113 protein-coding genes and 3 pseudogenes (2 of these 116 cut by a window edge) are annotated in these 113,231 nt (G+C 58.1%); 79 read left to right on the forward strand and 37 right to left on the reverse strand.

The window, feature by feature from the left end; all coding sequences use genetic code 11:
* The 13 genes from ffh to ung form a co-directional block, all read left to right on the forward strand.
* Positions 1-376 carry the 3' end of a signal recognition particle protein gene (gene ffh / locus D0851_RS17550; RefSeq protein WP_117619783.1) on the forward strand. 1,013 nt of this gene lie to the left of the window's left edge, so the window shows 376 of its 1,389 coding nt (coding positions 1,014-1,389); its start codon lies off the left edge, out of view; the stop codon is at positions 374-376.
* Between the two features lie 163 nt (positions 377-539).
* Entirely contained in the window at positions 540-782 is a 243-nt protein-coding gene (gene rpsP, locus D0851_RS17555; RefSeq protein ID WP_117619784.1) for a 30S ribosomal protein S16, read from the forward strand.
* A gap of 27 nt (positions 783-809) precedes the next feature.
* Entirely contained in the window at positions 810-1,337 is a 528-nt protein-coding gene (gene rimM / locus D0851_RS17560) for a ribosome maturation factor RimM (RefSeq protein ID WP_117619785.1), read from the forward strand.
* Between the two features lie 3 nt (positions 1,338-1,340).
* Complete coding sequence (gene trmD, locus D0851_RS17565; protein WP_117619786.1) at positions 1,341-2,087, forward strand: tRNA (guanosine(37)-N1)-methyltransferase TrmD; 747 nt, start codon at positions 1,341-1,343, stop codon at positions 2,085-2,087.
* A gap of 37 nt (positions 2,088-2,124) precedes the next feature.
* On the forward strand, positions 2,125-2,481 hold the full coding sequence (gene rplS, locus D0851_RS17570; protein WP_099619311.1) for a 50S ribosomal protein L19: 357 nt from the start codon (positions 2,125-2,127) through the stop codon (positions 2,479-2,481).
* A 111-nt stretch (positions 2,482-2,592) separates the two neighbouring features.
* Positions 2,593-3,495: a site-specific tyrosine recombinase XerD gene (gene xerD / locus D0851_RS17575; protein WP_117620451.1), complete on the forward strand. Its 903-nt coding sequence runs from the start codon at positions 2,593-2,595 to the stop codon at positions 3,493-3,495.
* Positions 3,496-3,633: 138 nt separating this feature from the next.
* Positions 3,634-4,365, forward strand: coding sequence for a DsbC family protein (locus D0851_RS17580; RefSeq protein WP_117620452.1), 732 nt, complete (start codon positions 3,634-3,636; stop codon positions 4,363-4,365).
* Between the two features lie 145 nt (positions 4,366-4,510).
* Positions 4,511-5,812 carry a homoserine dehydrogenase gene (locus D0851_RS17585; RefSeq protein ID WP_117619787.1) on the forward strand — a complete coding sequence of 434 codons (1,302 nt, stop codon included), beginning with the start codon at positions 4,511-4,513 and terminating at the stop codon, positions 5,810-5,812.
* 11 nt (positions 5,813-5,823) lie between these two features.
* Entirely contained in the window at positions 5,824-7,224 is a 1,401-nt protein-coding gene (gene thrC, locus D0851_RS17590) for a threonine synthase (RefSeq protein WP_117619788.1), read from the forward strand.
* Between the two features lie 6 nt (positions 7,225-7,230).
* Positions 7,231-8,964, forward strand: a complete 1,734-nt coding sequence (gene recJ / locus D0851_RS17595; RefSeq protein WP_117619789.1) for a single-stranded-DNA-specific exonuclease RecJ — start codon at positions 7,231-7,233, stop codon at positions 8,962-8,964.
* A 243-nt stretch (positions 8,965-9,207) separates the two neighbouring features.
* A protein-coding gene (gene prfB / locus D0851_RS17600; protein ID WP_117619790.1) for a peptide chain release factor 2 occupies positions 9,208-10,303 on the forward strand; the annotation gives its coding sequence in 2 pieces (ribosomal slippage) (positions 9,208-9,279 and positions 9,281-10,303; 1,095 coding nt in all).
* Between the two features lie 52 nt (positions 10,304-10,355).
* Positions 10,356-11,891: a lysine--tRNA ligase gene (gene lysS / locus D0851_RS17605; protein WP_117619791.1), complete on the forward strand. Its 1,536-nt coding sequence runs from the start codon at positions 10,356-10,358 to the stop codon at positions 11,889-11,891.
* 3 nt (positions 11,892-11,894) lie between these two features.
* The gene (ung, locus tag D0851_RS17610; RefSeq protein ID WP_117619792.1) at positions 11,895-12,629 is read left to right on the forward strand and encodes a uracil-DNA glycosylase; all 735 of its coding nucleotides are present in this window, start codon (positions 11,895-11,897) and stop codon (positions 12,627-12,629) included.
* Positions 12,630-12,758: 129 nt separating this feature from the next.
* Here ung and D0851_RS17615 read toward each other — a convergent pair whose 3' ends face one another.
* From D0851_RS17615 to nadB, 5 genes are all read right to left on the reverse strand, one after another.
* Positions 12,759-13,592, reverse strand: a complete 834-nt coding sequence (locus tag D0851_RS17615; protein ID WP_117619793.1) for an HDOD domain-containing protein — start codon at positions 13,590-13,592, stop codon at positions 12,759-12,761.
* A gap of 126 nt (positions 13,593-13,718) precedes the next feature.
* Entirely contained in the window at positions 13,719-14,714 is a 996-nt protein-coding gene (locus D0851_RS17620; RefSeq protein ID WP_117619794.1) for a YgfZ/GcvT domain-containing protein, read from the reverse strand.
* Positions 14,715-14,735: 21 nt separating this feature from the next.
* Entirely contained in the window at positions 14,736-15,200 is a 465-nt protein-coding gene (locus D0851_RS17625) for a hypothetical protein (protein WP_117619795.1), read from the reverse strand.
* Positions 15,184-15,456: a succinate dehydrogenase assembly factor 2 gene (locus D0851_RS17630; protein ID WP_117619796.1), complete on the reverse strand. Its 273-nt coding sequence runs from the start codon at positions 15,454-15,456 to the stop codon at positions 15,184-15,186. The genes D0851_RS17625 and D0851_RS17630 overlap by 17 nt, the downstream gene beginning before the upstream one ends.
* A 40-nt stretch (positions 15,457-15,496) precedes the next feature.
* Positions 15,497-17,101, reverse strand: coding sequence for an L-aspartate oxidase (gene nadB / locus D0851_RS17635; RefSeq protein ID WP_205422233.1), 1,605 nt, complete (start codon positions 17,099-17,101; stop codon positions 15,497-15,499).
* A gap of 133 nt (positions 17,102-17,234) precedes the next feature.
* On the opposite strand from nadB, the gene rpoE reads away from it, so the two are divergent.
* From rpoE to pdxJ, 13 genes are all read left to right on the forward strand, one after another.
* Positions 17,235-17,921: an RNA polymerase sigma factor RpoE gene (gene rpoE, locus D0851_RS17640; protein ID WP_319922339.1), complete on the forward strand. Its 687-nt coding sequence runs from the start codon at positions 17,235-17,237 to the stop codon at positions 17,919-17,921.
* Positions 17,922-17,936: 15 nt separating this feature from the next.
* Positions 17,937-18,497, forward strand: coding sequence for a sigma-E factor negative regulatory protein (locus D0851_RS17645; RefSeq protein WP_117619798.1), 561 nt, complete (start codon positions 17,937-17,939; stop codon positions 18,495-18,497).
* A 71-nt stretch (positions 18,498-18,568) separates the two neighbouring features.
* Complete coding sequence (locus tag D0851_RS17650) at positions 18,569-19,540, forward strand: MucB/RseB C-terminal domain-containing protein (RefSeq protein WP_162893792.1); 972 nt, start codon at positions 18,569-18,571, stop codon at positions 19,538-19,540.
* Positions 19,537-19,986 (forward strand): SoxR reducing system RseC family protein, encoded by a 450-nt coding sequence (locus tag D0851_RS17655; protein ID WP_117619799.1) that lies wholly within the window; start codon positions 19,537-19,539, stop codon positions 19,984-19,986. The genes D0851_RS17650 and D0851_RS17655 overlap by 4 nt, the downstream gene beginning before the upstream one ends.
* A gap of 81 nt (positions 19,987-20,067) precedes the next feature.
* The gene (locus D0851_RS17660; RefSeq protein WP_117619800.1) at positions 20,068-21,540 is read left to right on the forward strand and encodes a DegQ family serine endoprotease; all 1,473 of its coding nucleotides are present in this window, start codon (positions 20,068-20,070) and stop codon (positions 21,538-21,540) included.
* Positions 21,541-21,668: 128 nt separating this feature from the next.
* A complete protein-coding gene (locus tag D0851_RS17665) occupies positions 21,669-24,395 on the forward strand; it encodes an EAL domain-containing protein (protein ID WP_117619801.1) in 2,727 nt (908 codons plus the stop codon).
* Between the two features lie 104 nt (positions 24,396-24,499).
* A complete protein-coding gene (gene lepA / locus D0851_RS17670) occupies positions 24,500-26,302 on the forward strand; it encodes a translation elongation factor 4 (protein WP_117620455.1) in 1,803 nt (600 codons plus the stop codon).
* An 11-nt stretch (positions 26,303-26,313) separates the two neighbouring features.
* Positions 26,314-27,111, forward strand: a complete 798-nt coding sequence (gene lepB, locus D0851_RS17675) for a signal peptidase I (protein WP_117619802.1) — start codon at positions 26,314-26,316, stop codon at positions 27,109-27,111.
* 26 nt (positions 27,112-27,137) lie between these two features.
* Positions 27,138-27,527, forward strand: coding sequence for a DUF4845 domain-containing protein (locus D0851_RS17680; protein WP_117619803.1), 390 nt, complete (start codon positions 27,138-27,140; stop codon positions 27,525-27,527).
* On the forward strand, positions 27,524-28,213 hold the full coding sequence (gene rnc, locus D0851_RS17685) for a ribonuclease III (RefSeq protein WP_117619804.1): 690 nt from the start codon (positions 27,524-27,526) through the stop codon (positions 28,211-28,213). Before D0851_RS17680 ends, rnc begins: the two co-directional genes overlap by 4 nt.
* A complete protein-coding gene (gene era / locus D0851_RS17690) occupies positions 28,213-29,130 on the forward strand; it encodes a GTPase Era (RefSeq protein WP_117619805.1) in 918 nt (305 codons plus the stop codon). Before rnc ends, era begins: the two co-directional genes overlap by 1 nt.
* 7 nt (positions 29,131-29,137) lie before the next feature.
* Positions 29,138-29,866: a DNA repair protein RecO gene (recO, locus tag D0851_RS17695; RefSeq protein ID WP_117619806.1), complete on the forward strand. Its 729-nt coding sequence runs from the start codon at positions 29,138-29,140 to the stop codon at positions 29,864-29,866.
* Positions 29,856-30,596, forward strand: a complete 741-nt coding sequence (pdxJ, locus tag D0851_RS17700) for a pyridoxine 5'-phosphate synthase (protein WP_117619807.1) — start codon at positions 29,856-29,858, stop codon at positions 30,594-30,596. Before recO ends, pdxJ begins: the two co-directional genes overlap by 11 nt.
* Here pdxJ and D0851_RS17705 read toward each other — a convergent pair whose 3' ends face one another.
* On the reverse strand, positions 30,597-33,473 hold the full coding sequence (locus tag D0851_RS17705) for an ATP-binding protein (protein WP_117619808.1): 2,877 nt from the start codon (positions 33,471-33,473) through the stop codon (positions 30,597-30,599).
* A gap of 226 nt (positions 33,474-33,699) precedes the next feature.
* On the opposite strand from D0851_RS17705, the gene cysM reads away from it, so the two are divergent.
* From cysM to D0851_RS17730, 5 genes are all read left to right on the forward strand, one after another.
* Entirely contained in the window at positions 33,700-34,593 is an 894-nt protein-coding gene (gene cysM / locus D0851_RS17710) for a cysteine synthase CysM (RefSeq protein WP_117619809.1), read from the forward strand.
* Positions 34,594-34,619: 26 nt separating this feature from the next.
* Positions 34,620-35,969 carry a 23S rRNA (uracil(1939)-C(5))-methyltransferase RlmD gene (rlmD, locus tag D0851_RS17715; RefSeq protein ID WP_117619810.1) on the forward strand — a complete coding sequence of 450 codons (1,350 nt, stop codon included), beginning with the start codon at positions 34,620-34,622 and terminating at the stop codon, positions 35,967-35,969.
* A gap of 57 nt (positions 35,970-36,026) precedes the next feature.
* Positions 36,027-38,264: a GTP diphosphokinase gene (gene relA / locus D0851_RS17720; protein ID WP_117619811.1), complete on the forward strand. Its 2,238-nt coding sequence runs from the start codon at positions 36,027-36,029 to the stop codon at positions 38,262-38,264.
* Complete coding sequence (mazG, locus tag D0851_RS17725) at positions 38,261-39,118, forward strand: nucleoside triphosphate pyrophosphohydrolase (RefSeq protein WP_117619812.1); 858 nt, start codon at positions 38,261-38,263, stop codon at positions 39,116-39,118. The genes relA and mazG overlap by 4 nt, the downstream gene beginning before the upstream one ends.
* Positions 39,119-39,254: 136 nt before the next feature.
* On the forward strand, positions 39,255-39,599 hold the full coding sequence (locus tag D0851_RS17730) for a pilin assembly protein (protein ID WP_117619813.1): 345 nt from the start codon (positions 39,255-39,257) through the stop codon (positions 39,597-39,599).
* 25 nt (positions 39,600-39,624) lie between these two features.
* Here the strand turns inward: D0851_RS17730 and D0851_RS17735 are convergent, their stop codons facing one another.
* Positions 39,625-39,864, reverse strand: coding sequence for a hypothetical protein (locus tag D0851_RS17735; RefSeq protein WP_117619814.1), 240 nt, complete (start codon positions 39,862-39,864; stop codon positions 39,625-39,627).
* 104 nt (positions 39,865-39,968) lie between these two features.
* Between D0851_RS17735 and ppc the strand changes: the two genes are divergently transcribed.
* The 6 genes from ppc to D0851_RS17765 all read left to right on the forward strand — a co-directional run bounded on the left by ppc (position 39,969) and on the right by D0851_RS17765 (position 46,971).
* The gene (gene ppc, locus D0851_RS17740; protein WP_117619815.1) at positions 39,969-42,614 is read left to right on the forward strand and encodes a phosphoenolpyruvate carboxylase; all 2,646 of its coding nucleotides are present in this window, start codon (positions 39,969-39,971) and stop codon (positions 42,612-42,614) included.
* Between the two features lie 59 nt (positions 42,615-42,673).
* Complete coding sequence (locus tag D0851_RS17745) at positions 42,674-44,044, forward strand: HDOD domain-containing protein (RefSeq protein WP_117619816.1); 1,371 nt, start codon at positions 42,674-42,676, stop codon at positions 44,042-44,044.
* 201 nt (positions 44,045-44,245) lie between these two features.
* On the forward strand, positions 44,246-44,899 hold the full coding sequence (gene adk, locus D0851_RS17750) for an adenylate kinase (protein WP_117619817.1): 654 nt from the start codon (positions 44,246-44,248) through the stop codon (positions 44,897-44,899).
* 34 nt (positions 44,900-44,933) lie between these two features.
* On the forward strand, positions 44,934-45,644 hold the full coding sequence (gene tsaB, locus D0851_RS17755) for a tRNA (adenosine(37)-N6)-threonylcarbamoyltransferase complex dimerization subunit type 1 TsaB (protein ID WP_117619818.1): 711 nt from the start codon (positions 44,934-44,936) through the stop codon (positions 45,642-45,644).
* Between the two features lie 131 nt (positions 45,645-45,775).
* Positions 45,776-46,138 (forward strand): UDP pyrophosphate phosphatase, encoded by a 363-nt coding sequence (locus tag D0851_RS17760; RefSeq protein WP_117619819.1) that lies wholly within the window; start codon positions 45,776-45,778, stop codon positions 46,136-46,138.
* Positions 46,138-46,971, forward strand: a complete 834-nt coding sequence (locus D0851_RS17765) for a class I SAM-dependent methyltransferase (RefSeq protein WP_117619820.1) — start codon at positions 46,138-46,140, stop codon at positions 46,969-46,971. The genes D0851_RS17760 and D0851_RS17765 overlap by 1 nt, the downstream gene beginning before the upstream one ends.
* Positions 46,972-47,016: 45 nt before the next feature.
* Here the strand turns inward: D0851_RS17765 and plsB are convergent, their stop codons facing one another.
* Positions 47,017-49,485: a glycerol-3-phosphate 1-O-acyltransferase PlsB gene (gene plsB, locus D0851_RS17770; RefSeq protein WP_117619821.1), complete on the reverse strand. Its 2,469-nt coding sequence runs from the start codon at positions 49,483-49,485 to the stop codon at positions 47,017-47,019.
* A gap of 152 nt (positions 49,486-49,637) precedes the next feature.
* On the opposite strand from plsB, the gene nudC reads away from it, so the two are divergent.
* Complete coding sequence (gene nudC, locus D0851_RS17775) at positions 49,638-50,453, forward strand: NAD(+) diphosphatase (RefSeq protein ID WP_117620456.1); 816 nt, start codon at positions 49,638-49,640, stop codon at positions 50,451-50,453.
* Positions 50,450-51,307: a glutamate racemase gene (murI, locus tag D0851_RS17780; RefSeq protein WP_117619822.1), complete on the forward strand. Its 858-nt coding sequence runs from the start codon at positions 50,450-50,452 to the stop codon at positions 51,305-51,307. Before nudC ends, murI begins: the two co-directional genes overlap by 4 nt.
* Here murI and D0851_RS17785 read toward each other — a convergent pair.
* The 4 genes from D0851_RS17785 to D0851_RS17800 form a co-directional block, all read right to left on the reverse strand.
* Entirely contained in the window at positions 51,291-52,298 is a 1,008-nt protein-coding gene (locus tag D0851_RS17785; RefSeq protein WP_117619823.1) for a DUF2156 domain-containing protein, read from the reverse strand. The two genes, murI and D0851_RS17785, sit on opposite strands and share 17 nt — an antisense overlap.
* 51 nt (positions 52,299-52,349) lie before the next feature.
* The gene (locus D0851_RS17790) at positions 52,350-53,003 is read right to left on the reverse strand and encodes a class I SAM-dependent methyltransferase (RefSeq protein WP_117619824.1); all 654 of its coding nucleotides are present in this window, start codon (positions 53,001-53,003) and stop codon (positions 52,350-52,352) included.
* Between the two features lie 233 nt (positions 53,004-53,236).
* Complete coding sequence (locus tag D0851_RS17795; protein WP_117619825.1) at positions 53,237-55,414, reverse strand: EAL domain-containing protein; 2,178 nt, start codon at positions 55,412-55,414, stop codon at positions 53,237-53,239.
* 24 nt (positions 55,415-55,438) lie between these two features.
* The gene (locus D0851_RS17800; protein ID WP_117619826.1) at positions 55,439-57,424 is read right to left on the reverse strand and encodes an HDOD domain-containing protein; all 1,986 of its coding nucleotides are present in this window, start codon (positions 57,422-57,424) and stop codon (positions 55,439-55,441) included.
* A gap of 202 nt (positions 57,425-57,626) precedes the next feature.
* Between D0851_RS17800 and D0851_RS17805 the strand changes: the two genes are divergently transcribed.
* The 4 genes from D0851_RS17805 (at position 57,627) to D0851_RS17820 (ending at position 63,702) form a co-directional block, all read left to right on the forward strand.
* Positions 57,627-58,955, forward strand: a complete 1,329-nt coding sequence (locus D0851_RS17805; RefSeq protein WP_117620457.1) for a MinD/ParA family protein — start codon at positions 57,627-57,629, stop codon at positions 58,953-58,955.
* A gap of 243 nt (positions 58,956-59,198) precedes the next feature.
* Positions 59,199-60,734, forward strand: coding sequence for a fatty acyl-CoA reductase (locus tag D0851_RS17810; protein ID WP_117619827.1), 1,536 nt, complete (start codon positions 59,199-59,201; stop codon positions 60,732-60,734).
* Between the two features lie 311 nt (positions 60,735-61,045).
* Positions 61,046-62,995: an acetate--CoA ligase gene (gene acs, locus D0851_RS17815; protein ID WP_117619828.1), complete on the forward strand. Its 1,950-nt coding sequence runs from the start codon at positions 61,046-61,048 to the stop codon at positions 62,993-62,995.
* Between the two features lie 41 nt (positions 62,996-63,036).
* A complete protein-coding gene (locus D0851_RS17820; RefSeq protein WP_117619829.1) occupies positions 63,037-63,702 on the forward strand; it encodes a response regulator transcription factor in 666 nt (221 codons plus the stop codon).
* Positions 63,703-63,761: 59 nt separating this feature from the next.
* Here the strand turns inward: D0851_RS17820 and D0851_RS17825 are convergent, their stop codons facing one another.
* Complete coding sequence (locus D0851_RS17825; RefSeq protein ID WP_117619830.1) at positions 63,762-64,745, reverse strand: D-2-hydroxyacid dehydrogenase; 984 nt, start codon at positions 64,743-64,745, stop codon at positions 63,762-63,764.
* A gap of 250 nt (positions 64,746-64,995) precedes the next feature.
* On the opposite strand from D0851_RS17825, the gene D0851_RS17830 reads away from it, so the two are divergent.
* The 3 genes from D0851_RS17830 to D0851_RS17840 all read left to right on the forward strand — a co-directional run bounded on the left by D0851_RS17830 (position 64,996) and on the right by D0851_RS17840 (position 67,093).
* Positions 64,996-66,222, forward strand: coding sequence for a pyridoxal phosphate-dependent aminotransferase (locus tag D0851_RS17830; protein WP_117619831.1), 1,227 nt, complete (start codon positions 64,996-64,998; stop codon positions 66,220-66,222).
* Between the two features lie 9 nt (positions 66,223-66,231).
* Entirely contained in the window at positions 66,232-66,423 is a 192-nt protein-coding gene (locus tag D0851_RS17835; protein WP_117619832.1) for a CPXCG motif-containing cysteine-rich protein, read from the forward strand.
* A 97-nt stretch (positions 66,424-66,520) separates the two neighbouring features.
* Positions 66,521-67,093: a DUF1439 domain-containing protein gene (locus D0851_RS17840; RefSeq protein WP_117619833.1), complete on the forward strand. Its 573-nt coding sequence runs from the start codon at positions 66,521-66,523 to the stop codon at positions 67,091-67,093.
* A gap of 62 nt (positions 67,094-67,155) precedes the next feature.
* Here the strand turns inward: D0851_RS17840 and D0851_RS17845 are convergent, their stop codons facing one another.
* A complete protein-coding gene (locus D0851_RS17845) occupies positions 67,156-68,310 on the reverse strand; it encodes an isocitrate/isopropylmalate dehydrogenase family protein (RefSeq protein ID WP_117619834.1) in 1,155 nt (384 codons plus the stop codon).
* Positions 68,311-68,503: 193 nt separating this feature from the next.
* Between D0851_RS17845 and D0851_RS17850 the strand changes: the two genes are divergently transcribed.
* Positions 68,504-69,274, forward strand: a complete 771-nt coding sequence (locus tag D0851_RS17850; protein WP_205422234.1) for an EAL domain-containing protein — start codon at positions 68,504-68,506, stop codon at positions 69,272-69,274.
* Positions 69,275-69,303: 29 nt separating this feature from the next.
* Entirely contained in the window at positions 69,304-69,660 is a 357-nt protein-coding gene (locus tag D0851_RS17855) for a hypothetical protein (RefSeq protein WP_227539344.1), read from the forward strand.
* Between the two features lie 3 nt (positions 69,661-69,663).
* Here the strand turns inward: D0851_RS17855 and D0851_RS17860 are convergent, their stop codons facing one another.
* On the reverse strand, positions 69,664-70,557 hold the full coding sequence (locus D0851_RS17860; protein ID WP_117619836.1) for a LysR family transcriptional regulator: 894 nt from the start codon (positions 70,555-70,557) through the stop codon (positions 69,664-69,666).
* A gap of 154 nt (positions 70,558-70,711) precedes the next feature.
* Here D0851_RS17860 and D0851_RS17865 point away from each other — a divergent pair, with 154 nt between their 5' ends.
* The 5 genes from D0851_RS17865 to D0851_RS17885 all read left to right on the forward strand — a co-directional run bounded on the left by D0851_RS17865 (position 70,712) and on the right by D0851_RS17885 (position 75,667).
* Positions 70,712-71,923 (forward strand): acyl-CoA dehydrogenase family protein, encoded by a 1,212-nt coding sequence (locus D0851_RS17865; protein ID WP_117619837.1) that lies wholly within the window; start codon positions 70,712-70,714, stop codon positions 71,921-71,923.
* Positions 71,924-72,272: 349 nt separating this feature from the next.
* Positions 72,273-73,094 (forward strand): SDR family oxidoreductase, encoded by an 822-nt coding sequence (locus D0851_RS17870; protein WP_117619838.1) that lies wholly within the window; start codon positions 72,273-72,275, stop codon positions 73,092-73,094.
* Between the two features lie 31 nt (positions 73,095-73,125).
* The gene (locus D0851_RS17875) at positions 73,126-74,190 is read left to right on the forward strand and encodes a phosphotransferase family protein (protein ID WP_117619839.1); all 1,065 of its coding nucleotides are present in this window, start codon (positions 73,126-73,128) and stop codon (positions 74,188-74,190) included.
* Complete coding sequence (locus D0851_RS17880; RefSeq protein WP_117619840.1) at positions 74,190-74,879, forward strand: histidine phosphatase family protein; 690 nt, start codon at positions 74,190-74,192, stop codon at positions 74,877-74,879. The genes D0851_RS17875 and D0851_RS17880 overlap by 1 nt, the downstream gene beginning before the upstream one ends.
* 17 nt (positions 74,880-74,896) lie before the next feature.
* The gene (locus D0851_RS17885; RefSeq protein WP_117619841.1) at positions 74,897-75,667 is read left to right on the forward strand and encodes an SDR family oxidoreductase; all 771 of its coding nucleotides are present in this window, start codon (positions 74,897-74,899) and stop codon (positions 75,665-75,667) included.
* An 84-nt stretch (positions 75,668-75,751) separates the two neighbouring features.
* Here the strand turns inward: D0851_RS17885 and dacB are convergent, their stop codons facing one another.
* Entirely contained in the window at positions 75,752-77,323 is a 1,572-nt protein-coding gene (gene dacB / locus D0851_RS17890; protein ID WP_413773541.1) for a D-alanyl-D-alanine carboxypeptidase/D-alanyl-D-alanine-endopeptidase, read from the reverse strand.
* Positions 77,324-77,584: 261 nt separating this feature from the next.
* Between dacB and D0851_RS17895 the strand changes: the two genes are divergently transcribed.
* The 3 genes from D0851_RS17895 (at position 77,585) to D0851_RS17905 (ending at position 80,159) form a co-directional block, all read left to right on the forward strand.
* Positions 77,585-78,355, forward strand: a complete 771-nt coding sequence (locus D0851_RS17895; protein ID WP_117619842.1) for a glutathione S-transferase N-terminal domain-containing protein — start codon at positions 77,585-77,587, stop codon at positions 78,353-78,355.
* A gap of 194 nt (positions 78,356-78,549) precedes the next feature.
* The gene (locus D0851_RS17900) at positions 78,550-79,485 is read left to right on the forward strand and encodes an aldo/keto reductase (RefSeq protein ID WP_117619843.1); all 936 of its coding nucleotides are present in this window, start codon (positions 78,550-78,552) and stop codon (positions 79,483-79,485) included.
* Complete coding sequence (locus tag D0851_RS17905) at positions 79,482-80,159, forward strand: DUF6064 family protein (RefSeq protein ID WP_162893771.1); 678 nt, start codon at positions 79,482-79,484, stop codon at positions 80,157-80,159. The genes D0851_RS17900 and D0851_RS17905 overlap by 4 nt, the downstream gene beginning before the upstream one ends.
* Here the strand turns inward: D0851_RS17905 and dkgB are convergent.
* Entirely contained in the window at positions 80,128-80,937 is an 810-nt protein-coding gene (gene dkgB / locus D0851_RS17910) for a 2,5-didehydrogluconate reductase DkgB (RefSeq protein WP_117619845.1), read from the reverse strand. The two genes, D0851_RS17905 and dkgB, sit on opposite strands and share 32 nt — an antisense overlap.
* Positions 80,938-81,058: 121 nt before the next feature.
* Here dkgB and D0851_RS17915 point away from each other — a divergent pair, with 121 nt between their 5' ends.
* Entirely contained in the window at positions 81,059-81,472 is a 414-nt protein-coding gene (locus D0851_RS17915) for a GFA family protein (RefSeq protein WP_117619846.1), read from the forward strand.
* Here the strand turns inward: D0851_RS17915 and D0851_RS20660 are convergent.
* Positions 81,417-81,602 (reverse strand): annotated as a pseudogene (locus D0851_RS20660) (PQQ-dependent sugar dehydrogenase); the annotation flags it as partial. The gene D0851_RS17915 and the pseudogene D0851_RS20660 overlap by 56 nt on opposite strands.
* 4 nt (positions 81,603-81,606) lie before the next feature.
* Complete coding sequence (locus D0851_RS20665; RefSeq protein ID WP_227539346.1) at positions 81,607-81,861, reverse strand: PQQ-dependent sugar dehydrogenase; 255 nt, start codon at positions 81,859-81,861, stop codon at positions 81,607-81,609.
* 105 nt (positions 81,862-81,966) lie between these two features.
* On the opposite strand from D0851_RS20665, the gene D0851_RS17925 reads away from it, so the two are divergent.
* Complete coding sequence (locus tag D0851_RS17925) at positions 81,967-82,212, forward strand: hypothetical protein (RefSeq protein ID WP_117619847.1); 246 nt, start codon at positions 81,967-81,969, stop codon at positions 82,210-82,212.
* Positions 82,213-82,458: 246 nt separating this feature from the next.
* Here the strand turns inward: D0851_RS17925 and D0851_RS17930 are convergent, their stop codons facing one another.
* Complete coding sequence (locus D0851_RS17930) at positions 82,459-82,911, reverse strand: YaiI/YqxD family protein (RefSeq protein WP_117619848.1); 453 nt, start codon at positions 82,909-82,911, stop codon at positions 82,459-82,461.
* A 256-nt stretch (positions 82,912-83,167) separates the two neighbouring features.
* On the opposite strand from D0851_RS17930, the gene D0851_RS17935 reads away from it, so the two are divergent.
* The 3 genes from D0851_RS17935 to D0851_RS17945 all read left to right on the forward strand — a co-directional run bounded on the left by D0851_RS17935 (position 83,168) and on the right by D0851_RS17945 (position 86,487).
* Positions 83,168-83,506, forward strand: coding sequence for a zinc ribbon domain-containing protein YjdM (locus D0851_RS17935; RefSeq protein WP_117619849.1), 339 nt, complete (start codon positions 83,168-83,170; stop codon positions 83,504-83,506).
* A gap of 137 nt (positions 83,507-83,643) precedes the next feature.
* Positions 83,644-85,920 (forward strand): EAL domain-containing protein, encoded by a 2,277-nt coding sequence (locus D0851_RS17940; protein WP_117619850.1) that lies wholly within the window; start codon positions 83,644-83,646, stop codon positions 85,918-85,920.
* Positions 85,921-86,016: 96 nt separating this feature from the next.
* Positions 86,017-86,487, forward strand: a complete 471-nt coding sequence (locus tag D0851_RS17945; protein ID WP_117619851.1) for a copper chaperone PCu(A)C — start codon at positions 86,017-86,019, stop codon at positions 86,485-86,487.
* On the opposite strand, the gene D0851_RS17950 is transcribed toward D0851_RS17945, so the two are convergent.
* Together D0851_RS17950 and D0851_RS17955 are read right to left on the reverse strand one after the other, a co-directional pair.
* Positions 86,451-88,475: an oleate hydratase gene (locus D0851_RS17950; protein ID WP_117619852.1), complete on the reverse strand. Its 2,025-nt coding sequence runs from the start codon at positions 88,473-88,475 to the stop codon at positions 86,451-86,453. The two genes, D0851_RS17945 and D0851_RS17950, sit on opposite strands and share 37 nt — an antisense overlap.
* A 126-nt stretch (positions 88,476-88,601) precedes the next feature.
* Positions 88,602-88,778, reverse strand: coding sequence for a DUF2897 family protein (locus D0851_RS17955; protein ID WP_117619853.1), 177 nt, complete (start codon positions 88,776-88,778; stop codon positions 88,602-88,604).
* Between the two features lie 85 nt (positions 88,779-88,863).
* Here D0851_RS17955 and D0851_RS17960 point away from each other — a divergent pair, with 85 nt between their 5' ends.
* Positions 88,864-89,532, forward strand: a complete 669-nt coding sequence (locus D0851_RS17960) for a DNA-3-methyladenine glycosylase I (RefSeq protein ID WP_117619854.1) — start codon at positions 88,864-88,866, stop codon at positions 89,530-89,532.
* 18 nt (positions 89,533-89,550) lie between these two features.
* Here D0851_RS17960 and D0851_RS17965 read toward each other — a convergent pair whose 3' ends face one another.
* Complete coding sequence (locus D0851_RS17965; protein ID WP_117619855.1) at positions 89,551-90,390, reverse strand: zinc-dependent peptidase; 840 nt, start codon at positions 90,388-90,390, stop codon at positions 89,551-89,553.
* A 200-nt stretch (positions 90,391-90,590) separates the two neighbouring features.
* On the opposite strand from D0851_RS17965, the gene D0851_RS17970 reads away from it, so the two are divergent.
* Together D0851_RS17970 and D0851_RS17975 are read left to right on the forward strand one after the other, a co-directional pair.
* A complete protein-coding gene (locus D0851_RS17970; RefSeq protein WP_117619856.1) occupies positions 90,591-91,652 on the forward strand; it encodes a GGDEF domain-containing protein in 1,062 nt (353 codons plus the stop codon).
* Between the two features lie 92 nt (positions 91,653-91,744).
* Complete coding sequence (locus D0851_RS17975) at positions 91,745-92,155, forward strand: MaoC family dehydratase (protein WP_319922340.1); 411 nt, start codon at positions 91,745-91,747, stop codon at positions 92,153-92,155.
* A 13-nt stretch (positions 92,156-92,168) separates the two neighbouring features.
* Here D0851_RS17975 and D0851_RS17980 read toward each other — a convergent pair whose 3' ends face one another.
* Positions 92,169-93,023 carry a PA4780 family RIO1-like protein kinase gene (locus tag D0851_RS17980; protein ID WP_117619858.1) on the reverse strand — a complete coding sequence of 285 codons (855 nt, stop codon included), beginning with the start codon at positions 93,021-93,023 and terminating at the stop codon, positions 92,169-92,171.
* 106 nt (positions 93,024-93,129) lie between these two features.
* On the opposite strand from D0851_RS17980, the gene D0851_RS17985 reads away from it, so the two are divergent.
* Positions 93,130-93,336 carry a hypothetical protein gene (locus D0851_RS17985; RefSeq protein WP_117619859.1) on the forward strand — a complete coding sequence of 69 codons (207 nt, stop codon included), beginning with the start codon at positions 93,130-93,132 and terminating at the stop codon, positions 93,334-93,336.
* Between the two features lie 110 nt (positions 93,337-93,446).
* On the opposite strand, the gene D0851_RS17995 is transcribed toward D0851_RS17985, so the two are convergent.
* From D0851_RS17995 to D0851_RS20255, 6 genes and pseudogenes are all read right to left on the reverse strand, one after another.
* Positions 93,447-93,866, reverse strand: coding sequence for a universal stress protein (locus D0851_RS17995; protein ID WP_117619860.1), 420 nt, complete (start codon positions 93,864-93,866; stop codon positions 93,447-93,449).
* A gap of 186 nt (positions 93,867-94,052) precedes the next feature.
* Positions 94,053-94,259: a cold-shock protein gene (locus D0851_RS18000; RefSeq protein WP_008176018.1), complete on the reverse strand. Its 207-nt coding sequence runs from the start codon at positions 94,257-94,259 to the stop codon at positions 94,053-94,055.
* A 205-nt stretch (positions 94,260-94,464) separates the two neighbouring features.
* Positions 94,465-95,760 (reverse strand): EAL domain-containing protein, encoded by a 1,296-nt coding sequence (locus D0851_RS20880; protein ID WP_264756491.1) that lies wholly within the window; start codon positions 95,758-95,760, stop codon positions 94,465-94,467.
* Positions 95,761-95,874: 114 nt separating this feature from the next.
* Positions 95,875-96,894 (reverse strand): annotated as a pseudogene (locus tag D0851_RS20885) (DUF1631 family protein); the annotation flags it as partial.
* A 328-nt stretch (positions 96,895-97,222) separates the two neighbouring features.
* Positions 97,223-97,462 (reverse strand): annotated as a pseudogene (locus D0851_RS20680) (DUF1631 family protein); the annotation flags it as partial.
* Between the two features lie 143 nt (positions 97,463-97,605).
* Entirely contained in the window at positions 97,606-97,758 is a 153-nt protein-coding gene (locus tag D0851_RS20255; protein ID WP_162893772.1) for a hypothetical protein, read from the reverse strand.
* 72 nt (positions 97,759-97,830) lie between these two features.
* On the opposite strand from D0851_RS20255, the gene D0851_RS18010 reads away from it, so the two are divergent.
* Entirely contained in the window at positions 97,831-98,685 is an 855-nt protein-coding gene (locus D0851_RS18010) for a crotonase/enoyl-CoA hydratase family protein (RefSeq protein WP_117619861.1), read from the forward strand.
* Complete coding sequence (locus tag D0851_RS18015) at positions 98,686-99,306, forward strand: CPBP family intramembrane glutamic endopeptidase (RefSeq protein ID WP_205422235.1); 621 nt, start codon at positions 98,686-98,688, stop codon at positions 99,304-99,306.
* Positions 99,307-99,442: 136 nt separating this feature from the next.
* On the opposite strand, the gene D0851_RS18020 is transcribed toward D0851_RS18015, so the two are convergent.
* Positions 99,443-100,321: a LysR family transcriptional regulator ArgP gene (locus D0851_RS18020; RefSeq protein ID WP_117619862.1), complete on the reverse strand. Its 879-nt coding sequence runs from the start codon at positions 100,319-100,321 to the stop codon at positions 99,443-99,445.
* Positions 100,322-100,409: 88 nt separating this feature from the next.
* Here D0851_RS18020 and D0851_RS18025 point away from each other — a divergent pair, with 88 nt between their 5' ends.
* Positions 100,410-101,018 carry a LysE/ArgO family amino acid transporter gene (locus D0851_RS18025; RefSeq protein WP_117619863.1) on the forward strand — a complete coding sequence of 203 codons (609 nt, stop codon included), beginning with the start codon at positions 100,410-100,412 and terminating at the stop codon, positions 101,016-101,018.
* Between the two features lie 43 nt (positions 101,019-101,061).
* On the opposite strand, the gene D0851_RS18030 is transcribed toward D0851_RS18025, so the two are convergent.
* Positions 101,062-101,382 carry a C40 family peptidase gene (locus tag D0851_RS18030; protein ID WP_227539347.1) on the reverse strand — a complete coding sequence of 107 codons (321 nt, stop codon included), beginning with the start codon at positions 101,380-101,382 and terminating at the stop codon, positions 101,062-101,064.
* Between the two features lie 153 nt (positions 101,383-101,535).
* Here D0851_RS18030 and D0851_RS18035 point away from each other — a divergent pair, with 153 nt between their 5' ends.
* Positions 101,536-102,564, forward strand: a complete 1,029-nt coding sequence (locus tag D0851_RS18035; RefSeq protein ID WP_117619864.1) for an Acg family FMN-binding oxidoreductase — start codon at positions 101,536-101,538, stop codon at positions 102,562-102,564.
* Between the two features lie 25 nt (positions 102,565-102,589).
* On the opposite strand, the gene D0851_RS18040 is transcribed toward D0851_RS18035, so the two are convergent.
* From D0851_RS18040 to D0851_RS18050, 3 genes are all read right to left on the reverse strand, one after another.
* Positions 102,590-102,970: a ribbon-helix-helix domain-containing protein gene (locus tag D0851_RS18040; protein WP_117619865.1), complete on the reverse strand. Its 381-nt coding sequence runs from the start codon at positions 102,968-102,970 to the stop codon at positions 102,590-102,592.
* A 50-nt stretch (positions 102,971-103,020) separates the two neighbouring features.
* On the reverse strand, positions 103,021-103,590 hold the full coding sequence (locus tag D0851_RS18045; RefSeq protein WP_117619866.1) for a DJ-1/PfpI family protein: 570 nt from the start codon (positions 103,588-103,590) through the stop codon (positions 103,021-103,023).
* 77 nt (positions 103,591-103,667) lie between these two features.
* Positions 103,668-104,345, reverse strand: coding sequence for an SOS response-associated peptidase (locus D0851_RS18050; protein WP_117619867.1), 678 nt, complete (start codon positions 104,343-104,345; stop codon positions 103,668-103,670).
* 58 nt (positions 104,346-104,403) lie between these two features.
* Here D0851_RS18050 and arfB point away from each other — a divergent pair, with 58 nt between their 5' ends.
* Complete coding sequence (arfB, locus tag D0851_RS18055) at positions 104,404-104,817, forward strand: alternative ribosome rescue aminoacyl-tRNA hydrolase ArfB (RefSeq protein ID WP_117619868.1); 414 nt, start codon at positions 104,404-104,406, stop codon at positions 104,815-104,817.
* Here arfB and D0851_RS18060 read toward each other — a convergent pair.
* Complete coding sequence (locus D0851_RS18060) at positions 104,808-105,884, reverse strand: alpha/beta hydrolase (RefSeq protein WP_117619869.1); 1,077 nt, start codon at positions 105,882-105,884, stop codon at positions 104,808-104,810. The genes arfB and D0851_RS18060 overlap by 10 nt on opposite strands.
* A 269-nt stretch (positions 105,885-106,153) precedes the next feature.
* Here D0851_RS18060 and D0851_RS18065 point away from each other — a divergent pair, with 269 nt between their 5' ends.
* The 7 genes from D0851_RS18065 to D0851_RS18095 all read left to right on the forward strand — a co-directional run bounded on the left by D0851_RS18065 (position 106,154) and on the right by D0851_RS18095 (position 111,674).
* Positions 106,154-106,480, forward strand: a complete 327-nt coding sequence (locus D0851_RS18065) for a DUF2007 domain-containing protein (RefSeq protein ID WP_264756453.1) — start codon at positions 106,154-106,156, stop codon at positions 106,478-106,480.
* 66 nt (positions 106,481-106,546) lie between these two features.
* On the forward strand, positions 106,547-107,239 hold the full coding sequence (locus tag D0851_RS18070; RefSeq protein WP_117619871.1) for an SDR family oxidoreductase: 693 nt from the start codon (positions 106,547-106,549) through the stop codon (positions 107,237-107,239).
* Positions 107,240-107,363: 124 nt separating this feature from the next.
* Positions 107,364-107,906: an RNA 2',3'-cyclic phosphodiesterase gene (gene thpR / locus D0851_RS18075; protein WP_117619872.1), complete on the forward strand. Its 543-nt coding sequence runs from the start codon at positions 107,364-107,366 to the stop codon at positions 107,904-107,906.
* Positions 107,907-107,978: 72 nt separating this feature from the next.
* Positions 107,979-109,547: a bifunctional GNAT family N-acetyltransferase/carbon-nitrogen hydrolase family protein gene (locus D0851_RS18080; RefSeq protein WP_117619873.1), complete on the forward strand. Its 1,569-nt coding sequence runs from the start codon at positions 107,979-107,981 to the stop codon at positions 109,545-109,547.
* 23 nt (positions 109,548-109,570) lie between these two features.
* Positions 109,571-111,088 (forward strand): YdbH domain-containing protein, encoded by a 1,518-nt coding sequence (locus tag D0851_RS18085; RefSeq protein WP_227539348.1) that lies wholly within the window; start codon positions 109,571-109,573, stop codon positions 111,086-111,088.
* On the forward strand, positions 111,085-111,300 hold the full coding sequence (locus D0851_RS18090; protein WP_264756454.1) for a YnbE family lipoprotein: 216 nt from the start codon (positions 111,085-111,087) through the stop codon (positions 111,298-111,300). The genes D0851_RS18085 and D0851_RS18090 overlap by 4 nt, the downstream gene beginning before the upstream one ends.
* Before the next feature lie 29 nt (positions 111,301-111,329).
* Entirely contained in the window at positions 111,330-111,674 is a 345-nt protein-coding gene (locus D0851_RS18095; RefSeq protein WP_117619874.1) for a YdbL family protein, read from the forward strand.
* A 27-nt stretch (positions 111,675-111,701) separates the two neighbouring features.
* On the opposite strand, the gene rluF is transcribed toward D0851_RS18095, so the two are convergent.
* Positions 111,702-112,604, reverse strand: coding sequence for a 23S rRNA pseudouridine(2604) synthase RluF (rluF, locus tag D0851_RS18100; protein WP_117619875.1), 903 nt, complete (start codon positions 112,602-112,604; stop codon positions 111,702-111,704).
* A gap of 137 nt (positions 112,605-112,741) precedes the next feature.
* Between rluF and D0851_RS18105 the strand changes: the two genes are divergently transcribed.
* Positions 112,742-113,137, forward strand: a complete 396-nt coding sequence (locus tag D0851_RS18105) for a hypothetical protein (protein ID WP_117620464.1) — start codon at positions 112,742-112,744, stop codon at positions 113,135-113,137.
* 66 nt (positions 113,138-113,203) lie between these two features.
* A protein-coding gene (locus D0851_RS18110) for a class I SAM-dependent methyltransferase (protein ID WP_117619876.1) crosses the window boundary here: on the forward strand, positions 113,204-113,231 show its start. 623 nt of this gene lie beyond the right edge of the window; the window shows 28 of its 651 coding nt (coding positions 1-28); it begins with the start codon at positions 113,204-113,206; the stop codon falls past the right edge of the window.

Here is a 113,231-nt window from a genome sequence, read left to right on the forward strand (position 1 = left end):
GCAGCAAATGAAGAATATGGGTGGCATTGGTGGTTTGCTCGACAAGCTTCCGGGTATGGGACAGATGGCCCAGATGGCCCAGCAGCAGGTAAACGACAAGTCCATGGGGCAGATGGAAGCGATTATTTGCTCGATGACTCCGAAGGAGCGCCGCTACCCGGATGTCATCAATAACTCCCGCAAGCGCCGGATTGCCACCGGGTCTGGTACACAGATCCAGGATGTGAATCGTCTGCTGAAGCAGCACAAGCAAATGCAGAAAATGATGAAAAAGTTTGGCAAAAAGGGTGGTATGGCGAATATGATGCGCGGCCTGGGTGGCATGATGCCGCCGGGCGGCGGAGGTGGTGGCGCGCCTCCATTTGGCCGTATGTAAAAAGCCTTACATGGAAAACCGGGAAACAACCGGTTTGCCTGTTTTCTTTGGCGTGTATTTAGCATAGAATAGCGCCCCTTTCGAGTATGGGTCTTCGCGCCAGCTGTTGTTCAGTCGGCGTGAATCGTACAAAGTTCGTACAACAGAACAGGATATTGGTTAAATGGTAACAATCCGTTTGGCTCGTGGCGGCTCCAAGAAGCGCCCGTTCTACCATCTGACAGTCACCGACAGCCGCAAATCACGCGACGGTCGTTTTATTGAACGTGTTGGCTTCTTCAACCCGGTTGCCCGTGGCCAGGAAGAGCGTCTGCGCGTAGATCGTGACCGTGTCAACTTCTGGCTTGGCCAGGGTGCGCAGGCCAGTGATCGCGTTGCCCAGCTGCTGAAGGCGGCCGCTGAGTAACCCAGTATTGACACCGGGGTTGGTGGCATGACACAGAATGTGCAGGAGACTGTGATCGGCCGGATTACGTCGGTGTTTGGGGTCAAGGGGTGGCTGAAAGTCTTCTCCTACACTGACCCCAAAGAAGGAATACTGAACTATCCGGACTGGACTCTGGATCTGGACGGTAAACGTATTCCGGCCAGGCTTGAAGAAGGTCGCCGCCAAGGGCAGGCCATTGTTGTCAGGCTGAAAGGAATTGATGATCGTGAGTTGGCGCGCACTTACTGTGGCGCTGAGGTCAGGGTTTCCAGGGCAGAGTTGCCGGAGCTCCCCGACGGGGAGTACTACTGGTTTCAGCTGGAAGGTCTTGAGGTCTTCACGGTTGAGGATGAGTGCCTTGGTAAAGTGCACCATCTGATAGAAACCGGGTCTAACGATGTTCTGGTGGTGCAGGCAACTGCGGGCTCCATCGATCAGCGTGAGCGCCTGATTCCTTACCTTCCGGACCAGGTGGTCCGGAAGGTTGATCTGGCTTCGCAGCGTATGGTTGTCGACTGGGACCCGGAGTTCTGACGGGTGTGGATTGGCGCAGTCAGTCTGTTCCCGGATATGTTCGGTGCGGTAACGGATTACGGGATCACGGGTAGGGCAGTCCGGGACGGTCTTCTGACTTTCCGGAGCTGGAATCCCCGTGACTATACCCATGACCGGCACCGCACAGTGGATGACCGGCCCTATGGTGGTGGTCCGGGTATGCTGATGAAAATTCAGCCCCTCAGGGATGCCATTCACGCGGCCCGGGAAGCGGCGCCTGGCAAGGCTTGCGTGGTTTATCTGTCGCCCCAGGGCGAGACGTTGAATCAGTCCGTTGTCGAGTCGCTTGCAGCAGAAAAGCCGCTGATTCTCGTGGCAGGCCGGTACGAGGGTGTTGATGAGCGCCTGATAGCGACGGAGGTCGATCGGGAAGTGTCACTGGGTGATTTTGTTCTTTCCGGTGGCGAGCTGGCAGCAATGGCTGTTATTGATGCGGTTACACGCCTCATCCCCGGAGCGCTGGGTCATGCGCAGTCGGCAGAGCAGGATTCTTTCGCCGACGGTTTGCTGGATTGTCCGCACTACACCCGGCCCGAGGTTTACGAAGGTCAGGCGGTGCCGGATGTTTTATTGGGCGGTCACCATGATCAGATCCGGCGTTGGCGACTCAAGCAGTCGCTGAGGCGAACCCGGCAGCGACGCCCCGACCTGCTTGAAAAGCGGGTGTTTACGGACGAAGAGCGTCAGTTGCTGGAAGAGATTTTGAACGAACCGGGTGCCTCTGAATGATCAGGGCATTAACAGATTGGGTATCAGGAGCATTACGATGAGCGGCAAGAACAACATCATCAGTCAACTTGAAGCAGAACAGATGACCAAGGAAATCCCCGCGTTTGCGCCGGGCGACACCGTGGTCGTTCAGGTTCGCGTAACCGAGGGTAACCGTGAGCGTCTGCAGGCGTTCGAGGGTGTTGTCATCGGTAAGCGTAACCGTGGCATGAACTCTTCGTTCACCGTGCGTAAGATTTCTTACGGCGTTGGTGTTGAGCGTACCTTCCAGACCTTCTCTAAGCTGATTGACAGCCTTAGCGTGAAGCGTCGCGGTGACGTACGCCAGGCCAAGCTTTATTACCTGCGGGACCTGTCTGGCAAGGCAGCTCGTATCAAGGAAAAGCTGGGCTGATCAGCGTATTGCTGAGCGCCAGACACAAAAAAGGCAGCCCATGGCTGCCTTTTTTGTGTCTGGTGGCCCGGTAGGCTTGCTGTGGGTTAGTCACAGTTTGAGGGCTTGGGCGTGAGATCAGAAGACGAATCAGTGATCGGTCGGTTTGTCGATGCGATCTGGCTTGAGGATGGGCTTGGTGAGAAGACAAGGCAGGCATACCGAAGTGACCTGTCACGGTTGTCCGAATGGCTGGAGCGCCGGCCGGGTCGTCCGATACTGACGGAGGTGCGCAGAGCCGACCTTCTGGCCTGGATGTCCCGTGGGCTTGCAGAAGGGATAAAGAGCTCCACGGCTGCAAGGCGCCTTTCGGGGCTCCGGCGGTTTTACCGGTTTTTGTTGCGGGAAAGTCTGATCGCCGAGGACCCGACCCTGCGTATAGACAGTCCGAGTCTGCCGCGACGCCTTCCGGATTCCCTGACAGAAGAGGAAGTGGATGCGCTGCTTTCAGAGCCGGACCCCGGTGTTGCCATCGAACTCCGGGACAAGGCCATGCTGGAGATCCTCTACGGGTGCGGTCTGCGGGTATCGGAGCTGACGGAGCTGAGGGTTGATCAGGTGAATCTGCGCCAGGGCGTGGTCCGGATTACCGGCAAGGGTGACAAGGAGCGCCTCGTCCCCCTGGGCGAAGAGGCAGTGGACTGGTTGCTCCGGTATATGAAACAAGCGCGTCCGGAGCTCTTGAGGGGACGGTCCTGTGATGCGCTATTCCCCGGTAACCGGGCAGCCGCCATGACGCGTCAGACTTTCTGGCACCGTATCAAGCACTACGCCGTGCGAGTGGGTATCCGGAAACACCTGTCCCCCCATACGCTCAGGCATGCGTTTGCCACGCATCTCCTCAATCATGGCGCGGACTTGCGTGTTGTCCAGATGCTTCTCGGTCACTCGGATCTGTCCACGACCCAGATCTACACCCATGTGGCCCGGCAGCGTCTTCATTCGCTGCACCAGGCCCATCACCCCCGTGGCTGAGTGGCTCGGTGGCCGGGGAGTGACAGGGCTCGAGGTGAACTTTCCCCGCACGGGGATGTCGCATTGAATTGATCCCCGGCCTGTGCCAATACTGCCCGGGTTGTTTAACCGATGACTGAAAAAGGGTTGTTTGCCAGAATGAATATTAAAAGTCTTATCGTGGTGCTCGGTGTCGTTGCCGGCTTGTCGGGAGTGGCCAGCGTCAGTGCCGGCGAAGTTGAGGACCGGATTGCCGGGCGCCTGACCAAGGCGGTGCCGGGGCTGAAGGTAATGTCGGTGCGAAAATCCGAGGCGGAAGGCCTCTATGAGGTTCAGAGCAACAACGGCGATACCATCTATACCACCGAAGATGGCCAGTACCTGATGACCGGTGACCTTCTTAAGATTACCGACCAGGGCATTGCAAATGTCACCGAAGTTGCCCGCGCCGAGGCCCGCAAGGCAGCGATGGCCGGGTTTGGCGATGATGGTGCAATCCGTTTTCCGGCAAAAAATGAAAAAGCCGTGGTGAGCGTCTTTACCGATATCGATTGCCCCTATTGCCGGAAGCTTCACGATGAGGTGCCACAGCTCAATGAGTATGGCATTACGGTGAATTACTACGCGTTTCCCCGCTCAGGCCCGAACACAGCTTCTTTCAGGAAATACGAGTCGGTCTGGTGTGCCGAGGATCAGCAGGCGGCTATGACATCAGCCAAGGCAGGCAAGCACATTGATGAGGCCAGCTGTGAAAACCCGGTTCAGGAGCAGTACCGGCTTGGTGGTCAGATTGGCGTAACCGGCACGCCCGCCATTGTCCTGGAAGACGGCAATATGGTCCGTGGTTATGTCCCGGCGAAGCGTCTGGCAGAGGGGCTTGGACTGCTCTGATTGCAGTTTCGGTCGTCAGGGCTTCCCGAAATTTTCAGTATTTGAGTTGGTTCCGGTTCAGGGCTTATTCAGTGAGGCCTGAATCGGTATACTATGCCTCCTTATTGCAATTCATCAGCACCCCTTCGGGATCAGAGGTGAGAGTTTGAAAGACGTCAGTGTCGGAATCTGCGGACTGGGAACCGTCGGCGGCGGTACCTTTAATGTCTTGACCCGGAATGCCAGGCTCATTGCCGGCCGGGCTGGCTGCAACATCCGGATTACCCGGATTGCCAGTCGCCGGGCTCGCGAGGACATGGACCTCGGAGACGTACCCTTCAGCACCGACATTTACGACGTGGTGAACGATCCAGGTGTGGATATCGTGGTGGAGCTCATCGGCGGTTACGACGCGGCCCGTGAACTCGTGCTGGCGGCTATCCGCAATGGCAAGCATGTTGTGACGGCCAACAAGGCCCTGATCGCCGTTCACGGCAACGAAATCTTCGAGGCCGCCGAGAAGGCCGGTGTTGTGGTTGCCTACGAGGCCGGTGTAGCCGGTGGTATTCCGGTGATCAAGGCGGTGCGTGAAGGCATGGCGGCAAACCGTATCGACTGGATTGCCGGCATTATCAATGGCACCGGCAATTACATCCTCACCGAAATGCGTGCAGGTCGCGAGTTTACAGAAGTGCTCAAGGAAGCCCAGGACCTGGGTTATGCAGAGGCAGATCCGACCTTTGACGTGGAAGGCATTGATGCAGCCCATAAGCTGACCATTCTCGCCTCGGCCGGCTTTGGTGTACCTCTGCAGTTTGAAAAAGGCTATACCGAAGGGATTTCGAAAATCACTCCGTACGATATTGCCCATGCCGAACTGCTGGGCTATCGCATCAAGCATCTGGGTATTGCCCGCCGCCGGGACAATGGCATTGAACTGCGGGTTCATCCCACTCTGGTTCCCCAGAGCCACCTGATTGCCCAGGTAGACGGCGTCCTGAACGCGGTGCTGGTGGATGGCGATGCCGTTGGCCAGACCATGTACTACGGCCCGGGAGCCGGGGATGAAGCAACAGCGTCCGCGGTTATTGCCGATATCGTGGATGTCGCACGTGCCGTGGCCACTGAAAGCAGCCAGCGTGTGCCTTACCTTGGTTTCTCACCGGACGCCATGGAGGACCTGGATGTCCTTTCCATGGAGGATATCCAGTCCGCCTATTACCTGCGCATTACCGCTCTGGACCGCCCGGGCGTGCTGGCGAAGATTGCCTCTATCCTAAGTGAGCACGGCATCAACATCGAATCGATCATGCAGAAGGAATCCGAGCTGAAAGACGGCCGTATTCCGGTGATTATCCTGACCCACACGGTTCAGGAACGGCAGATCAACCGTGCGATCGACGAGCTGGAAGCCCTGTCTGATACCGATGGTCAGGTTGTCCGGATCCGCGCTGAAAACTTTAACTGACAGGTACGCACGTGAGATACATCAGTACGCGGGGTGAAGCGCCCGCACTGGGCTTTGAGGACGTTTTGCTGACCGGGCTGGCCACCGACGGTGGCCTTTATGTTCCGGAATCGCTGCCGCATTTCAGCCTGGAGGAGATCCGGAGCTGGCGCGGGCTTTCCTACAGTGAACTCGCCTTCAATGTCATGCATCCGTTTGTGGACGACGCCGTTCCGGCGGACGATTTCCGCAAGATGTTGAATGAAACCTACGCCGTGTTCGCGCACCCGGCCGTTGCACCGCTGGTGCAGCTGGACACCAATGAGTGGGTGATGGAGCTGTTCCGTGGCCCGACTCTGGCGTTCAAGGATTTCGCCCTGCAGTTACTGGGTCGTTTGCTGGATTATGTCCTGGAGAAGCGCCAGCAGCACGTGGTCATCATGGGGGCTACCTCAGGTGATACCGGCTCGGCGGCCATCGAGGGCTGCCGTCGTTGTGAACACGTGGATATCTTCATCCTGCATCCTTACCAGCGGGTGTCGGAAGTGCAGCGCCGCCAGATGACCACGGTGCAGGGCGACAACATCCACAACATTGCGGTGCGCGGCAATTTCGATGACTGCCAGCGGATGGTGAAAGAGAGCTTTAGCAATCAGTCCTTCCTGGGCGGAAAGACCCAGCTTGCGGCGGTGAATTCCATAAACTGGGCACGAATCATGGCCCAGATCGTGTATTACTTTCATGCCTCGCTGGCACTGGGCGGTCCGGATCGCAGCATGGCCTTCTCGGTACCCACCGGCAATTTCGGTGATATCTTTGCCGGCTACCTGGCGAAGAAGATGGGACTGCCGATTTCCCAACTGGTCATTGCCACCAACCGGAACGATATCCTGCATCGCTTCATGAGTGGCAACAAATACGAGCAGCATCAGCTTGAGCACACCCTGTCTCCGAGTATGGATATCATGGTGTCCAGCAACTTCGAGCGCCTGCTGTTCGACCTCCATGGCCGGGATGGGCTGGCGGTGAAAACGCTGCTGGAAAATGCTGCGAAGGGGCCGGTCAGCATTGAGGATTACCGCTGGAAGCATGCCCGCAAGCTGTTTGACAGCGACGCGGTGGACGACAAGGCCACCTGCGATACCATCCGCGAGATCTACCAGCAGAACGAGTATCTGCTGGATCCTCACACCGCCATCGGCGTTCGCGCGGCCCGCAACTGCCGCCGGGACCCGGCAGTGCCGATGATTACCCTGGGAACCGCCCATCCGGCCAAGTTCCCGGATGCCGTTGCCGAGTCCGGCCTGAGTGTACAGCCGCCACTGCCGGCCCACATGGCGGACCTGTTCGAGCGGGAAGAACGTTACACGGTGCTGGATAACAACATCGCCGGCGTTCAGGAGTTCATTGCCAAGAACTGGAAGAATACCTGACCTGGTATGGCACCCAAAAAGATCCTGCGTCGCCCCCAGCCGGAATCGCTTACCGGCTGGGGGCAAAAACTGCCCCCCTTGCTTCGCCGTCTGTACGCGGCCCGCGGTGTCACCTCCGATGAGCAGCTGAGCTATACCCTGAAACACCTGGCCTCGCCCATGTCCCTTCGGGGCATAGACCGTGCCGTCGAGCTTCTTGCCGAGGCCATTGACCGGCAGCAGCACGTTCTGGTGCTCGGGGATTTCGACGCCGACGGCGCGACCAGTACCGCTGTGGCTATGCTCGGCCTTTCGATGCTCGGCTTACAGAGTATTGATTTTCGCGTTCCCAGCCGGTTTGCTGACGGTTACGGCCTGACCCCGGGCATCATCGAACGGTTGCGCGACGAAGGCGAGCTTCCGGACCTGATGGTCACCGTTGATAACGGGATATCCGCCGTTGAGGGCGTGAAAGCTGCCAGGGAGCTGGGTGTGAAGGTAGTGGTCACCGATCACCACCTGGCGGGCGAAGAACTTCCGGACGCCGATGCCATCGTCAATCCCAATCAGCCAGGCTGCCCCTTCCTGAGCAAGAACGCCGCCGGCGTTGGCGTGATGTTTTATGTACTTACGGCGTTGCGCAAACACCTCCGGGAAACCAATCGTCTGCCCAACCCGGAGCCGAACCTCGGAAGCCTGCTCGATCTGGTGGCCCTGGGGACGGTTGCGGATGTGGTACCCCTGGATCACAACAACCGCATTTTCGTAGAGCAGGGCCTGCGCCGGATACGTCAGGGCGAGGCCCGCCCTGGCATTCTGGCCTTGCTGGAAATCGCGGGCCGGGACCATACTGCCATCAGCTCAACCGATCTCGGGTTTGTCGTTGGCCCCCGCCTGAACGCGGCTGGTCGTCTGGATGACATGAGCATCGGCATCGCCTGCCTGCTGGCGGACAGCCCGGACGAGGCCCGCCGTCTGGCCCGGGAGCTGGATACCTTCAACCGGGAACGCCGGACCATCGAAAAAGAGATGAAAGCCCAGGCCCAGGATCTTCTCGCCTCCATGTCACTGGACCTTGAAGGTTTGCCCTGGGGGCTGGCCCTGTTTGATCCCGACTGGCATCAGGGTGTCATCGGCATTCTCGCTGCCCGCATTCGAGAGCAGACCCACCGACCCACCATCGCCTTTGCCCCGGACGACAACGGCGAAGACATCAAAGGCTCTGCCCGCTCCATCCCCGGGCTGCACATCCGCGATGTACTGGCGGTGGTCGATTGCCGCCACCCTGGGATCATGAAAAAGTTCGGTGGCCACGCCATGGCTGCGGGCATGACCCTCGCCAAAGCAGACCTGGACGCTTTCTCCGAAGCCTTCGACCGCGCCGTTCGCGACACCCTTTCGGCCGAGGATCTGGAAGCCGCGATCACCACTGACGGGCCTCTGGGCCCGGGCGAACTTTCTCTCGATACCGCCGCGCTACTCAAGCGCGCCGGCCCCTGGGGTCAGCATTTCCCTGAGCCGCTGTTCGACGGCGAATTCCGGGTGGTGAGCCAGCGAATCGTCGGGGAAAGCCATCTGAAACTGGTGTTGCAGCCGGTCGATGGTGGCGGCATTATCGATGGCATTGCCTTCAACACCGGTCCGGAAGTGCCTGACTATACCCGCACCGGGGCCCGGGTGGTTTACAAACCGGATGCCAATACCTTTCGGGGCCGCACCAATCTGCAGCTCCTGGTGGACTATCTCGAGCCGCTCTCCTGATTCCCGGAAAGCGATACCACTGACCAAGCTTGGGCAGGAGGCGGGGGAGTTGCTCCGGGAGTGTCGAAAACAGGGATGTTTTCGTCAAGCGTACAGGGACGTATTCACAGCGTCTCCCGGAGCAACTTCCCCGCCTCCTGCTTACTACCAGGTCGAGGATAACCACGGCTGATTTACAAACCGATTTCCGGTAGAATTCCGCCTCTGTTTTACTCTCCATTTTCAAGAGCGAGTAAGGGTTTCATGGAAATTAATCCGATTGTTACGAAGATTAAAGAGCTTCGTGAGCGCACTGAAGCGCTCAGGGGGTATCTTTGACTACGATCAGCGCAGTGAACGACTGATCGAAGTTGAGCGTGAGCTGGAGCAGCCCAGTGTCTGGGATGACCCGGACCGGGCTCAGGCTCTGGGAAAAGAGCGTGCGGATCTTGAATTGATCGTAAAGACCATCGATAACCTCACCTCCGGCCTGGAAGACGCGAAAGGTCTGCTGGATATTGCTGCAGAAGAAGAGGACGAAGCTACGGTCGCCGAGATCGAGTCTGACCTCGACGGTCTTGATAAGGAGCTCGAGAAGCTCGAATTTCGCCGCATGTTCTCCGGCGAGATGGACGCCAACAACGCCTACCTGGACATCCAGGCCGGCTCTGGCGGCACCGAAGCCCAGGACTGGGCCAACATGCTCCTGCGTATGTACCTGCGCTGGGCGGAGCGTCGGGGCTTCAAGGCGGAGATCGTCGAACTGATGGAAGGCGATGTGGCAGGCATCAAGAGTGCCACGATCCACGTTCAGGGTGACTACGCGTTCGGCTGGTTGCGCACGGAAACCGGCGTTCACCGGCTGGTTCGTAAATCGCCTTTTGATTCCGGCAACCGCCGCCACACCTCCTTCTCATCGGTGTTTGTGTCGCCGGAAGTGGACGACAGCTTCGAAATTGAAATCAACCCGGCGGATCTCCGGGTGGATGTCTACCGTGCCTCGGGCGCCGGTGGTCAGCACGTTAACCGGACCGAGTCAGCGGTACGTCTGACCCATAACCCCACCGGCATTGTTGTGGCCTGTCAGGCTGGCCGAAGCCAGCACCAGAACAAGGATCAGGCCATGAAGCAGCTGAAGGCGAAGCTGTTTGAGCGCGAGATGCAGGAGCGTAACGCCGAGAAACAGAAGGCCGAGGACGCCAAGGCCGATATTGGTTGGGGCAGCCAGATCCGTTCCTACGTTCTGGATGACAGCCGCATCAAGGACCTGCGCACCAAGGTCGAAACCAGTAATACCCAGTCGGTGCTGGACGGTGACATTGACAAGTTCATCGAAGCCAGCCTGAAGATGGCGCTGTAACCAGTGCCTTTGCCACGCTAACCCGGACAACCCCGATTCCTAGTGAGCCAAAATGACTGATCAAACTCAGAATGCCGCACAGCATGAGGACAACAAGCTGATTGCCGAGCGTCGCGCCAAACTGTCAGAGATGCGCGATCAGGGCAGTGCCTTCCCCAACGACTTCCGTCGTGACGCCACCGCCGCCGGGCTTCAGGCGAAATACGGTGACAAAACCAAGGAAGAGCTGGAGTCCCTGGGCATCAAAGTGGCCATTGCCGGCCGCATGATGCTCGACCGCAAGGCATTCAAGGTGGTTCAGGACATGACCGGCCGCATCCAGATCTATGCCTCCAAGGATGTCCAGAAAGACACCAAACACTGGGATCTCGGGGATATCGTGGGCGTGCGAGGAACCCTGTCCAAATCCGGCAAGGGCGACCTGTATGTCACCATGGACGAGTACATGATGCTCACCAAGTCCCTGCGGCCGCTGCCAGAGAAGCACAAGGGACTGACCGACACCGAAGCCCGTTACCGTCACCGCTACGTGGACCTGATGGTCAACGAGGACAGCCGCCGGGTGTTCTACGCACGCTCCAGGATCATCAGTGCCATGCGCCAGTACTTCACCGACCGGGACTTCATGGAAGTGGAAACCCCGATGCTTCAGGTGATTCCCGGTGGTGCCACCGCGCGCCCATTCGTGACCCACCATAACGCCCTGGGTATCGACATGTACCTGCGTATCGCGCCAGAGCTGTTCCTGAAGCGCCTGGTGGTGGGTGGCTTTGAGCGGGTGTTTGAGATCAACCGCAATTTCCGTAATGAGGGGCTCTCCACCCGCCATAATCCGGAGTTCACCATGGTGGAGTTCTACCAGGCCTACGCGGATTACAATGATCTGATGGACCTCACCGAGGACATGCTCCGCACCATCACCCAGAAGGTGCTGGGCACAACTACGGTTGTGAACTCCCGTACCCTGGCTGATGGCAGCGAGGAAACCGTCGAGTACGATTTTGGCAAAACCTTCGAACGCCTGACCGTGGTCGACGCCATCCTGCGTCATAACCCGGACATCAAGCCCGAGCAGCTGGCGGATAATGCCAGTGCCCGCCAGGTTGCCAAGGATCTGGGCATTCACCTCAAGGACGGCTGGGGCCTGGGTAAGGTTCAGATCGAGATTTTCGAGGCGACCGCCGAGCATCGCCTGATCCAGCCTACGTTCATCACTGAGTATCCGAAAGAAGTGTCGCCCCTGGCCCGCTGCAAGGACAGCAACCCGTTCGTCACCGAACGCTTCGAATTCTTCGTGGGTGGGCGCGAGATTGCCAACGGCTTCTCGGAGCTGAACGATGCGGAAGACCAGGCCGAACGCTTCCAGGACCAGGTGGCCGAAAAGGACGCCGGCGACGACGAGGCCATGTTCTACGACGAAGATTACATCATGGCGCTGGAATACGGCCTGCCGCCCACCGCCGGCGAAGGCATTGGCATCGACCGGCTGGCCATGCTGCTGACCAACTCGCCCTCGATCCGTGACGTCATCCTGTTCCCGGCCATGCGCCCCGAGCACAAGGCCGACAGCCGGAAAGACGAGGGCTGATCCATGAGCCCGGTTGAGGTACTGGCCAGCCAGCTCAGGCCCGACCGTGGCTGGAAAGAGCATCTCTCGGAAGAATTCCGCCAGCCCTACATGCAGAGCCTGGCGGAATTCCTGGCCGCTGAGGAGCAGGCCGGCAAAGTCCTGTTCCCCGCCAGCCATCACTGCTTTAACGCCCTTAACAGCACGCCCCTGGATAACGTAAGGGTGGTCATTCTCGGGCAAGACCCCTACCACGGCCCCGGCCAGGCCCATGGCCTGTGTTTCTCCGTGCGCCCGAACGTGGCAACCCCACCCTCGCTGGTCAACATCTTCAAGGAAATCCAGGGCGACCTGGGCGTCACCCCGCCGGACCACGGCTGCCTGCAACCCTGGGCAGAGCAGGGCGTATTACTGCTCAACAGCGTCCTCACCGTCGTCCAGGGCCAGGCCGGCGCCCACCAGGGCAAAGGCTGGGAAACCTTCACCGATAAGGTCATCGAAACGATCAATCGCGAACGGGAAGGCGTGGTGTTCCTGCTCTGGGGGAGCTACGCCAAAAAGAAAGGCCGGCACATCGACCGCAGCAAGCACCTGGTGCTGGACGGTCCGCATCCGTCACCACTGAGCGCCTACCGAGGCTTCTTCGGTTGCAAGCACTTCTCGAAAGCAAATGAGTGGTTGGAGCAGCAGGGCAAACCCACGGTTAAGTGGGAGCTGCCTTCAAAGGAAGTTTTGCTCGACCGGTACCGGAAAGCCTGAGCTCCAGCGGGTGGGGCAGTCTCCCAAAACCGTGCGGAGCCATGGATGGCGGAGCCGAGCGTACAGGGATGTATTTACAGCGTGTTTTGGGAGACTGCCCCACCCGCTGGAGCCGCCCCCAAGGTTGATTTACTGCAGAAGAGCCATGGCGGCTTCCATCTGGGCGTTCAGATCCTCTTCCTCGCTCATGTCGATATTCGGATCCAACCCAAGACGATCAAAAGCAGAAACCTTCGTCCAGTCCATCTCCGTCCAGGGGTGCTCGGAGCCCGCAACCAGCTGGAGATTGGCAACCATCACCAGGTCGGCATAGTCTGCCGCCGGAACCTCACGATTGAAGCGGGCGTATTCCAGCGGAACATTCTGAAGATCTATCGGGAAGTCCCACTTCTTGAGAATCGTCGCCCCGATTTTCGGGTGCAGCTCTTCAATCACGTTGTCCAGCATGATGCTGCTGATCTGAATATCCTGATCTTCCACGTATCGCAGGATCGGCAGAACCCCGATCAGATGAACCAGGCCCGCGAGAGTTGCCTGGTCCGGTTTGAGCCTGGTGTAGTGCTGGGCCAGTACGTGGCAGACACCGGCAACTTCGGTGCTGGTCTGCCAGGTGGCGCGCATCCGCTTGTCGATCATGTCAGAGGTGGCCTGGAACATCTGCTCCATGGCCAGGCCCATCGCCAGATTGCTGGTGTAGGCCATGCCGAGGCGGCTCACCGCCATGTTCAGGTTTTCAATAGCCCGGCTGCCACGGAACAACGGGCTGTTGCACACCCGGATAATGCGTGCGGAAAGGGCGGTGTCATTGCTGATCACCTTCACCAGGTCGGCGATGGCCGAATCCTCGGATTGCGCAATGTCCCGTACCTGCAGGGCCACTTCCGGAAGGGTAGGCAGCACAAGCTTGTCATTTTCGATGGCGGCATTAAGGTCGGCTTTAATGGTTTCGACAATATTCGACATGGTCAGTTACGGTCCGCATGTTGGTTCCGGATACCGACCACGGGTGTTGGTCGTTACCCTAAAAAAATCAGATATGTGAGCTACTGCATAGCAAAATAGCAAATTCCGAGGGGTTTGCCTGTCAACTTATGTATCTGATTGTGGGCTTTTTTCCCTCTCGGGTACAACGTAGGGCAAAGGCATCGGAATAAGGACAGCGTCGGGCTGCCCTTCCGGATGAAGGTTTTTTTCACACGCATCATGGCGTACAACGGCCAGCAACTCACAACTGCCGTTACGGTATTTCACTGAGTTGACCACCTCGCCCACCGAACGCTCGCCAGCAACCAATGCACTGCCAGGAACCGGGAGTTCACCGGCCTGTTCAATCCGGAAACGAAACAGGCTCTTCTTCAGTTGGCCGAGGAAGTGCATCCGGGCAATAACCTCCTGACCGGTGTAGCAGCCCTTCTTGAAGTGGATACCGCCCACGTGTTGCCAGTTCAGCATCTGGGGAACGAAGGACTCCTGGGTGGCGGTAGTGAGGGATGCGACGCCGGCAGCGATCTCCGAGGCGTACCAGTCTGCCCGGGGCCGCTGGTCAGAGGTGTCGAGGCTGTTCTCATCCCCCGTGGTTTGCCAGAACTCAAAACGGGGTGTGCCCTCGGCGGTCGGCTCTGTTCTCACCAGGAACCCGGTATCCAGCTCGACAGAGTCCCCGGGGTCCTTCAGATTGTTTATGGCATTTCCCGCCAGGGTCTCGGCCACCCGGTTACCGAGAATACCGACAAGGCTGGCTGCCGGAATCACGTCCATGGAAGTGCCCCGGAACAGCATCAAGTACTTGCGCAGGTGGCTGATGGTGTCGTCAGCGAGATCGGTGGAAAAGTCCATCAGGATATCCTCTCCGGCCCTGACCATGCGGGTCAGGCAGTAGGCGCGGCCTTTGGGTGTTGAGGCCGCCGCCCGGGGAGAGCGCCCGGCGGTTACTTCATTGAGGTTCTGGCTGAACTGGCCCTGGAGAAACTTGTCTGTCCCCGGGCCGCTGATCCGCACGACAATCCGGTTATTCAGGACCGTCCAGCCATCACCGGGCAAAGGAAAGTCTGCAACCGCTGGTACAGGTGTGTCTGGGTCAGTCATGGAGTGCTCCAGATCAATGCATCATGTGGATGGTGGCCTGGACCGGCCCAGTCTGAGCCACATTCTCAGGCGACGGAATGCCTCTTCAGCAACGTTGCCGGGCCGGCCGGATGACGATGTCAGAAGGATAATCGTGTATGGCCGGTATCTGGTGTCTGCAGGGCGAAGTTTCAAGAGCGCCAGCCCGGACCAGACCCGGCTGGCCGCCGATGCAACTACCGGGATCTTCCGATGGTCTGCGGTTCTCGCATACAGCTGGTCCTGCTCTACAAGCAATTCTTTGACGGAGCGACGGCCTTTGAGCAGGCCGTTGCATTGAAATTGCACCAGCGCGCCCGCCAAAACGACCGGAATGGCGGCCAGCAGCCAGGCTTTGCCAGCCAGGGCCGCCACAATCAGAAATGCCAGCAGCGCCAGCCAGGGCACAGTTGCCATGACCCCGACCAGCCAGGACGGTGAGAGCGTCAGCTCAATCCGGCTGGACACGATTGAGGATTATGTCGACCATCCGTTGCAGGTCCGGATCTTCCGGGCGGCTGCGCTGCATGAACCATTCGAACATGTCGTTATCCTCGCAGCTGAGCAGTTTTTTATAGCGGGCCTGGTCGTCGGCGTTGAGCTCCCGGTAGGCCTCCTCTACAAAGGGGATCAGGAGGTTGTCCAGTTCAAGCATGCCGCGACGGCTGTGCCACCACAGGCGGTTAAATTCTGCTTTTTCGGACGATGCAGGTGTCTCTGACATAGTTTTTACCATCGAATCGTTTGTAAAAGTCGGTGTTGATTCAGGGCGCAAGCGTGCGATAAGTCGTTGGTACCAGCACGGTATCACGGACCTCATGGAGCAGTCCCGGGTAATCCAGTGTGTAGTGCAGCCCACGGCTTTCCTTGCGCTGCAGTGCAGAACAGATTATCAGGTCTGATACGGTGACCAGGTTTCGCAGCTCTAGCAGGTCGTTGGTGACCCGGTAATTGCTGTAGAACTCGCCGATTTCCGCGGACAACAGGTCGGCCCGGTGCTTGGCCCGCTGCAGTCGTTTGGTGGTCCGCACAATTCCTACGTAGTCCCACATGAAGTGGCGCAGTTCGTCCCAGTTGTGGGAAATAACAACGTCTTCATCGGAATCGCGCACCTGGCTTTCATCCCAGTCCGGGGCTTCCGGGGGCGGCGGAATATCTGCCTCACGCCGGGTAATATCTGCCGCCGCCGCCCGCCCATAGACCAGACATTCCAGCAGGGAGTTGCTGGCCATACGGTTGGCACCGTGGAGCCCGGTGAACGCCGCTTCGCCCACCACATAAAGCTGGTTGATGTCGGTTCTGGCGCGTTCGTCGCTGACAATGCCGCCGCAGGTGTAGTGGGCGGCCGGGACCACGGGAATGGGTTCTCTGGTGATATCAATGCCAAAGCCCAGGCACTTCTCGTAAATGGTCGGGAAGTGGTGCTTTATAAAGTCTTCGGGTTTGTGGCTGATATCCAGGTACAGGTGATCGGCACCCAGGCGTTTCATCTCATGGTCAATGGCCCGGGCAACGATGTCCCGGGGTGCCAGTTCTCCGCGCGCATCGAAGCGGTCCATGAATCGAGTGCCATCGGGCAGTTTCAGCAAGCCGCCTTCACCGCGCACTGCTTCGGTGATCAGGAAGGACTTTGCATGGGGGTGATACAGGCAGGTCGGGTGGAACTGATTAAACTCCATGTTCGCCACCCGGCAGCCGGCCCGCCATGCCATGGCGATACCATCGCCGGATGCCCCGTCCGGATTGGTGGTGTAGCGGTAGGCCTTGGAGGCGCCCCCGGTGGCAATGACGGTAAACCGGGCCCGGAACAACTCCACATGGTTGTCCTCAAGGTTCAGGATGTAGGCGCCGATACAGCGGTTACCCGGCAGCGACAGTTTCCGGTTGGTGATCAGGTCTACCGCGACCCGGCCAGACATAAGCTCGATGTTGGGCCTGGCCTGGGCCTGGGATGTGAGGGTGGTTGAGACGGCATGACCGGTGGCATCGGCAGCGTGAATGATGCGCCGGTGGCTGTGACCGCCTTCCCGGGTCAGGTGATAGTGGGCATCCTGGTCCCGGCTGAAGTCGACTCCAGAATCAATCAGCCAGTCGATGCTTTCCTTGCCGTGCTCCACGGTGAAACGGACAGCATCCTCATGGCACAGGCCGGCCCCGGCATTCAGGGTGTCGGTGATGTGGTGTTCTGTGGAATCCTGATCATCCAGTACCGCCGCAATACCTCCCTGGGCCCAGAGGGTGGCGCCGCTGCTGATCTCGGCCTTGCTCACCACGCATACTTTCAGGTGCTCTGGCAGATTGAGAGCAACGGTCAGGCCGGCAGCACCACTGCCGATAATAAGAACATCGTATTCGCAGGACTGTGGCATCGGGTCGTTATCGCAGGCCATAATGTGGACGTGTATTGAACTAAACTTTACGCTTGCTGTCTATTTGGCCTGACAGGGTGAGCCGCCCGGCAGGTGGCGCACCCGTTTCATGAACGGACGCCGGATAGCATCAATGACGCAACGATACTTGGTACAGGCCGGACAGCTGGCCGTCAAATCAGGGAACCCCGGCAAACAGTCCATGACTCCTGATACAGACAAGCAACAGGGTGAGCACCCCGACAGCCAGACAGACCTGCAGTTGGTGCGCAAGGTCAAGAGCGGTGACCGTGCCGCGTTCGACCTGCTGGTAGTCAAGTATCAGTCCAGGGTTGCGTCTATCATCAGCCGTTACGTTTACGATAGCCAGGAAGTCATGGATCTGACCCAGGAAACCTTCGTTAAGGTATTCCGGGCGATCGAACGCTTCCGTGGTGACAGCGCCTTCTATACCTGGCTTTACCGGATTGCCGTGAATACTGCCAAGAACTATCTGGAATCCCGGGGGCGGCGTCCCCAGGGCAGTGCCGATTCGGCTGAAGCGGAGAATTTTGATGAAGGCTCGAGGCTTCGGGATACCGCTTCACCGGAACGGCTGCTGCAGAGGGAACAGCTCCAGAAGGAGTTGACCAAGGCCATTGCCCAGTTGCCGGAAGAACTGCGTTCGGCGTTTTTGCTACGGGAATATGACGGCCTCAGTTATGAAGATATTGCCGGGATACTGGAGTGCCCCATCGGTACCGTGCGTTCACGAATTTTCAGGGCCCGGGATGCGGTTGATCGTCATCTCGGACCTTTGCTCAACCACTCGGTCACGTAATTGAGGTTGCATCCCATGGATGATCGTCTCAGAGAAACACTGTCCGCCATGATGGACGACGAAGCTGACGAACTGTCGGTACGTCGCCTGTTGTCACACGGTAGCCAGGATGAGGTCCGGGCCCAGTGGCAGCGATGGCAGGACGTTCGGGATCTTCTGCATGACGGCCACTCACCGGCCCATGGAGTGGATGTGAGTGTTGCTGTGCGTGAATTGCTCGATGGCCGAACGTCCGCTTCGGCGCGGTCCCAGGTCCTGCGGCCGAACACGAATGTTCGCCGCTGGCACTGGCCTGCCGTGGCCATGGTTGCCACGGCGCTGCTCGTTGGTTTTGGCGCTGGCGCAGGTTGGGATTCTTCTGATGTCGGGCCTGCCCAGCCAGCGACTTCTGCTGCGCCAGAGGTGCCGGCACCGGACCAGCCGGTCAGGGAGATTGCACTGCAGGGTCTGGATGATGAGCAGTGGGAGTACATGAGTCGTTATTTGCTGGAACACGCGCAGCACAACAGTGTCGGCGCCGGTCAGGGAGCCGTCGGCTATGCCCGCCTGGTCAGCGCCAATGGCAACGGTTACTGATCCCTGGAGTGAGTGTGATCATACGCAAAGCCCTGAGTGCTGTTTCCCGGAATCGGTCACTGTCATTGCTGATGGCCCTGGTGGTCTTGCTTACCGGCCCAGTGCCGGCGGCGGCTGCCGATGAAGAGGAAGCAGCGGCCTGGCTCGAACGCCTCGGTCCGGCTCTGAACATGACCTCCTATCGCGGCGTTTTCGTGTACGCCCGGGGTGACCGCGTGCATTCAATGCAGATTGCGCACCGTTACAATGACGGTGTTGTCGAGGAGCGGTTGGTTCTGCAGGACGGCGGCAGCGGCGAAATCGTCCGCAAGGGAATGAACGTGGTCTGCGTGCTTCCCGAAAGGGGCCGCATCAAACTTGATCAGGTTATCCCATCCGGTCCTTTCGCCGAGGCGTTTACCAGCCAGCTGGTGCCAGTGAGCCGCTGGTATCGTGCTGAAATGAAGGGTGAGGATCGGGTCGCGGGTTACGATGTGGTGACGGTGGCCCTTCGTGCGAAAGATCCCTACCGCTACAGTCACCGGTTGTGGCTGGAGAAGTCCACGGGGCTTCTGTTAAAGAGTCATGTGCGCAATGCCGAGGGCGAGGTTCTGGAGCATTTCCAGTTCACCAGTTTGCAGATCGGCGAAAACATCCCCGACAGTGAGTTTGAAATTCGCACCCGTGGCCGTGAAATTTCGAGGACGCTCGAGGGCTCGGCGCCTCAGGCATCGACTGTTCAGCGCATGGATGGCTGGCAGCTTGGCTGGCGACCGGACGGTTTCGTGCCGGCCGCGGCTCCGCGTTCTGGCAAGGGGAAGGCGGTTGCTTTCTCTGACGGCCTGGCGGCGTTTTCGGTCTTTGTTGAGCCCGCTGGCGCGGTAAACATGCCCACCGGCGCCTCCCGGATCGGTGCCACGACAGTCTATATGCGCAAGGTCTGGGATGAGGGCAGAGCATTTCTGGTCACTGTTGTCGGTGAATTGCCGCCACAAACCGCTCGCCAGGTTGCTGAATCCGTCCGGATCGAGAACGCATTGGCACTTGGTGCAGGTGGGTCATGATTACGGAAACGGGGAAAGTTGTTGCGCTCAAGGGCGACCGTGTCTGGGTTCGGACCATCCGCGCCAGTGCGTGTCAGAGCTGTGCTGCCCGTAATGGTTGCGGGCAGAAAGTGCTGGCAGCCGCAACCGGGGGGCGGGCGAATCAGATTCTGGTGACGAACACAATTAACGCCCGGGTCGGGGATGAGGTCACCATCGGAATTGATGAGCGGGCGCTGCTTGGTGCCTCGCTGGTAGTCTATGGGATCCCGCTGATTCTGATGGTGGTGGCGAGTGTTCTTGGCCACCATTTGTCTGGTGGGCAGGACAGTGCCGCCATGCTGGCCGCCGCAGGTGGCCTGGCCCTGGGTTTTGTGGTTGTACGCAAACTGCAGCGTCCCGGCACAACGGACTACGAGCCCCGGTTGGTTCGGGTTAACCGGATTTTCTCCCAAAACTGTCTATAAATCCTACCGTTTTTTAAGTTGAAATTCGGTGTCTTGACCCGAAAACTACTGCAAGGTCTTTGCTACACCAGGGAGTACAACATGTCGAGAACAACAGAAGTTGCCCCGCAGTCCCGGAATTTTCAGTCCGGTGGCGCACTGGCCATTCTGCTATTGGTGCTGTCCGTCATTGTGCTGACGGGTTGGAGTCAGGCAGGGTTGGCTCAGGGTTTGCCCGATTTTACCGAGCTTGTTGAAGATAACGCGGGCGCTGTGGTCAATATAAGCACGACCAGTGCGCCCAAGGCGGGGAACGCGCGGGGTATGCCGTTTGACGAGCGCCAGCTCGAACAGATGCCTGAATTTTTCCAGGACTTTTTCCGCGGCCCCCAGTCTCCCTTTGGTGGTGCTCCGGGGAACTCCCAGCCTCGCCGGTCCATGGGCTCCGGTTTTATTGTGTCTGAGGATGGCTACGTACTCACCAACAACCATGTGGTTGAAGGTGCCGATGAAATCATTGTTCGCCTGAATGACCGGAGGGAGCTGCCGGCAACACTGGTGGGGACAGATCCACGTTCCGACATGGCGGTTCTGAAAATCGAGAATGGTGAAGATTTGCCCGTGGTGAAAATAGGCCGCTCGAGCGAGTTGAAAGTCGGTGAATGGGTGTTTGCAATCGGGTCTCCGTTCGGTTTCGATTATACGGTGACCGCTGGAATCGTCAGCGCCCTGGGTCGTTCACTGCCGTCTGAGAATTATGTTCCCTTCATCCAGACCGACGTTGCCATTAATCCGGGCAATTCCGGTGGCCCCCTGTTCAATCTGGACGGTGAAGTGGTCGGCATCAATTCCCAGATCTACACCCGCTCCGGTGGTTTTATGGGCGTCTCTTTTGCCATCCCCATTGACGATGCCATGAACGTTTTCCGCCAGTTGCGCGACAAGGGCGTCGTTTCCCGCGGCTGGCTGGGTGTATTGATTCAGGAAGTGAATCGTGATCTGGCGGAGTCCTTCGGCCTTGAACGGCCAAGAGGCGCACTGATTGCCGAAGTCATGGCAGACTCTCCGGCGCAACAGGCGGGCCTGCAGGCGGGCGATATCGTGCTTAATTACGACGGTGAACCCGTTGAGCTTTCCTCGGACTTGCCGCCAATGGTGGGTCGCACTCCGGTCGGTGAAACGGCCAATCTCAGGGTGCTCCGTGGTGGCGAAGTCATTGAACTGGGTGTCGAAATCGGCCGGCTGCCCGAGGAAGGAAGCGAGCAGGCGGTAGTTCCTTCGGGTGGCAGTGGCGGCCCATCCTCTGCACCTCTGGGTATGAGGGTGGAGCCTCTGCCGGCGGATCTTGCCGATTCCCTCGGTGTTGATGGTGGGGTGATTGTTGCCGATGTCGCCCGTGGCGCCGCTTATGAAGCCGGCATCCGACCGAGAGACGTAATCACTGAAATCAACCGCAAGAAGGTTGCCTCCGTTGCAGATTTTCGTGAGGTGGTCCGGGCGCTGCCAGACGACAAGGCGGTCTCGGTGAGAGTGGTGCGGCAGGGTCGCGCGCTGTACCTGGTGATGAAGCCCTGACCCTGAGTCACTGAGCACCAGGCAGTCTCTGAAAGCCCCCGGATGTGTTGAAAACGACACACCCGGGGGCTTTTGTTATACTCGCTGTCATAAATATAAATGAGTGGCCACGGAACGGACCAGAACCCATGATAAACAGACAGGAACTCTCCCTCCGCAAGCTGCTGGAATTTCGTAATGCCTGGGTCGCGTGGCTGATTTTTGCAGTGGCGGTAGCCGTCACTATCCTGCTTTGGCAGGTCTCAATCAGGCTTGTTGAAGACCGCACCGAAGCCAGATTCCGCACCCAGTCACTGCAGTTGAAATCGGCCATCGAAGAGCGCCTCCTGAACTATGAGCAGGTACTGGCCGGAAGCGCCGGGCTTTTCGCCGTGGCCGGCGATGTGTCCCGGGACCAGTGGCGGGAATACGTCGACAAGGTTGATATCAACCGTTATTACCCCGGTATTCAGGGTATTGGCTATGTCCGTCGTATTGGCGTGCGGCAGATGGCCGATCATATTTCATCCGTTCGGGCTGAGGGTGTTCACAACTACCTGGTGAAGCCGCTTGGAAGCGGTCCCTATTACTACCCCATGGTCTATCTGGAACCGGGAACCGAACGGAATCGCCGCGCCCTGGGCTACGATGCCTTCAGTGATCCGATCCATCGCCGGGCCATGGAACGGGCCCGTGATGACGCCGTCCCCACCATAACCGAGAAAGTCGTACTGGTTCAGGAGGAGCTCGGGAAGGACCAGGCAAGCTTTCTGATGTATTACCCCGTTTTTCAGGGCGGCGAAGTTCCCGGGATCCGAGCCGAGCGCCGCATGATGCTGGCGGGTTATGTGTTCAGTGCGTTTCGCATGAACAACCTGATTGACGGGATTGTTGGTCTGATATCGCCGTTTCTTGATGTCCGGATCTATGACGCGGGGGTCGCGGAGCGGCAGAATCTGATGTACGGCTCCAACCTGGGTTCGCTTGATAACGAATTCAGTTTCGAGATGAGCCAGACGATCAGCCAAGGGGGGCGTGACTGGTTACTGCAGACCCGGTCCACCCCGGCGTTCGATTTTCTGGCATCGGATCCGCGGCCGCCCATTGTGCTTGGAGCAGGCCTGGTTATCAGCGGACTGTTGTTCCTGTTCGTACTGGCTCTCATCCGCTCACGGCTGATGGCCCAGATCAGTGCCGGACGCTACCGGGCCATTACCGAAGGGGCTGCCAACGTCACGCTGGTAATGGACCGCACTGGGCAGGCTCTTTATGCCAGTCCGTCGAGCCTGGACATTCTTGGTTTTGAACCGGACCAGGTGCAGGCCCTGAATTTTGAAGAGCTGGTTCATGGGGATGACTGGCCCCAGTTGCAAAAGGGCTTTGACGATTCCGTGAGCGCACCGGGCAAGCAGATGCCGGTTATCCGTATCCGGATTCGCGATGCCGAGGGCCGGTGGCGGGATATGGAAGGCACGTTCACAGCCATGCTGTCTGTGCCCGGTGTTAACGGCGTTGTCCTGAGCCTCCGTGATCTGACGCAGCTGAAGGCTGCCCGGTCCGAGCTGCACCGCCTGGCGTTCTACGACCCGCTGACAGGGCTGGCAAACCGGCAGCTTTTTCGGGATCGTCTCAACCATGTGGTGAGCCGCAGTCGCCGGAGCGGGGAGCCGGCCGCCCTGATGTTCCTGGATCTGGACGGATTCAAACGCATCAACGATACCCTCGGGCATGATTCGGGTGACGAGCTGCTGTGCCAGGTGGCCCAATGGCTGGTGGGTTGCGTTCGCGAAGAGGATTCGGTCGCCCGGCTGGGGGGCGACGAATTTGTTGTCCTGCTGTCCCGGATCAGCGGTCCGGACGCCGCAGGCAAGGTGGCAGAGACCATTTTGCGCAGCCTGTGCCAGCGCATCCGTCTTAACGATCATGAGGTCGGAATCACCGTCAGTATCGGCATTACCATGGTTCCCCACGACAGTGAGGATGCCGGAACCCTGATGAAGTATGCCGACCTGGCCATGTACCGGGCCAAGGAACTGAGTCGGAATACCTTCCAGTTCTTCACGCCCGCGATGAATATCAAGGCTGCCCGGAGGCTGCTCCAGCAGGAGGAGCTGGCAACGGCTCTGGATGGCGAACGCTTCGTGCTGCACTACCAGCCCAAGATTGATCTGGCCAGCGAACGGGTGATCGGGGTGGAGGCATTCCTGCGCTGGCACCATCCGGATAAAGGGCTGGTATCGGCCCAGCAGTTCATCGCGCTGGCGGAGGAAACGGGGCTGATTGTGCGCCTCGGCGAGATGGCACTTCGCCAGGCCTGTATCCAGGTTCAGGCTCTCGAACGGGCCGGATTTGAGTCCCTGAAGATGGCGGTGAATCTGTCGGTGCGCCAGCTGACTGACTCCGGCTTTCTGGATATGATCCGGCAGGTCATTACCGAGACAGGCGTGTCGCCCGAGCGACTGGAGCTGGAAATGCCGGCCGGGCTTCTCAATGAAGACCCGAGAATGCTGCGCGAGCTGCTGGTTTCGCTCCACGATCTGGGCGTGTGCCTGATTCTCGACGATTTCGGCACCGGCTCCTGTTCGCTGGTTGCGTTGCAACAGCTGCCGCTGGATGTGATCAAGATAGACCACCGGTTTATTCGCGATATCCCCTACAACGTAAGCGCCACCGATGTTGCCTCCGCGGTTATTGCCCTGGCCCGCAAACTCCACCTCACGGTGGTGGCCGAAGGAGTGGAAACCCCGCAGCAGCTGAGTTTCCTGAAATCCCACGGCTGCGCCCAGTGTCAGGGTAACCTGTTCAGCTACCCTCTGGACGAGGATGCCCTGATCGGCTTCCTGGTCCGGCAGTATGAAAGGCCGCTGATTTCCTGATCATGGCAATGGCGGCCGGTAACCGGTAAAATCACGCCGTTCCCGGAACCGGGTAGCGGCCTCTCCGGGCTCAATCCTTCGTCTTAACTGAGTATTCATTGTCTGTGACTGAACTGAGCCGAATCCGTAACTTTTCCATTATCGCCCACATCGACCACGGTAAATCCACGCTTGCAGACCGTTTCATCCAGATCTGTGGTGGCCTGACCGACCGTGAAATGGCCGAACAGGTCCTGGACTCCATGGATCTTGAGCGTGAGCGAGGGATTACCATCAAGGCCCAGAGTGTCACGCTCAATTACACAGCCCGGGATGGTCAGGAATACAAGCTGAATTTTATCGACACCCCGGGGCATGTGGATTTCTCCTACGAAGTGTCACGCTCGCTTTACGCCTGCGAAGGGGCGTTGCTGGTGGTGGACGCCGGGCAGGGTGTGGAAGCCCAGTCGGTGGCCAACTGCTATACCGCCATTGAACAGGGACTGGAAGTGGTGCCGGTCCTGAACAAAATGGATCTGCCCCAGGCCGAGCCGGAGCGGGTGGCTGCGGAAATTGAAGACATCATTGGTATCGAGGCGTCTGAGGCAGTGCGTTGCAGCGCCAAAAGCGGCATGGGCGTTGACGATGTGCTGGAAGACCTGATCAAAAAGATTCCGCCCCCCAAAGGCGATCGCAGCGCGCCTCTGCAAGCGCTGATCATTGATTCGTGGTTCGATAATTACCTGGGTGTTGTATCCCTGGTCAGGGTGACTGAAGGAACCCTGAAAAAGGGCGACAGGATCGTCATCAAATCCACCGGCAAAGCCTGGAACGCGGACAAGGTCGGGATATTCAATCCCAAGCCAACCGATACCGACGTGCTGGAAGCCGGCGACGTCGGCTTTGTCGTTGCCGGTATCAAGGATATTCATGGTGCGCCGGTCGGCGATACCATCGTGCACCAGAAGTTCGCTGCTGAAACACCCATGCTGCCCGGTTTCAAGAAGGTCAAGCCGCAGGTATACGCCGGTCTGTTCCCGGTGAGCGCGGACGACTACAACGATTTCCGGGATGCGCTGGAGAAACTGACCCTGAATGACGCCTCCCTGTTCTTCGAGCCAGAGAGCTCAGACGCCCTTGGTTTTGGTTTCCGGTGCGGTTTTCTCGGTATGTTGCACATGGAAATCATCCAGGAGCGGCTGGAACGGGAATACGATATCGACCTGATTACCACCGCCCCCACGGTGATCTATGAGGTGGTTACCAAACAGGGTGAGATCTTGTCGGTGGACAACCCCTCAAGCCTTCCGGATATTGGTTCTATTGAAGAAATGCGAGAGCCGATGGTGGAAGCGAACATTCTGGTGCCCCAGGAGCACCTCGGTAACGTGATTGCCCTGTGTGAGGAGAAGCGGGGCGTTCAGAAGAACATGCACTTCATGTCAACCCAGGTTCAGCTGACCTATGAGCTGCCCATGGCGGAAGTGGTGATGGATTTTTTCGACCGGATCAAGTCTGCCAGCCGTGGTTTTGCGTCACTGGATTACCATTTCACCCGTTTCCAGCAAGCCAGTCTGGTGCGGCTGGATGTGCTGATCAACGGTGAGCGCGTGGATGCGCTGGCACTGATTGTTCATAAGGAGCAGGCGCATCGCAAGGGGCGTCAGCTGATCGAGAAAATGAAGGAACTGATTCCTCGGCAGATGTTTGATATTGCCATTCAGGCCGCCATCGGAAACCAGGTAGTATCGCGGGTTACGGTGAAGGCGCTGCGCAAGAATGTAACCGCCAAGTGTTATGGTGGCGACGTCAGCCGGAAGAAGAAACTGCTGCAGAAGCAGAAAGAAGGTAAAAAGCGTATGAAGCAGCTGGGCAATGTCGAGGTGCCTCAGGAAGCGTTTCTTGCCGTACTGAAAGTGGATAACTAAAAGGCCCCTGGATGGATATCGATTTTCCCCTGGTTCTGGTAGTACTGACCTTCGCAACGGGTTTGATCTGGCTGGCGGACAAGCTGTTTCTTCGAGAGCGTCGCCTCGCTGGTTCCCGTGCCAGTGGCAATGCCGCAGGCGGCTCAGCCGTCGAGGAAGAAGAGCCCAAAGAGCCCTACCTGGTTGATCTCAGCCGCTCCTTTTTCCCGGTGCTGGCGATTGTACTGGTCCTTCGGTCCTTTCTGGTGGAACCATTCCAGATTCCGTCCGGCTCCATGCTGCCAACGCTTGAGGTCGGGGATTTTATTCTGGTGAACAAATACGCTTACGGGCTTCGGTTGCCCGTCGCGGGCACCAAAGTCCTTACCGTTGACGATCCTCGGCGGGGCGATGTAATGGTGTTCAAGTACCCGAAAGATGGTGAGACCAACTACATTAAACGGGTCATTGGCGAGCCAGGTGACCGCATTCGTTACAAAGACAAACAGCTATTTATCAATGGCGAGCCTGTGGAGAGCCGATTTGTCGCAAGACTGCCCCCCGTGGAGTTGCGCCGGGAAGATCTGGGCGAGGTTGAACACGACATCTACCTGACCCTGGGCCGCCCCGGTGGAAGTGGTGAAGGGGAATGGCAGGTGCCCGAGGGCCACTACTTTGTCATGGGCGATAATCGTGACAACAGCAACGACAGCCGCTACTGGGGCATGGTCCCTGATGAGCTGGTAGTCGGCAAGGCCTTTGCAATCTGGATGCACTGGAAATCCCTTACCAGTCTGCCATCCTTTGATCGTGTGGGCGGAATCGAGTAACTCGGACTATCTGGAGTGCAGGCATAATGAAGAAAAACAATCTTTCCGGCATGGGCCGTCAAAGGGGTGCCTCGGCATTGACGATGATGGTCATGGTGCTGTTTTTTGGTGGTTTGCTGACTCTGGTGATCAAGCTCGGTCCCATTTACCTGGACGACATTACCATCCAGGAAGCGCTGGAAAGCCTTGATGGTACCGAGGGCCTGTCGGAGATGGGGGCTGCTCAGGTTCGCACGCTGATTAACAAGCGCCTAAGTGTGAACAATGTCCGGGGCTTTGATGCCAAGAATATCACCGTCGAGAAAAACGGCGAGTTCGTTGTGATCAATGTTGATTACGAAGTGCGCAATAACCTGTTCAGTAACGTGGATACCGTCGTCCACTTCAAGCATGAATATGAGATGAAGGGCAAGTGAGTTCACAACCGGATCTGGATCAGTTGCAGCGCCGCATCGGCTATCAGTTCCAATCGCCTGAGCGGCTTTTGCTGGCGCTTACCCACCGGAGTTACGGGAACCAGAATAACGAGCGCCTTGAGTTCCTCGGTGATTCCATTGTGAACATGGTCATTGCCGAATACCTGTTCCGTCATTTTGAAAAAGCCCGGGAAGGGCAGCTGAGCCGGCTTCGTGCCCGCATGGTCAAAGGCGTCACACTGGCGGAAATCGGCCGGGAGTTCCAGCTCGGTAATTACCTGCGTCTGGGGTCCGGGGAACTGAAAAGCGGGGGGTTCCGGCGGGAATCGATTTTGGCCGATGCGGTGGAGTCCATCATTGGTGCCATCTATCTGGACAGCGATTTCCACACCTGCCGTGAGCAGGTGCTGCGCTGGTTCGAACACCGCCTGGAAAAACTGGATCTTCAGGACACCCAGAAAGACCCGAAAACCCGTCTGCAGGAGTACCTTCAGTCCCGGCAGTTTCCGCTGCCGCTGTATGATGTGATTTCCGTGGACGGCGAAGCCCACAACCAAACCTTTCACGTATCCTGTGCGTTGCCTTCGCTGGACCGAAAAACCACCGGGACCGGCAGCAGCCGCCGCGTGGCGGAGCAGCAGGCGGCCCGTAACGCCCTGAAAGAACTGGGCGTGGAGAACCAGTAATGAACGATATCACCCGTCCTGAGAACCCGGACAGTCGCTGCGGTTTTGTGGCCATCGTCGGTCGTCCGAACGTGGGTAAATCCACGTTGCTGAATCACATTCTCGGGCAGAAACTGAGCATTACCTCCCGCAAGCCCCAGACCACGCGGCATCAGGTGCTTGGCATCAAGACCGTCGGGCCGGTCCAGGCGATTTATGTGGATACGCCGGGCATGCATGAAGATGAGCCCCGGGCCCTGAACCGCTATATGAACAAGGCGGCCACGTCGGCATTGATTGACGTGGATGTTGTGGTGTTCGTGGTGGATCAGCTGGCCTGGACCACCGCCGATGAGCTGGTGCTGGAGAAACTCAGCACGCTGAAATGCCCGGTTATCCTGGCGGTCAACAAGGTCGACAAGATCGGAAAGCGGGAAAGCCTGCTGCCTCACCTGGACATGCTCTCAAAAAAGCGCGAGTTTGCCGAGATCATTCCGCTTTCCGCCCTGAAGGAGACCAATCTGCAGCCTCTGGAAGAGGCCGTCGGGCGTTACCTGCCGGAGAGCATCCATTTCTATCCCGATGACCAGATCACCGATCGCAGCGAGCGCTTTCTTGCTTCGGAAATTGTCCGGGAAAAGATCACCCGCCAACTGGGTGCGGAGCTGCCGTACTCGGTGGCGGTAGAGATTGAGGAGTTCAGGCGCGAGGGCAGGACCCTTCACATCTCTGCGCTCATTCTGGTAGAACGTGAAGGGCAGAAAAAGATCATGATCGGCGACAGGGGCGAGCGGATGCGCCGTATCGGCCAGGAGGCGCGTGCCGATATGGAGCGTATGTTTGACAGCAAAATCATGCTGCGGCTCTGGGTGAAGGTAAAGCGTGGCTGGGCAGACAGCGACCGGGCCCTCAAGAGCCTGGGCATGAACGACCTCTGAGGCGGGTATGACAGGGCCTGAGTTGCAGGAGCCCGCCTATGTCCTTCACCGCCGCCCATGGCGGGAAACCAGCCTTATGGTTGATGTGTTCACCCTGAATCACGGCCGTATGACCGTGATCGCCAGGGGCGCCAACAGCACCAAAAGTCCCCTGAAAGCCCAGCTCCAGCCGTTCCAGCCGTTGGTTATGAACTGGGTCGGTCGGGGCGACCTGAAAACGCTTACCGAGGTTGATGTGCGCAGTGGCCCGGCGTTGAGGCGGACTATTTCCCTGTACAGCGGACTTTACCTGAATGAGCTGCTGCAGCGGGTTCTTCCGGCTGCTGATCCACACCCGACCCTGTTTGCGGCCTATATCGATGCCATCGACCAGCTCTCCGGCACAACCGACGTCGAGCCGGTGCTCCGTCGGTTCGAACTGGCGTTTGCTTCGGCCCTGGGCTACGACTTTGCCTGGGATGTCGCCACTGACACGGGGCAATCCATCGAGGCCGGCCAGCAGTATTGTTATGATCCGGAACAGGGCATTGTGTCCGGGGGCTCGCCCGGAGTACGCCTGCAAAATCTGCCGGGGGACGTGTTATTGGCCCTGGCCCGGGAGGATTTCGAATCCGGCGCCTGCCGCCGGGTGTCCAAGCGGGTTATGCGCGTGCTCACCGACTACCTTCTGCAGGGGCGGCCCCTGAACAGTCGCAGCCTTTTCACTCACCTTCGGGGAGAATCACATGAATCCTAGAGTTTTGCTTGGCGTCAATATTGATCACGTTGCCACCCTCCGGCAGGCGAGGGGGACCCGGTATCCGGACCCGGTACAGGCGGCGCTGATGGCCGAGGAGGCGGGTGCTGATGGCATCACCATCCATCCGAGGGAAGACCGGCGCCATATCCAGGACCGGGACGTGCTGCTCCTGAAAGAAGTACTGCAGACCAGGATGAACCTTGAAATGGCCGTTACCGATGCCATGCTGGCGTTTGCCGAGCAGGTGCGGCCGGAGTGTGTTTGTCTGGTGCCTGAAAAGCGGGAAGAGCTGACCACCGAGGGCGGCCTCGATGTCGATGGCCAGGAAACCAGGGTGGCGAAGGCCTGTGAGCGCCTCGCCCGGATCGGCGCCGAGGTGTCACTTTTTATTGCTCCAGATCCGGTGCAAATTGATGCTGCGGTTCGCTGTGGCGCCCCGGTGGTGGAGCTGCATACGGGCGAATATGCGGAAGCCGGCACTGCCGAGGCCGAGGATGCCACCTTCAGGACTATCGCCGAGGCCGCCGCCTACGCGCGCAAGAAGGGGCTGATTGTGAATGCGGGCCATGGCCTGCACTATCACAACACCGAGCGGGTGGCGGCTATTCAGGGCATCAACGAGCTGAATATTGGCCATGCCATTATCGCCCGGGCCGTCTTTACCGGCCTGAAAGAGGCTGTCCGCGACATGAAAGCCATTCTTGATCAGGCCCGGAGCCGGGCCTGATCAAGAGGTTTCAGCCGCCTGGTGCCGTTCGCGAAACAGCTGCTGCCAGTCGGTCTGTTCGCTCCAGATCTGCAGGCGCTCCATGGCGGAAAGCAGCTGGTCTTTCCGGTGTTCCAGATCGGGTGCGGAGCACTTGATGGCTGTTTCCAGCCGATTGGCCGCGGCCCGGAGTTCCGGAACACCGCAGTAGCGGGTAGCGCCATGGAGCTTGTGAACACACTCCAGCAGCTCATCCATGCTCTGATTTACCCAGAGTTCTGATACCCGCTCCAGATCTACGTGGACCTGCTCCAGCAGCATACTGAACAGTTCCTCGGCCAGGTCAGCTTTGCCAGCCGCCAACTGAATGCTCTCATCAACACTCACGCAGTCCTGTTGCATCTGGCGCGTTGACGGACGCAGGGCGCGGCGGGTGTCCCGGACTTCCGGTATCCGGGTGCGCCCCGGGCCGGCCATGCCCGGGCAGACATAGCCGGTGTACTCGTGAATAATTTCGGTGAGCTGGCTGCTGCTGATGGGTTTCGGCATATAGCCGTCGAATCCCTGCCTGGTCAGCCTTTGCTGTTCGTCGGCAAGAGCATGCGCTGTGAGCGCAATGATCGGCGTGCGGGGACTCCCGGTATCCATCTCCCGTAATCTGGCTGTCGTCTCCACGCCATCCATTCCAGGCATCTGAAGGTCCATGAATACCAGGTCGAAGGGTTTTTGTCTGGCCTTGCTGAGGGCTTCAAATCCGCTGGAGGCGCCTTCGGCTTCGAGCTGGCAGTCTTCGAGCAGGGTAAGGACCAGTTTCAGGTTGGCGTCGTTGTCATCCACGGCGAGTACCCTGGGTACGTTGCCAGTGGACAGCCGATGGCCGCCAGTTTCATATTCCACAGTGGTGCGTCCCGCCGAGTTGATGCCATGCACCAGAAGCAATAGCTCGTCGTACAGGGCGTCCCGGCACACCGGTTTGGTCAGGTGGCCACTGGCCAGCCCGGAGAGCGGGGTGTCATGGGTTTCGAGCGTTGGTGTCAGCAGCAGGGTCCGGCAATCCCGTTCGATTTCCAGGGTGCGTACAAGCCCGCAGTACTGGCTGGAATTGAGCAGATGGCGGGTAATACCAACGATGGCCGCGGCATAACCGGTCTGGCTTTTCTGGGCTTCCTCAATCTGCTCCTGCAGGGCACCCGGGGATTCCACCCGGTCAACCACCATGCCCCAGTCCCGTAACAGGTGTTCTACCGCCAGGCCCGTGGTCTTCTGTTGTTCAAGGTAGATAACCCGCTCACCTTGCAGCGCATCCCTCGGCGCGATGGCTTCACCACTGGTTGCCAGCTCCGATGTCAGGGTAAACCAGAAGGTTGAGCCCTTGCCCAGTTCGCTCTCAAGGCCGATCCTGCCGCCCATCTCCTCCACCAGCCGTTTGGAGATGGCCAGGCCGAGACCGGTACCGCCATACTGGCGGGCAGTGGACGCGTCTGCCTGGCTGAAGGCATTGAACAGGGACTGCTGCTGGGCCCGGGAAAGGCCCACGCCGGAATCGGAAATGCTCAGGCGGAGGGTGACCCGATTGGTGTCTTTCTCTTCTTCTTCCAGGCTTGCGCGGAGCACCACTTCACCCGTCTGGGTAAACTTGATGGCGTTATTCACCAGGTTGGTGATGACCTGTTTGACTCGCAACGGGTCGCCCATGATGTTGTCCGGCACATCGTTATAGACCAGAGGCACCAGGTCCAGGTTTTTGGCGTGGGCCGCGGGCGCGAGCATGACCATGACCTCTTCGACAATGTCCCTTAACTGGAAGGGTACACGGTCGAGTATCAGTTTGCCGGCCTCGATCTTGGAGAAGTCCAGAATGTCGTTGATGATGGTGAGCAGTATTTCAGAAGACTTGCGGATGGTGCTCAGATGGTCCCTCTGCTGCCTTGGCAGCGGGCTTTTCAGCAACAGTTCGGTGAAGCCGATAATGCCATTGAGGGGGGTGCGGATTTCGTGGGACATATTGGCCAGAAATTCCGACTTGATCCGGCTGGCTTCCAGGGCCTCCTTCCGTGCGAAGTCCAGTTCAATATTCTGGATCTCGATGGTTTCCAGGGTCTCACGCAGGTCCCCGGTAGCCTGGTCGACATTCTGCTGCATCTCGGCCTGGGCTTTGCTCAGCTCTTCAGCCATGGCATTGAGCCCGGATTCGAGCTGCTCGAATTCAGGGCCGGCTCCGGTATGGATACGGGTGTCCAGCCTTCCTTCCTTGAGTTTGGCAACGGCTGCATTCAGTTCAAACACCGGATTGGTGAAGGCCCGGCTGAGCCTCAGGGCAATCGCCATACTGAGGATGACGCCGCCCAGAACCAGCAGCAGGGAGATCAGCAGAGCCTTGTAGGTCTCCTTCTCGGTACGGATGTGGGACATCTCCACGACGACCCAGCCCAGGGGCTCCCGCAGGCCGGACATGGACTGGCGGGCATCCGGGTCCATCATGCTCTCGATCATCAGATCCTGAAGGAAGACGGGGGTAATAAAGCGGGTGCTGTTCTCCCGGGAAATTCGTGTGGCACGTTCGGCGGTCAGCTCTTCGCTGTTCACGGTCTCGGAACTGCCAGGCCCGGTATGCAGCAGTCGTGAGCCGTCACTGCCAAAGAAGGTGATTGAGCGGACATCCTGTTCTTCGAGAAGGGCATTGGAGAGATTGCTGAGCAGGCTCCGGTTAGCGGTGAACAAACCGTACTCCGACCCTGCCGCCAACTGGCGTGACAGAGATTCACCCCGGTCCCTGAGCAGACTCTCAATATCGGTGACCCAGCTGTAGGTGAAAAACAGCCCCAGCATCAAGGTGGTCAGAAGGGTGGGAACCAGGGTTACCACCAAAACTTTCTTGCGAATGCCCCAACGTCGCATACTGTGTTCCTGAATTATTGCTTTGTCCGCACGCAGGTGCGGAAAACTTCCCTGTTAAGAATAGATGATCCGGACGCGGATAACTGTGTTAATTCAGTCCCGGCAGCCCCGGAAAATCTCGTGGCGGATATAGCCACCGGTCATGGATATAGCAAGAAGCTGTATTGGGAGACCGGGGCGATAACGCGTATCATGCGAAGCCAAAAGTGTACCACAGGGTTATCATATGCATTTTCCCACCATTGAAGATTATGTCGGGCACACCCCTCTGGTTCGCCTGCAACGTCTCCCCGGTGAGACCAGCAACATCATTCTGGCCAAGCTGGAGGGTAACAACCCCGCCGGCTCGGTAAAGGATCGCCCGGCCATCAGCATGATCCAGGAGGCGGAGCGCCGCGGTGAAATCAAGCCGGGCGATACTCTGATTGAGGCGACCAGTGGCAATACCGGCATAGCCCTTGCGATGGCGGCAGCGATCAAGGGCTACCGTATGGTGCTGATTATGCCCGCCAACATGAGTGAGGAGCGCCGGGCCTCCATGCGGGCCTATGGCGCAGAGATTGTCACGGTTACCAAAGAAGAGGGCATGGAAGCCGCCCGGGACCTGGCCCTCAGGATGGAAGCCGAGGGCAAGGGTAAGGTGCTGGACCAGTTCAGTAACCAGGATAATCCACTGGCGCATTACCGCACGACCGGACCCGAAATCTGGGAGCAGACCGAAGGGCGTGTCACGCACTTTGTCAGCTCGATGGGCACCACTGGCACCATCATGGGCGTTTCCCGGTATCTCAAGGAGCGCAACCCTGATATCCGCATTATCGGTCTGCAGCCGAAAGAGGGCGCCTCGATCCCCGGAATCCGGCGCTGGCCCGAGGCCTACCTGCCGAAAATCTACGATGCCACTCGGGTGGACCAGGTGCTGGACATCGGGCAGGAAGAAGCCGAGACCACCATGCGGGCCCTGGCCTCCGAAGAGGGTATCTTTTGCGGGGTATCCTCGGGCGGGTCCATTGCCGCCGCCCTGAAACTGTCACAACAGGTTGAAAATGCCATCATCGTAGCCATTATCTGTGATCGCGGTGATCGCTACCTGTCGACTGGCGTGTTTCCCGGCGCCTGAATCCGTTTTTACCAAGAGACCCGAATATGAGCAGACGACGCAGGAAGGCTCTTCCCAAAGAGCCTGTGCGCTGTGACATTGAATCCCTGAGCCACGACGGCCGGGGGATCGCCCGTCAGGACGGCAAAATCCAGTTTGTGGATGGCGCCCTGCCCGGGGAGACGGTGATCGCCAAAGTGGTGTCCAGCCGCAGCAAATTTGATGAACTGCGCGCCGAACAGGTGTTGGAAGCCGCGCCGGAGCGCCAGGCACCGCCCTGCGAGTTCGCCGACCTGTGCGGGGGCTGCAGCCTTCAGCACATGAGTGGCGATGCCCAGATCCGGTTCAAGGAAACTACCCTGCGTGAACATTTTGCCCACTTCGGGGGCATTGAACCCGAAGAGTGGATCGAACCCCTGCGCTCGGAAAGCAGCCTGGGTTATCGCCGTAAGGCGCGCCTGGGGGTCCGTTACGTGAAGGCCCGGGAATCCGTTCTGGTGGGTTTCCGGGAGAAGCGCAACAGCTTCCTGACCGACATTGATCGCTGCGCAGTGCTGGATCCGCGCATTGGAGAGCGGGTGCTGCCACTGCGCGACATGCTCCACGACCTGGACGCCTACAACCGGATTGCCCAGGTGGAAGTGGCCTGTGGTGATGATGTGGCTGTGATGGTTTTCCGAAACATGGATGAGCTCTCGGCGGGTGACCGGGAAAAACTCATTGCCTTTGGTCAGGCCCACGATTTGCATATTTACCTGCAACCCAAGGGGCCGGATACCGTGCACCGGATCTGGCCTGAATCTGCTGGCCGGGATGACGAACGTCTGAGCTACCGGCTGGAAGAATTCAAACTGACCATGAAATTTCATCCCATGGACTTTACCCAGGTCAATGCAGGCATCAACCGGGCGATGGTACACAGGGCTGTCGAGTGGCTGGATGTGCAGCCAGAGGAGCGGGTGCTGGATCTGTTTTGCGGCCTTGGCAACTTCACCCTGCCGCTGGCCAGGAAGGGTGGCCAGGTTGTTGGCGTGGAAGGCGATGAGACCATGGTCGTCCGTGGTCGGGAAAACGCGGAACTAAACGGTCTGGATAATGTCGCTTTTCACGGCGCCGATCTGCATGGGGATTTCACGGGACAAAGTTGGGCAAAGGAAGGGTTCGACAAGATCCTGATTGATCCGCCCCGTTCCGGTGCCGAAGAAATCTGCACGTACCTGACGGCATTCGGGGCCCGGAGGATTGTCTATGTGTCCTGCAATCCGGCCACCCTGGCGCGGGATGCGGGGGTGATGGTGCGCAACGGCTATCGTCTGGTGCGCGCGGGTGTGATGGACATGTTTCCCCACACCACCCATGTGGAATCCATCGCGCTGTTCGAGCGGGATTCCGGCTGAAGATGTCGTGGGCCGTCAGGGATGGCTGCGGGAACCATCAGGAACAACAAGACTGATATGGTAAAAGTTCGCGAAGACTACGCAATGACCGGCGACGGCCAGGTGGATATTGAGGGCTGGGTACACCAGATTGCCTCGCAAACACATCTGGACGACGTTAACCAGTTCCGGCGAGCCTGCGAAAAGGCGGCTGAGATTGATCTGCAGGCGTTCCGGGAAGATCGCCTGTGGGCGCCCGGTTCCAGCAGTTTCCGTATCGGTATTGAAATGGCCCAGGTGCTGGCGGAACTGCATCTGGACCAGGCCAGTCTGGTGGCCGCGATTCTGTATCGGTCCGTTCGTGAGGAACGGGTTCCGCTTGAAGACATCCGCAAGGAATTTGGCGATGAGGTCGCAGGCCTGATCAATGGCGTTCAGCAAATGGCGGCGATTTCCTCCATTCATCACCCGCTCAAGGGCAATGTGCTGGGGCAGAGTGAAGGCCAGCTGGACAACGTTCGCAAGATGCTCGTTACCATGATCGATGACGTGCGCGTTGCCCTGATCAAGCTCGCGGAGCGGACCTGCGCCATCCGGGCCGTCAAGAATGGCACCGAAGAGAAGCGCATGCGCGTTGCCCGGGAAGTGTTCGACATCTATTCGCCGCTTGCCCATCGTCTTGGCATAGGCCACATCAAATGGGAGCTGGAGGACCTGTCCTTCCGCTACCTGCACGGGTCCGCCTACAAAAAGATTGCCAGGCTGCTTGATGAAAAGCGCCTTGACCGGGACGGCTACATAAGGCAGGTAATTAAGACCCTCCAGACGGAACTGAAAGCCTTCGGAATTGAGGGCGAACTTTCGGGCCGGGCCAAGCACATCTACAGCATCTGGCGGAAAATGCGGCGCAAGGGTATCGACTTTTCCCAGGTGTACGATGTCCGTGCTGTGCGAATCCTGGTGCCGGAAGTACGGGACTGCTATGCCGCGCTCGGGATCGTTCATACCCTGTGGCGCCATATCCCCAACGAGTTCGATGACTATATTGCCAATCCCAAGGAAAACGGTTACCAGTCGCTGCACACGGCGGTGATCGGGCCGGAAGGCAAGGTCATGGAGGTCCAGATCCGTACCCACAAGATGCACGAGGAAGCGGAGCTGGGTGTGTGCGCCCATTGGTTGTACAAGGGCACGGACAAAAGCAACAAGTCCACCGGTTACGATGCCAAGATCAACTGGCTGCGCCAGGTTCTTGAATGGCAGGAAGAGCTTGGCGACCTGTCCGGGCTGGCGGACCATCTGAAGTCCGATGTGACATCGGACCGGGTGTATGTATTCACCCCCGAGGGCCATGTGGTGGATCTGCCCCAGGGTGCGACCCCGGTGGATTTCGCCTATCGGGTCCATACTGAAATCGGCCACGCCTGTCGGGGAGCGCGGGTGAACAGTCGTATCGTGCCGCTGACCTATCCGCTGAAAACCGGGGATCAGGTGTTTGTCCTGACCTCCAATAACCCGGCCCCCAGTCGTGACTGGCTGAACCCGAGCCTCGGCTATATCCAGACGTCCCGGGCCCGGGCCAAGGTAACGCACTGGTTCAAGCAACAGGATCGCGGCCGCAATATCATTGATGGCCGGGCCATCCTTGAGGACGAATTCGGGCGCCTGTCGCTTTACGATGTGGATCTCGGCGAGCTGGCAGAGAAAGTGAACTACCACAGCGCCGAGGACATGTTTGCCGCGGTTGGTGCCGGCGACCTGCGCCCGACTCATGTGGCCAACGTGGCCCAGCAGATGCTGGAGCCGAAATCCGGGCAACTGGACCTCAAGCTCAGCACCCAGCGGCGCAGGCCTTACGACACTGAATCCGATATCCAGATTGTCGGCGTAGGCAAGCTGAAGACCCAGGTGGCAAAATGCTGCAAACCCTTGCCCGGGGATGCCATTGGCGGCTACATCACCGTGGGTCGGGGGGTAACCGTGCACCGTCAGGATTGCCTGACATTCCTGAATCTGCAGGAGTTTGAACCGAACCGGATAATCGAGGTGAGCTGGGGCGGCCGACCGGCGGCTGTCTATCCGGTGGACATTGAGATTGAAGCCTACGACCGGTCCGGATTGCTGCGGGACATCACCCAGGTGCTGTCCTCGTCCAGGAGTGATGTGCTGGCGCTGAATACCCTGAGTAACAAGGATGAAAATACGGCCACCATGTTGTTGACGGTAGAGATTTCCAGTCTGGAGCAGTTGGCTCGACTGCTGGCGAAGATCCGTAACCTGCCCAATGTCATTGATGTAAGGCGTAAGCGCGGATGAGCTACACTATTGATGACCTGAAAACCCTCATGGCCCGGCTCCGGGACCCGGAGACCGGCTGCCCATGGGACACCTGGCAAACCTACAAGACCATTGTGCCTCATACCCTTGAGGAGGCCTACGAAGTCGCCGATGCCATTGAGCGCGAGAATTACCCGCATCTGAAGGATGAATTGGGTGACCTGCTGTTCCAGGTGATCTTCTACGCCCAGATTGGTCGGGAAGACGGGCATTTCGACTTTGATGGTGTGGTTGATCACCTGGTTCGGAAACTGGTGCGTCGGCACCCCCACGTCTTTCCCGAGGGCACCCTGGAAAGCCGTATCGACCCGGATCACCGGCCGGATGAAGCCTGGATCAGGGAAAGCTGGGAGCGCATCAAGGCGGAAGAGCGGGCACTGGCCTCCACCCCGGAGACTAACGAGCCATCCAGCCGGCTTGACGGCATTGCCCGAACCCTGCCGGCCATGGCCCGGGCTGAAAAGCTCCAGAAGCGGGCGGCCCGGCACGGTTTTGACTGGCCGGACATCGGCCCCGTGTTCGATAAACTCCATGAGGAAATCGACGAACTCAAGGAAGCATGGGAGGCGGCGCAAACTGGCGCTGGCGATCCAGACGCCGTTGAAGATGAACTGGGTGATCTTCTTTTCGTCTGCGTGAACCTGGCACGGTTCATGAAAGTCAATCCTGAGCAGGCCCTCAATCGAACCAACCACAAGTTCGATGCCCGCTTCCGGGCGATTGAACGTGTGCTTGAACGAGAGGGCCGCGACATGGACGAAGAATCACTGGAGGCGCTGGATGCCGTCTGGCAGGCGGTTAAAGGCGTGGAGCGGGGAGGGAACGGATGCTGAATCCGGCCGATCGGTAAGTACAATCCGTTACCAATTTTCCCGCCCCCGGACCGACGGCTTCGTCTACACTTCCGGAAACGGATGCACGGTTTTCGTGCGCCGTGCGCCATCAATAAGATGCAGGAGTGAAGGCACCATGAAAATCAAAGATCTGGTCAATTACTGGGACAAGCATGCTCGTGGTCGGCTTACCCGGGACGCCTATTTCATGGCGTTATCTGACCAGCATCACAAGCGCCTCGAAAAGCTCGCAGCGCTTTATCCAATGAAGTCGCCCCAGGACCTGATGCGGGACCTGATTTCCGCAGCACTGGACGAGATGGAAACCAGTTTTCCCTATGTTCAGGGAACCCGGGTGGTGGCTTATGACGAGGACGGTTTTGAGATCTACGAAGATCAGGGCCTGACTCCGAAGTTTGTCAGCCTGAGCCAGAAGCACATTCAGCGCCTCAAGGCCCGTCAGCTGGAATCAGTAGCCTGACGGGCAGCCCGCTGCCCGTCGATACTTACTTTTCCTTTTCCTTTCCCTCCAGCCTGTCCTTCAGCGGGCTCTGGCGAACCAGATCGTCCAGGGCCGCACCAATCATATCGTTCAGGATATCGCTCTCACTGCGGTCCGGGTATAGCTCGGCCAGTGTAGCCACCCGTGCCGCATCCTCCAGTGGAAGGCGCAAATTGTAATCGTGAGTGCGCTCCACGGGCTCTTTTTGCTTTTCCCAGTGTTTGGGCAGATCAGTAACCTTCATGATGACTCCTTGCAGCTACAGGCTTGAATCGCCAATAGACTTTCTCGACTGTTCCTTAGTATCGTAAGTTTACTTTGCCTCCGTCAATTCAAAAGGACGCCAATGTGACTGAGCTACATCCGGATCTCAGAGAAAACGTGCGAATGTTGGGCGAGCTGCTGGGCCAGAGCATACGACGACACCCCGGGCAGGATTGTTATGAGCTGATCGAGGAAATCCGGGCCGCTGCCAAAGCGGACCGCCTGCACGAAAGCGGCTCTGGCCAGCGGCTGGTGAGCTTGCTGGGTAAGCTGCGCGATGACGAACTCCTGCCGGTTACCCGGGCCTTCAACCAGTTTCTCAACCTCGCCAACCTGGCCGAGCAGTACCATGGTATAAGACGCAAACGGGGGCATCAGTCTGATCTGATGGTTGAATCCCTGGGTGAGGTCTTCGATCGGCTGAAAACCGGAGGTGTCAGCCCGGAGGAACTCCACCAGCGAGTTGCCGATCTGCGGATCGAGTTTGTGCTGACCGCTCACCCCACCGAAGTGGCCCGCCGCACACTGATCATGAAATACGACGAAATGTCGGATTGCCTGGCGAGGCTGGATCACGAGGACCTGATGCCCGCGGAGAGCGAGGAAATTGCCAACCGCCTGTCCCAGCTGGTTACGGAAGCCTGGCATACCGACGAGATTCGCCATGAGCGGCCAACGGCCGTGGATGAAGCCAAATGGGGTTTTGCGGTGATCGAGAACAGCCTCTGGCAGGCGTTACCACAGTTTCTGAGAAGCCTCGACACTTCTTTGCAGGAGGCTACGGGTAGAGGGCTGCCCTTGCAGGCGTCTCCTATCCGGATTGCGTCCTGGATGGGGGGAGACCGCGATGGCAATCCCAACGTGACCCATAAAGTGACCCGCAAGGTTTTCCTGCTGGGCCGCTGGATGGCAGCGGATCTCTATCTTCGGGATATTCAGGCGCTGCGGGCCGAACTGTCCATGTGGCAGGCGAGCGATGAGCTCAAGGCAGTTGCCGGTGATTCCCGGGAACCCTATCGCCATGTCCTCGCCGAACTCCGTGACTGGCTGATTAAAACCCGTGACTGGGCCGAGGCGAGCGTTAACGGCGAACCGGCAGATGCCACCGGTATTCTGTTCGAGAACGAGGACTTTACCGGGCCCCTGGAGCTTTGTTACCGGTCTCTGGTCGATTGCGGCCTGGAGGCGATTGCCAACGGCCCGCTGCTGGACACCATTCGCCGGGCACACACCTTCGGCCTGCCACTGATTCGGCTGGATATTCGCCAGGAAGCGGCCCGTCACGCCGAAGCCGTTGCAGAAATGGTGGATTATGTCGGTCTGGGGGATTACCTGTCCTGGTCTGAACAGGAGCGTCAGTCGTTTCTGGTGCAGGAGCTCCAGGGTCGGCGGCCACTGGTACCCCGCAACTGGGAACCCTCGGAGTCGGTTGGGGAGGTACTTGCCACCTGCGAAGTCGTAGCCCAGCAAACGCCCCAGGCTCTGGGCTCCTATGTGATTTCCATGGCCAGCAAGCCTTCTGATGTGCTCAGCGTCATTCTGCTGCTGCGGGAATCGGGAATGAAGTACCCGATGCGTGTGGTGCCCCTGTTTGAAACCCTGGACGACCTGCGTGGTGCCCCTGAGAGCATGGCTGCGCTGTATGAGGTGGAGTGGTATCGGGAGTATTGCCAGGGCCGCCAGGAAGTCATGATTGGTTACTCCGATTCCTCCAAGGATGCCGGTCAGCTCATGGCCGCCTGGGCGCAGTATCAGGCCCAGGAAAAGCTCACCCACGTTGCAAGCCAGTATGGTGTGCATCTCACTCTGTTCCACGGCCGCGGTGGCACCGTGGGCCGTGGTGGTGGCCCGGCCAACCGGGCCATCCTGTCCCAGCCGCCGGGTTCGGTAAACGGCAGTTTCCGGATTACCGAGCAGGGTGAAATGATCCGTTTCAAGTTCGGTTTGCCCAGGCTGGCGGTGCAGAGCCTGACGCTCTACACCACGGCGGTTATTGAAGCGACCCTGGCGCCGCCGCCGAAGCCGGAGGACAGCTGGCGGGAAACCATGGACTGGCTCACGGAGCGCTCCCTGAAGGCCTATCGGGATGTGGTCCGTGAGAATCCGGACTTTGTACCTTATTTTCGCCAGGTAACGCCGGAGCAGGCGTTGGGAAAACTGGCACTTGGAAGCCGGCCGGCGCGAAGAAAGGCGACCGGCGGCGTGGAAAGCCTGCGGGCCATTCCCTGGATTTTCGCCTGGACCCAGATGCGGCTGATGCTGCCCAGCTGGCTGGGCAGTGATGTGGCGCTGGAAGAGGCGGCACGGGATAACCGGCTCCCGGTCCTCAGGGATATGATGCATGGCTGGCCTTTCTTCCGCACCTATGTGGATATGCTGGAGATGGTGCTGGCCAAGGCAGATTTGCGCATCGCCAGCTATTATGAGCAGACGTTGCTGGACGATGACAAACTCAAGGCCCTCGGGAAAAGCCTGAGAATACGGCTTCAGGGCTGCATTCAGCGGCTTCTGGAGCTCAAGGAACAGAACGACTTGCTGGAAGGTGAGCCGGTGTTCGCGCATTCCATGCGGGTGCGTAATCCCTACACGGATCCTTTGCATTATCTGCAGGCCGAGTTGCTCCGACGTGACCGGGAAAGTGAAGGCAAGGGCGAAGTGCCGGAGTTGGTGGAGCGTGCCCTGAAAGTCACGATGGCTGGCATCTCGGCCGGCATGCGCAACACCGGCTAAAAAGTGCTGGAAAGAGGCCGGGTAGCTCGGCCACTGACGCTGGATAACAGGAGTAAGCTGTGGCACTGGCTGCACGATTGGAGCGTTTTCTTGCCCGCAAGGGTATTGGTTTTCAGGAGTTGCCGATTGACCCGGTAACCAGCCTGGATTCAGCGGTTATTGCCTCGGGGCTCCCCCAGGCCGATTTTATCCAGGCCACACTGCTGATTGATATCAGCGGTGTGGTGATGGCCGTTCACAAATTTGACAGCTCCCTTGACCCGGATGCGGTCTACCAGTTGACCGGTCGCCGATTGCAGCCCCTGACCGCCCGCCAGACCATGCGCCTGTTCGGGGACTGCGACCCGGGGTTCACACCGCCCATTGGCCAGGCTTATGAGCTTCCGGTGGTGGTGGATGAAGATGTCGCCAAGGCCGAGCGGGTGCTTTTCTCCAGCGGTACCGATCACTCGCTGATGGAGATGGATGGCCGGTCCCTCAGGTTGGCGCTTGCGGGTGCCAGAGAAGGGCATCTGGTAATCCGCGGGCCGGGCAACGGCAACCGTGAGGCGCTGACCCTGGAGGAAGTGGCCGACAAACTCCAGAAACTCTACCGCCTGCCACCGATGCCGGCCCTTGCGCTGCGCATTCTCCGGCTGACCGCAAATACCGAAGCCACCGCTCGCGAGCTGGCCGAGCTCATCGAGTTTGACCCGAGTCTGACGGCCCAGGTTATGCGCTATGCCCGATCGGCCCTGTTCAACTACCCGGGCCAGATCAATTCCGTACAGGAGGCCGTTACCCGGGTACTCGGTTTCGACCGCGTGGCCCATATCGCCTTGGGCATCGCGTCGGTCCGGGCGTTCGACGTGCCTCGTCAGGGTCTGCTGGGTATGGACAATTTCTGGCGCCACTCACTGTATTGCGCGTTCCTGTGCCAGAGTATTGCACCCAGGTGCGGTGCTGAAAAAGGCCTTGGCTATCTCTGCGGGTTGCTCCACAACTTCGGCCTGTTGCTGGTGGGGCACCTGTTTCCCGCTGAATTTGATGAGCTTAATCAGCTCCGTGAAGCCAACCCTGAAGCCAGTATGCATTCCATTGAGCAGCAGGTATTCGGCCAGGGGGACGGACAGGAAATTCTTGCTGTGGGCCATGGTGCCATTGGCGGGATTCTCCATCGTTTGTGGCAACTGCCGGACCCCGTGATCAAGGCAGCTGGTATCCATCAGCAGCCCGGCTATCACGGAGAGCATGAAAATTACGTGTTGATGGTGCAGCTGTCGAATGCCTTGCTCAAGGAGCGTGGGATTGGTGATGAATTCAATCCCGACGATGTGCCAGCGCTGGTAGAGGGGCTGGGGCTGCAGCCAAATGTACTGGATGAACTCACGGCAGAAATGGATCGGGTAGCTCCGGATCTGGACGCCCTGGCCAGCTCCCTGTCATCCTGACACCCTGGCGTTGTTTGCGGGGAAATGCGCACTTCCGGTGCATGATACGGAGGTCGACTTTCTCTGACGTGGCTGACTTCGTATAATGCGCCCTCGCCGATTCCGGCTGACACCTGTTCCGGATGAGAGAGGCTGTCGCAAAGGCAGGGGTTTTTGCCACAGCTTTTCAAACGATAATGACTAAAACGGGAGCACAGCGTTATGCGAATCATCATGTTAGGCGCGCCGGGCGCAGGTAAGGGAACTCAGGCCCAGTTCATAACCGAGCGGTTCGATATTCCCCAGATCTCCACCGGTGACATGCTTCGGGCGGCGGTTAAGGCCGAGTCCGGGCTGGGTAAGCAGGTGAAGGAAGTCATGGCGACCGGCGGCCTGGTGTCTGACGACATCATCATCGCGCTGATTGAAGAGCGCATCCAGCAGCCGGATTGCAGGAACGGCTTCCTGCTGGACGGTTTCCCCCGCACCATTCCACAGGCAGAGGCCCTGAAAGATCAGGGGATTGCCATTGATTATGTTGTCGAGATTGCTGTCGACGACGACGAAATCGTCAGCCGTCTGTCCGGCCGCCGGGTTCACGAAGGTAGTGGCCGGATTTACCACGTAAAATATGATCCACCCAAGGTGGAAGGCAAGGACAATGAAACCGGTGAGCCACTGGTTCAGCGTGAAGATGACAAGGAAGAAACGGTTCGCAAGCGTCTGAAAATCTACCACGACCAGACTGCACCGCTGATCGGTTACTACCAGGACTGGGCATCAAAAGAGCCGGCCGCGGCACCCAGATACGTGCGGGTAGAAGGTGTTGGCAGCCTGGACAGCATTCGCGACCAGATCCTGTCTGAACTCACGTAAATCCACGGCATCCTGACCTGAGGTTTTCACACACGTGAAACTGCTGGCACTGGATACGTCATCAGAGGGCTGCTCCGCAGCCCTTCTTGTTGATGGCGAGATCTCTGAACGTTTTGAACTTGCCCCGCGCGGTCATACCCGGCTGCTGATGCCGATGGTGCGGGAGCTGCTCCTGGCGCAGGGCCTGGTGCCCGCGGATCTGGATGTCCTGGCGTTTGCCTGTGGCCCCGGTTCCTTTACCGGCCTGCGAATCGCAACCGGGGTGGTACAGGGGCTGGCATGGGGTCTGGATATTCCGGTGGTACCGGTTTCTTCTCTTGAAGCCGTTGCCCTTGGCGCGATCGAAACCCTCGATATTCCCGGGCACAGTATTCCCGGGCACAGTGGTATCGCAGTGGCCTTTGATGCCCGCATGGGGGAGGTCTACTGGGGCTGTTTCGAGTGCCGGGCTGGCATTCCGGTTTTACTGGGAGAGGAGCAGGTTTGTCTTCCCTCAGACGTTGCTCTCCCGTCGGGGCCCGATCACTGGTATGGCGTTGGCCAGGGCTGGCAGTATCGCTCCGGGATGCCCTCCGCAATAACCGGACAGGTAGAAACGATCGATGAAGCACTGGTGCTTCGTGCCTCCTGGGTTGCACGGTTGGCCGCTATCGGATACCGGCAGGGTAAGGCGGTTCCGGCGGAACAGGCCCAACCGGTGTATATCCGGGACGAAGTGGCCTGGAAGAAGCTTCCCGGTCGGTAGTCAGTCCGATCACTCAGGCCTGAGTAAATACTGAACAGCTGCCTTTTCTTCCGGGCGACAATCTTCCATACTTCCAGCTCAGGTTTTCCTGTCATCGGGCCAGCGGTATCTGAACATGGCGGTATCTGAACATGATTGGTGGCATTAATCCGGGCAACAATGTCGTTTCGCAGACGGGCAACAACAGCCAGGTCCGCGAGCGCAGTGATGTCGCACGCGCTCCCGCTTCGGCACCAGAGAAAACGGGCGATTCCGCTCGCCGTGATCTTGCCGATGGCCGCCAGGGTGTGGTCAGTGAGCGAACCCCCACCGAAAGTCTCGAGCGCCGGGTCGAGGCCAGGCGTGCCTCCGAAGACATCCGCCTTGAACGTTTCCGGGCTGGTGAAATCTCCTTGCCCGCCGCCCGAGCCCTGTCCACGTTTGCTTCCGTTGCGGCCGCCGGTCAGGACGCCGGCACCGGCGGCAGCCTGGCCGGAATCGATATTCTGGTCTGATGTCTGATCCCTCTGCTTCTTCTGTAATGCCCGCCGACTGGCAACAAACCATTGCCATTGCCCGAAGTCCCCTGGGGGACAGGTTTCAGGCTGAGTCTCTGGCCGAGTCTCTGTTACTGGAGAATTTAGGGGTGGTGCTGCCCAGGGACGTTCGCGATGTCCCGGTTCTGTTGTTCCTTGATGAGCAGGGCCTGGGCCTGCAAGTTACCGGCAAGGGAGCGCCCGGGCCGGTGCGCGCGGAATTCGTTACCGGCAAGATGGGCTACCGGCGTGAACACGGCGGCGGGGCCGGTCAGCTGGTCGCCAGGGCTGTCGGCCTGCAGAAAACCCGCGCCAATCTGCATATTGTTGATGCCACGGCAGGGCTTGGCCAGGATGCGTTTATCCTCGCCAGCCTTGGGTGCCGGGTAACGTTGTTTGAGCGCAATCCGGTTATCCATGCGCTCCTGGCGGATGGCCTGGCCCGTGCCGCTCTGAACGTGGATTGTGCGATGATCGTTGAACGCATGCAGTTGATGGAAGGCAGCAGTATCGACTGGCTTGAACGGGCTGGCGGTGAGGCTGCCGATGTAATCTATCTGGACCCGATGTTTCCGCACCGGGATAAATCGGCCCTGGTTAAAAAGGAAATGCAGGTATTCCGGACAGTTGTCGGCGACGATGACGATTCCGGACGCCTGCTCGCGGGTGCCCTGGAGTGCGCCCGTTACCGGGTGGTGGTCAAGCGGCCGCGGAAGGCGCCGGCGATTGCCGGGCCGGACCCAACCACACGGATAGAGGGCAAAAGCAGCCGCTACGATGTCTATGCCATCAAGGCCCTGCCTGCCCAGTGAGCCCTTAGCCTGTAAAAAGCCCTTGGTTACCCTGTGAAGCGCCCCTCAGGCTCCCATCATCGTGACCTGCTGAATCGCCTGTCGCTTCTCGACGCCCAGCACCAGCCGTGCGTCCTCTGCCACCTCATCCAGCCCCTCGCCATAACACAGCAAGCCGTTATCATCGGTGGTGATCACGCCGTTCTTCTGCATGTTGGCTATGAAGTTCTGGAACAGGCTCTTGTCGAAGAACTCCGGTGCATTCAGGCCAAACAGGATCGACATGCGTTCGGCCAGCAGTGCGCTCTGCTCTTCCAGTTCTGCCGCACTGATCTTGCCCGAGCCGTATTTCCGGAGGATGCCGAGCGCGATATGGTAGCGCTCTACCGTCTGGATGATAAAACGTGACAGCACACGCAACCTCAGCATGGCCTCGGTGCCTTCGTCTGGCCGGCCAATCCGGTCGTCGTCCAGAGGCTTGAGCAAACCCTGGGCTATCAGAACATCGATCCATTGATTGATGACGGTTTCGGTTTCATCCGAGTGGTACTTCAGGAACAGCTCGGATTGCAGGTAGGGGTAGGCCACGCTGGCCAGGAACACGATCTTCTCTCGCCTCAGGGAATCCTTGTTCTCAAAGAGGCTGGCAATCAGTGAAGGCAGCGCGAACAGGTGCTGGATATTGTTGCGGTAGTAGGTCATCAGAATGGCATTGCTGCCTTCCAGGGCGATGATATCGCCCAGCTTCTGGGGCTGGCGGTTAATCAGCCCCATGCCCTCACAGTAGGCCACCCAGTCTTTACCGCTGCCTTCGGGCAGGGTGACCGTCGCGGCATAGGGAAAGGCTTTCAGCAGGGCGGCGTACTGATCCATCAGCCGGATCAACTGGCCTTCGTCCATCGCCAGACGCTCGGTCCCGAGCAGAACCGTTGCGGCCATGCCAATCGGATTAACCGCGACAGAGGCATTGATGCTGGAGGCTACCCGGAATGCGAGTTCGGATACGGCAGTGTTGAGCCAGGCCGGGCGGTGCCCGGCGTCGTAGGCTTCCTCGCGCCAGCTGTCATGGACATCATCCAGAACGTCGGAAAGGTGAATGGCCTCACCGAAGTTGACCGCCACGCGACCGAAGGAATTGCTGAGTTTACGCGCCGTTTTGGCCAACCCGAAGACACTCTCTTTTTCTTTTTTCTTGCCGCGAAGTTCACCCAGATACGAGCGGCCCTCCATAACCTTTTCGTAGCCAATGTAAACGGGGACGAACACGATGGGCTTGCGGTGATCCCGAAGGAAACTGCGTACTGTCATTGCCAGCATCCCGGGCCGGGGTTGCAGCATCCGGCCTGTGCGGCTTCGGCCACCCTCGACAAAATACTCCACCGAGTAACCCCGGGAAAACATTACATGCATGTATTCGTTGAACACGGTGGCGTACAGCGGGTTGTCCTTGAAGCTGCGGCGCATGAAAAAGGCGCCGCCCCGACGCAGAATGGGGCCCACGACGGGCATATTGAGGTTGACCCCTGCAGCAATGTGCGGCGGCATCAGGCCGTTTTTGTAGAGCACGTAGGACAACAGCAGGTAGTCGATGTGGGAACGATGGCAGGGTACGTAAACGACAGCATTGTCCTGGGCGACGTCTTTCACCACCCGGATGTTGTTGATGGCGATGCCTTTGTAGATCCGGTTCCACAGCCGCGACAACACCACCTCAAGAACGCGAATGGTGACGACGGACATGTTGGCGGCAATTTCGTCGGCATACTTGTAGGCTTTGGCGCGAACCTTTTCCGGCGGGATATCATCTTTGGCGGCCGTTTCCCGGATCGCTTCCTTTACTGACTGGGTCCGCACCAGGCCTGCGACAAGGGTGCGGCGGTGTGACAGGTCTGGTCCCAGTACAGCCTGGCGTACCCGGCGGAAGTGGGTTCTGAGTATCCGGGCCAGTTTCCGGTTGGCGCGCTCTTCGTTATGCCGGTATTCATCAATAACCTGCTTGAGCGAGAGGGGCTGATTGAACTGAACGTAGGTGTTGCGGCCGTGGACCATAATGATCAGAAGTTTCTGCAGCCTGCCGGCAATGGACCAGGTGTCAGACAGCAACAGTTTTACCAGGGATTTCTCCTTGTCCGGGGAGCGGCCCCAGAACAGGGAAACCGGAACGATCTGGACATCCTGATCCGGGTGTTCGAGGCCGTAGTGAACCAGAGCCTGGAACTCGCTGGTAGGCGCCGGTGCCTGGCGCCCCCGGAAAAAACCGCCAATCCGGCGGTACAGAAAGAAGAAAGAATGCGACGGTCCGTTTTTAACCGGCAGGGCTTCTGCCGCTCCGGGTAATCCGGCCCGGATCACTTCCTGCTCCAGAACCAGCCGGCCGGATAGGGAGCTGTACTGAAGCACGTAACATACCGGCGTGTCCGGATCCAGGGCGAGGGCGTCAACGCTGTTGCCGCTGACATCTGTCCGGACCCAGATAAACAGTATCTTGCGAAAAAGGGTCAGGATCAGGCTGCGAATGCCCTGGTAAAGACGCATAAAGTGCAACTCCGTTGAAAAGACAGGTGCCAAGTTTACTTGGTTGAGTACAGAGCGGAAAGCCGAGGTTGCATTCTTGGCCAGCAAGGCAATGTGGTACATTTCAGTTTGGTCTTATAATCACTCAGGCAGCACATCAGATGGTGGTCTCGATGACTCAGTGGAAACCCGGCTGGACAAACAGACCGCCGGAGCAGAACGACCTGATTCTGGCGCTTGCGGGATCGGGCGTGGTGAAGCCCGGTAACGGTTGGCTGCATCCCCGGGACAGCGCGCTGTTCGGGGATGTCCTGTCCGATGCCGTCTCTGTGGGAACCTTCGGCGGTCGCGATGTATTCGTGACCGAGTTGCCGGAAAGCTCGGTTGAACAACAGGAGATCATTCCCCTGAGGGAGGCCCTGCTGATGATGAACGATGCCCCCGCGGATATGCTGAGTACCGGTTTCCAGGTCTGGCAGTGGTGGCGTGACCACCAGTATTGTGGGCGCTGCGGTGAGAAAACCGGTTTTCATGCCCGGGAGCGTGCCAGATGGTGTGAAGCCTGCGGGATTCCCTGGTACCCGAGGCTCGCCCCCTGCGTTATTGTTGTTATCCGTCGGGATGACCGCCTGTTGCTGGCCAGGTCGTCACGGGTCAAACGCCACTTCTACAGCCTGATCGCCGGATTTGTTGAGCCGGGGGAGAGCCTGGAAGGGGCTGTTTGCCGGGAGGTGAAAGAGGAGACCGGCCTGGATGTGACCAATATCCGGTACCACGCGTCGCAGCCCTGGCCCTTCCCGCACCAGTTGATGGTTGGATTCTTCGCTGATTACGCCGGAGGGAACCTGGTGTTGCAGGAAGACGAGCTCGCCGATGCCGACTGGTTTTTACCGGGTGACACACCGCCGGTGCCGCCGGAAACCACGATTTCAGGCCGTCTGATCCGGGCTATGGAGAAGGAAATTTCCCGGGGAGGCATTCCGGTTTGAACGATCAGGCGCCGCCCAGGGTTCTGGTGTTCGATTCCGGTGTCGGCGGTCTGAGTGTTGCTGCCTGCATTCACCGGTACCTGCCGGGCGCGGACCTGACCTACCTGGCGGACAACGCTGGATTTCCTTACGGCGACAAGTCGGAACCGGTAGTGATTGAACGCTGCTGCACCCTGATTGCCCGTGCCCTTGAGCAATACCCCGCCGATGTCATCGTGGTCGCCTGTAACACGGCCAGTACCGTGGTATTGCCCCATCTGCGTGGGAGAACATCGGTGCCGGTTGTGGGGGTGGTGCCAGCGATCAAGCCCGCGGCGGCGAAAACCCGGAACCGGCGTATCGGGCTCCTTGCAACGCCGGCCACAGTCCGCAGACCCTATCTGGACAGACTGATCGAGGAATTTGCCGGTGATTGCCGGGTGGAGCGTATCGGGCATCCCGGCCTGGTGCGCTGGGCGGAAGAGCTGGTTGCCGGCGGTGTGGTGCCGGCCCGCGAACTGGCAGATGCCATGGAGGCATTTCGTGACGCAGAGGTGGATACGGTAGTGCTGGGCTGTACCCACTATCCCCTGTTACTGGAAAGCCTGAAGCGGAGCCTGCCGGCGGTTCGGTTCTGGGTGGATTCGGGAGAGGCGATCGCTCGGCGGGTAGCCTGGCTGCTGGAACAGACAGACCAGCTTGCCGTCGCCGAGAGATCCATTGCGGAGCCGGCACACTTGCCGGTCACTGCTGCCCTGTTTTCCGGCCCGTCCCCGGAAGGAATCGCCGGCTTCATGTCCGGGCTGGGCCTGTCTCCCCGGCGGGTGTGCGGAGACTGGCCCGACCAGCGCCCGGTGGCTATAGAAGCCGGGTGAGCTTGAACATGGCGAGAAATTCCAGCGCCGGAATCGACCGTTTGTGGCAGCAATAGGTCTTGAAGCTGTCGCCCCGAAAGCGTGACTTGGTGAACTCCAGCCCTTTGAAGTTGTAAAGGAAGTTGCCTTTCTCATAGAGCCCGTGCAGCAGGCGTTTGAGCAGGCGGCTCTCTTGATGTTCGGTCGCCGGATCAAGCGACAGGGGAATCAGTCCCAGATCCAGATAGGGCACGCCCTCGGTCTTGAAAACGCCTATGGCATGGGCCATCAGGGTGTAGAAAATGCCCTGGCGAAAGTCGGCATTGGCCCGGGAAATATTGGGCACATAGCTGATGATCTCGTTGTTGCGGTAAATCGGATCAAAGTAGATAAAGCCGACTGCCTTGCCATCCTGATAGGCATAGAAATGCCGTTCATTTTCCCGGTATTCCATTTCCATGGGCCGGATCAGGAAGCGGATCTCATTGCTTTTACACTTGCGGGTGCGTATCCAGGCCTCGGAGATCTCCCGGGTGTGATCGTCGCTGAAACGTTCCATGACGGTGATGCCATTTTTTTCCGCCTGGTTCAGCGCGGTTCTGAGCACCTGTTTCTTTTTCCCGCTGAGGGACCACCGGGCAAGATCGATTCGGGATTCGCTGCCGAACTGGGTGCCATAGAGACCAAAGCGCAGATGCAGAAAATCCACCACCGGCTTTGATACCTGAATGTAACTGGCGTTCGGGAAGCGCCGATGAAAGCTCTCCAGCAGCCGACCGAAATCGCCCGGCGCACAAACCGGGTCCGAGAGGACAAATGTCCCGCCCCATTTCCGCATGTAGGCGATATAGCCAATGCCCGGCACATCAAAATACTGCATGCCCGGCTGCAGCGTCGAGAAGGACTGGGAGTGGGTTCCGAACTTCTTCAGATAACCAACCCGTTCGCTGAAGGTGAACGAACCGCTATCCAGTGTGCTGATTCTGTCCAGTGCGAGTATCTGATCCGACATGCTACTGCTCCCCGATTATTTTTTTGTTGGGCGATCCTTGAGCGACGCTACTCAGGCCTGCTTGCGTCCGAGAATGGACCAGTAACAGTTCATATTCAGAAGCTTGAAATGCTTCTTCTCGGTGACCTGGAGACCCAGGCGCTGCATGTGCTCGGGGTAGTTGTAGATCTTGTGGAATGCGTTATTGGCAAACAGCCAGAAGATGAATACGGCCATGTACCAGTAAAGCTTCTTGAACATCCGGGAGAGGATGTTGCCGGTGGGGTAGCAAAAGTCGCCGACAACCACTCTGGCGTCTGGCTTGCCAAGACGAATGAGGTGCTCCAGGACCCGGACCATCATGTCTTCATCAAAGACGTTGAGGAAGAAGTTGGCCACCACCATGTCGTACTGCTCGAACTCGTCCACCTTCATGATGTCGCAGTGGATACGGCGGATAGTCAGGTGAGGGGCCTCCTTCTGCTGGGCTTCGCCAAACTTGCGCAACATGGTTTCTGACAGGTCTACCACGGTAACGTCCGCACCCAGTTCAGCTGCACGAATGGCGTCCCGGCCATGGCCAACACCGGCAAACAGAATCCTGTCTCCGGGTTTGACGGTTTCAACGTCCAGCATGGCAGTTTTGCAGTGGTGTATGTTCTTGCCGCTGTAGAGGTTGCTCAGAAAATCGTAGACGGGGCCAATGTACTTGTACTTGTCGCGCATGATGACTGCTGCCTGTTCTTGTTCCCTGGATGCCGCCACCGTTGTTGTCGTTTTTGACCCGACAGACTGTCGGACATTTCGGTGGTCAACGCCTGATGGATTTGAGCTTAGAGAACAGGGTGGGAGAAATATGTGCAGTAATGCGCATTTCCGGATACACAAAGTAACGTACTGCAATACTTTGCAAACCAGATCGCGGTTTTATATCTGAGTGTCCGACAATAAATAATCGCCTATCCGAACGAGGCTTCGCGGGCCTTGGTGATTCCGAGGATTTTTGAAATCTCGGCCGCGGGCCGTGCCGGCCCGTAGAAGAAGCCCTGGACCTGATGACAGCCAAGACTTCTGAGGTACTCAAGTTGTTCGTCGGTTTCCACGCCTTCCGCAATAATCTCGAGCTTGAGACCGTGGGCCATGGCGACTATGGCATTCACGATGCAGGCGCCGTCGTCGCCGCTGCGAATGGCCTTTATGAAGGACTGGTCCACCTTCAGGGTATGGATGGGCAGGCGATGCAGGTAGTTCAGGGAGGAATAGCCAGTGCCGAAGTCATCAATCGCAATCCGCACGCCGAAAGAGGCCAGTTCCCGGAGTTTCTGACTGATCTGCTCCAGATCATTCATGATCACGTTTTCGGTGATTTCAATCTCCAGGTTGCCGGCAGGGAAGTTGTGAGTCTCGACCTGCTGCATCAGGGTCTCCACAAACCGGGAGTGCTCCACCTGGATGGGAGACAGGTTGACTGCCAGGCGGAGATCTGGGCGCCCTGAGCGAATCCAGTGCCCGACGTCCTGGCAGGCCTGGTCGAGAACACGCTCACTGAGCTGGCCAATGAGCTTGGTTTCCTCTGCCAGCGGCAGGAAATCCCGGGGGTAGAGCAGTCCCCGTTCAGGGTGCTGCCAACGCACCAGTGCCTCAAGCCCAACGACCCGGTTGCTGGTCGAGCACATCTGGGGCTGGTAGAAAACCCGCAATTCGTCACGCTCCAGCGCCTGGCGCAGATCCCTCTCCAGGTTCAGACGGTTGGCGGTGTCGATGCTCATGCTTTCGGAATAGAAGCGATAGCTGTCCTTGCCCTTGGCCTTCACGTGGTACATGGCAATATCGGCGTTCTGGATCAGGTGATCCATGGTTTCGCCGGCGTCCGGGAAGATGGAAATACCAATGCTTACGCCGACAAACACCTCATGATCGCCCAGCTGGAAAGGCGCGCGCAGTGCATCAATCAGTTTTTTTGCAATTTGCCTCGCATCCTCATGGTTGTGGATGGATGGCAGCAACAGAGTGAATTCATCACCACCGAACCGGGACAGGGTGTCACCCTTGCGCAGGCATTTTTCCAGCCTGTGGGTCACTGCCTGCAGCAAACGGTCCCCCATGGCGTGCCCCAGGGTATCGTTGATTACCTTGAAACGATCCAGGTCAAGGAACATCACCGCCAGTTTCTGGCCGTCGCGTTTGGCATGGGTGATCGCCAGTTCAAGGCGGTCCTTGAACAGGGCCCGGTTTGGCAGGCGGGTTAGCAGGTCGTGGTATGCCTGGAAGTTGATAAACGCCTCAGCTTCTTTCCGTTCGGTCACATCCCGGGCGGTACCGTAATATTGAGCACCGTTGCCATTGCCACCGCCCTGGGTCGTCCCGGAATGGGGCCAGGTCTGCGGGTCAATGGGGAAGGCAGTGATCTCGAAGTGGCGGGTTGCCCGGCGGCTGCCACGGGTTTTCAGCCGGACTTCCAGGGTTCTCGGGGTGTCTGCGGTGATATTGGGGCCCTTCAGGGCCATGGTTCCCCGGGTAACATCCCGGTCGTCGAGGATATGCCGGAAATGCTGCCCACAGAGTTCCGATGGCTGATATCCCAGCAAACTCTCCACCTTGCTGTTTACAAAACAGAAATGACCTTTTTGGTCGAGCATGAAGACGATATCCGGGGAGCTGTTGACGATGTACCGGTGCAGGGCTTCGGATTTTTCCAGTCGGAGCTGGATGTGTTCGTGGGCTTTGAGGAGGGACTTTTTGCCGATGACGTTTTCGACAGTCGCCAGCAATTCCTCCGGGTCAAAGGGCTTGCGGATATAGTCCAGGGCGCCCCGCCGGAGCGCCCGGCTGACTGAGCGGAAGGAACTTTCGCCGCTGACAACGATCACGCCGCATTCCGGTTGTCCGTTGGCAAGGTGGGCCATGACATCAAACCCGTTCACCTCCGGCATCCGCAGATCCAGTAGCGCCAGGTCGAACCCCTGCCGGTCGATCAATTCGCAGGCTTTCCTGCCACCGTGGGCTTCCGATACCTCGTAACCACGACTGCGCAGCAGCGAAGCCAGGGTGTCCAGCAGGCGGGGTTCGTCATCTGCCACCAGTATCCGTGCCGTTAACCCGTCACGGAAAGGCTGATCAGTGAGTTCAGGTGCCATCGGTCTGTGTCCGTTGTTTCTGCGTCAGTCGGTCTCATTTTTTTTATGGCTGGCCGCGGGAAACAGAATCCTGAAGGTGGTGCCTTCCTGTCCCGTGCGACAAGCAATGATGCCCTCCATGTCATCAACAAGCTGTTTCACAATGCTCAGGCCCAAACCGCTGTGACCCTCTCCTTTTGTGGTCCTTGCCGGTGAAAACAGGGTGTCCCTGATTTCACCGGGTATTCCGGTGCCCGTGTCCGTGATCTCCATTTCCACCCAGGTGCGCTGATTCTGCCACACCGGGCAAGACGTGCGGACCTCTACCATACCACCTTCATCCGGAAGACTCTCGGCTGCATTGCGGATCAGATTGATCACAACCTGGCGAATCCGGGTGGTGCCGGCGGCAACCAGCGTTGGCTGGTTGCAAAGTTTCAGCGTCAGTTGACGGCTTTCGGAGCTGAACAGACTGTCTTCCAGAATCCGGGCGAGGCTTTCCAGCTCCGCATTCAGTTCAACGACGTCGGCATCGTGATCCGTAGTGTCCGTGTGACTCATCTGCAGCAAAAGATTTCCGGCCCGGTCCAGCTCATCCCGGATCACGTCCAGTTCCTGCTGAACGTCGGTATCCTCCAGCCGGCCTCTGAGCTGATAAATGTACTGCCGGATGATGGTCAGGGGATTGCTGACCTCATGGACCTGTCTGAGTAGCCGGTCACGGGCTATTTCCTGGTCCAGCCGTTTACCGTCAGTCCCGGCCTCTTTGTCCGGGAGTGGCCGGTTTGCGAGTACAGAAGACAGCTGGCGGGTGAAAATGTCTGCCAGTTCCAGCGTGGTCGGCAATTGATCGTTGTCGGTGCCCAGGGCAAAGACTCCCGGACAGTCGTCGCCACTGACGACCGGGACAGCCAAAAGCGACGGGGTGTGTAACAAGGATAGCAGCTGCCTGTCGAGCACCGTCGGTGAACGCTCACCGAGGCTGACGGGCACTCCCGAAACAAAGGCCTCGGTCAGTACGCTGCCGCCCGGTTTGGCGGTCACGGCCAGATCCGGGATATCGCCAATTGTTCCGGACAGAAGCACCAGGTTGTCCCCGGTATGGCCAAAGCACAGGGCGGGCAGGCCGGTAATCAGGGTCAGGCTGTTGACCGTTTCGGCAAGGATGTCCTCGGTTTCACCGGTTACATCGGCAAGATTGATTGCCTGGCTGGCCATGGCCTGGCGCAGAATGGTCTGCTTCAGTTGCCTGGACGCGCTTTCGCCGTTGTATTCCTCATCAAGGGGAATGCCAAGAGATGCTGCCATTCCGGACACTTCATGTCCGATCCGGCGATTGATCTCGCGGGTGAGCTCCTCATTCAGCCCGAATACCGTACCTGCCGCCGCAATGCCGGCGGCATCGGAAAGCGCCAGCCGGTTAGCCAGGCTGATCAGCTTCACCAGGTGGCCGGCATCCCGCAGCTCCGAAGGGAGGGCCTGCTGGTATCGCATGGCATCGGCGGCCATCGGCCCCAGCCCCCAGGAAGAGACAAGCTCGGCGGCAATATCGGATTGATGATCAAGATAGTGTTGCTTCGTTTCGGTTGCTGGCGTTTTAATAGCGATCAGTTCACCGATGTTGTGAAGCATGCCCAGCATGAACGCTTCGTCCGGCTCCGGGTAACGGGTGAGGGTGGCAAGCGCCTGTGCGGTCAGCGCAGTGGTCAGTGAGTGCCGCCAGAAATCCCTGAGTTGCTGCCACTCGTCACCCCCGAGTTCGAACAGCAGCTGGCGCAGGGCAGCGGTAAGTACGAGCGTATGGAATCGCCGGGTACCCAGCCTCAGCAACGCCTGATCCACCGACCGGATTGGTGTGGAAGGGCCGTAAAGCGCGGAATTGGCTAGCGCGAGTATGCGGGCGACCAGAGCGGTGTCGGCGGAGACAATCTCGCTGATGGTCCGGTAGCTTTCGTCCCGATGACAAGCATCCAGCGCCCGCAAGGTTACTTCCGGAAGGCTCGGTAACTGTAAATCAGGCGCAATCTGCATAGGCCTATCTGCCGTGCGACGTAACAAATCGGTATTTGACGAATCGTTCACTCTTGTACCGGAAAGAGCTTAGACAATAAACCGTCGTTATTAAATACTTGTTGCTGTTTTTTTAAGCAATATATTATCTGATTCGTGATATGTGTAGAATTTTGACAGGTTAAATAGCCTGCAACCGTAAAATCAGGGACCTAGATTGCCGGTGACGACTGCCAGAGAACCTGTAAAACACAATCCGAACCAACCCCGGACCATCGCCATTGCCGGTGGGAAGGGTGGGGTGGGCAAAACCTCCGTCGCCCTGAATCTGGCTCTCACCCTCGCGAGGCAGGATAAGCGGGTTTTGCTTCTGGACGGTGACACGGATCTGGCCAATGTCAGCATCATGGTGGGTCTGTATCCCCGGAAAACCCTTGCCAGCGTCATGGCCGGGGAATGCCGGCTGGAGGACATCATTCTCGAGACCGACTACGGTCTCCACATTGTTCCCGGGGCCTCCGGGGTTCAGGAATGTATGGACATGGGGCCGGCTGAGAGCCTGCGCGTTCTCCGGGCTCTGTACAACCTCGAAAATCGGTACGACTATGTTATTACCGATACGGCGGCGGGTCTTCAGGCGGCGGGGCTTCATATGATCGCGGCCACGGAGCTGGCCTGCATGGTGGTAACCCCGGATCCGGCTTCCCTGACAGACGCCTTCTCCCTGATCAAGGTTCTTCGGCGCAGGGGCTACAACCGGATCCCGAGTATTCTCGTCAACATGGCCCAGGGGGCCAGTCAGGCCCGCTCCGTGTTTCAGCGCCTTGATGCAGCCGCACAACGCCATCTGGGGATTTCCCTGCATTATATGGGCGGAATATGGCGGGACGAAACTCTCCGTCAGTCGGTTCTGAACCAGAAGCCCGTTGCACTGCTGCCGGTGTCAGACCCATCCTGCCGTCAATTTCATACCCTCGCGGATATGCTGAATGTGCGACTGTCTCAGCTTCCCAGGCGAAAGGCCGGTATCGCGGCATACTGGCACAAGGTGTCTCGCAGGGAGGCGGACGTTACACCTGCCCCGGTTGCCGCGCCCGGAAAAACGGCGGAAGAGGAAATTCCAGATGCTAAAACGCAGTGCCTGAGTGCGGTGAGCCAACTGGAGTCGGTGTTCGCCCAGGCGCCCGTCGACCCGATGCTGCGTTATGAAGCATTTACCCGGCTTTTTGCACTCCTGGGGAGCGCATTGGACAGCGATGCGATTGAAATCGTCCAGACTGGACTGGGGTCTTTTCCGTGGGAAAACCTCGATCCGGAGCGTAAGAACCACCTGGCCACACACCTGCGGGAGCTTGCTGACCAGATTTCGCCCCCGCCACGAGAAGCAAGGAAACCGGAACCTGCTTCTTCGGTTCTGCGCGAGCCCTTTTATGACCGTATCAGCTTTGGAGAGCAGGATCGTTTGGTGCGCGTGTTGAAGGAGCAGCCCGCGGATATTTCCCTGGATCGGCTTCTGCGGTCACTCTCGGGCAATGATCAGGGCCGCTCCTGATACGCAGAAAAACCTACCTCCTTTTCCGTCATTTTATTAGCGCTTTTTGTAGCGTAACTTTGCTGTGTGTCACCACTCTGTCACCGAAGTTGTGCAAGTATTGAGCATAAATCTGAATCTATTGAGCATAAACCTGAATCGTGGCCCGCAATATGCAATGGCTCTGTTGTACCTGATTCGCAAACTTTCCCCTGCCGGCAGGTATGCGCCGGCGATGAATTTGAATAGAGAAGGAGTTCTCCCATGGCAACACAGCAGCTGAATCCCGGGGCATCATCGAAAGCACTCGAACAGCTCCGCGGAAAGCACGTACTGATTACCGGTACCACCGGATTTCTTGGCAAGGTGGTACTGGAAAAGCTGATTCGCGCCGTTCCCGATATCGGCGGCATTCACCTGCTGATCCGTGGTAACAAGCGCCACCGGGATGCCCGGGGGCGTTTTCTCGATGAGATTGCTACATCGTCGGTATTTGACCGTCTTCGCCAGGAGGATCAGGAGGCTTTTGAATCCTTCATTGAGGATCGGGTGTATTGCGTTACCGGTGAAGTCACCGAACCATTATTCGGTCTGTCGGGCGATCGCTTCCGCAAGCTGGCCGGCGATATTGATGCCGTGATCAACTCGGCCGCCAGCGTCAACTTCCGTGAAGAGCTGGACAAGGCCCTGGCGGTCAACACTCTGTGCCTGGAAAACGTTGCCGAGCTGGCGCGGCAGAACAAGTCCTTGGCGGTGCTTCAGGTGTCCACCTGCTACGTGAACGGAATGAACGCCGGCCAGATTACCGAATCGGTCATCAAGCCCGCGGGCGAATCCATTCCTCGCAGCACGGAAGGCTACTACGAGATTGAAGAGCTGGTCCGGTTGCTGGAAGACAAGATTGCCGATGTCCGGTCACGGTATTCCGGAAAGACGCTGGAAAAGAAACTGGTGGACCTGGGTATTCGTGAAGCCAATCACTACGGCTGGAGCGACACCTACACCTTTACCAAGTGGCTGGGTGAGCAGCTTTTGCTGAAAGCCCTTTCGGGAAGGGCGTTGACCATTGTGCGCCCGTCGATTATTGAGAGTGCTCTTGAGGAGCCCGCGCCTGGCTGGATTGAAGGTGTAAAGGTGGCAGACGCCATTATCCTTGCCTATGCCCGAGAGAAGGTCACCCTGTTTCCCGGCAAGCGTTCCGGGGTCATTGATGTCATTCCCGTTGACCTGGTGGCCAACGCCATCATCCTGGCTGCCGCCGAGGCGATGGGTGAGTCCCCGCGTCACCGGGTTTACCAGTGCTGCAGTGGCAGCTGCAACCCGGTTTCCCTGGGCGAATTCATTGATCACCTGATGGCGGAAGCCAGGGCAAATTACGCGGAATATGACCAGCTGTTCTATCGGCAGCCGACCAGGCCGTTCATTGCCGTGAATCGCAGGCTTTTTGATGCGGTAGTGGGCGGAGTGCGCATTCCCCTTGGCATTGCCGGGAAGGTGTTGAAATTATTGGGCCAGAACCGGGAATTGAAAGTGCTTCGGAACCTTGATACCACCCGTTCCCTGGCAACTATTTTCGGTTTCTACACGGCACCGGATTACATCTTCCGCAATGATGACTTGCTGGCCCTGGCTTCGCGCATGGGTGAGCTGGACAAAGTGCTGTTCCCGGTGGATGCCCGCCAGATTGACTGGGCAGTTTACCTGCGCAAGATCCACCTTGCCGGGCTCAACCGGTATGCCCTGAAGGAGCGTAAGGTCTATAGTCTTCGTTCGGCCAAGGCCCGAAAGAAAGCGGCGTAGAAAACCTGGGCCCGGTCGCCAGGGCCGGGCCGTTGTCTGACCTTGCCTGTTTTCCTCGCAAGTTTGCGATTGGTCCCGATAGAACTATCCTTTAAGAAGCTTCTTGTTCGGTACAAATAACCCTTGTTTTCATGTGGTTTACCGGTCGGTTTTGGCCAAAAGTTCAGGCGCATTAGGACGTTAGTCTAATTCATTGTGTAGTGGCACACATGTTGAACTACGGCTATCCGTCTATAGAGGGCCGGAAAGGTCCCAGCGCTCAGAATTCCAAAACCGACAATGACAACAGACTCTGACAAAGGGGGAGCACAATGACTGATAAACAGGTATATCCGGTTAGCCCGGAGGTGGCCAAGCGGGCCCTTCTGAACCGGGAACAGTATGAAGAAATGTATCGTCAGTCAGTTGAAGACCCGGATACCTTCTGGGGTGAGCACGGCAAACGCCTTGAGTGGATCAAGCCTTACACCAAGGTGAAAAACACGACCTACGATTACAACAATCTGTCCATCAAGTGGTTTGAAGATGGCCAGCTGAACGCATCCGCCAACTGTCTGGACCGTCATCTGGACAAGCGTGGCGACCAGACAGCCATCATCTTTGAAGGTGATGATCCTGCCGACTCCCGCAATGTCACCTACCGCGAACTGCATGAAGAAACGAGCAGGTTTGCCAACGTCCTGAAAGGTCTGGGCGTGAAGAAGGGCGACGTTGTGACCATTTATATGCCAATGATTGTGGAAACGGCTGTCGCCATGCTGGCCTGCGCCCGCATCGGGGCGATCCACTCGGTGGTATTCGGCGGTTTCTCTCCGGAAGCGCTGGGCGCCCGGATTGTTAACGGCAAATCCCGCTTCGTGATCACGTCCGATGAGGGTGTTCGCGGCGGCCGCAAGATTCCGCTGAAGAAGAACGTGGATGCGGCCCTGAAGAACGAAGACGCTGCCAGTGTTGAGAAGGTGGTGGTGGTTACCCGCACCGGTAACTCCGAAGTGCCCTGGAACGAGGGGCGCGACGAACGTTATGAAGACCTGATGAAGTCTGCTTCTGCCGACTGCCCGCCGGAGCCCATGAACGCCGAGGATCCGCTGTTCATGCTGTATACCTCCGGCTCCACCGGCGCGCCGAAGGGCGTTCTGCATACCACTGGCGGTTACATGGTCTACACGTCCATGACCCATGAGTACGTGTTCGATTACCACGAGGGCGACGTTTACTGGTGTACCGCTGACTTTGGCTGGGTTACCGGTCACAGTTACATCCTTTACGGCCCGCTGGCCAATGGTGCCGTTACCGTTCTGTTTGAGGGTGTGCCCAACTACCCGGACAGTTCCCGCATGGGCCAGGTCGTCGACAAGCATAAGGTGAACATTCTATATACCGCCCCGACCGCGATCCGTGCCCTGATGGCGGAAGGTGAGTCCTGCATGAGCGGCACCAAACGCGATAGCCTGAAACTGCTGGGTTCCGTGGGCGAGCCGATCAACCCGGAAGCCTGGGAGTGGTACCACCGCGTGATTGGTAACAGCAAGTGCCCGATCGTGGATACCTGGTGGCAGACCGAGACCGGCGGCATTCTGATTTCGCCGCTGCCTGGCGCCACTGACCTCAAACCGGGCTCCGCCACCGTTCCGTTCTTTGGTGTTCAGCCGGCCCTGGTGGATAACGATGGCAATATCCTGGAAGGCAAGACCGAGGGTAACCTGGTGATCCTGGACAGCTGGCCGGGCCAGATGCGCACCATCTACGGTGATCATGAGCGCTTCGTCCAGACCTACTTCAGCACCTACAAGGGCATGTACTTCACCGGTGACGGCGCCCGTCGCGATGAAGACGGCTACTACTGGATCACCGGGCGTGTCGACGATGTTCTGAACGTTTCCGGCCACCGTCTGGGTACTGCGGAAGTCGAGAGCGCACTGGTTTCCCACGACAAGGTTGCTGAAGCGGCTGTTGTTGGTTACCCGCACGAGATCAAGGGGCAGGGCATTTATGTCTATGTCACCCTGGTGCAGGGTGAAGAGCCTTCTGACGAACTGAAGAAAGAGCTGGTACAGTGGGTGCGCAAGGAAATCGGTCCGATTGCGTCTCCGGATGTGATTCAGTGGGCACCCGGGCTGCCAAAAACCCGTTCAGGCAAGATTATGCGCCGGATTTTGCGTAAGATTGCTGCGAACGAGCACGATCAGCTGGGTGACACATCCACTCTGGCAGACCCGGGTGTGGTGGACGAGCTCATTAGCAGTCGTGAATTCAAATAAAGGTCTGGTTCAAGGCCATAAATCTGTGAGGAATCTGCTGAATGGCACAAACAATTATCGTCGCTGATGATCACCCACTGTTTCGCGCAGCATTGAAGCAGGCGGTCAGTCAGGCGGTACCGGATGCGGAGACGGTTGAAGTCGACAGCATCAAGGCGCTGCAGGCGGCGGTAGACTCGCACCCGGACGCAGATCTGGTTTTGCTTGATCTCAATATGCCGGGTGCCCACGGCTTCTCGGGGCTCGTGTTCATGCGCGGGCAATACCCGGGGCTGCCGGTAGTGGTAGTGTCAGGTTCCGAGGAATTGCAGGTGATGCGCCGGTCGATTGACTACGGTGCCTCCGGCTTCATTCCGAAGTCGGCGCCGTTGCCCACCATCACTGAGGCCATCCAGGCCGTCCTGGAAGGGGATGTCTGGTTGCCGGCAGGTGTGGCGGACAAGATCGAGCGAATGCATTCCGATGCCACAGACTTTTCGGAAAAACTGGCATCGCTGACGCCTCAGCAGTTCCGGGTGCTGGGTATGCTGGCCGAGGGGCTTCTGAACAAACAGATTGCCTACGATCTGGATGTTTCCGAGGCGACCATCAAGGCGCACATCACGGCGGTATTCCGGAAGCTTGGGGTCCGCAACCGGACCCAGGCGGTGATTGCGATTCAGCAGATGGAGATTGATCCGTCGGATCAGTCGTTGTCTGGTAGCTGAGGCGCGACAGGCCAGACCAAATGTGGGGTCAGAACCGAAGTTCTGACCCCTTTGTCATTCTACTTGCTCCCGGCGTACCCCAATTCCTTGTCGACCAGGTTGAACAGCTCCTCGCCCTTGTGCCAGCGGTCGAAGTTCTCCAGGAACTGATCGGTCAGCGCCCGCTTCCAGCCGATGAAGTCGCCGGCCATATGGGCTGTCATGGTGACGTTTTCCATGTCCCAGAGGGGATGATCTTCCGCCAGTGGCTCCTCCTCGAACACATCCAGCCCCGCTCCGGCGATGTCGCCATTCCTCAGTGCGGCGACCAGATCGTCAGTTTTAACGATCGGACCACGGCCGATGTTGATCAGGCGGGCTGATTTTTTCATCGCCTTGAAGGCTTTTTCGTCGAACAGGCCTTCGGTCTGAGGTGTCAGCGGGGCGGCAATCACCACAAAGTCGGCGTGGCCGAGCTGTTCGAAAAGATCATCGTTGCCGTGCACAGCAACAAAATCCGGGTCGTCATGCCGTGGTTTGCGGGCAATACCGTGGGCCTTCAAACCGGCGGCGCCCACCAGCCGGCCGATCTGGCGGCCGATGGAGCCGGCGCCCACCACCAGAACCTGCCTGCCTTCAGCCCGCTCCGTATCCCGGTGCTGCCATTGGTGTTTCATCTGAAGCCGGATGGAATTCGGAAAATCCTTGGCGAACATCAGGATGGTACAGAGCACGTATTCGGCGATGGTGCGGTCGAAGATGCCGCGGGCATTGGTAACCGTTACCTTCCCCTTGATCAGCTCCGGGAACATCAGGGCATCAACGCCGGCACTGGTGGCATGGATCCATTTCAGCTTGTCGGCTGTGTGCCAGGCGGCGGCCAGGGCTTCGGTCCGGAAGTCCGTCACCATCATGATTTCGGTGCCGGGCAGGGTATCCCGGAGGGTTGGTTCGTCACAGGCAAAACGCACATCCGCGCGGGCCCTGAGTGCCTCCATTCCCGGCGGTTCCTGTTCTCCCGGCGCGGTGAGAACGGTTACAACGGGTTTGCTTTGCTGAGTCATTGAGCCTCCGCCTTTTGTGATGAATGACGATGTCTGACCGGTGATGCCCCAGGGGTTACCTACAGGTTACCTACAGTCTGGTCGGCGGCTTCTGTCGGGTCAACTTGCTGGCCATGTGATTTGGCTGCAATCGCTATGGTGGCCGTACTTTCACGTACCTCATCTTTATGACGTTTTGTCTTGTAGAGCCCCGCCATACTGATTAACCTGCAGGAGTGGATTCCATTTGCCCCGCTTGCAGGAGGTGTGTATGGCAGAAGCCGCCAACCAAGAAACCGGCCAGACCAAACCGCGCAGAGTGAAGTACCGGAAGACCAAGGCCAGTTGGAACCCTGCCATGCAGGCGGTTCCGGTACCGGGCATCCGGCGCATGGTGAACATGGCGGCCACCATGAAAGATGTGATTCATCTTTCCATCGGTCAGCCGGATCTGCCGACACCCAAGCATATTATTGATGCCTACATTGATGCCCTGAACGCAGGTCAGACCGGCTATACCATGGATGCCGGACTACCGGAGTTGCTGGTGGCGCTGCGTGACTACTACGGCAAGCGGTACAACCGGAAGCTGACCCGGGACAATATCCTGATCACCAGTGGCGCCACGGAGGCCATGTACCTGGCCATTTCCGCGACCTCCGCGCCGGGCCGGCAGTTTATCGTAACGGACCCGTCGTTCCTGCTGTACGCTCCTCTGATCCGGATGAACGGCGGCGAGGTGAAGTTTGTGCCAACCCGGGCGGAGAACAATCATCAGTTGGATCCGGACGAAGTCATCCGTGCCATGGGCTCGCGCACTTTCGCTCTCATTCTGAACAACCCCAACAACCCGACCGGGGCCGTTTACCCGCGCAGCACGGTGGAAACCATTCTTGAAGAATGCGCCTATCGGGGCATTCAGGTCTATGCGGATGAGGTCTACGATCATCTCATCTTTGACGACGACGACTTTGCCAGCGTACTCAACTGCTCGATGGACCTGGACAACATCATGTGCATCAGCAGCTTCTCGAAAACCTACAGCATGGCGGGTTTGCGGATCGGCTGGGTGATTTCGAGCCAGGCAGCGATCAAGTCATTGCGGCGGTATCATATGTTCACCACGTCGGTAGCCAATACGCCGTCCCAGTTCGCGGGTGTGGCCGCGCTGACCGGTGACCAGCAGTGTGTGCGGGATATGGTGAATATCTACCGCGAGCGCCGCGACAAGGTGGTTGAGCTGATTGACCAGACTCCCTACATGACCGGGTACAAGCCAGGCGGCGCCTTCTTTGCGTTCCCCGAGCTGCCACCCCATGTGGACGGTTCGGATCTGGCCCTCCGTATGCTCAAGGAAACCGGCGTCTGTCTGGTGCCGGGCGATGCCTTCGGGGAAGGATGTACTAACGCCGTGCGGATCAGTTTCTCCACCACCTGCGAGAAACTCGAGCAGGCGTTTGATCGAATCATTCCCTGGATGGCAAAACAACAGTTCTGAGGTAATGCCATGTCAGCCCTCGACTCAGTGCTCATTCAGTGCCCCTACTGCTGGGAGACGCTGGATATCAGCGTCGACCCGTCGGTGCCTGAACAGGAGTATGTCGAGGACTGCCAGGTCTGCTGCCGGCCGATTCTGTTGCATGTCGCCTTCGATGAAGACCTGACTCCTCACCTAGATGCGCGGGCCGAGAACGAATAACCGGCCCGGGCTGTTTCTGACCAATTATTAACCCGCCGGCCTTGCCCAGGTTCCTCCTGTGCCGCAGGATACAGTCAGATTCCCTGGAGAAACCCTGATGAAGATAACACCCCTGAAAGGTCTTTGGGCCCTTCTGATTCTGGCGCTGGCACTGACAAGCGGCTGCGCCAGCATGTCACCCTACTCCATTTCCGAAGGCGAGCTGGAGAGGCACCTTCAGGACGTGGTGAGTGAGTTTGACCGCCAGCAATTGAGCAGCGGTTCGCCACTGAGCCTGAGCCTGGACGACGCCGACATTACCCTGGGGCCGGATGGCCGGGATGTGGCGGTGATTGACCTGCGGGGCCAGGTGGCCCTGAATGCGCTGATGGCAAAGTTGCCGGTGGATATTGCCCTGAAGGTGGAAGGTGCTCCGGTTTACGACAGTACGGAAAAAGCGATCTTCATCAGGCGGCTGCAGTTGCTGGAAAGCAGCATTGATTCGCCATTTTTCAAAGGTGACCTGAAGCCGGTTACCGACACGGTGATGCGGCTTGTCGCCCAGATGCTGGAGACCATGCCGGTGTATCGTCTTGACGAGGCCAATTTTGCCCAGAGAATGTTCGGTATGATGCCCGTGGATGTGCGGGTGGCGCCGGGCCGGCTTGAGTTTGTTATGGCAGACGAGTAAGTGCGTGGCCAGGTACTCGACCTGGCCACGAAGATGCAGATTTCCTGATCAGGGGGACGGCTTCACCCAGACAGGCGCTTGCAGATCGCCGCCCCTATCTCATGGGTGCCCCGCCGGGTTCCGGCGTTGTCCGCAAGATCTGCTGCAACCGCATCGAACAACTCCTTGCCTGCGGCAGCAATTGCCGGGTCTTTGCGGCCGAGCCACTCAAGCATGCGGGCCGTGGTAAACAGCATGGCGGTCGGGTCTGCCAGGCCCTGGCCGGCAATGTCCGGGGCACTGCCGTGTGTGGGCTCGAACATGGAGGGCATGTCCGGGGCGGTGGGGTTCAGGTTGCACGAGGGCGCCACGCCCATGCCACCTGAAAGCACGGCCGCCAGGTCGGTAAGAATATCGCCCTGCAGGTTGCTGGCAACCACCACATCGAAAGCCCAGGGGCTCTGCACAAACTTCATGCAGGCGGCATCCACCAGCTCATGGTGGGGCGCCACATCCGGGTATTCCCTGCTGATCTCTTCAAAGGCTTCCGTATACATGTCGCCCCAATAGCGCAGGGCATTCCGCTTGGTGACCAGGCATACCTGGCTTTCGCAGGTGCGGCCATCCAGCGTGCGGAAAGTCCGGGTCCGGCCTTCGTTCACCCGGTCTGCGGCCCGGCTGCGGGCCTGTTCAAAGCCATACCGGATGATCCGGTCGGTGGCCTTGCGGGTAAATACCTCCATCTGGGTCGCCACTTCATCGGGAGTGCCCTTGCGCAAGCGGCCACCCTGGCTGACGTATTCCCCTTCGGAGTTTTCCCGGATCACCAGCATGTCGATGTCCCTGGCGCGTTCATCGGCCAGATACTGGCGGGCACCGGGCAGCAGCCTCGCGGGACGCTCGCAGACCCATTGGTCAAAGCCCTTGCGCATATCCAGCAGCGGCGCCAGGGAGATACTGTCGGGCAGCAGGTAGCGGTCCGGATCATCCATCGGGCCCGGGTCGCCCAGGGCACCCAGCAAAATGGCATCGTATTGTTGCAACTGTTCCAGTGCATCCCGCGGCATGGATTCTCCGTGCTCCTCATGCCAGGCATGGGAAGGCCAGGGGAATCGCGTCCACTCAATGGCAAGGCTGTGCCTGGCGCGCAGGGTTTCCAGGCAACGCACAGCCTCGGCCACCACTTCAGGGCCAATGCCATCGCCCGGGGTGACTGCGATTCGGGTAGTTTCGGCCATTCGGGAGACTCCTTTTATAAACAGACTCGTATAAGCAACACACCCCAGTTTAGTCATGTGAACCGGGGATGCCAGCGTTTCACATGCTTTAACCAAAAGTGGTTTTACCAGGCAAGGGATCGAGGCTATAGTGAATTGAAAATACGTCTTATTAACGCAGCGCTATCGCCAGATTTGAAGTTCAGGAGTTGAAGTGGACCAGCCCGCCGTACTGTTTGATGAGTCTCATTGTGAGCAGTGTGCCTGTGGCGCGGGACTGGAGTTTTCCTTTACCTTTGCGTTCCAGCCGATTGTCGATGTGCTGAGCGCGTCTGTTTTTGCCTACGAGGCTCTGGTGCGGGGCCCTGAAGGGCAGGGCGCCATGAGTGTTCTTTCCAGGGTAAACGAACGCAATCGTTACGCGTTTGATCAGGTGTGTCGCGTAAAAGCCGTGAAGCTTGCCGCTAAGCTGAAAATGGAGCCAATGCTCAGTATCAACTTCATGCCTAACGCGGTCTACCGGGCCGAGTACTGTATCCGCACCACGCTGGCGGCGGCAAAAACCTACGATTTCGACACGCGCAAGATCATTTTCGAACTTACCGAAGACGAACAGCTCAACTCAACCTCCGTTGACCACCTGGTTTCGATTATCGAGGCCTACCAGGAGATGGGTTTCAGCACCGCCATTGATGACTTTGGTGCCGGTTTTTCCCGTTACAACATTATGATGGCGAGTCCCCCGGACCTTCTTAAACTGGATATGGCGCTGATACGTAATATTCACCAGGAGCCTAACAAGCAGGCCATTGTGGCAGGCATCATCACCATGATGGGACAGTTGGGCGGCCAGATCATTGCCGAGGGCGTTGAAACCAGGGAAGAGTACTTCTGGTTACGCTCCCGGGGCATCAGCCTGTATCAGGGCTACCTGTTTGCCAAGCCAGGTTTTGAGTGCCTTCCGGAGCCGGAGTTTCCGGTGTGAGTCCTTTGTAAACCGACAGGATCGACCCTTTGCTCTACCGAATGATAACCATTGTTGGCGGACTGGTATTCGTCATCGCCCTGTTCGCCCTGCTCTGGTTTTTCTGCAAGAAATTCCTGGAGCACCATGGCGTGACTGACCAGGTCAAGGATCGCGCCACGGTGCTCGCCACCTGGACCTTTGCCGGCATCAGTGTGGGGCTGGTGTTTGCGGTGGTCGGCGCATTTGTTCTTGGTCCCTGGGCCTTTTACCGAACCCTCCGGGGCCATGGTGTCGGTATTTCAGATGCCGCTGCGATCTGGTGGGGCTTCGGCATCGTTCTGGCGGCCCTTGCCATTACCGGGATCGGCTTTTTCGGGTTTCTGATGGTCGTGGGTGCCTATTAGCCTTCAGTTGATTGCCCTGAGCTGTTCCCGGAACCAGATCAGCGCAGGCTCTCTCTCGTAGGCTTTGTGCCAGTATAGATGCACGTCAATTGATGGCAGATCCGCTGGCGGATTCATAATCCGGATATTTGCCCGCTCGGCGATGATTCGGGCGTAGGCTTCCGGCATGGTCAGCAGCAGGTCGGTATCCTCAACCACCCGGCAAGCCGCGTAGTAATGCTGGCAGCGCAGCCTGATACTGCGCTGCACACCCAGCCTGGACAGCTCAAAGTCCTCGATGCCGGGCCCCTCGGTGCGCGAAGACACCAGAACGTGCTTCGCAGCCAGATAACCCTCCATATCCAGTGTTTTTGTCGTCAGCGGGTGCCCCTCCCGTGCCAGCACTACCAGACGATCCCGTCGCAGTAATTCGTGGGCGGTCTGGTTACTGACCGGCAGCAGCACGTCCACCGAAAAATCCAGTTTGCCGGCGGCCAGCTGGGTCTCCATATCGCGTCGCGCGATCCGCTGACTGACAATCTCCAGCTCCGGATAGGCGTCCAGACGCGTCATAAGCCGGGGCAGAAAGGTGGATTCCAGAATATCCCTCAGCCCCAGCGAATAAGTCTTGCGCTGGGTTACCGGATCAAAGGCATGAAACTGGTTTACCGCGCCCTGAATCTGGGTCAGGCCCGGCCGCATGGATTCCAGGAACCGCCTGGCCAGCGGGGTGGGCACCATCTGATTGCCCTGCCGCGTGAACAGCGGATCATCAAAATGGTCCCGGAGCCGGGACAGGGAATGGCTCACGGCCGGCTGGGTCAGGTGCAGCGCCCGGGCTGCGCGGGTCAGGCTGCCCTCCCGGTAGATGGTGTCGAAAACGTGCAACAGGTTCAGGTCCAGGCGATTCAGGGCCATCAGCAGGGTCCGTTTTTGGGGAATTGGGAATAAGCACGGTTAATAATAAACGATAAGAATAATTCAGTCGCGTAATAGTTAAGTCACCTCTAGACTGGTCTCAACGTGATTATTCCCTGCACGCCACCGTGCAACAGTCAGCGAGGATACGGCGATGGATTTCAGTATTTCCGAGAAGGGCCAGGATTATCTCAACCGCGTGAAACAGTTCATGAAGGATGAGATTTTTCCCGTTGAAGAGCAGTACCACAAGGAGCTTGCCTCCCTGGATAACCGCTGGGTTGTGTTGCCGATCATCCGGGAACTGAAGGAAAAGGCCAAAGCCCAGGGCTTGTGGAACATGTTTTTCCCGGACGAGAAATACGGTTGTGGCCTGCTGAACTCGGATTACGCCCTCATTGCGGAAGAAACCGGGCGTAGTTTCATCGCGCCGGAGATCTTCAACTGCAACGCGCCGGACACCGGCAATATGGAAGTGCTGATCCATTACGGCTCTGAAGAGCAGAAAGCCGAATGGCTGCCGCGATTGCTCAGCGGCGAGATCCGCTCCGCCTTCTGCATGACCGAGCCGGCTGTCGCATCTTCCGATGCCACCAACATGGAAGCAACCGCCGTTGTTGAAGGCGATGAAGTGGTTCTGAACGGCCGCAAATGGTGGAGCACCGGCATCGGCCATCCGGACTGCAAGGTGGCCATTTTCATGGGCCTGACGGATCCGGATGCCCACAAGCACCGCCGTCATTCCATGGTGCTGGTGCCGCTGGACGCCCCGGGGGTAAAAATCGAACGAATGCTGCCGGTGTTCGGTGAGTACGATGAGCCCTACGGCCATGGCGAAGTGCTGTTCGATAACGTTCGCCTGTCCCGGAGCGCATTCATTGCCGGCCCGGGACGTGGGTTTGAAATCGCCCAGGGCCGTTTGGGGCCGGGGCGCGTACACCACTGCATGCGCGCCATCGGTGCGGCAGAGCGCACCCTGGAGCTGTTGATCAGGCGGGCGACCACCCGTGAAGCGTTCGGGCGCCCGATCGCCAAGCTGGGCGGCAACCCGGACATCATAGCTAATGCCCGTATGGCCATCGAGCAGGCCCGCCTTCTGACCCTGAAATGCGCCTGGGCGCTGGATACCAAGGGCATCATGGGGGCGCTGCAGGAGGTCTCGATGATCAAGGCGGTGATTCCGTCCATGTTGCAGACTATTGTTGATCAGGCCATCCAGATTCACGGTGGTGCCGGCGTCAGCGATGACGACTTCCCGCTGACGCAATTGTTCGCCTATGCTCGTGTTTTGCGTTTGGCTGATGGGCCTGATGAGGTGCATCGCGCCATGGTGGCCCGGTTGGAACTCCGGAAGTACAAATCCTGATCAGTATTCGACATTTGGTGCCGGGATCGGGAGGGGACAGGTTTCTGAAACACGCTCCTTGCGGCACATCCCTGTGACGCTTGGGCTCCGCCATCCATGGCTCCGCACAGTTTCAGAAACCTGTCCCCACCCGATCCTGCAAACATTCGGATTGGATTCTGAACAGCTTGCACATAAGTCTGGGAGCTGATGCCGGGTAGAGCTTTCCAAAACCTTGCGGAGCCATGGATGGCGGAGCAGAGCTTACATGGACGTATTCACAGCGTGTTTTGGAAAGCTCTACCCGGTAGCAGCTCTTGCACCGAACGTGACATAAAGCTAGCGCGAACTAAAACGGAGAGAACCACACATGACACAACGAGTATTCATAACCGGCGGAGCCAGCGGTCTCGGTCGGGCGATTGCATTGCGGTACGCCAAAGAAGGCGCCAGAGTCTGCATCGGCGACATTAACCCGGAGCAGGGGGTTGGCGTTGAGAAAGAGATTACCGCAGCCGGAGGCGAGGGCTACTACGTCGAGTGCGATGTTCGACGCCTGACCGACTTCGAAAAGGTCCGCGATGATCTCGTGAAGAAATGGGGTGGCGTTGATGTGGTGGTGAACAACGCCGGTGTGGCGTCTGCCGGTTCCATCGAAGATACCGCCATGGCGGACTGGGAGTGGATTCTCAATATTAACGTGCTGGGTGTCGTTCGTGGCTGCAAGGCGTTCACGCCCCAGTTCAAGAAGCAGGGTTCCGGCACATTTGTGAACATCGCCTCCATGGCGGGCCTGATGCTGGCACCGCTGATGGATAGCTACAACGTTTCCAAGGCCGGGGTTATTGCGCTGTCTGAGACCCTGAGTCAGGAGCTGCGGGACGACGGCATCCATGTAAGCTGTGTCTGCCCGGCGTTTTTCCAGACCAATCTGGCCAGCAGCATGCGCTCGGACCTTCCCGGAATTCAGCAAAATGTGAACAAACTGATGAAGCGTTCCAGTATTACCGCTGGGGATGTGGCTGAGGACGTTGTAAGGTCAGTGCAAGACAAGAGTTTCTGGGTGCTGCCCCACGCCAAAGAGCGCCGCATGTGGATGCTCAAGCGGCACGCGCCCAAGGCCTTTGACTGGCTGATGCATCAGGAAAGCAAGCGCTGGATGAGCAAGATGGGCGGTAAGGCCAAGGCCTGAACCCAACACATGAACAAGAGGAGAGCCCTGAATGACCCAGATTGATGAGGCGATGGATATCCGTGAAGGCGAAGAGCTGGATATAGCCGCTGTAGACCGGTTCATGAAACAGGCCATTCCTGACCTCGCAGGCGAGCCGGACATTCGCCAGTACCCAGGCGGTGCCTCTAACCTGACCTACCAGGTGGATTACGGCGACCATTCCTACGTTCTCCGTCGGCCCCCGTTCGGCAAGATCGCCAAATCGGCCCACGATATGCTGCGTGAGGCAAGGGTGATGCAGGCTCTGAAGCCGGTCTATCCTTACGTGCCCAACATCATTGCCATTTGCGATGATCACGACGTGCTGGGCTGCGATTTCTACGTGATGGAGCGCCTGAAAGGCATCATTCTGCGCCAGGATTTCCCGAAGGACTTTGAGCTCAGTGAGGCGGACACCCGCAAGCTCTGCCTGAACGTGATTGGCAAGCTGGTGGATCTGCACTGTGTGGACACCAGGGCGGCGGGCCTGGATAAGCTGGGTAAGGGCGAGGGCTATGTGCAGCGCCAGATTGGCGGCTGGAGTGATCGCTTCCGCAAGGCCCGCACGGAGGATGTCGGTGACTTTGAGGCGGTGATGGGCTGGCTTGACGACAAGATGCCGGCGGACACTGCCCAGGTGGTGATCCACAACGATTTTCGCTTTGACAACGTGGTGCTGAACCCGGACAACCCGTTTGAAGTGATTGGCGTTCTGGACTGGGAAATGGCCACCATCGGCGACCCGTTGATGGACCTGGGTAACAGCCTGGCCTACTGGATCGAGGCGGATGACGAGGGGCCGTTCCAGATGCTGCGCCGGCAGCCCACCCATCGCCCGGGTATGCTGACCCGCAAGGAAGTGGTGGATTACTACATGGAGCAGTCCGGTTTCAAAGCCGACAACTTCGACTTCTATGAGATCTACGGTCTGTTCCGCCTGGCGGTGATCATCCAGCAGATTTACTACCGTTTCTATCATGGCCAGACCAGAGACAAGCGCTTTGCGGCCTTTGGTCATGCCGCCAATTATCTGGAGAAACGCTGCCAGCGACTGATTTCGGAGAGCGCCCTGTAATGGCAACCATCTATCTGGTGCGCCATGGCCAGGCCAGTTTCGGGAAAGAGAACTACGACCAGCTCTCGCCCTGCGGGTGGGAGCAGGGCCGGGTTCTTGGTCGCTGGTTTGCCGGAAAGGTTGAGCCTGCGGCGGTTTTTGGTGGCGATCTGGAACGACATCGTGAAACGGTCGAGGCCATCACCACCGGATACGGGACCGAGTTGCCGGATATGCAGGTGGTACCGGGTTTCAACGAATTCGACCACATCACGGTAGTGGCCCGTTATCGCCCGGAGTGGAATGACCGTGCGGTGATGGCCAGAGACCTCAAGGCCTTCCCGAAGCCGGCCAGAGCCTTCCAGGAGGCCTTCGTGCAGGCAGTGCGCCGCTGGGTATCCGGCGAATTCGACCATGAGTATGACGAGAGCTGGCCTGAGTTCAAGGCACGGGTACTGATCGCATTCGAGGAGATGATTGAGTACGCCGATGGTGGCGATGTGCTGGTGGCAACCTCTGCTGGTCCGGTTTCGGTGATTGCCCAGCACCTGCTCGGGCTGGACGATGCCAAAGCGCTGGGGCTGAACGAGGTGATCGCCAACACCAGCGTCACGCGGGTCCTGTATTCAGGCCCCCGGCGCAGCCTGGCCGTGTTTAACAACTACAGCCACCTGGAAGCGGACGACCCCGCCCTGGTGACATTCCGATAATGCATTGAGGTGAACGAATGAGCAGCAAGAACCTGTTTGATCTGACGGGCAAGGTTGCCCTGATTACCGGCGCCAGTCGTGGCATCGGCGAGAATATCGCCCGCACTCTGGCTGATTACGGTGCCCACGTGATCGTCAGCAGCCGCAAGATTGACGGCTGCGAAGCGGTCGCCAGCAGCATCCGTGAAGCCGGCGGCAGCGCCGAAGCCCACGCCTGCCATATCGGGGAAATGGATCAGATCGAAAGCATCTGGGCGCACATCGAGCAAACCCACGGCAAGCTGGACATTCTGGTTAACAACGCGGCGGCGAATCCCTATTTCGGGCCGGTGGAGGACACCGACCTGGGCGCGTTCAACAAGACCGTGGATGTGAATATCCGGGGCTACTTTTTCATGTGTGCCCGCGGTGCCCGGATGATGAAAAAAGCCGGTGGCGGCTCCATCGTGAACGTGGCCTCGGTGAACGGTGTGAACCCGGGGCACTTCCAGGGCATTTACTCGGTGACCAAGGCTGCGGTCATTTCCATGACCAAGTCCTTCGCGATGGAGCTTGGCCAGCAGAAGATCCGGGTGAACGCTCTGCTCCCCGGCCTGACAGACACAAAGTTTGCCAGTGCCCTGACAACGAACGACGCAATCAAGAAACAGGCCATGGCCCACATCCCCATGAAGCGGGTAGCCGACCCGAGTGAAATGGCGGGTACGGTACTGTATCTGGTATCTGAGGCGTCCAGCTACACCACCGGTGCCTGCATCAACGCAGACGGCGGTTATCTCACTATCTGAATGGCCCGGGGTCAGATGAAAGCGTTCATCTGACCCCTCTTTCACGGGAGGTCGTGTTCAGCTTTCAGGCTGGCGAACAGGTGCCTACTGAATGCTGGTTTCAGAAGCGCCGGAAGAAGCGTGTGAAATCGCTGTGCCCGTCGGCGGCCTGAAATGCAGTGAATACAGAATGCGGTCCAGCACCGCCTGGCCATTCCACGCCGGGTCATTATTGACCATGCCCACCACAGCCCAGGTCGTGTTATTAGCATCGCGAGTGAAGCCGGCGATCGATCTTACATTCTCCAGATAGCCAGTTTTGATGCGGCCTTCGCCATCCATGCCGGTATTGCGAAGGCGGCGCGCCATGGTTCCGTCCATGGCAATGATTGGCATCGAGGCCATCAGGTCTGCCGAGTAGGCGCTGTTCCAGGCGTGTTGCAATATCTGGGCGCCCTGGCGGGCGGTGATGCGGCCGTGCCGGCTGAGCCCGGCGCCGTTATCGATCACCATGCCGGCAGTGTTGATGCCTTTGCCTTCCAGCCATTCGTAGATCACCCGAATGCCGGCTACCCGGTCATCGTTTTCGTCTTCCAGCCGGTTTTGGGCACCAATGGTAAGCAACAGCTGGCGGGCCATAACGTTGCTGCTCCATTTATTGATGTCTCGCACCATGGACACCAGATCCGGCGAAGTGGTTTTCAGCACCAGCCTTGCGCCTTCCGGGGTAACGCCATTGAGGTTGCCACCGGAAATGACCACGCCCATGTCCGTCAGAAGTGAACGGATCAACGATGCGGTGTACTGCTCATGGGGTAACAGGGACATGTATGTCGTGGTACGGCAGCCCTGAGGCAATTCGCCGGTTACGCGCACGGTAACCCGCTGGTCATCATGGAAAACAGGCTCCCACTCAAAACTGTGACGGGAGGGGCACGGCCCTTCGGCCGTCGCAACGACGCGGTTGTCGATCACTAACTCACTCAGTGAAGGGGTGCTCCAGGCCTGGGTGCCCCGTTCATCCGCCCGCACCTGAAGGTGCATCAGGTTCAGGTTGGTCAGATAAGCGGAAGGCTCAACGAGGAAGGGCGCATGGGGATTGTCACCATTGTCTTCGAAGCCTGGGAAACCGCCATCCACTTCAAAATAGCTGCCATCCAGCACCAGGTCCCCTTCGATTCTGGTAATGCCCATGCTCCGCAAATCCCTCAGGGTCGTCCAGAGTCGCTCAATGGTGAGCTTGGGGTCGCCGCCAAAGCGGACATAGAGATTGCCTTTCAGGGTGTCGCCGACCATGGTCCCGTCAGTCAGGAAATCGGTGTCCCAGCGATGGTTGGGGCCGAGAACTTCCAGCGCGGCAAAGGTTGTAACCAGCTTCATGATGGAACCGGGACTCATGAGCGTATCGGCATTGATGTACTGGTTAATGCCGGGGCCATTCAGGGGGATGGCTGCCATGCTCATGGCATTCTCATTGTGGAGCGATTCCTGGGCGTAATCCTTGAGTTGGCTGGTCCAGAGACGGTTGCCGGAGAAACCAGTATCATCGGTTTCGGCAGTTGCAGTCAGAGGAGATGCAATCAGGGCACAAACCGCCACCGATACCAGCGCTGAACGTCGGAATCCAAGACACGTTTTTCCTGCACTGTCAGAGCGCTGCATTCCCCGAATTTCCATGGTTGCCGTCCAATGAGTTCCTATGGCTAAACAATAGCCTATCTTTTCTGGTTGTACTATGCAGAAAAGCTCTACATGACGTTAAAAAATGCCAGTAGTGTCGTTGTTTGTATTGAACTTTTGTGACTCAATGTAAGTGCCCTTGTGAATCATGGAGTTAGGTGGACAAAAATTAACTAATGTCATGCATGGCACCCGGGAGCCAATGGAAAATCGTCAGATTGCGTGATAATGACGTGGTCTCCAACAGAAGGTTTGTTTATGTCCAATATGCTGTTTCGCAACATTCACGTGCTGGGTTCGGTCACCACTTCGTCGCTGACGGCGTGGCGCGGTTGCCTGGTGGTGAAAAAGGTACCTCAGCCGGAAAAGCCGATCGTGCTCTATGATATGGAAGGCTGCCCCTATTGCCGCAGGGTCCGGGAGGCCCTGACCGCCCTGAATCTGGATGTGGAAATCCGCCCCTGTCCGAAGGGTGGTTCGGTGTTCCGGGCGCAGGCGGAGGCTCTGGGTGGCAGCCAGCAGTTCCCGTTGCTGGCGGACCAGAACACGGGGGCGGTGATGTATGAGTCCGAGGAGATTATTGAGTATCTGTTCCGCCAGTATACCGGGCGGCCGGTGCCCAAATATTACCGTGACCGGGTCTGGCAGCCGGTTCTGGGCTCGGTGGCATCGGTGGCCAGTGCCATGAGGGGGCTTCGGGTTAGCCCCGGGAAGCGGCCGGAGCAGCCTTTGCATCTCTGGAGCTTTGAAGGTAGCCCGTTCTCGCGGCTGGTGCGGGAGCGGCTGTGCGAGCTGGAGATTCCGTACACTTTGCACAATCTGGCCAAGGAGCACTGGACGGAAATCGGGCCGGCGAAGCAGCGGATCAAGCCTGGGCCTTATACGCCGATTCCCGGTGGCAAACGGGATGCGTTCTTTCAGGTGCACAAGCGGGTTCAGGTGCCTTATCTGGAGGACCCCAACACCGGAGAGGGGCTGTTCGAATCTGCTCGTATTCTGGGTTATCTCGATAGTCACTACGGGAACTGACCTGCGTGTAAGACTGTCAGTCATCGAGTAGCCGCGCGGGTGGGTCATCCCTTGTCCAGACACACCGTAAATACATCCATGTAGGCTCGGTCGGGCCATCCATGGCCCTCCACGGTCTGGACAAGGGATGACCCACCCGCGCTTTTGGGCCTTGTGCTATTCGCACTGAAATTTATGACAGTGGGGCAGCAGATATGGCGAATCGGTTTACCCGAAGACAGTTTCTGGTCAGTTCCGGGCTGGTAGGGCTTGCTCTGACGTCCCCTCACTTGTTCGCGAACCTAACCAGCAATCCCGCCTCATCTCCCATCACCCGAAAAATTCCCGGAACAGACGAGGTAATTCCATCCATCGGCATGGGTACCTGGATTGCCTTCAATGTTGGTGGCGACACACAGCTGGTTGAACAGCGCACCAGGGTTCTGAAAACCTTCTTCGATCAGGGTGGGACGGTTGTAGACGGCTCGCCGATGTACGGCAGCGCCTCGGATGTGGTGGGCGAGGCGCTGGATGCCCTGGATGCCCATGACCGGGTTTTTGCGGCCACCAAGATCTGGACCGGTGACGAGTCAGAGACCCGACAGGAGGCGGCGCGCTCCCGCAGACGCTGGGGTGTTGAGCGGTTTGATCTGTTGCAGGTGCATAATCTGCTGGGCTGGCAAGGGCATCTTGAGACGTTGAGACAGATGAAGGCGGACAGCGAAGTGAGGTATATCGGCATCACGACTTCCCACGGTCGCCGACACCGCGAATTTGAGCAGATCATGAAGCGGGAGCCTCTGGATTTTGTGCAGCTGACCTATAACGTCCTTGATCGTGAGGTTGAGGATCGGTTGCTGCCCCTGGCCGAGGAACGGGGAATCGGGGTGATTGTAAACCGGCCGTTCCAGGGTGGTTCGCTGTTCCGTCGATTCCAGTCAGAGCCGTTGCCGGGCTGGGCCGGTGAGGCTGGCGTCAGCAACTGGGCGGAGTTCTTTCTCAAGTACATCATTTCCCATCCGGCGGTGACTTGTGCGATTCCGGCGACCAGCAAAGTCGAGCACATGAAGGAGAACATGGGGGCGCTTTACGGGGCGCTGCCGAACCCAGAGCAGCGGCGGCGGATGGCGGATTATGTGAGGTCCCTGTGACGGGCGCTGACTGGCTGAGCTACTCGTTGCAGGATTTCGTGATGTTCGGGCCGCAGGTGTTTCTGCGGCTGTTTGTCCGGATCAATCAGGATCTCTGGCCCTGGCAATTGCTGGCTGTGGTGGTTGCCATCGGTATACCCGTGCTGTTTCTGAAACCGGATCTCCGGGCCCGGCGGTTGGCCGTCGGGCTGATGGCAGTAGCCTGGGCAGGGAGTGGTTACGGATTTCTCGTGGGCTACTTTAGCCCCATCAACTGGCCGGCGGCGTGGTTTGGCTGGGCCTTTGTGGCGCAGGGCGCCCTGCTCGCAGCCGCCGCGTTTTTCGGGGCTGTCCATGGGCAAACGCCGCAGCCGAAGCAGCTTGCTGTCTTCTGGCTGGCGGCAGTGTGTGGTTTGCCCTGGTTGGCGGTGGCTGATTCCGGCGATTGGCAGTCGCTGGCGTTGTTTGGGGTGGCGCCGGGTACCACGGCAGCCACTGGCGCATTGGTGCTCGCCCTGGTGACCGGGCCCTGGCGGTGGCTTTACCTGCCGCTGCTGGTGCTGTGGAGTCTGTTCAGCGCGGCCACGCTCTGGGTGCTGCAAACCTGGTGGTTGCTCATTACCCCAGTGGCCACGCTGCTGTTCGTTGGCGCCGGGTTCTGGTTCAGTCCCAGGCCGGAGCAAAGTCTGGATTAGCGATCCGCTCGTTGCGGTCCAGCGCATCAATGGCGCGGATTTCCTCTTCGCTCAGCTCAATATCCAGGGCGTCCAGATTGGCTTTCTGGTGCGCCGGGCGGGTGGAGGAGGGAATAGGCACAACGCCTCTCGAAGCCACCCAGGCGATCGCGATTTGGGCCGGGGTCAGGTTTCGTTCGCCGGCAATGCGTTGCAGGGTTTCGTCTTCCATGACCTTGCCGACGGCTAATGGCATGTAGCCAGTTACAGCAATGCCGAGCTTTTGCGCATGCGCCACAACCTTGCGGTTCGCCAGGAAGGGGTGGACTTCCACCTGGTTGGTAAAGATGACGGTGTCGCCGAGAATCTCTTTTGCTTCATCCATTTGGGCGCAGGTGAAGTTGGAAATGCCGATATGCTCTGCCAGGCCTTCCCGCTGGGCATCCCTGAGGGCGCCAAGATATTCTTTCATGGGCACTTCATCGCCCGGTGATGGCCAGTGAATAAGCGCCAGGTCGACATGGTCGGTTTTCAGCCGCGCGAGACTGTCGTGCAGGCTGTTGATCAGGTCGCTGGCGTGCAGCTGGTCATGCCAGATCTTGGTGGTGACAAAAATCTCGCGGCGCGGAATGCCGCTGGAAGTGATGCCATCACCCACTTCCGCTTCGTTTCCGTACATCTGGGCAGTATCTATATGACGGTAGCCCAGGGACAGGGCACTCTTGACGGCGTCCCGGGCATCATTGCCCCTGAGCCGGAAAGTTCCCATGCCGATCTTTGGAAGTGCGCTGAATGACATGCTGTCCTCCTTTGCGAATCGTGTGTTTTTAAGGTGGTGCCGGCACACTGGTTCTTCAAGTGGCCTCCGGGTATCATCGCGCCTGAACTAACCTGTGAACCGAAACGATAAGGCCTAGACCATGTACACCGGCCATTGCCTCTGTGGCGACATCAGCTTTGAATACGATGGCCCCCTTGGCCCCGTTGCCCTGTGCCACTGCAGCCAGTGTCGGCGGGCACACGGCAGTGCCTTTTCAGCCAGTGCGCCGGTACAGAAGGTGCGGTTCCGTTTCATTTCCGGCGAAGACAGGATTACCGAGTTCGAGTCACGCCCCGGCAAGTTCCGGGGCTTCTGCAGCTGTTGCGGCAGTCAGCTATACAGCCGCGTTGATGCCATTCCCGGGATTCTCCGTCTGCGGGTCGGGTGGGTCAACGAACCCCTGGGCAAGGGCCCGGCCCGGCATGTTTTTGTCGGCTCAAAATCCGACTGGTTCGAGATTACCGACGAGCTGCCACAGTTCGAGAAGACCGAGCGAACCAACGATCCTCACTGAAAACCGGAACCATCCGGTAAACCTTGCCCCGCGGTGAATCCGTCAGCAACCACAGGGCCCCATCCGGGCCCATGCGCACATCGCGGATCCGCTTGCCAAGATCGGTGAGCAAATTCTTCTCTTCGACTACCGCTCTATTTTCTATCGTCAGCGGTGTCCTGGGCGCGGCCCATCTCTCCCCGGTCACCCACGGCCACATACAGGTTGCCTTCCCGATTAAATTCCATGCGCCCGGCAAAGTTCCGGCTGGAGCCATCCGGCAGAAAGGCGAGACTCCATGGGTTTTCAAGGTCCTGCGCCACGGTTTCCAGCTGGAAATCCGCCTCGTCGGCGCCAATTAATGAACGGTTGATGGTTGAGAATAGCAGTGCGGGTATATAGGGCGTCAAAAACTTCCCGGATCATTATTTTTGATGTTTTAAATAAGAATGATTCGTATTATTATGTGAGAATAGCAGTTCAACACTGAATCACACCCCAGAACGGAGAAGAAGATGTCCCGAATTCCGGAATCCCTGTTCCGCCACAGGGCGCTGTTTACTGCAACCCTGTGTGCGATCCTGCCTGCCTTGGCATCGGCGCAGGACGCGGGACCCGCCACACTGGAAGTGCTGGATGTATCTGCCGAACGTGGCGAGGTCTCGTCTGAATCCACCGGCAGTTACACCGGCGGCGCGACCACAACCACCATGAAGAAAGGTGAGGGCGGGAAACCTTCCCGCCCTCTTTATCGAGTATGAATGGGGAGGAAGCGGAATGACGCCCGAGCAGGAAATGATTGAAGGATTAAAGCTGGCCGCCAGTGCCGGCGCGTTTATTGGCCTGGTGGCCATAGGTTTGGCTCTGGGCTCTGCGATTGGTGCCTAAGTACTGCCCGGAGTGCTGTCCAGTTCCAGCCCTCCTGGCCAGGCATGTGATGAGTGTTTTTGAAACCCTGGAGCGCCAGCAGGTCCAGGATTCGCTGGGATTTTAAAACAGAATCATTATCACTTGCGGGTGTTTTGTTGTAGCCAGCGGTCCAGTTTGTCGGCAAATTCCTTGCGGTCGGTCTGGCTGAAGGGGGCCGGTCCGCCGGTTACCTGGCCGGCGTTGCGCATTTCTTCCATGAAGTTGCGCATGGCGAGGCGTTGGCGGATGTTCTCTTTGGTGAAGGCCTGGCCGCGGGGGTTGAAAACGTCGGCGCCTTTTTCGATGGCTTCTGCTGCTAACGGAATGTCCTGGGTGATGACGAGGTCGCCTTTTTGCATCTGGTCCATGATTTCGTTGTCGGCGACATCGAAGCCTTGGGGGACCTGTCGGCGCTTTATATAAGGGCTCGGGGGCAGGGTGATGATGTGGTTGGCGATGAAAGTGGTGTCGATCTGCCAACGGGTGGCGGCTCGGCAGAGGATCTCCCGGATGGGGACGGGGCAGGCGTCGGCGTCGACCCAGATTGGCATGGTGGTTCCTTGTTTGGCTTGGTTCTGGATGCAGTTTACCGTTTGTTGATGTGAGCCTGGTAGGGGTGGTCCGCGTATCCCCTTGTGTGGATCTGGTTTTTGGTGGGGGAGGCGTCGGGGCCGCCCTGCGAGAGGGCCGGCCAATTTTGAACATCAACGATTGCAGTACCCGGCGGAACCTGAATGACACCGGGCGGGAGCAGGTCCGGACGTTGATGGTATAATCCCGTGCCCATTCAATTAACAGGTAATGATAATGTCACAGCTTCCCCCATGCCCGCAGTGCAGTTCCGAGTATACTTACGAGGACGGCGTCCAGCTTGTTTGTCCCGAATGCGGGCATGAATGGTCCGAGGCGGAGGCCGCGGCTGAAGCGGCCGCGAAGGTAATTCGGGATGCCAACGGGAATGAACTTCAGGACGGTGACACGGTTACTGTTATCAAGGATCTGAAGGTCAAGGGCTCCAGTTCCGTGGTGAAGGTTGGCACCAAGGTGAAGAATATCCGGCTTGTGGAGGGCGATCACGATATCGACTGCAAGATCGATGGCATCGGTGCTATGAAACTAAAATCGGAATTCGTCAAGAAAGTCTGACAGTTATCCCTTGGTTGCAGTCTGGATTTGCTGTTCCAGCTCGCGAGCTGGATATAAAAACAGTAATACGGTTTACCTTCTCTTTCGTATTCTGTTGCAACGCTGTCGGTTCATCCCCTGTTTTCCTGGAACTGCTTTTGACGATTCTCAAGAGAAACCTCTGGACACTCTTTTTTCTGATACTCCTCGGTGGTTTGGTGCTTCTTGGCACCGTTCTGTTTTTCCGCTGGCAGGCCATTGTTTCGGAAGAAAAGCTTTACCACGGCGCCCGTGCTGAGCTGGTGGGGCAATCAGTTGACAGCATCCTGCGAACGCAGGAGCTTGTGCTTGATGTTATTGGCCGGGAATTGCTCAATCAGGATGATATGCTGTCTGGAAGCCGGCAAATACCGTTACTGGACAGCATCCTCGCTGCTAATCCGGTTCTTGTGGGGTTCGGTCTTGCACGGCCGGATGGCACTCTGGTGCGTGTGAGCAGTAACCTTGATCTTTCCAAACTGCCGAACCTGCGCACGAATCCCAAGACCCGCGACACTTTTATCCGGGCGCTGTCGTCCGGGTCGATGGTATTGGGGCGAACCTACTTTGTCGATGCGCTGGGCTCCTGGGTCATACCGATTCGTAAAGCGATACGGTCCGAAACCGGCAACGTGATAGCCGTAATGACAGCAGGCCTCCGGCTTGGCGGCGGGGATACGGTTTTCGACGAAACCCTGCATGACGGCGCCCACGACACGGTAATCCTGTTCCGGGAAGTCGATGGCTTTGTACAGTTTATCTCAGGCGAAGGTATTGGTCCTGAGCAATACTGGAAGGTTCAGGAGTCGATGGCGCAGCGGCAGCAGAATCGTGAAGGGCTTGAGCGGGACCTTGGTCACAGTGTTGAAGCCATGATGGCGAACAAAGAAGCGGTGGTCGTCCGAACGCGCCGGGCAGGGAAGGATTACCTTGCCGTGGCTGTCTTCAACCCCCGCTACCAGCTGTGGGCGTTGTCGGAAACCCAGTTTGTCCCGATGTACCGGGCATTCTCTGTGTCTCTCGCGCAATACCTTCTGGTGTTCCTGGCCGTTATCCTTGTTTTCTATAAGTGGTTCCGGGTTATTGATACCGCTGAAGGAAAACGGCGACAGGAACTCTACTACCTTGCCCGGCATGATGATCTGACCGGGCTTTTTAACCGCAACGGCCTGCTGGACCGGCTTGACGCTCTGTTGTCGGGTAAAAAACCTTTCTGCCTGGTGGTTATCAATATTGATAACTTCAAAGGCATCAACGACCGGTTCGGCCTCGAATACGGTGATGAAACCCTGCTGGAGTTCAGCCGCCGACTGGCCGGTCTGGTAGATGGTCGTGACAATCTTGCGCGGCTCGGTGGTGACGAGTTCGCGATTGTAACCCAGAATGCGGACCTTGCCGCGGTTGAAAAGGCCTGTGTCTCTCTTGTCGGCGACCTGTCCCGAACCTTTGAGGTGGGTCGGCTGAGGTTACAAGTGACCGCAAGTATCGGGGTGGCAGCTTTCCCGGATCATGGGGAGTCTCTGAGTAAATTGATTCGAAGTGCTCAGCTTGCGCTGTATGAGGCAAAACAGAGGCGAAACGACGTCTGCATCTATCGAGCGGAAATGGAGATGGTCTATCTGCGTCGGCTGTCGGTGGAGCAACGCCTCAGGTATGGCCTGGCGTCAAACGCGCTTTACATGATGTTTCAGCCCCAGGTGGATGAGACGGAAAAAACGGTTGGCCTGGAAGCCCTGGTACGTTGGCAGGATGAGGAGCTTGGTATTGTCTCTCCTGTCGAGTTTGTTGAGGTTGCCGAGAAAAGCGGCCTGATGGTGTCTTTGGGGCGGTTCGTTGTGGAAACCAGCATCTACGAGTACAGTATTTTGCGGGAGGCCGCCGGGCGTTCTCTGGATCTGGCCATTAACATTTCCGTGATCCAGTTCCGCCAGCCAAAGTTCGTTGAGTCGGTACTCGAGGCCCTGAAGGTTCACAATGTATCGCCACGGGAGTTGGTGCTGGAGATCACGGAAAGCCTGTTTATGGACGACTTTGAGCCGGTGCTGGCGACTATCGAACGATTGCGTGAGCATGGGGTCCGGATTTCGATGGATGATTTCGGCACGGGCTACTCGTCGTTGAGCCTTCTGCGCAAGCTTCCGCTGGACGAGCTCAAGATCGACAAGAGCTTTGTGGATAGCATCCTGGAAGACGAAAGAGCTGCGAACATGATCCGCAGTATCGTCGCTATCGCCAAGAGCTATAACATGGAACTGGTCGCGGAGGGTGTCGAGGAAGAAGCCCAGGCCCAGGCCCTGATCCGAATGGGCTGCCGCCGCTTTCAGGGCTATTACTTCAGCCGGCCTGAACGGCTCGACAAGCTGAAAGCCGATCTGGCTCTGGAGGTCGGCGTATGAGCGTCAGCAGCGACCATCGGTCGCAGTGAACGGCTTGGCAACCGAGGGGTGACTTTTCATGCTGTCCCCCTACGCCATCAATAGGGATCACTGAACATGAAATACTGTCTGAGCGTACTTGTTCTCGCACTGGCCCTGGCTGCGCCGGCAACTTCCGCCCATGATTACAGTCAGGGTGCGGTGACGGTTGATCACCCCTGGAGCCGCCCTACGCCGCCGGGCACGCCCGTGGGTGTGGGCTATATGAGCATTTCAAACACCGGCGGCAACGATATCGTTCTTGTCGGCGCCCGAACTCCCCGGGCAGACAGGGTGTCGATCCACAAGAGCAGCATGCAAGAGGGCGTTATGCGAATGACGCCGGTAAAAGGCGGGCTGGCAATTCCGGCCGGCGAAACCGTGGAGCTGAAACCCTACAGTTACCATCTGATGCTGGAAAAACTGAAAAGCCCGCTTCAGGAAGGCGAGGTTATCCCGCTAACCCTCAGTTTTGAGGGCGCGGAGGATATGGAAGTCGAGCTGAATATTACTCAGCCTCGCCCGCGAAGCTTGTCCAGGATGCCCTGAACCCACCCTTTGGCTTCGTCGAGGGTGTGGTTTTCTTCCACCAGTCGGCGGATAACCTGTAACTGGTTGTCGAACAGCCCGGATTTGTGCAGATCCGCCGGGTCTTCGTCCGGACCAAGTGGCAGAATATTTTCAAAGTAAGTGCCGCCCAGGAGGCGGCGCAAAATGCCCTCGCCCAGAAACGCTTCGTTGTTGTTAAGGGTGCGGGTTGCCCTCAGCAAACGCCGTATATCGTATTGCCCCGGATAAATATCGGGCACCTGTTTGTCGATGCCAAGAAGGCTGTAAACCCCGATGCGGGCAGTGCGAACCGAGCTTTCCAGTGTGAACACAACGTCGTTATGGGTTTCAACGAACTGCCCCATGCAGGCGAGGTTGGTGCAGCCCTCGGGGACCACCTGAGGGCGGTCGCCCCTGGCCCTCGGCATGAATTGGGCTGTGATGTAGGGCATCAGGGCGATCCGCGTTTTTGTGGCAGCCAGTACTTCATCGAGTTGATCGGTCAACCCGAGGTGGTAGCACATCTCGATCAACACTTCCTTGCCGGTGCACTCAGGCATCGGCTTCTTGACGTAATCGCCGGGCTTATCCATCAGCAAAGCGTAGGTCCACAGCACAATCACATCGTCGGGCTGGTCGGGGAAGTGTGGCTGGCGATTGCAGGTGAAGCTCATCAGCCAGGAGGAATCCGTAAAGGTGACAATACCGCCAGTGGCCGTGAAGCCCGAATACGGGTCGTTCACAGACAGGTCCTTCAGCTTGTCCATCAATGGTGAGGGCTTGCAGGTAAGAGTCACTGATTCCCAGGTTGAGCCGGGTATGTCTCCGCAGAATTTGTCCGGGCGCCCGAAGACTTCGGATTTCCCGGCCAGATTCCTCCAGAGTTGCCAGCCGGATCCCCGGCCTGCCTTATCACTGTCCTTCAACCGCGGGGCGGTATCGTCATCGCCGTAGGCCGTATCTTCGGTCATTGAGCCAGTGGTGACGAACACCAGATCACAAGCGCCGACATTGAAGGTTTTATCGCCATCTCCGCCATGGCACTGGATGGTTTTGACAGTTCTGGTGCCATCCCCGGTATCCAGATCCAGGTCCAGATCCGTAACGATCATGTCGTACTGGATATTCACGCCCTGATCTTTTAGCCAGGTCATCAGAGGCCGGACAAAACTGTCATACTGGTTATATTTCGGGAAAACCAGGGACGTCATGTCGTTCAGTCCGTCCATAAGGTGCAGGAAACGATGCATGTAGAGCTTCATTTCGAGCACGGAGTGCCAGTTCTGAAAGGCAAACATGGTGCGCCAGAACGTGTAGAAACTGGTGCTCAGGAACCCTCCACTGAACCATTGCTCGACAGTGATGTCGTCCAGATCCTCTTTCCGTGCCAGTAGCAGTCTGATGACTTCCAGCTGCTGGCGCCGGGTGAGATCCATGGTGGAAAAGTCCTTGATCTGGCCCTGGTTTTCCAGAAGGCGAGCTTTCGACCAGTTCTTGTCGGCATCGTTCACGATGCGGTATTCATCCAGCACGGTGAATGGCGCCGGTAACTCGAGCGCAGGTATTTCCGAGAAAACATCCCAGAAGTTCTGGTAGGTCATTTCCATTTCACGACCTCCGCGAACGATATACCCGTCTTCGGCATTACCGGCGCCATCGAGCGACCCACCTTCTATCTCCTGCTCCTCAAGAAAGGTGATGTTGCCAGCGGGCATGTGGCCGTCGCGAATGAGAAAAAAGGCAGCAGACAGGCCGGCTATTCCGCTACCGATGATCCACGCCCGACGCTCCGTAATGCCCTCTGTCGGAAGTGGCCGGTTGTTGGTGTAGCTTCCGTGCAGGTCAGCCGGCGGAAGGGGCGTGTCGATCCCGTTGTGCAGGTGTCTTGATGAGGCGTCCGGGGTGACCTCGACCCCCTGCTTTTTGAGCGCTTCAACATGAGGGGCGAGTTTTGAGCCGAGATTTCCGGTGCTGTTGGATGTGGTCATTCAGGGATCTCCTTTCCTGATGGGCTATTCTTGCAGTGTGTCTAGAAGGGCAGTCATTCCGGGTGACACATGTCAACCCGGCTTGAATCTTCATGAAGAATTCATCGGCGAGGCTTGAGACGGTGGTCACGATTCCCTGTCTTCTGCGCTTTCCTCAGCCTCGATTTCCGCCTTGCGAGCCTGGATTTTCTTCATTTTCTCGTCGGAGATTTTCATGCTGTGGGCGCTGTTACGCAGTATCATCATGCTGCCCACTATCAGCGCCAGTGCGAGAAACAGTATGACCCATCCTATCATCGGCATGTGCGTGGCTCCCTGATTGATCCGGTTTCCTTTATAGTGAACCACGCGATGGCATGCCGACAACCAGATATCCGGAGACCACCAGATGTCTTTCTCCCGAATCCACGACCAGGCGATCACCCACAAGGGCGGAGCAGATGCGTTACGCGCCCTGCTGCCTCCTGTCGCCGGGCGCGACGAACTGGAGGCCAGAGGCGATGACCGCTATCTGTCCGAGCTGACCCGCTGTATCTTCAAGGCCGGATTCGTCTGGCGAGTGATCGAGAACAAGTGGCCGGATTTCGAGGTGGCGTTTGAGGGGTTTGTGCCGCTGTACTGGCAGCAGGTGCCGCCGGACGTATTGGAAGCTCTTGCCCGGGATGAGCGAGTTGTCCGGAACATGCAGAAGATCCGTACGGTGCCGGAGAACGCCCGGATGATCGTGGATGCGGCCCGGGACTACGGCAGTTTCGGACGATTTCTGGCACAGTGGCCATCGGAAGATCAGGTGGGGCTGTTGCTCTGGCTGAAGCGCAATGGGGCTCGCCTTGGCGGAAATACCGCCCAGTATTTTCTTCGCCGTGTCGGCTGGGACGGCTTTATTCTCTCCTCGGACGTGATCGCGGGCTTACGCAGGGAAGCGCTGCTGGATGCGAGTCCGGGCAGCAAAAAAGCGCTTGTTCAGGCCCAGCAGGCTTTCAACACCTGGCATCGTGAAACCGGGCTGCCCTACAGCCATTTATCCCGGATTCTGGCGTGTTCTGTTGGTGAATAACGCTGACGGCTGGCGGGCTCAAGGCTCGACAGATGCCTCAGGAAGGTTCATCGGATCCAGCCGGTAATACCCCAGCAGGGCCTTGTACACTTCCGGTTGCTCTTTCTTCAGGTGGTCCGGCTGCTGGAAAAAAGCTTCGGTCAGCACCGCGAAGAACTCGGCCGGTTCGGTTGCGCCGTAAGGATCGAGCCAGGGCTTGTGATGATGGCCCAGGGAATGCCTGAGATCCTGGTAGGCTTCGGTCATTGTATGCTGCCAGTGCCTGGCTTGCTCGCCGCTCAGGGGTGGTGCGCCATCGGCGGTGCCGTCCAGATAATCCAGCTGGTGGGCGAATTCGTGGAGGATGACGTTGTGGCTGCTGTGCAGGTTGCCGGCAGCTTGTTCGCATTCCTTCCAGGCCAGCACGACCTGGCCCCGGCTCGACGCTTCGCCCGCCCGGATTTCGTTGCTTTCGCTGACCACCATGCCATCGCTTTCGATATTTCGCACATGGTAGGCGTCCGGGTAAACCAGAATGCTGCGGACCTCATCGAAATCCGAGTAGGAGCGGGCGAGTATCAGCAGGCAGGCGTGGCCGGCGATGGTCAGTTTCACCGTGTCATCCACTTCGAAACCATCGCAGCCATAGAATTCCTTCTCGGCAAGAAAGAGCTGTACCCGCTGTTCCAGCGCTTGCTTGAGGTGCCCGGGAAGTTTTCGGTAGAGCGGAACCTGGGATTTCAGATGCCGGCGCCAGATTTTCGGAAACGGTTCCTTAAGCTCCCACTCTCTTCGCCATGTTCGGTAAAAGAACAGGAAGAAAACCGCGGCCGCTATCAGGGCTACTGCGAAGATTGCGAATATGAGTGCTGTTGACATGCTGCTTCCAGCGACCGTTTGAATGAGCGAGCTGGTATCTTACCGAAAAATTGCAACTGCCAGCAGGTCCGCTCCGTGCTTCATGGTGTTTTTTCAGCCTGGCAATACGACGAAATAATTTTCCGTTGTTTACATTTCCATTACGCAAGGCTTCGGGTTTCAGGGTAATCTTGTGTCACATTCAAGGAATTCTGCAGTTTATGGAAAGCTTCAATACCACAGCGACCTATGAGCCGGCACGAGAGCGCCGGCCGCAGTTCTGGCGCCTGGCCATGCGATGTGCCCAGATTGCAGGTACGGTCGATGTTATCTTTTTCTTTCTTTTTCATGCCCTGGGGTCGCCGATTCTTGCGTGGGTGAATGTGGTCAGCGTGGCCATGTATGCGGGCGCCTATTACGCGCTCAAATACCACAGGAATAAAATCGCAGTGGTATTGATCTGGGCGGAAGTGCTGATACATGCGGCGCTCGGCATCATCCTGATCGGTTGGGAGAGCGGTTTTCATTATTACCTGCTGATGTTCATACCGGCGATCTGCGTTTCAGCATCACGAAGGTGGGCCGTTTATGCATTGCTGGGGCTCTGGGGTTACTACATCGCGCTGGATGTATTGATGTGGTTTATCGAACCGTTACAGCCTATCAACCAGACTGCCTTGCATATCGTCCATCTGTTCAATCTGAGTGTGGTCTTTGCCATGTTCAGCTATCTTTCCTCCTATTATCTGAGGATGGTGGTGTCTGCCCAGCGCAAACTCCGGGAGATGGCGACAACGGATTCACTGACCGGGCTCTCCAACCGCCGCCACATGAGTTACCTGGCTGAAAAAGCGCTGGCCCGGTTCCAGCGCAGTGGCCATCCGGTGGGTTTCCTTTTGTTGGATGTGGATCACTTCAAGTCCATCAATGATGCCTACGGCCATGAAGCCGGTGACAGGGTGCTGGTCTGCGTTGCCGATGTCATCCGAAAGGAGTTGCGGGCACAGGATCTGATCGGGCGATGGGGCGGTGAGGAGTTCCTTGCCATTCTTCCGGATACCGATACCGCAAAGGCCCAGGCGAGCGCGGAACGGGTGCGCAACGCCTTCCTGGCCAGGGATTGGCGGGCGATCACCGGAGGGGATCTGGAGGTTACGATCAGCATCGGAGTGAGCGAGCTTCGGGCCGGTGACGACCTCAGTAGCGCTGTCAGCCGGGCCGATATGGCACTTTACCGGAGCAAGGCCAGCGGCCGGAACCGGGTTGAGCTTGAGGCCGTTTGAATGACCGCCAGGAGTGAAAGCGAGGATTTGAAGGCATGTCGCACATCCGGAAAAAATCGATCAGTGGCCTGATATCAGGTGACACTTTCACTGTGACACGCACCTTTACCGAGGAAGACACCCGGGTTTTTGGTGACATCAGCCGCGACCACAATCCGGTTCATTACGATGACCGTTTTGCGGAATCGAAGAATCTCAAGGCTAAAATCTGCCACGGCCTGCTTGTCGGCGGCATGATCACAGAAGTGGGTGGGCAAATCGGGTGGCTGGCGTCCGGGATGAATTTCCGTTTCCGGAGGCCCGTCTATTTTGGTGACACCATCACCTGCGTATTCACCCTTACTGAAGTGGATGAACGGAACCGTGCCCGGGCCGAGGCGGTGCTGTCTAACCAGTATGGCGAAACGGTGATCGAAGCCTGGTTGACGGGCGTGTTGCCCGGGCCTGGGGAGCAGGCGGTTATGTCAGCGATGATTCGCGAGCAGGAATCGGTATCCCGCTAATAACCAGTTGCTCTCAGTCTTCCTCGGCATCCTTCATACGTTCCTGTCGCTCCCATTCCTCTTCCTTGGCGGCGTCGATAATCTCCATCAGTTCATCGACATCGACAGCTGTGTCATCATGCTGGAAGCAGCCGGTGAGCTTACTGTCCGGGTGAAGGTCCCCGCATTCATAGAGCGCCCAGATCTCCTTGCCATAGTCGGTGGTCAGCAGTTCCGGTGCGAAGCGGCCGAAATACCGGCGCATATTGTCGACGTCGCGCTCAAGCATCCGTTCAGCATTGTTGTTGCCAGAGGCATTTACTGCCTGGGGCAGATCAATGATGACCGGTCCGTCGGGATCGACCAGAGCGTTGAACTCAGACAGATCACCATGAACAAGCCCGGCGCTCAGCATTCGGACCACCTCCCCGATAACCTGGCCGTGAAAGTCCCGGGCCTGCTCGGGAGAAAGGGTAACGTCGCCCAGCCGTGGTGCGGCCTTGCCATCTTTGTCGGCTACCAGCTCCATCAGCAGCACCCCGTCTACAAAGCCCAGTGGCTCTGGAACCCGGACGCCGGCGGCAGCCAGGCGGTAAAGGGCATCGACCTCGGCATTGAGCCAGGCATCTTCCTGCTCTTTCTGGCCATATTTCGTCTTTTTGCTCATGGCCCGGGCCCGCCGGCTGTTCCGAACCTTTCGGCCTTCCTGGTATTCCACTGCCTGCCTGAAGCTTCGCTTTGAGGCTTCCTTGAATACCTTGGCGCAGCGTATCTGGTCGCCGCAACGCACTACATACACCTGAGCTTCCTTGCCGCTCATGAGCTGGTAAAGGACTTCGTCCACCATGCCATCATCAACAAGGGGTTGTAATCTTTTCGGTACTTTCATAAAACCTTTCAGACTGACAGTGAGCGTGCCGACCGTGTTCGTTGATGTGGGGCAAGGCCGGGTATGAGCAGGGCAGGGAAAATGGCCGCTACGGAGCATAGCTTACATGAAAATCTTTCTGTTAATCCGGTTGATTTTGGTTGTTGCCGTTGTGGCGGTGTTGTGGCTCTGGCGCCAGGCTGACCACAACGCTGATCGTTCTGCCATGGCGCGGTTGGCGGCGTTTCAGGCCGCCAACGCGCGTGGAAGCGGGAAATTTCTTTGGCACGGAGGCGTATTTTCCGTTTTTTGTTGCCAGGGTCAGCAGCGTTGAATTTCTTCGCGATCATGGCTCACCTGAGACAGGGCAGCATCCCGGTAAAAATGGGTGAGAAGATTGAAGCCGGTGACCCTCTGGGCGAGATGGGCAACTCCGGGAACAGCTCAGCGCACCACGAAAACCGAAATGTCACTGTGCCTGACGATGTTGGCACCATTGGAATGGAGAACGTGAAGCCTGTCTCCAATGCCAGGTGCATGTGAGGCCATTACGACCAGGTCGGCACCGGTTTCTTGAATGGCTTCGAGCAGCTTGTCATCCAGCTCAATAGCCGTATCGGCGGACTCCATGACGATGCTGTCGGTATTAATGCCGTGCAATCTTCCCTGTTCCTCAGCGAAGACGCTGAGTTTCTCCGCCAGTTCCTTCGGGTTATGGGCTGCAGCCGAGGGCGTGCTGTTGGTCACCGTCACGTAGCAGAGGGTTGCCTTGTAGTGTTTGGCGATATCGATGGAGGTGTTGAGTGCCTTTACCATTTTATCGGTATGGGCGAGGTCGACCGGAACGAGGATTTTACTGTACATGAGAGTTTTCCTTTTCCGTTTGAGGTTTCAAAGCCACTGATCCTTCACTTTAGACTGGCACCAGACACAGGTGAATGTCAAAAACCCGCAACTAAAGGCCGGGCAAACGAAAAAAGGCAGCCGGAGCTGCCTTTTTCATTACGTGTCGTCTGTTATTCACAGATCAACTCTTTATAGAGCGACTCTTTACAGAGCGACTACGTTTTCCGCCTGGGGACCTTTCTGGCCCTGGGTAACGGTGAACTCGACCTGCTGGCCTTCAGCCAGAGTCTTGAAACCGCCGCCCTGAATAGCGCTGTAGTGAACAAAAACGTCCGGGCCGCTTTCGCGAGTGATAAAGCCAAAACCTTTTGCTTCGTTGAAAAACTTAACGTTACCGGTAACTGTAGACATAATATACTTTCCTGAATTCAATCTTTTAATGTGCCGTCAGAACATCTTTGTGATGCCTGATCAGCGGTATGCGGAAACAAAAAACTGGCGTGATCAAAAACAGGACGTGCTACTTGTTACAACTCAGAGCGGTCTTATTGATGAAATGCTTTGCTAAATCTTTCCAACGAGGCCCACTGTACTCTTACTGCCGGGAAATGCAAAGCTATTTCTTGTAGGCATAAACCGGGGTGTCGGATTTTCCGGTACCGAGGCTATCCAGCCTGCGCGGCTTGGCAATGGCGAAGCCCTGAGCATAGTCCACCTGAATTTCTTTCAGGGTGTCCATGATTTCCATATCCTCGACGTATTCGGCAATCGTCTGCAGGTCCAGGAAATGACACAGTTCATTGATCGAGCGCACCATGGCGTAGTTTGTCAGGTTTGTAGCCATGTCCCGGACGAAAATGCCATCGATCTTCACGAAATCCACAGGAAGCTTCTGAAGGTAAGCATAAGAGGACAATCCGGTACCGAAGTCATCCAGGGCAAACCGGCAACTGAGGCGCTTCATCTCCCGCATGAAGTCGGAGGCAAAGTGCAGGTTGGCAACGGCTGAGGTTTCGGTCACCTCGAAGCAGAGTTTGTGGGCAAGCTCAGGGTTTGCCCTGAGGTTTGACTCGAGGCCGAGCATGAAGCTGTCATCACTCAACGACGAGCCTGACAGGTTTACGTTCAGGGTAGCGATATCGTCCAGGGTCTCCGGATTGCTGCGCATCCAGGCCATAACCTCTGAAACGACCCACAAGTCGACCCGTGTACTGCGGTGGAACTGTTCCGCTGCCTCGATGTACCCCTGAGGTGAAATCTCCTTGCCGGAGCTGTCCCGGAGCCCCAGCAAGAGCTCGTACATTTTTCCTTCGCCGGTTTCCGGGCCCAGCGGAACAATGGGCTGGGCACGAAGATAAAGACTGCCATCACGGATAGTCCGGTCAATTTCAGTCACCCATTGCGGAGTGCCAATCTGTGATGGGTCACGGGTTTCTCTGGCCAGTTCGATCCGGTTACCGCCCTGCTTCTTGGCAGCCTTGAGAGAGAGGCTCGCCTGGTTGAGGAGATCCCCGGGCGAATTTGCAGCGCCTGTTACTGGCCGGATACTGATGCTCACCGTCGCCTGATATTCCTCCGGACCATGCTGGAAAACCTGCTGCTCGAAGTTTCGCCGGATGGGTTCTGCGAAGTCCAGACAGTCTTCTGTACTGATGTCATTGATCAGCACGGCGAACTCATTGCCACTTATCCGGCCAACATGTGACTCAGGGAATCGGGACTGGCACTCATCCCGAAGTTTGCCGGCGACGTGTCGCAACAGGGTATCGCCGGCCTCTGAGCCATAGGAGGCGTTGATGACACTGAACTCGTCAATATCCAGAACGATCAGGGCCCCACTACCGTCCTTGGTAAAGGATGGAGGCGTGTTGATCAGCCGCGATACCTGTTTCTCAAAATCATGACGATGCATGCAGCCGGTCAGTGCATCATGGGTGGCCTGAAAATTCAGCTTCCGATAGACGTCTTCAACAATGCTGAAAAGGCTTTGATCAAGGAACGGGATGTCGCCGCCCTCAACCAGCCAGGCTTCCCCCCCGGCAAGTTTCTGAACAAACTCCGGGAACCCGTAACTGACTTCAGTCATGCCTTTGGGCGAGAGGAAGACAAATCTGAGTGAGTCCTCTCCTCCCCACACGAGGCGCATTCGGCGTGTCTCGCCGCTGTCGAGCCAGATTTCGACCCAGTCGCCAACCGAAATACCCTTCGCCCTTGAGACCCATCGACTGTCTTCGAGCTCCGGGGGTATGGTCACGGGCGCCTCATCCGCCTCGCCGTATTCCTCCACCCAGAGGGTATCTGCCTCCACCTGGCCCTGAAGAGTTCCGGATAACTCGTCTATGACCGGGCGGATTCGGGAGACGTCACCGGCCATTTTAAGCTCGCGTTCAATGAACTGCAGCATGACGCTGCTCTCAAGCTCTCTCTCAAACGCCAGCTCACCGGAAGTGCCGGCAGGAGACAGCCACGCGTGCAGTTGTGCCACCACGTCAAACAGTTCTTCGCAGTGGCGGCTTTCCGGCCCTTCCCGAAGAATTGTGAGAACAATCAGCTGTTCCCAGCCGGCCTGAAGAAGACGGATCAGAATCTTCGGAACCTGTTTCCCGCCCAGGAGCGCGTTCAGTCGTTGCCGGGCATCCTTACGTGTCCTGCGCAGGTGCTCCTTCCCCTCCAGGGTTTTGGCCAGTCGTTCCGAGTTCCGGATAAATGACTGATCCTGGCGCTCTACAAGTCGCCTGAGTCACTGGCCAAGACTTTCCAGCAGGTCGGGATTCGATGACTCGATCTGTGTGAGTTCTTTGACGATATCGGCAACCGTCGCTTCAAGTTTCTTGCTTGACGCCCTTTCGGCAAGACAGATATGCATCAGGTTGTTGATGATGTCCCGGGCCGGATGGTCGTCTGCATTCAGGAAATCCGGTGTTTCTATGAGTGTTTCGAACACCGGTAACCGCAGTTGTTGCAGTTGATGGCGAAGCGAACCCGAAAGCTCTTCGTGAGTCTTCAGCGGTGCAAACAAACGGTCGACCAGATTGGCCTTCTCCACGGCCGTGCGATCCAGCGAGCTCGGATGTCGGGTTGTCCTCCAGCGCCATCAACTGGAACAGGGAGCGTCCGGCTGATGGCGTCTCCGTTGCTGTTCGCTCAGGTATGTCGGTTTCCGGATGATGGCCGGGTGTGTCCTCGTTGTTTTCCGCCGTCAAACCTGTGTCATTTGAAGCGTATTCCCTCAGCGACCAGTTTGCCGGCAATTCGGTGAGGTCGAGAGCTTCCAGCCCCGCCCGCCGGAAGTCATTGATCATGGACCGGACTGCGGCGGGCCAGACCCTGGCGAGTGCGCTCTCCCAGGCCCGGTAAATGGTGACGCGGTGCTCCCGCGCGATGCCCAGATGATCGACCATATATTGCAGGCAGGCGCACAGCGCCCTGGGCGTCAACGGGTTATTGTCATCGTTGACGTCCTGCCGGAAGATCTGGTTCAGAAACAGGTTAAGCAGGAAGGTCGCGCCGGTGTTTGCCTTGCTGACACCGGTAGCAACAGCCTGCAAATCGAGCCAGTCTTCGAATTCATGCTGTTGCAGCAGATGAAGCTCTTTTGTGTTGGCCCGGGTCATTGACCGCCTTCCTGAGCAGTGAAAGTTGAATCGGTTTTCAGTCTAGCCCTTGGGGCAGTGTAATTTGATCTTCACCAAACGCAAAGTGAATCCACAAAAGCGACACACCTAAAGCCGGAAAGCGCCCTGAATCCACGACCGCATTATAGACTCTTGCTGACTCTCAGCATCAGATCCTTGCCGAGGGTATAGCTTGCAAAGTCCCTGGCGAGATACAGGTTTCCCTGGTAGAGGCCGGTCACATTGCGTGATCTGGTGGGTGTTCCGGCGGAGGTTCCGGGGAAGGAGAATTCCATACCAGGCCTTTTCGGGTTAACTTGTGGTTTTTATGCTCGCCATAATACGAAATTTACATAAGGAGTGCTGTCTTGTCTGAGTTGTCCAGTTACGAGAGTTTTTCGATCGAGGTTAAAGACTTCATTGGCCATGTCCAGTTCAGCCGCCCCGAGGCCCTGAACACCATGAACAAGGCGTTCTGGCTTGAGTTACCCCGCTGCATGCAGGAGATCGAAGCCAACACAGACGCCCGTGTGATCGTCATCTCCTCCACCGGCAAGCACTTCTCCGCCGGCATGGATCTGGGTGTGTTCAGCGACCCCAAAGCCGTACCCATGAATGGCGACCCCGGCCGGATGGCGGAAAACCTGCGCAGGGTGGTGCTGCAGCTGCAGGACACCCTGACTTCCCTGGAGAAAATACGTCTTCCCGTGCTGGCGGCCATCCACGGTGGCTGTATTGGCGGTGCCCTTGATCTGGTTTGTGCCGCTGACAGCCGGTACTGCACGGAAGATGCCTACTTCACCATCAAGGAAACCGGGCTGGGCATGACAGCCGATGTCGGCACTCTCCAGCGCCTGCCAAAACTGATGCCGGAAGGCGTGGTTCGCGAACTGGCCTACACCGGGCGCAGGTTTTCCGCCAGTGAGGCGCGGAATCTGGGCTTCGTGAATTCCGTCTACGCCGACCAGGAAACCATGCTCACGGCAGTTTTGGATATTGCCGGGCAGATCGCCGCCAATTCACCCCTGGCTGTCACCGGCTGCAAGGAAATGCTCAACTACAGCCGTGACCACAGCGTGGAAGACAGCCTGAAGTACATGGCCACCTGGCAGGCGGGCATGTTCCGGCCGACGGATATGAAGAAATCCTTCCAGGCCAAGGTCCAGAAGAAGGCGCCGCAGTACGACGCCCTGTTTCCGGTGAAGCCATTGTTCGAGCAGTAAATGGCACTGGGAAAACGGCGCAAATCCAGTATTTCCTCCAATGCCGCCCTGTTATTCCAGGGTGGTATCGGTGTGCTGGGGTTGATTGCCATTCTGGTTTTCGGGATTCCGGTGCTGCTCCTTGGTCCGGGCCTGTGGCCGAGCATTTTCTACGGGGCTTTCGGCGCGGCCGGTACCTATGCCGTGTTGCTACTGCTTACGCGGGTGCCAGGGCTGTTTCCGGAGAACCTCGAACGCCAGATGCAGGGGTTGTATGAGTTTGCATCCCGCTATTCCCCGGCTGTGCTGATTCTGCTGTCCCTGCTGGCCGGTATTGGCGAGGAGCTGCTGTTCCGGGGCGCAATCCAGGGCTGGCTGATGGCGCACACCGGTGCAGTGACCTCGGTTCTGGCGGCATCGGTGTTATTCGGGCTGGCGCACTATATATCGTTCACCTATTTTCTGGTTGCAACCGGCCTGGGGCTGATACTGGGTGCGGCCTATGTGTTTTCCGAGAGTCTGACACTGGTGATGGTCTGGCACGCCGTCTACGACATGATTGCCCTGTTTTGCCTGCTCCGGTTTCCGCGCTGGTTTGGCGTTACCATCGTGGACCCCGGCCGGAACTGCCATCACGAGTGATCGACATCCTCCCCACCAGCACTTTCAAAGCTGGCCCGCATCCGTTTGGTCAGCACAATCCGTTTTCGCAGCATGCCGATCTGTCGGGCGATTAATCCGTGGTCTTCTTCGGTGTCCATTTGCCTGAGTTGGCGGATCAGCGCGAGTCGAAAGTTCCAGCCGTTTGCAGGGCCTTTGTCAGGCGGTCTATTACGCCGCCGCCGTGGCGCCAGAAGTGCCAGTATAGCTGCACTTCCAGGGTTTGTTCCGGGGCGATGCTCACCAGTCGCCCCGCATCAATTTCCGGGCGCGCCTGCATCTCCGGAATCATCCCGTAGCCCGTGCCGGCCAGTGCCAGTTTTACAAAACCTTCCGAGGAAGGGCAAAGGTGATGGGGAAAGGTACCGTGATACCCGCACTGGGCCAGGAACCTGTGTTGCAGTTGGTCGTTAGGTCCGAAGACGATTGCCGGGGCATTCTTCAGGCTGGTTTCGGTCAGGCCTTTCCCAAAATACCGCTGAACATAGTCCGGGGTTGCCAGTGGCATGTAAGTCATGGTGCCGATCGGTACACAGCGGGCGCCGGCAACCGGTTGAGGGCTACTACAGACGCAGGCAGCCACATCACCTTCGCGCATCCGGCGCAGGCCAATGTCCTGGTCCTCGACCACCAGATCCAGCAGCAGGGCTTCATCGGCGCAGAAATTGCCCACGGCAGCTGCCCACCAGGTTGCCAGGCTGTCTGCATTCAGTGCAATGCGCAGCCGCGCAGCGGGTTCGGAGAGTGCCGGGATGGATTTTGTGAGGTCTCTTTCCAGGAGCTGCACCTGCTGAACATGGTTAAGCAGGCGTTGTCCGGCCGGGGTGGCCTTGAGCACCGGGCTGCGCACCAAGACCGGTTGCCCGAGCCGGATCTCCAGGGTGCGGATCCGTTGGGAGATAGCGGACTGGCTCAGCCCGAGAGCCAGGCCGGCTCGCTCGAATCCTCCACATTCAATAACCGTCGCCAGCGCTTCCAAAAGCTTGTAATCAATCATAAGTAAAACTGATGCAGCATTATGAGTATGAATTTCCAGTATAGAGGTAAACCGGTAACCTTGCGCTATCGATAGAGGAGAAACCAACGTGTTCGAGAGTTACCTGACTGGATTGATTGTCTGCGGCGGCATTATCGTTGCCATCGGAGCGCAGAACGCCTATCTGCTGAGCCAGGCAATCCGCAGGGAGCACCATTGGTGGTCGGCGGGGCTGTGCATGGTGGCCGATGTCACCCTGTTCACCCTGGGTATGTTCGGCATCAGTGCGGCGTTGATGGCAATGCCAGAGGCGTTGGAAATCCTGCGCTGGCTGGGGGTGGCGTTCCTTGGCTGGCTGGCCATCCAGGCATTTGCCCGTGCCGGCCGGGGCAGGGTAGCCCTTGAGGCCGGGGAGGTAACAAAGAGCAGTCTGAAAGCCGTAGTGTTTACCACGCTGGCAGTCACCCTACTGAATCCCCAGGTGTATCTCGACACCTTGCTGCTAATCCCGGCAGTGGGTGCCCAGCAGGAGGATGCCACCACCTTTGTGGCCGGCGCCAGCAGTGCCTCCATCCTCTGGTTCGGTCTGCTGGCCTGGAGCGGGTCGGCGCTGGCGCCAGTGCTTTCACGTCCCGTAGCCTGGCGGATTATCGATGGCGTTATTGGCTTGATGATGGCCAGTATCGCGCTGCATCTTGCAGTTGGTGGTGCGCTGTAGGATTGGAATTTTCCGAAGCGAATCCCGGAAAGGGCCGTCTGGATTAGTCGAAACGCCGTGCCTGAGTGAGTCGGCCCTTCCAGTAGTAGCCGCTGATCGAGGATTGGGTAACACCGACCGAGGTGGAGGCGTGGATAAATCGGTCCCCACCCATGTAGATGCCGGCGTGCTGTTCCTTGCCGCCGATACGGAAAAACACCACATCACCGGGTTTGATCTCGCCGGGATGAACCACATCACCGCTCGCCAGCATCTGTGAGGTGGTTCGGGGCAGTTGTTTGCCAAGGCCTTCCTGATAGGCCGTGAGAATGAACCCGGAGCAATCGAAGCCGTCGGAAGAGGTACCGCCATACTCATAGGGCACTCCCTTCCCACTGTATTATTCGAACGCGAATATGTCAGGTTACGGTTCGTGTGATTTTGTTGATACGGCGTGTGGAATTCCCCGCCAATCCCTGGCTATCTTTTTCGGGCAGGCCGGAATAGTCTGGGTTCAGACCAACGAGGAGAGTCGCCTATGAGCGAAGGACGCCGCACGGATTCAATATCGCAGGATACCCTTGCAACCATTCTGGAAAGCGCCGTTCTGGCCCCTTCCAGTCACAACACCCAGCCCTGGCGTTTTGAAATCAGCGGGAACGGTGTATCACTGTTCGCGGACCGGCTGCGGGCGTTGCCGGTGAATGATCCGGATGACAGGGAGCTCACCATCAGTTGTGGTTGTGCACTGTTAAATCTCCGGGTTGCCGCTGCTCACGCCGGGTTTACCGCAAATTGCGCACTTCTGCCGGATCCGGAAGATGAGGATCTGCTCGCCACGGTTTCGTTTGAGCCCTTTTCTCAAACAGTTGGTATAGAAGATCGGGAAACTGCGCTGTTCCGGGCGATCACCAGGCGCCGCACCTACCGCAAGCGTTTCGAGCCAAAACAGGTGCCATCCGGTGTGCTGGATACACTGACCGAAGCGGCACAGGCCGAAGGGGCCTGGTTCCAGGTTCTGGAATCTGAGTCGGCCCGCCACCAGGTGGCTGAACTGGTTGCCGAAGGTGATGCTGCCCAGTGGTCCAATCCCAGCTGGCGGCGGGAACTGGCAGCCTGGATGCATCCCCGCCGCAAAGGCGATGGCCTGACAGTACCGGGCATGGTTGCCCCCGTGGCACAGCTGGTCGTGCGCACCTTCGATATGGGTAACGGTGTCGGTGCCAAAGACCGGCAGCTGGCGGATGAATCCCCGGTTATTGCAGCGCTGGGAACTTCTGGAGACGGCGACGAAGACTGGCTGAAAGCGGGGCAGGCACTGGAGCGGGTGCTACTCACCTCCTTAGGCCAGGGGCTGCAGGCCTCCTACCTGAATCAGCCGATTCAGGTGGCGGTACTTCGCCCGAAAATTCAGCATCTTCTGGGCAGCTCAGGATTCCCCCAGATCCTGCTAAGAATTGGTTATCCGGCGACCGATCTGCCAGCTGCTCCGAGACGCAATCTGCAGGAAGTTGTTGAAACCTCGGATTCCCGAGATACCAAAGCAAAACAGTATGGCCAGAGTTAGCGCCCAGGGAACCGGTGGTCGCGGTTCAGTGTGTGGATTTGTTGACCACATCCGGAACAACGGGTTCGTTACGTTTCGCGTTTAGAATGCGGTCTGCATCGAGGGAGGCTATAGGCACCCGGGTATCCCTCGGAACGTCGCCACTTAACTGGAGCTCCAGATACCGAAGGGCGCATACCCGCAGGAACGAAGTGAAGTTGCCGAGGTCGTGGCCCGCATCAATGGACTCGTGGTAAAGGCGCGTGATCATCTGGGGCAGGTTCATGCCGTCCCTTTCGGCCAGCTCTGCCAGTACATGCCAGAAGGCGTTCTCCATGCGCACGCTGGTAACCATGCCGTCGATACGCAGGGAGTGAGTCTTGCTGACCCATAGCTCCGGATCGGCATTGATAAAGAGCTTGCACATGGCGGTCTCCCTGGGGTTAACGAGGGGCTGGCATGCCGGCCCCCGCGTCATTATTTATCCAGCAACTTTAAGAACTGCGCCAGCCAGGCCGGATGGGCGGGCCAGGCAGGTGCTGTTACCAGATTAGCATCGGTTACGGCCTGATCAACCTCGATCCCGGCAAAGCTGCCCCCGGCCAGCTCCACTTCCGGCTGACAGGCCGGATAGGCAGAGCATTTGCGGCCCTCAAGCACTCCCGCTGCCGCAAGCAACTGGGCACCGTGGCAGATTGCCGCCACCGGCTTGTCGGTGTCGAAGAAGTGGCGAACAAGATTCAGCACGTCCCTGTTCAGGCGCAGGTATTCCGGAGCACGGCCACCGGGAATCACCAGGGCATCGTAATCCGCTGGGTCCAGGCCCTCGAAATCCGCATTCAGGGCAAACCGGTGTCCGGGTTTTTCGGTGTAGGTCTGGTCTCCTTCGAAGTCATGGATGGCGGTGGCGACAGTGTCACCCGCTTTTTTGTCCGGGCAGATGGCGTGAACCGTATGGCCAACGGCCTGAAGTGCCTGGAACGGCACCATGGTCTCGTAGTCTTCGGTGAAATCACCGGTGATCATCAGAATCTTCTTCCCGCTCATGGCTGTCTCCTTGTGATTGTCATGCCAGGTCCGAAAACAGTAGCAGTGGTAATGGCGGAGCGGGTATTAACGGACTACTACAGTTTTCGCACCTCGTGAATCAGGTCCGGGGTGTTGTGCTTTGGGTTATTGACTGCGGCAGAGACGGTCACCGCTTTCAATTGGTCGGCTGCCAGGCGATGGGTAACTGTTCGCACCTGCTTCCGGTCCGTGATTTCCGGGTTCAGCCAGTCCCTCAGGCAGGTCGGGTCAAGAACCACCGGCTGGCGGTCATGGATGTGCTTCAGGTGTTCGCTGGCTGGCTCTGTGATAATGGCGCAGGCCGTGGTTTCGTCTCCCTCTCTGGGTGTCCATAGCCCGGCAAAGAAAATCGCGGGGTAACTTTGAGAATCTGCCGGCGTCACGTAGTGAGGCTCTTTGCCGTACTCTGTTTGTGTCCACTCGTACCAGCCATTGGCCGGAATCAGACATCGGTGGTGGGCGAACGCCTCCCGGAAGTATTTTGAGGTGGCCACACTTTCCGCCCTGGCATTAATCGGAGAGGGCGCCTTGTCGCCGGCCCACACCGGGCGGAACCCCCAATGGGAGTGTGCCATGATCAGCGTGCCGTTCATGCTCATCCGGATCATGGGAATGCCAATGCCGGGGGTGATGTTGTAGCTGGGGTCAAAATGGCCATTCACCTCCATGCCCTCCGGAAAATACTCGAGGATCAGGGTGTCGGGTGGCGTATAAAAGGTGAATCGTCCGCACATGATGGTTGATTACCGTGTTTTCGAAGCCCGGGTGTCGGGGATTTGTTAACCTTAGCAGATGCTGAAACTATCCAATGCTGTTGAACTTGCTGACTGGGAAATCGAAATAACCCAGATTCGTGCCCAGGGTGCCGGTGGCCAGAACGTGAATAAAGTGGCTTCCGCAGTGCACCTGCGCTTTGATATTCCGCACTCCACCTTGCCGCCTTTTTACAAGGAACGGCTGATGTCGCTTAATGACCAGCGAATCAGCAAGGAAGGTGTACTGATTATCAAGGCGCAATCCTTTCGTACCCTGGAATTGAATAAGGAGGACGCCCTTGAGCGTCTCAAGGAACTGATCCAGCAAGCGGTGAAACCCCAAAAGGCCCGGCGGCCAACCAGACCGACTCGCTCCTCCCAGCGCAAGCGCGTCGACAAGAAAACCAAGAAGGGCAAAACCAAGGCGCTTCGCGGAAAAGTTCAGGTTTGACCTTCCGGGTGCATCCTGCTGCCTGATTCAACCTGCTCCAGAAATGACTTGATGTCCTGAAACGCCTCTTCCGCCTCGGGAAGCAGAGGCACGAAGATCTGCCATACGTGCACCATCCCGGGCCAGGTGTGCAGGGTTACTGGTGAGCCTGCAGCCTGTGCCTTGGAAGCGTAACGTCGGGCGTTATCCAGCAGCATTTCAGTATCACTGGCCTGAATCAGGGTTGGTGGCAGATCTCTCAGGTCGCCCCGCAGTGGTGAGGCCACAGGGCTGGCCGGAGAGACCCGAAACGCGGCCAGGGTGGCCCACCAGATCACCGGCAGGGGGATTTTCGATAATCCGCCAAACGCCGGCCCCAGCAAGGGATCGGTCTCGATGTTGTTGCGATTGCTCGGTGCCGTCAGGGTCAGGTCGGTTGAGGGCGAGAAGGTAATCGCGGCATCCGCCTGCCTTAGCCCGTTATCCCGTATCCAGGCGATCAGCCCCAGGGTGTGGCTGCCGCCGGCGGAGTCCCCGGCCACTACCATGAAACCGGCAGATTCGGGGCTCTCCGGACCATGTTTCAGAAGCCAGGTGTAGGCCTCCCGGCAGTCCCGGACACCATCCATGAAGCGGTTTTCCGGCATCAGCCGGTAGTCCAGGGCAAACACCGCCGCTCGGGTTATCTGTGACAACCGGTCGGTAATCGCCCGGTGGCTTCGGGGACTGCCGGCGGCCCAGGCTCCGCCATGGATGTACAGAATCCGGCGGCGGGTATCGCAGCCCGGGGCAATGACCCACTCACCGCGGGGAGACTCGCAGTGGCGGAATTCGGACGCCAACTCCAGCCCCTGACTGAGTTCGTCCATGTGTTTGCGCAGGGCCATCAGCCGGGCCTTGCCGCGAAGGCCCTTCGATGATTGCCCCAGTTCGCGAATGCGCCCCAGAACCTCCCGGTTTGCATCGCTGGGCTTGCCATCCCGGACCGGGTAGTCGTCCTGGTCCAGGTGAGACAGATCCTCAAGGCGGAACAGCAGCAGTGTTGCGGCAACAATAAACACAATGATGGCAAGAATAATCCAGAGCATGGTCAGTCCCTCGCAGCCTGTCGGACTTAAGGCTGATCTACTGTGCCGGTGGGAAAGCGGCTCAAATTTCCCGGATTTTTCGTTACATAGAACCACTATGCGCCTCAAAATCCAAAAAATTTGCGCTCGCTTTCCCACCTTGCTCGTGACGATCACTTAAGTCCGACAGGCTGCTGGTTATTGGCCTCGCCAGAGGGGGCGAACTATGCTTGAGATAATACTCGCAGATTTGTCCCGGTTCTGCCCGGAACGGTCACAGAAGGAGTCGTGTGTTGCAAATTGCCTATCGGGCGCGAGACATTACCGAAGCCCACATTGTGGCTGGCCTGCTGGAAGCCAACGGCATTGAGGCCTTTGTGGGCGGCCACTATCTCCAGGGTGCCATGGGCGAGATCGGCGCCGCCGGTTTCAGCAACGTTCACGTTGACGACGACGATTTGTACCAGGCACGTCAGTTGGTGGCCGAGTATGAGGCCAGCGCTGGCGGAAGTTCCTGTCAGGTTACTGATGACGATTATGACCGCCCCGATCACTACGCCCGCTGGTTCCTGCTGGCCCTGGCCATTGTCGGCCTGCTGCTGTTTCAAATCTACTGAATGATCGGGCTGGCGCCTGCCGGCGTAGCCCCTCTCAAACTGTTCAAACGACAGGAGAAGAAAGCTATGGCAGATCAACCTGTAATGCTGATTACCGGCGCCTCATCGGGCATTGGTGCAGAAACGGCCCGTGCAGTGGCGAAACAGGGGTATCGCCTGGTATTGGCGGCCCGCTCCGAAGACAAACTGAAAGGTCTGCAGCAGGAGCTTGGTGGCGAAGCACAAGTGCTAACGGTGCAATGCGACGTGCAGAATGGCGACGACCAGAAGAATATGGTCGATCACGCCCTTAAGACTTTCGGCCGCATTGATGCCGTCTTCGCCAACGCCGGCCGTGGCGGCGAACCCGGAGGATTCAGCCGGGCTGATCCGGAGGTGTGGAAGGATATGATCCTGACCAATATCTACGGGGTCGGCCTGACCCTTCAGCACTGCCTGCCGGCGCTGCGGGAAAGCAAGGGGCACCTGCTTCTGACCGGCTCTGCAGCCGGTCGTGTTACGATCCCCGGTTCCATGTACAGTGCCACCAAGTGGGCGGTTTCCGCTATCGGCTACGGCGTTCGTGAAGAGCTTCGTGGCTCTGGCATCCGTGTCACGCTCATTGAGCCTGGCATGGTGGATACGCCATTCTTCGACGAGCCGCCGGCTCACGCCCTGAAGCCGGAGGACATTGCCAACGCAGTGATGTACGCCGTGGCGCAACCGGCCCATGTTGATGTGAACGAGATTCTGGTCAGGCCAACGCCCCTGGGTGAGTAAATTCAGACGCTGGGTAAAACGGAGGTTAATATGAGTCAATCGGGACGGGTTGCCCTGATTACCGGCCAGAACTTTGTGGCAGACGGCGTTGTGGTGCGCAGGCTGATCTATGAGGAGTGAAGCCATGCCCCGGCTTTTCTTCGGGCTGGAGGTCCCCGCTGCCATCAGGCAGCGGTTGCTGGAGGTAAAGGCACCGGTCTCAAATGCCAAATGGCAAAGTTCTGAGCAATTGCACATCACCTTGCTGTTCCTGGGGCGCACGGAAGAGCAAAACGTTGCGGCTGTGCGCGCCGCGGCTCGCGATATTCCGGTGGCAGCTTTTGAGCTGGATGTCGTCGGTCTTGGCTGCTTCGGTCAACCTCGCAGCCCGCGAAACCTCTGGGTGGGGGTGCAGCCCGCGGCCCCCGTCGCCGGGCTGCATGATGCGCTCAAAGGCCGAATGGAGAGCCTTGGATTCACAGCGGAGAGCCGGGCATTTCGTCCCCACATCACGCTGGCTAGGTTTAAACGGCCGCCCGGGTCTGTCGGGAACTTGCTGGCGCAGCATGGTGAATCGGTTTTCGGGCAGTTTCCGGTTAACCAGTTCGCGCTGTTTGAAAGCAAACAGGGCTCGGCCGGTTCCATGTACAGCGTGGTCGAACGCTTTCCCCTTCAGGGCTCCGATTAACCGATTTCCCTTGACGAAATCCCGTTAGGCCACCAAAGATGAGGGCAAATCAACGCCTTTTTCGAGGTGTCTATGTGCCCGCCATTTTCCGACCCGGATCAGCGCCTGTACGTCCGCAATGCCACGCTGGCGGATATTCCGGGCATCATTGAGCTCAGTCACCGTGTCTACGAAGGCACCGGTATGTATGGTTACACCAAGGGGCCGCTGACCGGTCAGATCAACACCTTCCCGGACGGCCAGTTCGTTGCCATGCTGGGTGACACCGTGGTGGGTTACTGCGCCACGTTCCGTATTGCCGAAGAAGTGGCGCTGGCGCCTCATGACTGGACCTCCATAACCGGCAATGGTTACGCCTCACGGCATGATCCCGAGGGTGATTGGCTGTACGGCATGGAGGTGTGTGTTGACCCGGAGTGTCGGGGATATCGCATCGGCGAGCGGCTGTACAACGAGCGCAAGCAACTGTGCCAGGCCTTGAACCTGCAGGGTGTGGTATTTGCCGGGCGCCTGCCAAGCCTGCGCCAGCGCCTGAAAAAGTTCGGCAGTGTTGAGGCCTACGTCGAGGCCATCAAGGGTAAGGAGCAGAAGGACCCGGTGCTGTCCTTTCAGCTCCATCAGGGCTTCGAAGTGCACGACATCATTCCCCATTATCTGGACGCCGATCACGATTCCATGGGCTACGGCATTCATCTGGTCTGGCGCAACCCGAAAGTACCGCGGATCGAAAACAGCGAGCGGCGCAAACGCTATGGCCACCGAATGCGGGATACAGTGCGTATTGGCACGGTTCAGTATCAGCAACGGCCGGTGGGATCATTTGACGAATTCAGCGAGATTGTCCGTTATTTCGTCGATGTTGTATCCACCTACAAGGGCGATTTTGTGGTGTTTCCGGAACTGTTTACTCTCCAGTTGCTATCGATTGAGGCCCGCAAGGGCAGCCCGGCGGAAACCTTCGCGGCGGTCACCCATTACGCAGAGCGCTACCGGGAACTGATGCGGGACCTGGCCCTGCGATACAACATCAACATTGTGGCCGGCTCCACTCCGGTGCGTGAGGAAGACGGCACCATTCGGAACATGGCCCATGTGTTCCTCAGGGATGGCCAGGTTTTTACCCAGCCCAAGATTCACCCGACCCCGAACGAGGCCTTCTGGTGGAACGTGCAGGGTGGCAACCGGGTCAGCGCCATCGAGACCGACTGCGGCACCATCGGAGTTCTGATCTGTTATGACGCGGAGTTTCCGGAACTGACCCGCCATCTGGTGGATCAGGGCGTTCATATCATCTTTGTGCCCTTCTGTACCGACGAACGCCAGAGCTACCTGAGGGTGCGTTACTGCTGTCAGGCCAGGGCGGTGGAAAACCAGGTGTACGTGGTGATGTCCGGTAACGTTGGCAACCTGCCCAAGGTGCCGAATATGGAAATCCAGTATGGCCAGAGCTGTATTCTTACCCCCTGTGATTTTCCGTTTGCCCGGGACGGTATCGCCGCAGACACGGAACCCAATGTTGAAACAGTGGCCTTCGCCGATCTCCGGCCGGAGGTGCTGATCACGGCCCGAAACAGTGGAACCGTGAAAAATCTTCAGGATCGTCGTCACGACCTCTACAGCGTGACCTGGCGTGGTGAGTAGACCGAGTAGACAGGAGTGTCGTTTTGCACGCTGAAGGGTCTGGAAAGCCGAGCCGCAGGATCCGGCGGGTCCGTCTGGTCGGCTGGATCGCGTTGGCCTTGCCAGCCGTTGCCGCGGGCTGGTCGCTGGTGGTCGGGCAGGGAAAGGTCGGCATGGCGTTGCCGGATATCCACCATGGCGGCTGGGAAGTGGCAGGGAGTCAGGCCCATATCATGCCCTCGGTCAACGCCAGTGGTGGGTCGGCGGTTATCCAGTTCACCCCCCCATCCCTGGTTCTTACCGAACGGCTGGCGTACACCGGTTCGGAGCAGCCCCTGCTGCTACAGGATCTCCGAACCGATATCAGCAATGTCACGCTTACGCTCGATTATGGCGCATCGAGTGCCTGGACCGAGCGGATCGCCATCAAAGGCGAGGTGAAGATCGAGGCAACCCGGATTGAACACCCATTCATGGTGCCGCAGGCGTGGAGTTTCCAGGGCAGGGTGCAGGGCCGTCTGGCTGACCTCCGGATTCAGGGCACGCTTTCATCCAGCGCGGGGCTGAAGGCCGACCTCACGATTCAGCTCAATCCGGGTGGCGGGGTCTCGGTTTTGGTCGATTCCGTTATCGAGGGGCAACAGGGGGTTCGCGCCCTGGCCGGAACTTTTGCCGGCTGGCCGGAGCTGCTGGCAGTGGATTCAGGCATTGCCGGGGTGTCGGCACAGGTTCGTCTGAACCCGGATGGTGAACTGGAAGCGAGCGGCAGCTCCAACCTGGAGAATGTCACCGGGGTGTTCAACCGAACCGCTTTCTCCGGGCTGAGCGGACGGGTACTTGCCTCCCTGGAAGATGACCGGTTGACCGCCGGGTTCCGGGATCTCACCGTTGAGCAGGTGAATCCTGGTATCCCGGTAACCTCCATTCGCTTTACCGGTGACTACATTGCGCCAGTTACCAATAGGCTGGAAGGCCAGCTGGAGGTACAGCAGGCGAGGGCCCGGTTCCTCGAGGGGGCACTCAGAATACCTCCGGGCGTCTATGATCTGGAAGACAGCTCTGGCGGGATACCCGTGGAGGTTCAGGATATTTCTCTGGACAGATTGATGAAGGCTTACCCTGCAGAGGGCCTTGAGGGCAGTGGTTTGCTCAGTGGCCGTATTCCCATAGGCTTCAGTAGCGACGGTGTTCAGGTGGCGAAAGGTCGCATTTCAGCGGAGGCGCCGGGCGGTCGGTTGCGGCTGCCCGGCGAGAAACTGCAGGCCATGCTGGGTGGCAACCAGGCCATGGATGTGGTCGTTCAAGCCTTGCAAAACTTTCACTATTCGGTGCTGGACAGCACGATAGACTACGATGAAAGGGGGAAGTTGACGCTGGATCTTCGCCTCGAGGGAAAGAATCCGGAACTCAGGGGTGGGCAGCCGGTTGTACTTAACGTGAACCTTGAGGAAGACATTCCCGCGCTGCTGACCAGCCTGCAGTTGAGTGGCAGGGTAAACGAAGCCGTTACAGAACGGGTCCGGAAGCTGTTGCAAGAGTCCGGCAAGGAGGCAGTGCCATGAAAAAATCGTTGCGGCCAACAGGGTCGGTTTTGGCAAGAGTACTGATGATATTGACGTTGCCGCTGGCAATGATTGCCTGCACGCCAACGGTGCAGATGGCGGCACCCAAAGAACCGATTACGGTGAACCTGAACGTGAAAATCGAGCACGAAATCTATATAAAAGTAGACAAGGAAGTGGATGACCTGTTCAGCGAAAAAGGGTTGTTCTGACCGGATCCGGATAGCTTAAGGGGTTGAAGATGAAACGATTCATACAGATGTGTGCCTTGGTTCTGGCGGTTGGTGTCAGTCTGTCCGTGTTCGCCATGGGGCTGGATGAGGCCAAACAGAAACTGGATACCGTCAAGCAGCAGGGACTGGTTGGAGAAACGCCGACGGGCTACCTGGAGGTGGTTCGTGCCGAAGGCCAGGCCAGGGAGGTGGTTGAGGCGATCAACAGTGCCCGCCGGGATGAGTACAAGCGCATTGCCGAGAAGCACAGTATCCCGGTCACCCAGGTTGAAACCGTTGCCGGGAAGAAGGCCATCGATAAAACGCCGGGTGGCCAGTACATTCAGGTTAATGGCAAGTGGGTGAAAAAGTAGCCTTGCGCTCTGAGTGCCGGGCCAGAATTACCGTTTAACACTCTTTTGCCGGGGTTTTCCGGCCTTGGGGCGTTTGCCCGACGCAGGCTTACCTTTCGGTCCCGGCCTTTGGGAACCGCCGGGCCCACCCGGTTTGGCTTTGGGACGATGCTTTGGCTTTGCAGCAGGCTTCTTTTTCGCAGGTTTTCCGGGCTGGGGCGGGGCCTCTGAGGAGGAGTCCCGGATGGCATCAAACAGTCCGGCCAGTTCTTTCTCCGTCAGATTGCGCCACTGGCCCACAGCCAGCCCCTTCAGGCTGACGTTCATGATCCGGATGCGCTCCAGCCTGGTTACCTCATAACCGAAGTGCTCGCACATGCGGCGAATCTGGCGGTTGAGGCCCTGAACCAGGGTAATGCGGAATACGAACCGGGATTCACTGGACACCTGGCACTTTTTTGTGACAGTTCCCAGGATCGGCACCCCGTTGGCCATACCCTCAACGAACTCCCGGGTCACCGGCTTGTCGACCGTAACCAGGTATTCCTTTTCATGGTTGTTTCCGGCCCGCAGGATCTTGTTGACCAGATCACCATTGCTGGTCATGAAGATCAGCCCCTGGGAGTCCTTGTCCAGCCGCCCGATCGGAAAGATGCGTTCGCTGTGGCCGACAAACCGCTGAATGTTGTGTTTCTCGGCGCTGTCGGTGGTGCTGACGATGCCCACGGGCTTGTTCAGGGCAATAAAGACCAGATCCTCTTCGGACCGCGGTTCAATCACCTGGCCATTAACCCTGACCGTATCCCCGGGCAGCACCTGATCCCCTACCGTGGCACGCGTGCCATTGATGTATACGTTGCCCTGATCAATATAACGATCGGCTTCCCTGCGGGAGCACATGCCGCTTTCGCTGATGTATTTATTGAGACGGGTGGACTTGCCAGTGGTCATCGGTTTTCCGGTTGCCGGTTAGAATGGGAGGCATCATATCAGGCTGGAACACGGGTCGCAGCAGGGGGTGGTTCTTTCAGGGCGTCTCTGCCATTCTTTGCGGGGCTACCCATAAATCCAACCAATTCAGAGCCGCCATGGAAAAGACACGCATAACCATCGTTGCTGTAACCTGCATTGCCCTGTTCTTTCTCGCCAACTATCTGTTCCGGTACCTGATCGGATTTACGGGTTTGATTGCCTCCCTGGTGATTGCAGCACTGATTGCGGTCTACATGAGCTTTTCAGTGGCGCGCACCCTGGAGCGGCTGCCTATGGCCGGGGAGCGTTCACGGGCTCTGTGGCTTTATGGCGGTTTTCTGGGTGCGCTGTTTCTTGCTTTCGGCGCCTGGATGTTCCTTGATGGAGGAATGGATGCAGTAACCCTCGCCACACTGTTTCTTCACTATCTGCCGTATCCGGCACTCGCCCATGTGCTGATGTCGGATAAAGCGGTCAGCGTTTTCCTGAAGAAGGAGCGTCCCGGTGACTAAAATGTTATGGTATAACGTTTTAAACTCTGACTGAAGCCCGGCCGCGGCTTGATCCGGGGTAGTGGCATGAATCTTTGTCCGGTTTGTGAGCAGG

Origin of the sequence: Marinobacter sp. Arc7-DN-1 (genome assembly GCF_003441595.1) — a bacterium.
In the GTDB taxonomy this organism is placed as follows: Bacteria; Pseudomonadota; Gammaproteobacteria; order Pseudomonadales; family Oleiphilaceae; genus Marinobacter; species Marinobacter metalliresistant.

Excerpts from the sequence above, each read along its gene's own strand:
- D0851_RS17655 (WP_117619799.1), top strand. The coding sequence starts at position 19,537 with ATGATTACGGAAACGGGGAAAGTTGTTGCGCTCAAGGGCGACCGTGTC.
- D0851_RS17830 (WP_117619831.1), top strand. The coding sequence starts at position 64,996 with ATGGCAGAAGCCGCCAACCAAGAAACCGGCCAGACCAAACCGCGCAGA.
- rplS (WP_099619311.1), top strand. The coding sequence starts at position 2,125 with ATGAGCGGCAAGAACAACATCATCAGTCAACTTGAAGCAGAACAGATG.
- D0851_RS18095 (WP_117619874.1), top strand. The coding sequence starts at position 111,330 with ATGAAACGATTCATACAGATGTGTGCCTTGGTTCTGGCGGTTGGTGTC.
- D0851_RS17645 (WP_117619798.1), top strand. The coding sequence starts at position 17,937 with ATGGATGATCGTCTCAGAGAAACACTGTCCGCCATGATGGACGACGAA.
- D0851_RS17840 (WP_117619833.1), top strand. The coding sequence starts at position 66,521 with ATGAAGATAACACCCCTGAAAGGTCTTTGGGCCCTTCTGATTCTGGCG.
- mazG (WP_117619812.1), top strand. The coding sequence starts at position 38,261 with ATGAGCTACACTATTGATGACCTGAAAACCCTCATGGCCCGGCTCCGG.
- thpR (WP_117619872.1), top strand. The coding sequence starts at position 107,364 with ATGCCCCGGCTTTTCTTCGGGCTGGAGGTCCCCGCTGCCATCAGGCAG.
- D0851_RS18060 (WP_117619869.1), bottom strand. The coding sequence starts at position 105,884 with ATGCTCTGGATTATTCTTGCCATCATTGTGTTTATTGTTGCCGCAACA.
- D0851_RS17935 (WP_117619849.1), top strand. The coding sequence starts at position 83,168 with ATGTCACAGCTTCCCCCATGCCCGCAGTGCAGTTCCGAGTATACTTAC.
- recJ (WP_117619789.1), top strand. The coding sequence starts at position 7,231 with ATGGCACCCAAAAAGATCCTGCGTCGCCCCCAGCCGGAATCGCTTACC.
- D0851_RS17630 (WP_117619796.1), bottom strand. The coding sequence starts at position 15,456 with ATGTCAGAGACACCTGCATCGTCCGAAAAAGCAGAATTTAACCGCCTG.
- pdxJ (WP_117619807.1), top strand. The coding sequence starts at position 29,856 with ATGAATCCTAGAGTTTTGCTTGGCGTCAATATTGATCACGTTGCCACC.
- D0851_RS17865 (WP_117619837.1), top strand. The coding sequence starts at position 70,712 with ATGGATTTCAGTATTTCCGAGAAGGGCCAGGATTATCTCAACCGCGTG.
- D0851_RS17795 (WP_117619825.1), bottom strand. The coding sequence starts at position 55,414 with ATGGCACCTGAACTCACTGATCAGCCTTTCCGTGACGGGTTAACGGCA.
- D0851_RS18105 (WP_117620464.1), top strand. The coding sequence starts at position 112,742 with ATGGAAAAGACACGCATAACCATCGTTGCTGTAACCTGCATTGCCCTG.
- dkgB (WP_117619845.1), bottom strand. The coding sequence starts at position 80,937 with ATGTCATTCAGCGCACTTCCAAAGATCGGCATGGGAACTTTCCGGCTC.
- D0851_RS18070 (WP_117619871.1), top strand. The coding sequence starts at position 106,547 with ATGGCAGATCAACCTGTAATGCTGATTACCGGCGCCTCATCGGGCATT.
- D0851_RS18000 (WP_008176018.1), bottom strand. The coding sequence starts at position 94,259 with ATGTCTACAGTTACCGGTAACGTTAAGTTTTTCAACGAAGCAAAAGGT.
- nudC (WP_117620456.1), top strand. The coding sequence starts at position 49,638 with ATGACTCAGTGGAAACCCGGCTGGACAAACAGACCGCCGGAGCAGAAC.
- D0851_RS17615 (WP_117619793.1), bottom strand. The coding sequence starts at position 13,592 with ATGTCGAATATTGTCGAAACCATTAAAGCCGACCTTAATGCCGCCATC.
- acs (WP_117619828.1), top strand. The coding sequence starts at position 61,046 with ATGACTGATAAACAGGTATATCCGGTTAGCCCGGAGGTGGCCAAGCGG.
- D0851_RS17580 (WP_117620452.1), top strand. The coding sequence starts at position 3,634 with ATGAATATTAAAAGTCTTATCGTGGTGCTCGGTGTCGTTGCCGGCTTG.
- D0851_RS17860 (WP_117619836.1), bottom strand. The coding sequence starts at position 70,557 with ATGGCCCTGAATCGCCTGGACCTGAACCTGTTGCACGTTTTCGACACC.
- D0851_RS17760 (WP_117619819.1), top strand. The coding sequence starts at position 45,776 with ATGATTGGTGGCATTAATCCGGGCAACAATGTCGTTTCGCAGACGGGC.
- rlmD (WP_117619810.1), top strand. The coding sequence starts at position 34,620 with ATGAGCAGACGACGCAGGAAGGCTCTTCCCAAAGAGCCTGTGCGCTGT.
- D0851_RS17965 (WP_117619855.1), bottom strand. The coding sequence starts at position 90,390 with ATGTCAACAGCACTCATATTCGCAATCTTCGCAGTAGCCCTGATAGCG.
- D0851_RS17735 (WP_117619814.1), bottom strand. The coding sequence starts at position 39,864 with ATGAAGGTTACTGATCTGCCCAAACACTGGGAAAAGCAAAAAGAGCCC.
- D0851_RS17665 (WP_117619801.1), top strand. The coding sequence starts at position 21,669 with ATGATAAACAGACAGGAACTCTCCCTCCGCAAGCTGCTGGAATTTCGT.
- D0851_RS17785 (WP_117619823.1), bottom strand. The coding sequence starts at position 52,298 with ATGTCGGATCAGATACTCGCACTGGACAGAATCAGCACACTGGATAGC.
- nadB (WP_205422233.1), bottom strand. The coding sequence starts at position 17,101 with ATGCCACAGTCCTGCGAATACGATGTTCTTATTATCGGCAGTGGTGCT.
- D0851_RS17705 (WP_117619808.1), bottom strand. The coding sequence starts at position 33,473 with ATGCGACGTTGGGGCATTCGCAAGAAAGTTTTGGTGGTAACCCTGGTT.
- D0851_RS17955 (WP_117619853.1), bottom strand. The coding sequence starts at position 88,778 with ATGCCGATGATAGGATGGGTCATACTGTTTCTCGCACTGGCGCTGATA.
- rimM (WP_117619785.1), top strand. The coding sequence starts at position 810 with ATGACACAGAATGTGCAGGAGACTGTGATCGGCCGGATTACGTCGGTG.
- D0851_RS17660 (WP_117619800.1), top strand. The coding sequence starts at position 20,068 with ATGTCGAGAACAACAGAAGTTGCCCCGCAGTCCCGGAATTTTCAGTCC.
- D0851_RS17810 (WP_117619827.1), top strand. The coding sequence starts at position 59,199 with ATGGCAACACAGCAGCTGAATCCCGGGGCATCATCGAAAGCACTCGAA.
- D0851_RS17825 (WP_117619830.1), bottom strand. The coding sequence starts at position 64,745 with ATGACTCAGCAAAGCAAACCCGTTGTAACCGTTCTCACCGCGCCGGGA.
- D0851_RS18045 (WP_117619866.1), bottom strand. The coding sequence starts at position 103,590 with ATGAGCGGGAAGAAGATTCTGATGATCACCGGTGATTTCACCGAAGAC.
- lysS (WP_117619791.1), top strand. The coding sequence starts at position 10,356 with ATGACTGATCAAACTCAGAATGCCGCACAGCATGAGGACAACAAGCTG.
- D0851_RS17880 (WP_117619840.1), top strand. The coding sequence starts at position 74,190 with ATGGCAACCATCTATCTGGTGCGCCATGGCCAGGCCAGTTTCGGGAAA.
- rpsP (WP_117619784.1), top strand. The coding sequence starts at position 540 with ATGGTAACAATCCGTTTGGCTCGTGGCGGCTCCAAGAAGCGCCCGTTC.
- D0851_RS17650 (WP_162893792.1), top strand. The coding sequence starts at position 18,569 with ATGGCCCTGGTGGTCTTGCTTACCGGCCCAGTGCCGGCGGCGGCTGCC.
- lepB (WP_117619802.1), top strand. The coding sequence starts at position 26,314 with ATGGATATCGATTTTCCCCTGGTTCTGGTAGTACTGACCTTCGCAACG.
- ung (WP_117619792.1), top strand. The coding sequence starts at position 11,895 with ATGAGCCCGGTTGAGGTACTGGCCAGCCAGCTCAGGCCCGACCGTGGC.
- D0851_RS17845 (WP_117619834.1), bottom strand. The coding sequence starts at position 68,310 with ATGGCCGAAACTACCCGAATCGCAGTCACCCCGGGCGATGGCATTGGC.
- D0851_RS17620 (WP_117619794.1), bottom strand. The coding sequence starts at position 14,714 with ATGACTGACCCAGACACACCTGTACCAGCGGTTGCAGACTTTCCTTTG.
- D0851_RS18020 (WP_117619862.1), bottom strand. The coding sequence starts at position 100,321 with ATGATTGATTACAAGCTTTTGGAAGCGCTGGCGACGGTTATTGAATGT.
- D0851_RS17960 (WP_117619854.1), top strand. The coding sequence starts at position 88,864 with ATGTCTTTCTCCCGAATCCACGACCAGGCGATCACCCACAAGGGCGGA.
- D0851_RS17995 (WP_117619860.1), bottom strand. The coding sequence starts at position 93,866 with ATGTACAGTAAAATCCTCGTTCCGGTCGACCTCGCCCATACCGATAAA.
- D0851_RS17950 (WP_117619852.1), bottom strand. The coding sequence starts at position 88,475 with ATGACCACATCCAACAGCACCGGAAATCTCGGCTCAAAACTCGCCCCT.
- D0851_RS20255 (WP_162893772.1), bottom strand. The coding sequence starts at position 97,758 with ATGGAATTCTCCTTCCCCGGAACCTCCGCCGGAACACCCACCAGATCA.
- D0851_RS17930 (WP_117619848.1), bottom strand. The coding sequence starts at position 82,911 with ATGCCAATCTGGGTCGACGCCGACGCCTGCCCCGTCCCCATCCGGGAG.
- D0851_RS17970 (WP_117619856.1), top strand. The coding sequence starts at position 90,591 with ATGGAAAGCTTCAATACCACAGCGACCTATGAGCCGGCACGAGAGCGC.
- D0851_RS17875 (WP_117619839.1), top strand. The coding sequence starts at position 73,126 with ATGACCCAGATTGATGAGGCGATGGATATCCGTGAAGGCGAAGAGCTG.
- D0851_RS17885 (WP_117619841.1), top strand. The coding sequence starts at position 74,897 with ATGAGCAGCAAGAACCTGTTTGATCTGACGGGCAAGGTTGCCCTGATT.
- adk (WP_117619817.1), top strand. The coding sequence starts at position 44,246 with ATGCGAATCATCATGTTAGGCGCGCCGGGCGCAGGTAAGGGAACTCAG.
- D0851_RS17925 (WP_117619847.1), top strand. The coding sequence starts at position 81,967 with ATGTCCCGAATTCCGGAATCCCTGTTCCGCCACAGGGCGCTGTTTACT.
- D0851_RS18090 (WP_264756454.1), top strand. The coding sequence starts at position 111,085 with ATGAAAAAATCGTTGCGGCCAACAGGGTCGGTTTTGGCAAGAGTACTG.
- D0851_RS18015 (WP_205422235.1), top strand. The coding sequence starts at position 98,686 with ATGGCACTGGGAAAACGGCGCAAATCCAGTATTTCCTCCAATGCCGCC.
- rluF (WP_117619875.1), bottom strand. The coding sequence starts at position 112,604 with ATGACCACTGGCAAGTCCACCCGTCTCAATAAATACATCAGCGAAAGC.
- era (WP_117619805.1), top strand. The coding sequence starts at position 28,213 with ATGAACGATATCACCCGTCCTGAGAACCCGGACAGTCGCTGCGGTTTT.
- recO (WP_117619806.1), top strand. The coding sequence starts at position 29,138 with ATGACAGGGCCTGAGTTGCAGGAGCCCGCCTATGTCCTTCACCGCCGC.
- D0851_RS17980 (WP_117619858.1), bottom strand. The coding sequence starts at position 93,023 with ATGAAAGTACCGAAAAGATTACAACCCCTTGTTGATGATGGCATGGTG.
- D0851_RS17790 (WP_117619824.1), bottom strand. The coding sequence starts at position 53,003 with ATGCGCGACAAGTACAAGTACATTGGCCCCGTCTACGATTTTCTGAGC.
- D0851_RS17945 (WP_117619851.1), top strand. The coding sequence starts at position 86,017 with ATGAAATACTGTCTGAGCGTACTTGTTCTCGCACTGGCCCTGGCTGCG.
- D0851_RS17765 (WP_117619820.1), top strand. The coding sequence starts at position 46,138 with ATGTCTGATCCCTCTGCTTCTTCTGTAATGCCCGCCGACTGGCAACAA.
- D0851_RS18080 (WP_117619873.1), top strand. The coding sequence starts at position 107,979 with ATGTGCCCGCCATTTTCCGACCCGGATCAGCGCCTGTACGTCCGCAAT.
- D0851_RS17835 (WP_117619832.1), top strand. The coding sequence starts at position 66,232 with ATGTCAGCCCTCGACTCAGTGCTCATTCAGTGCCCCTACTGCTGGGAG.
- D0851_RS18040 (WP_117619865.1), bottom strand. The coding sequence starts at position 102,970 with ATGTGCAAGCTCTTTATCAATGCCGATCCGGAGCTATGGGTCAGCAAG.
- D0851_RS18050 (WP_117619867.1), bottom strand. The coding sequence starts at position 104,345 with ATGTGCGGACGATTCACCTTTTATACGCCACCCGACACCCTGATCCTC.
- D0851_RS17895 (WP_117619842.1), top strand. The coding sequence starts at position 77,585 with ATGTCCAATATGCTGTTTCGCAACATTCACGTGCTGGGTTCGGTCACC.
- cysM (WP_117619809.1), top strand. The coding sequence starts at position 33,700 with ATGCATTTTCCCACCATTGAAGATTATGTCGGGCACACCCCTCTGGTT.
- relA (WP_117619811.1), top strand. The coding sequence starts at position 36,027 with ATGGTAAAAGTTCGCGAAGACTACGCAATGACCGGCGACGGCCAGGTG.
- D0851_RS17985 (WP_117619859.1), top strand. The coding sequence starts at position 93,130 with ATGAAAATCTTTCTGTTAATCCGGTTGATTTTGGTTGTTGCCGTTGTG.
- rpoE (WP_319922339.1), top strand. The coding sequence starts at position 17,235 with ATGACGCAACGATACTTGGTACAGGCCGGACAGCTGGCCGTCAAATCA.
- D0851_RS17820 (WP_117619829.1), top strand. The coding sequence starts at position 63,037 with ATGGCACAAACAATTATCGTCGCTGATGATCACCCACTGTTTCGCGCA.
- D0851_RS17730 (WP_117619813.1), top strand. The coding sequence starts at position 39,255 with ATGAAAATCAAAGATCTGGTCAATTACTGGGACAAGCATGCTCGTGGT.
- D0851_RS17915 (WP_117619846.1), top strand. The coding sequence starts at position 81,059 with ATGTACACCGGCCATTGCCTCTGTGGCGACATCAGCTTTGAATACGAT.
- D0851_RS17800 (WP_117619826.1), bottom strand. The coding sequence starts at position 57,424 with ATGCAGATTGCGCCTGATTTACAGTTACCGAGCCTTCCGGAAGTAACC.
- arfB (WP_117619868.1), top strand. The coding sequence starts at position 104,404 with ATGCTGAAACTATCCAATGCTGTTGAACTTGCTGACTGGGAAATCGAA.
- plsB (WP_117619821.1), bottom strand. The coding sequence starts at position 49,485 with ATGCGTCTTTACCAGGGCATTCGCAGCCTGATCCTGACCCTTTTTCGC.
- D0851_RS17900 (WP_117619843.1), top strand. The coding sequence starts at position 78,550 with ATGGCGAATCGGTTTACCCGAAGACAGTTTCTGGTCAGTTCCGGGCTG.
- D0851_RS20880 (WP_264756491.1), bottom strand. The coding sequence starts at position 95,760 with ATGCATCGTCATGATTTTGAGAAACAGGTATCGCGGCTGATCAACACG.
- D0851_RS17870 (WP_117619838.1), top strand. The coding sequence starts at position 72,273 with ATGACACAACGAGTATTCATAACCGGCGGAGCCAGCGGTCTCGGTCGG.
- dacB (WP_413773541.1), bottom strand. The coding sequence starts at position 77,323 with ATGGAAATTCGGGGAATGCAGCGCTCTGACAGTGCAGGAAAAACGTGT.
- D0851_RS17680 (WP_117619803.1), top strand. The coding sequence starts at position 27,138 with ATGAAGAAAAACAATCTTTCCGGCATGGGCCGTCAAAGGGGTGCCTCG.
- D0851_RS18035 (WP_117619864.1), top strand. The coding sequence starts at position 101,536 with ATGAGCGAAGGACGCCGCACGGATTCAATATCGCAGGATACCCTTGCA.